Origin of the sequence: Pseudomonas sp. DSP3-2-3 (assembly GCF_049898225.1) — a bacterium.
Taxonomy (GTDB): domain Bacteria; phylum Pseudomonadota; class Gammaproteobacteria; order Pseudomonadales; family Pseudomonadaceae; genus Aquipseudomonas.
Genome location: NZ_JAFCXH010000006.1, coordinates 1 through 106265, shown reverse-complemented (window position 1 = coordinate 106265; position 106265 = coordinate 1). Strand labels below are relative to the sequence as shown.

The 106265-nt window shown below is 57.9% G+C and carries 132 protein-coding genes, 1 tRNA gene and 4 pseudogenes (1 of these 137 running past the window's edge); 77 read left to right on the top strand and 60 right to left on the bottom strand.

Annotated elements, in window-relative coordinates; translation table 11 throughout:
* On the top strand, positions 1–1408 hold the 3' portion of the coding sequence (gene quiC, locus ACP7E4_RS09395; RefSeq protein ID WP_426113337.1) for a 3-dehydroshikimate dehydratase QuiC. Its footprint begins 500 nt before the window's first position; only the last 1408 of its 1908 coding nucleotides appear in the window; its start codon lies beyond the left edge, outside the window; its stop codon occupies positions 1406–1408.
* Positions 1409–1496: 88 nt separating this feature from the next.
* On the top strand, positions 1497–2168 hold the full coding sequence (locus tag ACP7E4_RS09390; protein WP_426113339.1) for a TetR/AcrR family transcriptional regulator: 672 nt from the start codon (positions 1497–1499) through the stop codon (positions 2166–2168).
* Between the two features lie 3 nt (positions 2169–2171).
* Here the strand turns inward: ACP7E4_RS09390 and ACP7E4_RS09385 are convergent, their stop codons facing one another.
* On the bottom strand, positions 2172–3032 hold the full coding sequence (locus ACP7E4_RS09385; protein ID WP_426113341.1) for a shikimate dehydrogenase: 861 nt from the start codon (positions 3030–3032) through the stop codon (positions 2172–2174).
* 277 nt (positions 3033–3309) lie between these two features.
* Complete coding sequence (acnA, locus tag ACP7E4_RS09380) at positions 3310–6054, bottom strand: aconitate hydratase AcnA (protein WP_426113343.1); 2745 nt, start codon at positions 6052–6054, stop codon at positions 3310–3312.
* 269 nt (positions 6055–6323) lie between these two features.
* Here acnA and rlmM point away from each other — a divergent pair, with 269 nt between their 5' ends.
* The 3 genes from rlmM (at position 6324) to pdxB (ending at position 9046) form a co-directional block, all read left to right on the top strand.
* The gene (gene rlmM / locus ACP7E4_RS09375) at positions 6324–7391 is read left to right on the top strand and encodes a 23S rRNA (cytidine(2498)-2'-O)-methyltransferase RlmM (RefSeq protein ID WP_426113345.1); all 1068 of its coding nucleotides are present in this window, start codon (positions 6324–6326) and stop codon (positions 7389–7391) included.
* A gap of 176 nt (positions 7392–7567) precedes the next feature.
* Entirely contained in the window at positions 7568–7822 is a 255-nt protein-coding gene (tusA, locus tag ACP7E4_RS09370; RefSeq protein ID WP_426113347.1) for a sulfurtransferase TusA, read from the top strand.
* Positions 7823–7903: 81 nt separating this feature from the next.
* On the top strand, positions 7904–9046 hold the full coding sequence (gene pdxB, locus ACP7E4_RS09365; protein WP_426113349.1) for a 4-phosphoerythronate dehydrogenase PdxB: 1143 nt from the start codon (positions 7904–7906) through the stop codon (positions 9044–9046).
* A gap of 200 nt (positions 9047–9246) precedes the next feature.
* On the opposite strand, the gene ACP7E4_RS09360 is transcribed toward pdxB, so the two are convergent.
* Entirely contained in the window at positions 9247–9423 is a 177-nt protein-coding gene (locus ACP7E4_RS09360) for a PA1571 family protein (protein WP_426113351.1), read from the bottom strand.
* Between the two features lie 288 nt (positions 9424–9711).
* Here ACP7E4_RS09360 and ACP7E4_RS09355 point away from each other — a divergent pair, with 288 nt between their 5' ends.
* Positions 9712–11490, top strand: coding sequence for an ABC transporter transmembrane domain-containing protein (locus ACP7E4_RS09355; RefSeq protein WP_426113353.1), 1779 nt, complete (start codon positions 9712–9714; stop codon positions 11488–11490).
* 81 nt (positions 11491–11571) lie between these two features.
* On the opposite strand, the gene ACP7E4_RS09350 is transcribed toward ACP7E4_RS09355, so the two are convergent.
* The 3 genes from ACP7E4_RS09350 to ACP7E4_RS09340 all read right to left on the bottom strand — a co-directional run bounded on the left by ACP7E4_RS09350 (position 11572) and on the right by ACP7E4_RS09340 (position 14528).
* Positions 11572–11853 (bottom strand): pyrimidine/purine nucleoside phosphorylase, encoded by a 282-nt coding sequence (locus ACP7E4_RS09350; RefSeq protein ID WP_065836306.1) that lies wholly within the window; start codon positions 11851–11853, stop codon positions 11572–11574.
* 90 nt (positions 11854–11943) lie between these two features.
* A complete protein-coding gene (locus ACP7E4_RS09345) occupies positions 11944–12486 on the bottom strand; it encodes an exonuclease domain-containing protein (protein ID WP_426113355.1) in 543 nt (180 codons plus the stop codon).
* A 71-nt stretch (positions 12487–12557) separates the two neighbouring features.
* Complete coding sequence (locus ACP7E4_RS09340; protein ID WP_426113357.1) at positions 12558–14528, bottom strand: acetyl/propionyl/methylcrotonyl-CoA carboxylase subunit alpha; 1971 nt, start codon at positions 14526–14528, stop codon at positions 12558–12560.
* A gap of 349 nt (positions 14529–14877) precedes the next feature.
* Between ACP7E4_RS09340 and ACP7E4_RS09335 the strand changes: the two genes are divergently transcribed.
* Entirely contained in the window at positions 14878–15669 is a 792-nt protein-coding gene (locus ACP7E4_RS09335) for a substrate-binding periplasmic protein (protein ID WP_426113359.1), read from the top strand.
* 59 nt (positions 15670–15728) lie between these two features.
* Here the strand turns inward: ACP7E4_RS09335 and ACP7E4_RS09330 are convergent, their stop codons facing one another.
* A complete protein-coding gene (locus ACP7E4_RS09330; RefSeq protein WP_020292869.1) occupies positions 15729–15896 on the bottom strand; it encodes a DUF2897 family protein in 168 nt (55 codons plus the stop codon).
* Positions 15897–16110: 214 nt separating this feature from the next.
* Here ACP7E4_RS09330 and pyrF point away from each other — a divergent pair, with 214 nt between their 5' ends.
* Entirely contained in the window at positions 16111–16818 is a 708-nt protein-coding gene (pyrF, locus tag ACP7E4_RS09325; RefSeq protein WP_426113361.1) for an orotidine-5'-phosphate decarboxylase, read from the top strand.
* Positions 16819–16830: 12 nt separating this feature from the next.
* Here pyrF and ACP7E4_RS09320 read toward each other — a convergent pair whose 3' ends face one another.
* The gene (locus ACP7E4_RS09320) at positions 16831–17835 is read right to left on the bottom strand and encodes an NADP-dependent oxidoreductase (RefSeq protein ID WP_426113363.1); all 1005 of its coding nucleotides are present in this window, start codon (positions 17833–17835) and stop codon (positions 16831–16833) included.
* A gap of 250 nt (positions 17836–18085) precedes the next feature.
* Here ACP7E4_RS09320 and ACP7E4_RS09315 point away from each other — a divergent pair, with 250 nt between their 5' ends.
* The 5 genes and pseudogenes from ACP7E4_RS09315 to ACP7E4_RS09295 all read left to right on the top strand — a co-directional run bounded on the left by ACP7E4_RS09315 (position 18086) and on the right by ACP7E4_RS09295 (position 23776).
* A complete protein-coding gene (locus tag ACP7E4_RS09315) occupies positions 18086–18847 on the top strand; it encodes an SDR family oxidoreductase (RefSeq protein ID WP_426113365.1) in 762 nt (253 codons plus the stop codon).
* 193 nt (positions 18848–19040) lie between these two features.
* Positions 19041–20513 (top strand): mechanosensitive ion channel domain-containing protein, encoded by a 1473-nt coding sequence (locus tag ACP7E4_RS09310; RefSeq protein WP_426113367.1) that lies wholly within the window; start codon positions 19041–19043, stop codon positions 20511–20513.
* A gap of 97 nt (positions 20514–20610) precedes the next feature.
* Positions 20611–21543 (top strand): S66 peptidase family protein, encoded by a 933-nt coding sequence (locus ACP7E4_RS09305; protein ID WP_426113369.1) that lies wholly within the window; start codon positions 20611–20613, stop codon positions 21541–21543.
* 262 nt (positions 21544–21805) lie between these two features.
* Positions 21806–22915: pseudogene (locus ACP7E4_RS09300) on the top strand (HAMP domain-containing protein); the annotation flags it as partial.
* On the top strand, positions 22895–23776 hold the full coding sequence (locus ACP7E4_RS09295; RefSeq protein ID WP_426224888.1) for a methyl-accepting chemotaxis protein: 882 nt from the start codon (positions 22895–22897) through the stop codon (positions 23774–23776). The pseudogene ACP7E4_RS09300 and the gene ACP7E4_RS09295, both read left to right, overlap by 21 nt.
* 122 nt (positions 23777–23898) lie before the next feature.
* Here ACP7E4_RS09295 and ACP7E4_RS09290 read toward each other — a convergent pair whose 3' ends face one another.
* Both ACP7E4_RS09290 and ACP7E4_RS09285 read right to left on the bottom strand, forming a co-directional pair.
* Entirely contained in the window at positions 23899–25089 is a 1191-nt protein-coding gene (locus ACP7E4_RS09290) for a benzoate/H(+) symporter BenE family transporter (RefSeq protein WP_426113371.1), read from the bottom strand.
* Positions 25090–25243: 154 nt separating this feature from the next.
* Positions 25244–25723, bottom strand: coding sequence for a MarR family winged helix-turn-helix transcriptional regulator (locus ACP7E4_RS09285; protein ID WP_426113373.1), 480 nt, complete (start codon positions 25721–25723; stop codon positions 25244–25246).
* A gap of 82 nt (positions 25724–25805) precedes the next feature.
* On the opposite strand from ACP7E4_RS09285, the gene ACP7E4_RS09280 reads away from it, so the two are divergent.
* From ACP7E4_RS09280 to ACP7E4_RS09270, 3 genes are all read left to right on the top strand, one after another.
* Positions 25806–26972 carry a PLP-dependent aminotransferase family protein gene (locus tag ACP7E4_RS09280; RefSeq protein ID WP_426113375.1) on the top strand — a complete coding sequence of 389 codons (1167 nt, stop codon included), beginning with the start codon at positions 25806–25808 and terminating at the stop codon, positions 26970–26972.
* Positions 26973–27007: 35 nt separating this feature from the next.
* On the top strand, positions 27008–27610 hold the full coding sequence (locus tag ACP7E4_RS09275; RefSeq protein WP_426113377.1) for a glutathione S-transferase family protein: 603 nt from the start codon (positions 27008–27010) through the stop codon (positions 27608–27610).
* Between the two features lie 123 nt (positions 27611–27733).
* On the top strand, positions 27734–28126 hold the full coding sequence (locus tag ACP7E4_RS09270) for a lysozyme inhibitor LprI family protein (protein WP_426113379.1): 393 nt from the start codon (positions 27734–27736) through the stop codon (positions 28124–28126).
* Between the two features lie 12 nt (positions 28127–28138).
* On the opposite strand, the gene ACP7E4_RS09265 is transcribed toward ACP7E4_RS09270, so the two are convergent.
* On the bottom strand, positions 28139–28510 hold the full coding sequence (locus ACP7E4_RS09265) for a glutathione S-transferase N-terminal domain-containing protein (RefSeq protein WP_426113381.1): 372 nt from the start codon (positions 28508–28510) through the stop codon (positions 28139–28141).
* Positions 28511–28586: 76 nt separating this feature from the next.
* Positions 28587–29132, bottom strand: a complete 546-nt coding sequence (gene folE / locus ACP7E4_RS09260; protein WP_065836292.1) for a GTP cyclohydrolase I FolE — start codon at positions 29130–29132, stop codon at positions 28587–28589.
* Positions 29133–29351: 219 nt separating this feature from the next.
* Between folE and ACP7E4_RS09255 the strand changes: the two genes are divergently transcribed.
* Entirely contained in the window at positions 29352–29525 is a 174-nt protein-coding gene (locus tag ACP7E4_RS09255; protein ID WP_426113384.1) for a hypothetical protein, read from the top strand.
* Between the two features lie 45 nt (positions 29526–29570).
* Here ACP7E4_RS09255 and ACP7E4_RS09250 read toward each other — a convergent pair whose 3' ends face one another.
* The 3 genes from ACP7E4_RS09250 to ACP7E4_RS09240 all read right to left on the bottom strand — a co-directional run bounded on the left by ACP7E4_RS09250 (position 29571) and on the right by ACP7E4_RS09240 (position 31352).
* Positions 29571–30128: a Smr/MutS family protein gene (locus tag ACP7E4_RS09250; protein ID WP_426113386.1), complete on the bottom strand. Its 558-nt coding sequence runs from the start codon at positions 30126–30128 to the stop codon at positions 29571–29573.
* 87 nt (positions 30129–30215) lie between these two features.
* Positions 30216–30536, bottom strand: coding sequence for a hypothetical protein (locus ACP7E4_RS09245; RefSeq protein ID WP_426113388.1), 321 nt, complete (start codon positions 30534–30536; stop codon positions 30216–30218).
* A 225-nt stretch (positions 30537–30761) separates the two neighbouring features.
* A complete protein-coding gene (locus ACP7E4_RS09240; protein WP_065836289.1) occupies positions 30762–31352 on the bottom strand; it encodes a cysteine hydrolase family protein in 591 nt (196 codons plus the stop codon).
* A gap of 239 nt (positions 31353–31591) precedes the next feature.
* On the opposite strand from ACP7E4_RS09240, the gene prmB reads away from it, so the two are divergent.
* Positions 31592–32500, top strand: a complete 909-nt coding sequence (gene prmB, locus ACP7E4_RS09235; protein WP_426113390.1) for a 50S ribosomal protein L3 N(5)-glutamine methyltransferase — start codon at positions 31592–31594, stop codon at positions 32498–32500.
* A 134-nt stretch (positions 32501–32634) separates the two neighbouring features.
* Here prmB and ACP7E4_RS09230 read toward each other — a convergent pair whose 3' ends face one another.
* Positions 32635–33432, bottom strand: coding sequence for a hypothetical protein (locus ACP7E4_RS09230; protein ID WP_426113392.1), 798 nt, complete (start codon positions 33430–33432; stop codon positions 32635–32637).
* A gap of 130 nt (positions 33433–33562) precedes the next feature.
* A complete protein-coding gene (locus ACP7E4_RS09225; protein WP_426113394.1) occupies positions 33563–34522 on the bottom strand; it encodes an alpha/beta hydrolase in 960 nt (319 codons plus the stop codon).
* Between the two features lie 160 nt (positions 34523–34682).
* Between ACP7E4_RS09225 and aroC the strand changes: the two genes are divergently transcribed.
* The 6 genes from aroC (at position 34683) to ACP7E4_RS09195 (ending at position 39892) form a co-directional block, all read left to right on the top strand.
* Positions 34683–35774 carry a chorismate synthase gene (gene aroC, locus ACP7E4_RS09220; protein WP_426113396.1) on the top strand — a complete coding sequence of 364 codons (1092 nt, stop codon included), beginning with the start codon at positions 34683–34685 and terminating at the stop codon, positions 35772–35774.
* Between the two features lie 60 nt (positions 35775–35834).
* Positions 35835–36974, top strand: a complete 1140-nt coding sequence (locus tag ACP7E4_RS09215) for an MFS transporter (RefSeq protein ID WP_426113590.1) — start codon at positions 35835–35837, stop codon at positions 36972–36974.
* Complete coding sequence (locus ACP7E4_RS09210; RefSeq protein WP_426113398.1) at positions 36971–37585, top strand: methylthioribulose 1-phosphate dehydratase; 615 nt, start codon at positions 36971–36973, stop codon at positions 37583–37585. Before ACP7E4_RS09215 ends, ACP7E4_RS09210 begins: the two co-directional genes overlap by 4 nt.
* A gap of 76 nt (positions 37586–37661) precedes the next feature.
* Positions 37662–38210 carry a 1,2-dihydroxy-3-keto-5-methylthiopentene dioxygenase gene (locus ACP7E4_RS09205; protein WP_426113400.1) on the top strand — a complete coding sequence of 183 codons (549 nt, stop codon included), beginning with the start codon at positions 37662–37664 and terminating at the stop codon, positions 38208–38210.
* 12 nt (positions 38211–38222) lie between these two features.
* Positions 38223–38906 carry an acireductone synthase gene (mtnC, locus tag ACP7E4_RS09200; protein ID WP_426113402.1) on the top strand — a complete coding sequence of 228 codons (684 nt, stop codon included), beginning with the start codon at positions 38223–38225 and terminating at the stop codon, positions 38904–38906.
* 263 nt (positions 38907–39169) lie between these two features.
* Complete coding sequence (locus tag ACP7E4_RS09195; RefSeq protein ID WP_426113404.1) at positions 39170–39892, top strand: LuxR C-terminal-related transcriptional regulator; 723 nt, start codon at positions 39170–39172, stop codon at positions 39890–39892.
* A gap of 199 nt (positions 39893–40091) precedes the next feature.
* On the opposite strand, the gene ACP7E4_RS09190 is transcribed toward ACP7E4_RS09195, so the two are convergent.
* Complete coding sequence (locus ACP7E4_RS09190) at positions 40092–40370, bottom strand: DUF3509 domain-containing protein (RefSeq protein ID WP_020291487.1); 279 nt, start codon at positions 40368–40370, stop codon at positions 40092–40094.
* Positions 40371–40821: 451 nt separating this feature from the next.
* Between ACP7E4_RS09190 and ACP7E4_RS09185 the strand changes: the two genes are divergently transcribed.
* Both ACP7E4_RS09185 and ACP7E4_RS09180 read left to right on the top strand, forming a co-directional pair.
* On the top strand, positions 40822–41358 hold the full coding sequence (locus tag ACP7E4_RS09185; RefSeq protein WP_426113406.1) for an ankyrin repeat domain-containing protein: 537 nt from the start codon (positions 40822–40824) through the stop codon (positions 41356–41358).
* Between the two features lie 68 nt (positions 41359–41426).
* Positions 41427–41951, top strand: coding sequence for a hypothetical protein (locus tag ACP7E4_RS09180; protein WP_426113408.1), 525 nt, complete (start codon positions 41427–41429; stop codon positions 41949–41951).
* Here ACP7E4_RS09180 and ACP7E4_RS09175 read toward each other — a convergent pair whose 3' ends face one another.
* Complete coding sequence (locus ACP7E4_RS09175) at positions 41952–42878, bottom strand: ZIP family metal transporter (protein WP_426113410.1); 927 nt, start codon at positions 42876–42878, stop codon at positions 41952–41954.
* Positions 42879–43037: 159 nt separating this feature from the next.
* On the opposite strand from ACP7E4_RS09175, the gene ACP7E4_RS09170 reads away from it, so the two are divergent.
* From ACP7E4_RS09170 to ACP7E4_RS09110, 13 genes are all read left to right on the top strand, one after another.
* Complete coding sequence (locus ACP7E4_RS09170; RefSeq protein WP_020291491.1) at positions 43038–43229, top strand: PLDc N-terminal domain-containing protein; 192 nt, start codon at positions 43038–43040, stop codon at positions 43227–43229.
* Positions 43230–43439: 210 nt separating this feature from the next.
* Complete coding sequence (gene speE / locus ACP7E4_RS09165; protein WP_426113412.1) at positions 43440–44300, top strand: polyamine aminopropyltransferase; 861 nt, start codon at positions 43440–43442, stop codon at positions 44298–44300.
* Between the two features lie 126 nt (positions 44301–44426).
* On the top strand, positions 44427–44678 hold the full coding sequence (locus ACP7E4_RS09160) for a helix-turn-helix domain-containing protein (RefSeq protein ID WP_426113414.1): 252 nt from the start codon (positions 44427–44429) through the stop codon (positions 44676–44678).
* Positions 44675–45880 carry a type II toxin-antitoxin system HipA family toxin gene (locus ACP7E4_RS09155; RefSeq protein ID WP_426113416.1) on the top strand — a complete coding sequence of 402 codons (1206 nt, stop codon included), beginning with the start codon at positions 44675–44677 and terminating at the stop codon, positions 45878–45880. Before ACP7E4_RS09160 ends, ACP7E4_RS09155 begins: the two co-directional genes overlap by 4 nt.
* Positions 45881–46148: 268 nt before the next feature.
* Positions 46149–48242, top strand: coding sequence for an LTA synthase family protein (locus ACP7E4_RS09150; RefSeq protein ID WP_426113418.1), 2094 nt, complete (start codon positions 46149–46151; stop codon positions 48240–48242).
* Positions 48243–48419: 177 nt separating this feature from the next.
* Positions 48420–48656: a hypothetical protein gene (locus tag ACP7E4_RS09145; RefSeq protein ID WP_426113420.1), complete on the top strand. Its 237-nt coding sequence runs from the start codon at positions 48420–48422 to the stop codon at positions 48654–48656.
* Positions 48657–48902: 246 nt separating this feature from the next.
* Positions 48903–49256: a ribonuclease E inhibitor RraB gene (locus ACP7E4_RS09140; protein WP_426113422.1), complete on the top strand. Its 354-nt coding sequence runs from the start codon at positions 48903–48905 to the stop codon at positions 49254–49256.
* Between the two features lie 475 nt (positions 49257–49731).
* Positions 49732–51141 (top strand): circularly permuted type 2 ATP-grasp protein, encoded by a 1410-nt coding sequence (locus ACP7E4_RS09135; protein ID WP_020291500.1) that lies wholly within the window; start codon positions 49732–49734, stop codon positions 51139–51141.
* 12 nt (positions 51142–51153) lie between these two features.
* Entirely contained in the window at positions 51154–52113 is a 960-nt protein-coding gene (locus ACP7E4_RS09130; protein WP_020291501.1) for an alpha-E domain-containing protein, read from the top strand.
* On the top strand, positions 52110–52928 hold the full coding sequence (locus ACP7E4_RS09125) for a transglutaminase family protein (protein WP_426113424.1): 819 nt from the start codon (positions 52110–52112) through the stop codon (positions 52926–52928). Before ACP7E4_RS09130 ends, ACP7E4_RS09125 begins: the two co-directional genes overlap by 4 nt.
* 780 nt (positions 52929–53708) lie before the next feature.
* Positions 53709–54914 (top strand): acetyl-CoA C-acetyltransferase, encoded by a 1206-nt coding sequence (locus ACP7E4_RS09120; RefSeq protein ID WP_426113426.1) that lies wholly within the window; start codon positions 53709–53711, stop codon positions 54912–54914.
* A 45-nt stretch (positions 54915–54959) separates the two neighbouring features.
* On the top strand, positions 54960–57104 hold the full coding sequence (locus ACP7E4_RS09115) for a 3-hydroxyacyl-CoA dehydrogenase NAD-binding domain-containing protein (protein ID WP_426113428.1): 2145 nt from the start codon (positions 54960–54962) through the stop codon (positions 57102–57104).
* A gap of 151 nt (positions 57105–57255) precedes the next feature.
* The gene (locus ACP7E4_RS09110) at positions 57256–57984 is read left to right on the top strand and encodes an amidotransferase (RefSeq protein WP_426113431.1); all 729 of its coding nucleotides are present in this window, start codon (positions 57256–57258) and stop codon (positions 57982–57984) included.
* A 90-nt stretch (positions 57985–58074) separates the two neighbouring features.
* Here ACP7E4_RS09110 and ACP7E4_RS09105 read toward each other — a convergent pair whose 3' ends face one another.
* The 5 genes and pseudogenes from ACP7E4_RS09105 to ACP7E4_RS09085 all read right to left on the bottom strand — a co-directional run bounded on the left by ACP7E4_RS09105 (position 58075) and on the right by ACP7E4_RS09085 (position 61823).
* On the bottom strand, positions 58075–59046 hold the full coding sequence (locus ACP7E4_RS09105; protein WP_426113433.1) for a magnesium and cobalt transport protein CorA: 972 nt from the start codon (positions 59044–59046) through the stop codon (positions 58075–58077).
* 133 nt (positions 59047–59179) lie between these two features.
* Positions 59180–59869, bottom strand: coding sequence for a crotonase/enoyl-CoA hydratase family protein (locus ACP7E4_RS09100; RefSeq protein WP_426113435.1), 690 nt, complete (start codon positions 59867–59869; stop codon positions 59180–59182).
* Positions 59870–59994: 125 nt separating this feature from the next.
* Positions 59995–60654, bottom strand: a complete 660-nt coding sequence (locus ACP7E4_RS09095) for a class I SAM-dependent methyltransferase (protein WP_426224887.1) — start codon at positions 60652–60654, stop codon at positions 59995–59997.
* A gap of 5 nt (positions 60655–60659) precedes the next feature.
* Positions 60660–60953, bottom strand: a complete 294-nt coding sequence (locus ACP7E4_RS09090) for a DUF6388 family protein (RefSeq protein ID WP_426113439.1) — start codon at positions 60951–60953, stop codon at positions 60660–60662.
* A 295-nt stretch (positions 60954–61248) separates the two neighbouring features.
* Positions 61249–61823 (bottom strand): annotated as a pseudogene (locus ACP7E4_RS09085) (lipopolysaccharide kinase InaA family protein).
* 308 nt (positions 61824–62131) lie between these two features.
* On the opposite strand from ACP7E4_RS09085, the gene ACP7E4_RS09080 reads away from it, so the two are divergent.
* Both ACP7E4_RS09080 and ACP7E4_RS09075 read left to right on the top strand, forming a co-directional pair.
* Complete coding sequence (locus ACP7E4_RS09080) at positions 62132–62359, top strand: hypothetical protein (RefSeq protein ID WP_426113441.1); 228 nt, start codon at positions 62132–62134, stop codon at positions 62357–62359.
* Positions 62360–62382: 23 nt separating this feature from the next.
* Positions 62383–63006, top strand: coding sequence for a hypothetical protein (locus tag ACP7E4_RS09075; protein WP_426113443.1), 624 nt, complete (start codon positions 62383–62385; stop codon positions 63004–63006).
* A gap of 185 nt (positions 63007–63191) precedes the next feature.
* On the opposite strand, the gene ACP7E4_RS09070 is transcribed toward ACP7E4_RS09075, so the two are convergent.
* The 4 genes from ACP7E4_RS09070 to ACP7E4_RS09055 all read right to left on the bottom strand — a co-directional run bounded on the left by ACP7E4_RS09070 (position 63192) and on the right by ACP7E4_RS09055 (position 64833).
* On the bottom strand, positions 63192–63437 hold the full coding sequence (locus ACP7E4_RS09070; RefSeq protein ID WP_426113445.1) for a hypothetical protein: 246 nt from the start codon (positions 63435–63437) through the stop codon (positions 63192–63194).
* 10 nt (positions 63438–63447) lie between these two features.
* Positions 63448–63606, bottom strand: coding sequence for a hypothetical protein (locus ACP7E4_RS09065; RefSeq protein WP_426113447.1), 159 nt, complete (start codon positions 63604–63606; stop codon positions 63448–63450).
* A 222-nt stretch (positions 63607–63828) separates the two neighbouring features.
* A tRNA-Ser gene (locus tag ACP7E4_RS09060) sits at positions 63829–63918 on the bottom strand.
* 165 nt (positions 63919–64083) lie between these two features.
* A complete protein-coding gene (locus ACP7E4_RS09055) occupies positions 64084–64833 on the bottom strand; it encodes a 3-oxoacyl-ACP reductase family protein (RefSeq protein WP_331151304.1) in 750 nt (249 codons plus the stop codon).
* A gap of 120 nt (positions 64834–64953) precedes the next feature.
* On the opposite strand from ACP7E4_RS09055, the gene ACP7E4_RS09050 reads away from it, so the two are divergent.
* Positions 64954–65877: a LysR family transcriptional regulator gene (locus ACP7E4_RS09050; protein WP_426113449.1), complete on the top strand. Its 924-nt coding sequence runs from the start codon at positions 64954–64956 to the stop codon at positions 65875–65877.
* A 27-nt stretch (positions 65878–65904) separates the two neighbouring features.
* Positions 65905–66483 (top strand): cysteine hydrolase family protein, encoded by a 579-nt coding sequence (locus tag ACP7E4_RS09045; RefSeq protein WP_426113451.1) that lies wholly within the window; start codon positions 65905–65907, stop codon positions 66481–66483.
* Here ACP7E4_RS09045 and ACP7E4_RS09040 read toward each other — a convergent pair.
* From ACP7E4_RS09040 to ACP7E4_RS09030, 3 genes are all read right to left on the bottom strand, one after another.
* Entirely contained in the window at positions 66449–67156 is a 708-nt protein-coding gene (locus ACP7E4_RS09040) for a DUF3142 domain-containing protein (RefSeq protein ID WP_426113453.1), read from the bottom strand. The two genes, ACP7E4_RS09045 and ACP7E4_RS09040, sit on opposite strands and share 35 nt — an antisense overlap.
* 5 nt (positions 67157–67161) lie before the next feature.
* Positions 67162–69357 (bottom strand): outer membrane assembly lipoprotein YfiO, encoded by a 2196-nt coding sequence (locus ACP7E4_RS09035; RefSeq protein ID WP_426113455.1) that lies wholly within the window; start codon positions 69355–69357, stop codon positions 67162–67164.
* A 493-nt stretch (positions 69358–69850) separates the two neighbouring features.
* Positions 69851–70387, bottom strand: coding sequence for a cytochrome b (locus ACP7E4_RS09030; RefSeq protein WP_426113457.1), 537 nt, complete (start codon positions 70385–70387; stop codon positions 69851–69853).
* A 478-nt stretch (positions 70388–70865) separates the two neighbouring features.
* On the opposite strand from ACP7E4_RS09030, the gene ACP7E4_RS09025 reads away from it, so the two are divergent.
* Complete coding sequence (locus ACP7E4_RS09025; protein ID WP_426113459.1) at positions 70866–72086, top strand: transaldolase family protein; 1221 nt, start codon at positions 70866–70868, stop codon at positions 72084–72086.
* Positions 72083–72328: pseudogene (locus tag ACP7E4_RS09020) on the top strand (sulfotransferase family protein); the annotation flags it as partial. The gene ACP7E4_RS09025 and the pseudogene ACP7E4_RS09020, both read left to right, overlap by 4 nt.
* A 78-nt stretch (positions 72329–72406) precedes the next feature.
* Here ACP7E4_RS09020 and ACP7E4_RS09015 read toward each other — a convergent pair.
* The 7 genes from ACP7E4_RS09015 to ACP7E4_RS08985 form a co-directional block, all read right to left on the bottom strand.
* The gene (locus tag ACP7E4_RS09015; protein WP_426113592.1) at positions 72407–73510 is read right to left on the bottom strand and encodes a phage integrase Arm DNA-binding domain-containing protein; all 1104 of its coding nucleotides are present in this window, start codon (positions 73508–73510) and stop codon (positions 72407–72409) included.
* Positions 73491–73733: an excisionase gene (locus ACP7E4_RS09010; RefSeq protein ID WP_426113461.1), complete on the bottom strand. Its 243-nt coding sequence runs from the start codon at positions 73731–73733 to the stop codon at positions 73491–73493. Before ACP7E4_RS09010 ends, ACP7E4_RS09015 begins: the two co-directional genes overlap by 20 nt.
* A gap of 152 nt (positions 73734–73885) precedes the next feature.
* Complete coding sequence (locus ACP7E4_RS09005) at positions 73886–74263, bottom strand: hypothetical protein (RefSeq protein ID WP_426113463.1); 378 nt, start codon at positions 74261–74263, stop codon at positions 73886–73888.
* 81 nt (positions 74264–74344) lie between these two features.
* The gene (locus ACP7E4_RS09000; RefSeq protein ID WP_426113465.1) at positions 74345–75034 is read right to left on the bottom strand and encodes a hypothetical protein; all 690 of its coding nucleotides are present in this window, start codon (positions 75032–75034) and stop codon (positions 74345–74347) included.
* Between the two features lie 110 nt (positions 75035–75144).
* A complete protein-coding gene (locus tag ACP7E4_RS08995; RefSeq protein WP_426113467.1) occupies positions 75145–76011 on the bottom strand; it encodes a phosphohydrolase in 867 nt (288 codons plus the stop codon).
* A 32-nt stretch (positions 76012–76043) separates the two neighbouring features.
* The gene (locus tag ACP7E4_RS08990; protein ID WP_426113469.1) at positions 76044–76205 is read right to left on the bottom strand and encodes a hypothetical protein; all 162 of its coding nucleotides are present in this window, start codon (positions 76203–76205) and stop codon (positions 76044–76046) included.
* Complete coding sequence (locus ACP7E4_RS08985) at positions 76202–76381, bottom strand: hypothetical protein (protein WP_426113471.1); 180 nt, start codon at positions 76379–76381, stop codon at positions 76202–76204. Before ACP7E4_RS08985 ends, ACP7E4_RS08990 begins: the two co-directional genes overlap by 4 nt.
* Positions 76382–76545: 164 nt before the next feature.
* Between ACP7E4_RS08985 and ACP7E4_RS08980 the strand changes: the two genes are divergently transcribed.
* Both ACP7E4_RS08980 and ACP7E4_RS08975 read left to right on the top strand, forming a co-directional pair.
* Complete coding sequence (locus ACP7E4_RS08980; RefSeq protein WP_426113473.1) at positions 76546–76779, top strand: hypothetical protein; 234 nt, start codon at positions 76546–76548, stop codon at positions 76777–76779.
* 65 nt (positions 76780–76844) lie between these two features.
* Positions 76845–77048, top strand: a complete 204-nt coding sequence (locus ACP7E4_RS08975; protein WP_426113475.1) for a hypothetical protein — start codon at positions 76845–76847, stop codon at positions 77046–77048.
* Here ACP7E4_RS08975 and ACP7E4_RS08970 read toward each other — a convergent pair whose 3' ends face one another.
* Together ACP7E4_RS08970 and ACP7E4_RS08965 are read right to left on the bottom strand one after the other, a co-directional pair.
* Entirely contained in the window at positions 77049–78794 is a 1746-nt protein-coding gene (locus ACP7E4_RS08970; protein WP_426113477.1) for a DNA cytosine methyltransferase, read from the bottom strand.
* A 46-nt stretch (positions 78795–78840) separates the two neighbouring features.
* Complete coding sequence (locus tag ACP7E4_RS08965) at positions 78841–79791, bottom strand: phosphoadenosine phosphosulfate reductase family protein (protein WP_426113479.1); 951 nt, start codon at positions 79789–79791, stop codon at positions 78841–78843.
* A gap of 110 nt (positions 79792–79901) precedes the next feature.
* On the opposite strand from ACP7E4_RS08965, the gene ACP7E4_RS08960 reads away from it, so the two are divergent.
* Positions 79902–80129 carry a hypothetical protein gene (locus ACP7E4_RS08960; protein ID WP_426113480.1) on the top strand — a complete coding sequence of 76 codons (228 nt, stop codon included), beginning with the start codon at positions 79902–79904 and terminating at the stop codon, positions 80127–80129.
* A 208-nt stretch (positions 80130–80337) separates the two neighbouring features.
* Here the strand turns inward: ACP7E4_RS08960 and ACP7E4_RS08955 are convergent, their stop codons facing one another.
* Positions 80338–80583 (bottom strand): hypothetical protein, encoded by a 246-nt coding sequence (locus tag ACP7E4_RS08955; RefSeq protein WP_426113482.1) that lies wholly within the window; start codon positions 80581–80583, stop codon positions 80338–80340.
* Positions 80584–80753: 170 nt separating this feature from the next.
* Here ACP7E4_RS08955 and ACP7E4_RS08950 point away from each other — a divergent pair, with 170 nt between their 5' ends.
* On the top strand, positions 80754–80939 hold the full coding sequence (locus ACP7E4_RS08950; protein ID WP_426113484.1) for a hypothetical protein: 186 nt from the start codon (positions 80754–80756) through the stop codon (positions 80937–80939).
* A 249-nt stretch (positions 80940–81188) separates the two neighbouring features.
* On the opposite strand, the gene ACP7E4_RS08945 is transcribed toward ACP7E4_RS08950, so the two are convergent.
* Positions 81189–81509 (bottom strand): hypothetical protein, encoded by a 321-nt coding sequence (locus tag ACP7E4_RS08945; RefSeq protein WP_426113486.1) that lies wholly within the window; start codon positions 81507–81509, stop codon positions 81189–81191.
* Positions 81510–81617: 108 nt separating this feature from the next.
* Here ACP7E4_RS08945 and ACP7E4_RS08940 point away from each other — a divergent pair, with 108 nt between their 5' ends.
* Positions 81618–81848 carry a hypothetical protein gene (locus ACP7E4_RS08940; RefSeq protein WP_426113488.1) on the top strand — a complete coding sequence of 77 codons (231 nt, stop codon included), beginning with the start codon at positions 81618–81620 and terminating at the stop codon, positions 81846–81848.
* Here ACP7E4_RS08940 and ACP7E4_RS08935 read toward each other — a convergent pair.
* The 8 genes and pseudogenes from ACP7E4_RS08935 to ACP7E4_RS08900 all read right to left on the bottom strand — a co-directional run.
* Positions 81845–82270, bottom strand: a pseudogene (locus ACP7E4_RS08935) (DUF2303 family protein); the annotation flags it as partial. The gene ACP7E4_RS08940 and the pseudogene ACP7E4_RS08935 overlap by 4 nt on opposite strands.
* Positions 82271–82357: 87 nt before the next feature.
* Complete coding sequence (locus ACP7E4_RS08930; RefSeq protein ID WP_426113490.1) at positions 82358–84208, bottom strand: DUF4214 domain-containing protein; 1851 nt, start codon at positions 84206–84208, stop codon at positions 82358–82360.
* Between the two features lie 135 nt (positions 84209–84343).
* Positions 84344–84676: a hypothetical protein gene (locus ACP7E4_RS08925; protein ID WP_426113492.1), complete on the bottom strand. Its 333-nt coding sequence runs from the start codon at positions 84674–84676 to the stop codon at positions 84344–84346.
* A 78-nt stretch (positions 84677–84754) separates the two neighbouring features.
* A complete protein-coding gene (locus ACP7E4_RS08920) occupies positions 84755–85054 on the bottom strand; it encodes a hypothetical protein (RefSeq protein WP_426113494.1) in 300 nt (99 codons plus the stop codon).
* 14 nt (positions 85055–85068) lie between these two features.
* On the bottom strand, positions 85069–85605 hold the full coding sequence (locus ACP7E4_RS08915) for a hypothetical protein (protein WP_426113497.1): 537 nt from the start codon (positions 85603–85605) through the stop codon (positions 85069–85071).
* Positions 85606–85859: 254 nt separating this feature from the next.
* Complete coding sequence (locus ACP7E4_RS08910; RefSeq protein WP_426113499.1) at positions 85860–86063, bottom strand: hypothetical protein; 204 nt, start codon at positions 86061–86063, stop codon at positions 85860–85862.
* A gap of 59 nt (positions 86064–86122) precedes the next feature.
* On the bottom strand, positions 86123–86314 hold the full coding sequence (locus tag ACP7E4_RS08905; protein ID WP_426113501.1) for a hypothetical protein: 192 nt from the start codon (positions 86312–86314) through the stop codon (positions 86123–86125).
* 698 nt (positions 86315–87012) lie between these two features.
* Complete coding sequence (locus ACP7E4_RS08900; RefSeq protein ID WP_426113503.1) at positions 87013–87261, bottom strand: DUF1654 domain-containing protein; 249 nt, start codon at positions 87259–87261, stop codon at positions 87013–87015.
* A gap of 354 nt (positions 87262–87615) precedes the next feature.
* Here ACP7E4_RS08900 and ACP7E4_RS08895 point away from each other — a divergent pair, with 354 nt between their 5' ends.
* Positions 87616–88773, top strand: coding sequence for a right-handed parallel beta-helix repeat-containing protein (locus ACP7E4_RS08895; RefSeq protein WP_426113505.1), 1158 nt, complete (start codon positions 87616–87618; stop codon positions 88771–88773).
* A gap of 105 nt (positions 88774–88878) precedes the next feature.
* On the opposite strand, the gene ACP7E4_RS08890 is transcribed toward ACP7E4_RS08895, so the two are convergent.
* The 8 genes from ACP7E4_RS08890 to ACP7E4_RS08855 form a co-directional block, all read right to left on the bottom strand.
* Positions 88879–89130: a hypothetical protein gene (locus tag ACP7E4_RS08890; protein WP_426113507.1), complete on the bottom strand. Its 252-nt coding sequence runs from the start codon at positions 89128–89130 to the stop codon at positions 88879–88881.
* 194 nt (positions 89131–89324) lie between these two features.
* A complete protein-coding gene (locus tag ACP7E4_RS08885; protein WP_426113509.1) occupies positions 89325–89756 on the bottom strand; it encodes a hypothetical protein in 432 nt (143 codons plus the stop codon).
* Positions 89731–90144: a helix-turn-helix domain-containing protein gene (locus ACP7E4_RS08880; protein ID WP_426113511.1), complete on the bottom strand. Its 414-nt coding sequence runs from the start codon at positions 90142–90144 to the stop codon at positions 89731–89733. Before ACP7E4_RS08880 ends, ACP7E4_RS08885 begins: the two co-directional genes overlap by 26 nt.
* Before the next feature lie 2 nt (positions 90145–90146).
* Complete coding sequence (locus ACP7E4_RS08875) at positions 90147–90554, bottom strand: type II toxin-antitoxin system RelE/ParE family toxin (RefSeq protein ID WP_426113514.1); 408 nt, start codon at positions 90552–90554, stop codon at positions 90147–90149.
* A gap of 186 nt (positions 90555–90740) precedes the next feature.
* Entirely contained in the window at positions 90741–91004 is a 264-nt protein-coding gene (locus tag ACP7E4_RS08870) for a hypothetical protein (RefSeq protein ID WP_426113516.1), read from the bottom strand.
* Positions 91005–91061: 57 nt separating this feature from the next.
* The gene (locus tag ACP7E4_RS08865; protein ID WP_426113518.1) at positions 91062–91286 is read right to left on the bottom strand and encodes a hypothetical protein; all 225 of its coding nucleotides are present in this window, start codon (positions 91284–91286) and stop codon (positions 91062–91064) included.
* 38 nt (positions 91287–91324) lie between these two features.
* Entirely contained in the window at positions 91325–91564 is a 240-nt protein-coding gene (locus ACP7E4_RS08860) for a hypothetical protein (RefSeq protein WP_426113520.1), read from the bottom strand.
* A gap of 26 nt (positions 91565–91590) precedes the next feature.
* Complete coding sequence (locus ACP7E4_RS08855; protein WP_426113522.1) at positions 91591–92409, bottom strand: LexA family transcriptional regulator; 819 nt, start codon at positions 92407–92409, stop codon at positions 91591–91593.
* A 109-nt stretch (positions 92410–92518) separates the two neighbouring features.
* On the opposite strand from ACP7E4_RS08855, the gene ACP7E4_RS08850 reads away from it, so the two are divergent.
* The 17 genes from ACP7E4_RS08850 (at position 92519) to ACP7E4_RS08770 (ending at position 100539) form a co-directional block, all read left to right on the top strand.
* Positions 92519–92713: a Cro/CI family transcriptional regulator gene (locus ACP7E4_RS08850; protein ID WP_426224886.1), complete on the top strand. Its 195-nt coding sequence runs from the start codon at positions 92519–92521 to the stop codon at positions 92711–92713.
* A 24-nt stretch (positions 92714–92737) separates the two neighbouring features.
* Positions 92738–92941: a hypothetical protein gene (locus ACP7E4_RS08845; RefSeq protein ID WP_426113524.1), complete on the top strand. Its 204-nt coding sequence runs from the start codon at positions 92738–92740 to the stop codon at positions 92939–92941.
* 27 nt (positions 92942–92968) lie between these two features.
* On the top strand, positions 92969–93196 hold the full coding sequence (locus ACP7E4_RS08840) for a hypothetical protein (protein WP_426113526.1): 228 nt from the start codon (positions 92969–92971) through the stop codon (positions 93194–93196).
* A 147-nt stretch (positions 93197–93343) separates the two neighbouring features.
* Positions 93344–93769, top strand: coding sequence for a phage regulatory CII family protein (locus tag ACP7E4_RS08835; RefSeq protein ID WP_426113528.1), 426 nt, complete (start codon positions 93344–93346; stop codon positions 93767–93769).
* 148 nt (positions 93770–93917) lie between these two features.
* On the top strand, positions 93918–94595 hold the full coding sequence (locus ACP7E4_RS08830; protein WP_426113530.1) for a phage antirepressor KilAC domain-containing protein: 678 nt from the start codon (positions 93918–93920) through the stop codon (positions 94593–94595).
* An 11-nt stretch (positions 94596–94606) separates the two neighbouring features.
* Positions 94607–95383: a DnaT-like ssDNA-binding domain-containing protein gene (locus tag ACP7E4_RS08825; RefSeq protein WP_426113596.1), complete on the top strand. Its 777-nt coding sequence runs from the start codon at positions 94607–94609 to the stop codon at positions 95381–95383.
* Entirely contained in the window at positions 95380–96069 is a 690-nt protein-coding gene (locus tag ACP7E4_RS08820; protein WP_426113532.1) for a replication protein P, read from the top strand. The genes ACP7E4_RS08825 and ACP7E4_RS08820 overlap by 4 nt, the downstream gene beginning before the upstream one ends.
* Positions 96062–96271, top strand: coding sequence for a hypothetical protein (locus tag ACP7E4_RS08815; protein ID WP_426113534.1), 210 nt, complete (start codon positions 96062–96064; stop codon positions 96269–96271). The genes ACP7E4_RS08820 and ACP7E4_RS08815 overlap by 8 nt, the downstream gene beginning before the upstream one ends.
* Positions 96262–96564: a nuclease domain-containing protein gene (locus ACP7E4_RS08810; protein ID WP_426113536.1), complete on the top strand. Its 303-nt coding sequence runs from the start codon at positions 96262–96264 to the stop codon at positions 96562–96564. Before ACP7E4_RS08815 ends, ACP7E4_RS08810 begins: the two co-directional genes overlap by 10 nt.
* Positions 96561–96923 carry an endodeoxyribonuclease RusA gene (locus ACP7E4_RS08805; RefSeq protein WP_426113538.1) on the top strand — a complete coding sequence of 121 codons (363 nt, stop codon included), beginning with the start codon at positions 96561–96563 and terminating at the stop codon, positions 96921–96923. Before ACP7E4_RS08810 ends, ACP7E4_RS08805 begins: the two co-directional genes overlap by 4 nt.
* Positions 96920–97228, top strand: a complete 309-nt coding sequence (locus tag ACP7E4_RS08800) for a hypothetical protein (RefSeq protein ID WP_426113540.1) — start codon at positions 96920–96922, stop codon at positions 97226–97228. Before ACP7E4_RS08805 ends, ACP7E4_RS08800 begins: the two co-directional genes overlap by 4 nt.
* On the top strand, positions 97225–98502 hold the full coding sequence (locus ACP7E4_RS08795) for a tyrosine-type recombinase/integrase (protein ID WP_426113542.1): 1278 nt from the start codon (positions 97225–97227) through the stop codon (positions 98500–98502). The genes ACP7E4_RS08800 and ACP7E4_RS08795 overlap by 4 nt, the downstream gene beginning before the upstream one ends.
* 2 nt (positions 98503–98504) lie before the next feature.
* Positions 98505–98819 carry a hypothetical protein gene (locus ACP7E4_RS08790; protein WP_426113544.1) on the top strand — a complete coding sequence of 105 codons (315 nt, stop codon included), beginning with the start codon at positions 98505–98507 and terminating at the stop codon, positions 98817–98819.
* Positions 98816–99127 carry a hypothetical protein gene (locus tag ACP7E4_RS08785; protein WP_426113546.1) on the top strand — a complete coding sequence of 104 codons (312 nt, stop codon included), beginning with the start codon at positions 98816–98818 and terminating at the stop codon, positions 99125–99127. The genes ACP7E4_RS08790 and ACP7E4_RS08785 overlap by 4 nt, the downstream gene beginning before the upstream one ends.
* A 3-nt stretch (positions 99128–99130) precedes the next feature.
* The gene (locus ACP7E4_RS08780) at positions 99131–99694 is read left to right on the top strand and encodes a hypothetical protein (protein ID WP_426113548.1); all 564 of its coding nucleotides are present in this window, start codon (positions 99131–99133) and stop codon (positions 99692–99694) included.
* A gap of 293 nt (positions 99695–99987) precedes the next feature.
* The gene (locus ACP7E4_RS08775) at positions 99988–100170 is read left to right on the top strand and encodes a Com family DNA-binding transcriptional regulator (protein ID WP_426113550.1); all 183 of its coding nucleotides are present in this window, start codon (positions 99988–99990) and stop codon (positions 100168–100170) included.
* A 12-nt stretch (positions 100171–100182) separates the two neighbouring features.
* Positions 100183–100539 carry a hypothetical protein gene (locus ACP7E4_RS08770; protein ID WP_426113552.1) on the top strand — a complete coding sequence of 119 codons (357 nt, stop codon included), beginning with the start codon at positions 100183–100185 and terminating at the stop codon, positions 100537–100539.
* Between the two features lie 322 nt (positions 100540–100861).
* Here ACP7E4_RS08770 and ACP7E4_RS08765 read toward each other — a convergent pair whose 3' ends face one another.
* Both ACP7E4_RS08765 and ACP7E4_RS08760 read right to left on the bottom strand, forming a co-directional pair.
* Positions 100862–101287 carry a type II toxin-antitoxin system HicB family antitoxin gene (locus tag ACP7E4_RS08765; protein WP_426113554.1) on the bottom strand — a complete coding sequence of 142 codons (426 nt, stop codon included), beginning with the start codon at positions 101285–101287 and terminating at the stop codon, positions 100862–100864.
* 51 nt (positions 101288–101338) lie between these two features.
* A complete protein-coding gene (locus ACP7E4_RS08760) occupies positions 101339–101518 on the bottom strand; it encodes a type II toxin-antitoxin system HicA family toxin (RefSeq protein ID WP_426113556.1) in 180 nt (59 codons plus the stop codon).
* A gap of 586 nt (positions 101519–102104) precedes the next feature.
* Between ACP7E4_RS08760 and ACP7E4_RS08755 the strand changes: the two genes are divergently transcribed.
* From ACP7E4_RS08755 to ACP7E4_RS08715, 9 genes are all read left to right on the top strand, one after another.
* The gene (locus ACP7E4_RS08755; protein ID WP_426113558.1) at positions 102105–102476 is read left to right on the top strand and encodes a chemotaxis protein; all 372 of its coding nucleotides are present in this window, start codon (positions 102105–102107) and stop codon (positions 102474–102476) included.
* Positions 102476–102814 (top strand): hypothetical protein, encoded by a 339-nt coding sequence (locus tag ACP7E4_RS08750; RefSeq protein ID WP_426113560.1) that lies wholly within the window; start codon positions 102476–102478, stop codon positions 102812–102814. Before ACP7E4_RS08755 ends, ACP7E4_RS08750 begins: the two co-directional genes overlap by 1 nt.
* Entirely contained in the window at positions 102811–103308 is a 498-nt protein-coding gene (locus ACP7E4_RS08745; protein ID WP_426113562.1) for a DUF2514 family protein, read from the top strand. The genes ACP7E4_RS08750 and ACP7E4_RS08745 overlap by 4 nt, the downstream gene beginning before the upstream one ends.
* A 283-nt stretch (positions 103309–103591) precedes the next feature.
* The gene (locus ACP7E4_RS08740; protein ID WP_426113564.1) at positions 103592–104101 is read left to right on the top strand and encodes a hypothetical protein; all 510 of its coding nucleotides are present in this window, start codon (positions 103592–103594) and stop codon (positions 104099–104101) included.
* Positions 104088–104306 (top strand): hypothetical protein, encoded by a 219-nt coding sequence (locus ACP7E4_RS08735; protein ID WP_426113566.1) that lies wholly within the window; start codon positions 104088–104090, stop codon positions 104304–104306. Before ACP7E4_RS08740 ends, ACP7E4_RS08735 begins: the two co-directional genes overlap by 14 nt.
* A gap of 23 nt (positions 104307–104329) precedes the next feature.
* Positions 104330–104650 carry an HNH endonuclease gene (locus tag ACP7E4_RS08730; RefSeq protein WP_426113568.1) on the top strand — a complete coding sequence of 107 codons (321 nt, stop codon included), beginning with the start codon at positions 104330–104332 and terminating at the stop codon, positions 104648–104650.
* A 160-nt stretch (positions 104651–104810) separates the two neighbouring features.
* Positions 104811–105326, top strand: coding sequence for a terminase small subunit (locus tag ACP7E4_RS08725; RefSeq protein ID WP_426113570.1), 516 nt, complete (start codon positions 104811–104813; stop codon positions 105324–105326).
* 111 nt (positions 105327–105437) lie between these two features.
* The gene (locus ACP7E4_RS08720; RefSeq protein WP_426113572.1) at positions 105438–105614 is read left to right on the top strand and encodes a hypothetical protein; all 177 of its coding nucleotides are present in this window, start codon (positions 105438–105440) and stop codon (positions 105612–105614) included.
* 226 nt (positions 105615–105840) lie between these two features.
* Positions 105841–106209, top strand: a complete 369-nt coding sequence (locus tag ACP7E4_RS08715) for an Arm DNA-binding domain-containing protein (protein ID WP_426113574.1) — start codon at positions 105841–105843, stop codon at positions 106207–106209.
* Positions 106210–106265 lie beyond the last annotated feature (56 nt).

The following is a 106265-nucleotide window of genomic DNA, read 5'->3' as shown; positions in this document are numbered from 1 at the left end:
TCACACCTTGTCGCTCAAGGGCGATCCGAGCGGTATCGCGCAAATCCCCGGCGACAAGATTTTCTTCGTGCAGATGGCCGACGCGCCCGTGCTGGCCATGGATGTGCTGGAGTGGAGTCGGCATTTTCGCTGCTTCCCCGGCCAGGGCGAATTCGACCTGCCGGGTTTTCTCGCGCCTATTCTGCAAAGTGGTTACAGCGGCCCGCTGTCCCTGGAAATTTTCAACGATGGCTTCCGCGCCGCGCCGCCTCGGGCCAATGCCGCCGATGGCCTGCGTTCTTTGTTGTATCTGGAAGAAAAAACCCGGCTGTTGCTTGAGCAGCAGCAAAAGCCAGTACCTCAGGAGCTGCTGTTCAGCCCGCCGCCCGCGAGTACCTACAACGGTGTTGAATTCCTGGAGTTCGCCGTGGACGACGCTCAAGGCGCGAAACTCTCCGGCTGGCTGGAAAACCTCGGGTTCGCCAAACTGGGTCAGCATCGCTCCAAAGCGGTCAGTCTGATGGGGCAGGGCGATATCAAAATCGTGCTCAACGCTGAACCCTATTCGTTTGCCCACAGTTTCTTCGAGGCCCATGGCCCTTCGTTGTGCGCCACTGCGTTGCGCGTCGACGACGGCGCTTCGGCGCTGGAGCGCGCCAGGGTTTACAAAGGCCAGCCCTATCGTGGGCTGGTCGGGCCCAATGAACGGGAAATTCCCGCCGTGCGCGCACCGGATGGCAGCCTGATTTACCTGGTCGAGCCGGCTCAACCGGGTCAGTCGATCTACGACAGTGACTTTGTCATTAACCCGGACGCTGGGCAGGGCGGCGGTTTGCAGCGCATCGATCACATGGCCATGGCCCTGCCGGCCGACAGCCTGGACAGCTGGGTGCTGTTTTATAAAACCGTGCTGGATTTCGAGGCCGACGACGAAGTGGTGCTGCCGGACCCTTATGGGCTGGTGAAAAGCCGGGCGCTGCGCAGCCGTTGCAGTACGGTGCGCTTGCCGCTGAACATCTCCGAGAATCGCAACACGGCGATTTCCCACGCGGTGTCGAGTTATCGCGGCTCGGGCGTGCATCACATCGCCTTTGACTGCGAAGACATCTTCGCCCAGGTCAGCCGTGCGAAAGAGGCGGGCGTGCAGCTGCTGGATATCCCACTCAATTATTACGACGATCTGGCTGCGCGCTTCGACTTCGACGACGAATTTCTCAGCGAACTGGCCTATTACAACGTGCTGTACGACCGTGATGCCCAGGGCGGCGAGCTGTTTCACGTGTACACCGAATCGTTCGACGATCGATTCTTCTTCGAAATCCTGCAGCGCAAGAACGGTTATGTCGGTTACGGCGCCGCAAACGTGGCGGTGCGTCTGGCCGCAATGGCCAAGGCTCGCAGCGGAGCCGCACGGCAAGCTCGACTTTGATTCAGTGGCTGCGTCGGGGACGGGATCTTTGACGCAGTCGCCTGCATAATGCACGCGGCCAATCGTTTATCCGAACCGTGAATCAATAATGAAAATTACCGAAGACAGTCTCGCCGAGGCGCCTTTGCCGGTACCCGTCAAGGGCCGCAAGAACAACCCGGAAAAGACCCGTGACAACATCCTGCAAGCTGCGATTGTCGAGTTTGTCGCGCAAGGGCTGTCGGGCGCGCGTGTCGATGCCATCGCCGAGCGCACGCACACCTCGAAACGGATGATCTATTACTACTTCAACAGCAAGGAGCAGCTTTACGCTGAAGTGCTGGAGAAGCTCTATGGCGATATTCGCCGCACCGAAAGCGGGCTGAATCTGGATGCGCTGGAACCCATGCAGGCCATCCAGCGTCTGGTTGAATTCACCTTCGATCACCACGACCGCAACGTCGATTTCGTGCGCATCGTCTGCATCGAAAATATCCATAACGGCGAAAACGTCAAACAATCACCGACGATCCGCGCCTTGAGCCAGAACATCGTCGAGACGCTCGACAAGCTGCTGCGGCGGGGCGAGAACGAAGGCCTGTTTCGTCAGGGCGTGGACGCTATCGATCTGCATCTGATGATCAGCTCGTTCTGCTTCTACCGGATCTCGAACCGCCACACGTTTTCGGAAATCTTCCAGATCGATCTGGTGGACGAACAGGTCAGGCAGCGCCACAAGGACATGATCTGCGATTCAGTGACGCGCTACCTGCGACCCTGAACCTCAATCGTGCATGCGCTGAAAGTGTGCCTGCATACGCTCGGCATCGGCAGGTTGGCCGCTGAACAGTTCGAACGCTTTCACCGCCTGGAAAACCGCCATGGTGCCGCCATCCAGCGTTTGGCAGCCCAGCGCCCGGGCATGGCGCAGCAGTTCGGTTTCCAGCGGGAAATAGATAATCTCTGCGACCCACAGCGCGGCATGCAGCAGTTCCGGTGGCAGCGGCGTGCCGGGCAATTTAGTCATGCCCACCGGAGTGGTGTTGACCAGACCGTCAGCGCTGACCATCGCGCCGGGTAAATCCCGCCCGACCTGCGCCCGTGTCGCGCCGAAGTGCGCGTTGAGGTTGTCCACCAGGCTTTGTGCCCGCGCCGGGTCGACTTCGAAAACGATCAGTTGCTCGACACCTTCGGCCAGCAGCGCATGAGCCACGGCAGCTCCAGCGCCACCGGCACCCAGTTGCACCACGCGCTTGCGCGGCACTCCCGGCAGGCCTCGGCGAAAGCCTTCGGCAAAGCCCAGGCAATCGGTATTGTGGCCGATGCGCTTGCCGTCCTTGAACACCACGGTATTGACCGCGCCAATGCCCAAGGCCTCGCTGGACAGTTCGTCCAGCAGCGGAATTACAGCCTGTTTGCACGGGAACGTAATGTTCAGCCCGGTAAAGCTCATGCGCTGGGCCGCCTGCAGCAAATCCGGCAGGGCGCTGCTGTCGAGCTTGAGCGCATCGATGTCGATCAACCGATAGAGATAGCGCATGCCCTGGGCATCGCCTTCGTGCTCGTGCAAGGCCGGCGTGCGCGAAGCCTGAATGCCCGCGCCGATCAGCCCGGCAAGGATCGAAGGGGTTTTGGATGAGGTCATGGCGATAGGCTCTCGATTCTTGTTATGAGTGCGTTCGAGCAGAGTGAACGCTGTTTTCACAAAATGTACCAGATGGTTAATTTTGCGAAAGAGCCTACATCAAAGCAGGGCGATAATCCGTTCGGTTATCGCCCTGACAGTTGTTTGAATCTTTGTGGGACCGGATTTATCCGGTAAGGCATTCGACCAGCCGATGAATTTCCAGCGCCTGATCGAGCCTTTCGGGAATAAATTCCCTCCTACAAGATTCATCCCGGACGTCGCTAGTCGCCGATCTTCAGGCAGCAATCAACTGCCGCAGCACGTAGTGCAGAATCCCCCCGGCCTTGAAATACTCGACTTCGTTCAGCGTATCGATCCGACACAACACATCCAGGCGTTCCTGGCTCCCGTCTTCACGAGTGATCTGCAGGGTCAAATCCATGCCGGGCCGCAGGTTGGCGTGGGTCAGGCCGCTGATGTTCAGGGTTTCCTTGCCGTTGAGGTTGAGGCTCTTGCGGCTCTGGCCATTTTTGAATTGCAGTGGCAATACGCCCATGCCCACCAGGTTGGAGCGGTGGATGCGTTCGAAACTCTCGGCAATCACCGCTTTGACGCCCAGCAGATTGGTGCCTTTGGCCGCCCAGTCGCGACTCGATCCGGTGCCGTATTCCTGACCGGCGATCACCACCAGCGGCGTGCCTTCGGCCTGATAGCGCATGGCCGCGTCGTAGATGGACAACTTCTCGTCAGTGGGAACGTGCAGGGTATAACCACCTTCTTCGCCGCCGAGCATCTCGTTGCGGATGCGAATGTTGGCGAAGGTGCCGCGCATCATCACTTGATGATTGCCGCGTCGTGAGCCATAGGAATTGAAATCTCGCGGTTCGACGCCTTTCTGGCGCAGGTAACGCCCGGCCGGGCTGTCGGCCTTGATATTGCCAGCAGGGGAAATGTGATCGGTCGTCACCGAATCACCGAGCATGGCCAGCACGCGCGCGCCCTTGACGTCTTCGATCACCGGCAAAGGGCCGCCGATATCATCGAAAAATGGCGGGTGCTGAATGTAAGTGGAATCCTCCTGCCACACATAAGTCGCGGCCTGCGGCACTTCGATTGCCTGCCACTGTTCATCGCCGGCGAATACTTCGGCGTACTCCTTGTGAAACATGCCGGTGTTGACCTGCTCGACCGCTTTGGCAATTTCCTTCTGCGTCGGCCAGATATCCCGCAAGTACACCGGTTGGCCGTCGGAACCTTCGCCCAAGGGCTCGCTGCTGATGTCGATGCGCACACTGCCAGCCAACGCATAGGCGACGACCAGGGGCGGGGAAGCCAGCCAGTTGGTCTTGACCAGCGGATGCACCCGGCCTTCGAAGTTGCGGTTGCCGGACAGCACCGACGCTACGGTCAGGTCCGATTGCTGAATGGCTTTTTCGATGGGCTCCGGCAGCGGACCGGAGTTGCCGATACAGGTGGTGCAGCCATAGCCCACCAGATCAAAGCCCAGCGCGTCCAGATACTGGGTCAGCCCGGCCGCCTTGTAGTAATCCGTCACCACTTTGGAGCCTGGCGCCAGCGAGGTTTTCACCCACGGTTTGGTTTTCAGGCCTTTCTCGACAGCTTTTTTCGCCACCAGGCCAGCCGCCATCATCACGCTTGGGTTCGAGGTGTTGGTGCAGGACGTGATTGCGGCGATCACCACTGCGCCGTTTTTCAGGCGATAGGTGTGGCCTTGGTATTCATATTCAGCTTCATCGCTGACCTGATCGGCATTGCCCACCGCGACACCGCCGCCGCCTTCGCTTTCCAGACGACCTTCTTCCTTGTGAGTCGGTTTGAATTGCAGGCCGAGAAAGTCCGTGAACGCCTGGGCAACACCCGGCAAGGCAACCCGGTCCTGCGGACGTTTGGGCCCGGCGAGGCTGGCTTCGACGCTGCTCATGTCCAACTCCAGGCTGTCAGTGAACAGCGGCTCCTGCCCTGACACGCGCCACAGGCCTTGGGCTTTGCAGTAGGCTTCCACCAGTTGCACGGTGTCGTCCGGACGCCCGGACAGACGCAGGTAATCCAGGGTGATGTCATCTACCGGGAAGAAGCCACAGGTCGCGCCATATTCCGGGGCCATGTTGGCAATGGTAGCGCGGTCCGCCAACGGCAGGTCCGCGAGACCGTCGCCGTAGAACTCGACGAATTTACCCACGACGCCTTTCTTGCGCAGCATTTGCGTGACCGTCAGCACCAGATCGGTCGCGGTAATGCCTTCCTTGAGCTTGCCGGTGAGTTTGAAACCGATCACTTCCGGAATCAGCATCGACACCGGCTGGCCAAGCATGGCCGCCTCGGCTTCGATACCGCCCACGCCCCAGCCAAGGACACCGAGGCCGTTGATCATGGTGGTGTGTGAGTCGGTGCCAACCAACGTGTCCGGGAACGCGTAAGTGCGGCCGTCTTCGTCTTTGGTCCAGACCGTGCGGCCCAGGTATTCCAGATTGACCTGGTGACAGATGCCAGTGCCCGGCGGCACGACGCTGAAGTTGTCAAAGGCGCTCTGGCCCCATCGCAGGAAGGCGTAGCGTTCACCGTTCCGCTGCATCTCGATGTCGACGTTCTGCCCGAAGGCGCTGGCGTCGCCGAACTTGTCGACCATCACCGAGTGGTCGATGACCAGGTCCACCGGTGACAATGGATTGATGCGCTGCGGATCGCCGCCCGCCTTGGCAACGGCTGCGCGCATGGCGGCCAGATCGACAACTGCCGGGACGCCGGTAAAGTCCTGCATTAATACCCGCGCCGGGCGGTACTGGATTTCCCGGTCGGAACGCCGCTCGCCGAGCCAGGCTGCGAGACCGGTGAGGTCTGTTCCGGTGACGGTCTTGCCGTCTTCCCAGCGCAGCAGGTTTTCCAGCAGCACTTTTAGGGACATGGGCAGCTTATCCAGGTCGCCCAGGGTTTTGGCGGCTTCCGGCAGGCTGAAGTAGTGATAGGTCTTGTTGGCAACTTCGAGGGTCTTGAGACTTTTCAGGCTATCGAGGGAGGGCATGAAATTACTCCTTACGCGTCCGCACGGTAACGGACTTGACGATTGGCATCTGCTGCAGGCTTGCGTCTGCCCGGTTGAGCCGGTTATGGCGCCGTCTGCAATCATTGACTGGTGTAGTACTGGACCTGTAGCCCGCGCCAGTGGTTCCTGATTCAGCTATCATGCGCCGCTTTCGCGGCCTTGAGGCTAACCCTTACGTATAGCGGGTCCTGGCTTGTCGCCGGGGCGACGCAGCGCTCAAGTGTCTGATCGCTGCCCAGGAGATACCCATGAACACCCTTTTTATGCACTGCCGACCCGGTTTCGAGGGTGAAGTCTGCTCGGAAATCGCCGAGCACGCGGCGCGCCTGAATGTGTCCGGTTATGCGAAAGCCAAGCCCAACGCCGCCTACGCCGAGTTCATCTGCACCGAAGACGACGGCGCAGCACGCCTGATGAACGGCCAGCGTTTCGCGCAGTTGATCTTCCCTCGGCAGTGGGCGCGCGGGGTGTTTCTTGATTTGCCGGAAACCGATCGCATCAGCGTGATCCTGTCGCACATGGCGGATTTTGCGACCTGCGGCAGCCTGTGGCTGGAAGTGGTCGACACCAATGACGGCAAGGAGCTGTCCAATTTCTGCCGCAAGTTCGAAGCGCCGCTGCGCAAGGCCCTGACCGAGGCCGGTAAACTGGTGGACGACCCGCGCAAGCCGCGCCTGCTGCTGACTTTCAAGAGCGGCCGCGAAGTCTTTCTCGGCGTTGCCGAGTCGAATAATTCGGCGATGTGGCCCATGGGTATTCCGCGCCTGAAATTCCCCCGGGAAGCGCCGAGCCGCTCGACCTTGAAGCTGGAAGAAGCCTGGCACCACTTTATCCCCCGCGATCAGTGGGACGAGCGTTTGTCCGGTGACATGACCGGCGTCGATCTTGGCGCCGCGCCGGGCGGCTGGACCTATCAACTGGTGCGCCGTGGCATGCTGGTCACCGCCATCGATAACGGCCCGATGGCGGAAAGCCTCATGGACACCGGGCTGGTGCAGCATTTGATGGCGGATGGTTTTACCTTCAAACCGCGTCATCCGGTGGACTGGATGGTGTGCGACATCGTCGAAAAGCCTGCGCGTAACGCCGCTTTGCTGGAAACCTGGATCGGCGAAGGGCTGTGCCGTGAAGCGGTGGTCAACCTCAAACTGCCAATGAAACAGCGCTACGCCGAAGTGCGCCGTTTGTTGCAACGCATTGAAGACGGGTTTGAAGCGCGTGGCATCCGTGTCGAAATCGGTTGCAAACAGCTGTATCACGACCGCGAAGAAGTGACCTGCCATTTGCGGCGGCTGGATGGTAAGCGTAAGGGCTGAAGGACCATCAAACGAAATATAACCTTGTGAATTGGAATGAAGTTCGTTGGAGATTCTATGTTCGCGGGCAAGCCTCGCTCCAACGGATTCAGGGCGGCATCTGTATGACTGCCCACCATCGGTTGGCCCTGCCGAATGATTTAAGCGACAATGCCCACCAGCTTCTGGAGCCCTTTATGCCTGTATCGATTGAAACCCTGCCCGTTGACGCTATCCTCGATGCCAGCGGTCTCAACTGTCCTGAACCGGTGATGATGCTGCACCAGAAGGTGCGCGACTTGCCCGCAGGGGGCTTGCTCAAGGTGATTGCCACCGATCCGTCAACCCGGCGCGATATTCCCAAGTTCTGTGTGTTTCTCGATCATGAACTGGTCGATCAACAGGCTGAAGGCGGCACCTTTGTGTACTGGATTCGCAAGAAAGCCGACTGAGTTTTCCGGCCCGCTGATTTGTTTGCTGGCCGATCAGAACGATCAGCGCCTACACTGCCGCGGACTTCCGGGGAGTACACCATGCGAATTGTTGCTGACGAAAATATTCCGCTGCTCGACGCTTTTTTCGCCCATTTTGGTGAAATCCAGCGTTTTCCGGGCCGTTCCATTGACCGCGCAGCGGTAGCCGACGCCGACATCCTGTTGGTGCGCTCGGTAACGCCGGTCACTCGCGAACTGCTGGAGGGCAGCCCGGTGCGTTTCGTCGGCACCTGCACGATTGGCACCGACCACCTGGATCTGGATTATTTCCGGGAGGCGGGCATTCAGTGGTCCAGCGCGCCGGGCTGCAATGCTCGCGGCGTGGTGGATTACGTACTCGGCAGTCTGTTGACCCTGGCGGAAATAGAAGGCGTTGACCTGAATCAGCGCACTTACGGTGTAGTGGGCGCGGGTCAGGTGGGCGGGCGTCTGGTTAACGTCTTGAAGGGGCTGGGCTGGAGTTTGCTGGTCTGCGACCCGCTTCGGCAAGCGAGCGAAAGGGGCGATTTTGTCAGCCTGGATGAAATCGTCCAGCGCTGCGACGTCATCAGCCTGCACACCCCGCTGGACAAGACCGGCGAGCACCCGACCTGGCACTTGTTCGATCATCCACGGTTGCAGCAATTACAACAGGGTTGCTGGCTGATCAACGCCGCACGTGGCCCGGTGGTCGATAACGATGCCTTGTACGACGTGCTGCTGGAACGCGAAGATCTGCAAGCCGTGCTGGATGTCTGGGAAGGCGAGCCGCGAGTGAACGCCGCGCTCGCCGACCTGTGCGTCATCGCCACGCCGCACATCGCCGGCTACAGCCTGGACGGTCGACAACGCGGCACCGCGCAGATTTATCAGGCATTGTGCGGGTTTCTCGAACAACCCGCGCCAATCAACCTCGACGACCTGCTGCCCAAACCGTGGCTGGCGCAAGTGACCCTGGACGAGCAGACCGACCCGACCTGGGCGTTGAATACCCTGTGCCGAGGGGTTTACGACCCACGCCGCGATGACGCCGATTTCCGCCGCAGTCTTGTAGGCGCAGTCAGCCAGCCGGTGGCCTTCGATGCCTTGCGCAAAAACTATCCGCCGCGTCGTGAAATCGACAGCCTGCTGGTGCGCATCAATGGCGAATCTGCAGCGCTGGAGCAGGTGGTGCAGGCGTTGGGTGCAAACAAAACCCTGTAGGAGCGTTCGGAGGTTACGACGGCCGCGAAGGCGATGTGTCAGTCAAACGGCTATCGCTGCCTCGCGTTGATCGTGAGCTCCCACAGCCGCAAACCCTTCGCGAGCAAGCTCGCTCCCACCAAGCTCACTTCTAACGACGAAGCTCAAACACCAGACAGAAAAAACCCGACGTGAAGTCGGGTTCTAAAATTTGGTACGGCTCAATCTTGTTTTTCAGGTTTTACCCAGTTTTTGTCGCATTCCTGACACGCGGCCTGAACCATTTCTTCAGTAATCAGGATTTCGCGTCCGTCCTTGTCGAGCACCGAACCGCCAACGTGCAGGTCAGGATTGGCTCGAACCACCGGGACTTGATTGCTGCTTTCGTGCAAGCTCATGGCCTCTCTCCTTCATCAGGTGTTGCGCCTAAAACTACTCGCGTCAGATGAATCCGCTGTGACATCCCTCAGCTCCTCCGGCGCGTCTTTACTCCACCAGAATCGGCAGAAAACCGCCAGCCCAGGCTTAGATCAATGCTCTCTAGCGCCCCGGCGAAGCGGTCATAACTCACTGACCTGACTTTATCGCTGGAAGTTCATTACCCCCGCCGTACGGTAAACCCGAGCCACGTTGCCCTTCGCGGGTGTAGGCTCTGTGCCTTCAGCCTTTATGCAGGTCCATTTTTCATGGCTTCATTGCTTTCCAGTCGTCAGCGCCAGGCGATTCGTCTGGCTTCGCAGTTTGTCGCGCCGTATCGCTGGCAGGCCCTGGGTGCCTTGTTGGCGTTGATTGTCACCGCCGGCATCACCCTGTCCATGGGCCAGGGCATCAAGTTGATGGTCGATCAAGGCTTCATGACCCGTTCGCCGCACCTGCTCAATCAGTCGATCAGCCTGTTCATGCTGCTGATCCTGGGCCTGGCGATCGGCACCTTCGCACGCTTCTATCTGGTGTCGTGGATTGGCGAGCGGGTGGTGGCGGATCTGCGCAAGCGGGTGTTCGATCACTTGATCAACCTGCATCCGGGCTTTTACGAGAACAATCGCAGCTCAGAGATTCAGTCGCGGTTGACCGCTGATACCACGCTGCTGCAATCGGTGATCGGCTCGTCGCTGTCGATGTTCCTGCGCAATGCCTTGATGGTCATCGGCGGCATCATTTTGCTGTTCATCACCAATCCAAAGCTCACCAGCATTGTTGTAGTGGCGTTGCCATTGGTGGTGGCGCCGATTTTGATCTTCGGCCGTCGAGTGCGCGCCCTGTCCCGGGAAAGCCAGGATCGGGTGGCCGATGTCGGCAGCTACGTGGCCGAGGCATTGGGGCAGATCAAGACGGTTCAGGCCTACAACCACCAGCAGCAGGACAAGCAACGCTTTGCGCGCACCGCCGAAGACGCGTTCGAGACCGCCCGCAAGCGCATTTTGCAGCGCTCGTGGCTGATCACACTGGTGATTGTGCTGGTCCTGGGCGCTGTGGCGGTGATGCTGTGGGTTGGCGGCATGGACGTGATCGAAGGCACGATTTCCAGCGGTGAGCTGGCGGCGTTCGTGTTCTACAGCCTGATCGTTGGCAGCGCCTTCGGTACGTTGAGCGAAGTGATCGGCGAGTTGCAGCGTGCAGCAGGCGCTGCCGAGCGCATCTCCGAACTGCTCCAGGCGAAAAGCGAAATCACCCCGCCGGCCAGCGATTTACTGCGATTGCCGGAGCGGGTCAGCGGTCGTCTGGAACTGGAAAATATCAGCTTCGCCTACCCGTCGCGCCCCGAACGCAACGCCGTGGATGGCATGACTTTGAGCATTGCAGCCGGTGAAACTCTGGCGCTGGTCGGGCCATCGGGGGCGGGCAAATCGACGCTGTTCGACCTGCTGCTGCGGTTTTACGATCCCCAGCAAGGTCGGATTCTGCTGGAAGGTGTGCCCATCGCGCAGCTTGATCCACTGGACCTGCGCCGCTGCTTTGCGCTGGTGTCCCAGACGCCGGCGCTGTTTTTCGGCAGCGTCGAAGACAACATCCGCTACGGCAATCCCGGCGCAAGCAGCGAGCAGATCGAGGCCGCCGCGCGTATCGCTCACGCTCATGAATTCATCATGCAGATGCCTGACGGCTATCAGACCCATCTGGGTGATGGCGGGTTGGGTCTGTCCGGCGGGCAGCGTCAACGCCTGGCGATTGCACGTGCCTTGTTGGTGGATGCGCCGATTCTGCTGCTGGACGAGGCCACCAGCGCACTGGATGCCCAGAGCGAGCATTTGATTCAGCAAGCGCTGCCGAGCCTGATGAAAGGCCGCACCACGCTGGTGATCGCCCATCGACTGGCCACGGTGCAGAACGCTGACCGGATTGCGGTCATCGATCAGGGTCGTTTAGTGGCGGTGGGCACGCATCAGCAATTGATCGCGAGCAACCCGCTGTACGCGAGACTGGCAGCGTTGCAGTTCAATGCGCGGATGGAAGAGGTGGTGTAAATGATCGGTAGGACCGGCTTCAGCGGGAGGACGTGCTCTCCCGGCTGAGGCCGGTCCTACCGATTATGCGCAGACGGGCGCTTAGCGATACTCACACAGGTAAGCCGTATCGACCGCTACCTTGAGTTGGAACTTGCTGTTGGCTGGCACGTTGAACTGGCTGCCGGTGGCGAAATCTTCCCAATCGGTGCTGTCCGGGAGTTTGACGCTCAGCTTGCCGGAGATGACGTGCATGATTTCCCGTTGCGCTGTGCCGAATTCGTATTCGCCTGCCGCCATGACGCCGATGGTGGCCTGACCTTCAGCCTGGCTGAAAGCGATGGATTTGACGGTGCCGTCGAAGTACTCGTTGACTTTGAACATGGCGATTCCTCGAAAAGGGCTGTTAAAAAGGGCCGGCCAGTATGCCCAACGCATAAAAGGCCGTCACCCGCTTTAAGCGTTGCGTTGCATTCACTTGGGCAGAATCAGCGGTAGAAGACGGGCGGTGTTGCGCGCATCCACCAAGGCTCGGTGCTGTTGCCCGTTGAATTGCATGCCGGCCAGTTGCAGCGCGCCATTGAGGCCCAGCGGACGTTGCAGTTGACGCGCCTGAGCGAAGCGTTGCCGGAGATTGACGTGGGGCAACGTGCTCAGGACGCTGGTCAATCCTTGCTGACGCCATTCCTGCTCGAACTGTTGACGATCGTAATCGCCCCAGCTGGCCCAGCCGACGATATGCGCCTGATGATGACTCAGCCAGCGCTCGAACAACGGCCAGACCGCCGTTAGCGGCGCGGCGCTGTCGATATTGCTTTGGCTGATGTGGGTCAGTTCCCGACAGAAATTGGTCAGCAGTGGTCGGCGCACCGGTCGGACGAAGCGCTCGAAGTGATCCAGTTCGCGTCCGTTCAGGTTGACCAGTGTGGCTCCGATTTCAATGATTTCCATTTCTGCCACTGGCCATCCGCCTTCATCCGTGGTGGCCTCCAGATCTATCACCAACCAGTGCGGCATGTGCGGCTCCTTTCCATCAAATCGACTTGGTCTGGAATGGAGGGTAGTCACATTAGTCTCGCTACGTCCAATCAGCCCTCAAACGGCGCGACTTCCAGCAACACTTGCCGCCCCTTGACCTGATCACCGCGGGTGACCTGAACCTGACGGATGACGCCCGCAATCCCGGCCTTGAGCGGCTGCTCCATTTTCATCGCTTCTAGCACCACCAGCAGTTGACCCTGGCGGACCGTAGCGCCCTCGCTGACCAATACCTCGACAATCGAGCCGTCCATGGGGGCCCTGACGGTTCCGGAACCGGCCAGGGCCGGACCGATGATGGTGTCATGCGTGCGATCAACGAAATGCAACGCACCGGATTCACAGTGCAGCCACAGATTCTTGCCCTGCAAGTGGCAGGCATAGCGACGTCGAACCCCGTCAATTTCGACATGGGCCGAGCGTCCGTCGGCTTCCAGTACCTGAACGCTGTGGACGCTGTCGGCGATGCTCAGGTCCAGACGAGCGCCATTGCGGATCAGATTCACTTCCATGACCTGCTCATCGTGGCCCAACAGGTATCGCCGTTGCTCCGGCCCGGTATTGCTCCAGCCGGCGGGCTTGGACGGGTGGGGGCTGGCCGAGCCCTGATAGAACAGGGCCGTAGCGAGGGCCAGCTGCGAGTCCTTGGCGATCTGTGGCATCAGGCTCGCGTCCTCGCGCAGGTGCTGGCCGATGAAACCGGTGCCAACCCGTGCGTCGACAAACGCCTGATGTTTCAGCACACCCGCCAGCAACCGCTGATTGGTCTGCACGCCCAGCAATACGCTGCCTTGCACGGCGCGCAGGAGTTTGCGTCGCGCCTCTTCGCGGGTCGCGCCATGAGCGATGATCTTGCCCAGCAGCGGATCGTAAAAGGGGCTGATGGCCTGATCTTCGAGCAAGCCGTGATCGACTCGCACGCCTTCGAACAGCAGCGGCTGCCAGCGCAACACTCGACCGGTCTGCGGCAGGAAACCTCGTGCCGGGTCTTCGGCGTACAGCCGCGCCTCGATGGCGTGACCGCTCAGCTGAATCTGCTCCTGGCGCAACGGCAAGGTTTCACCAGCCGCCACTCTGATCTGCCAGGCCACCAGGTCCTGCCCAGTGATCATCTCGGTTACCGGATGCTCGACCTGCAGCCGGGTATTCATTTCCAGGAAGTAGAATTGACCGTCATCGGTCAGCAAAAACTCTACTGTGCCGGCGCCCTGATAATTCACCGTTCGTGCAGCCGTCAAGGCAGCGTTGCCCATGGCTTCGCGCAGCTGCGGGCCGACGGCGGGGCTGGGCGCTTCTTCAATGACTTTGCGATGGCGACGCTGCACCGAGCAATCGCGCTCACCGAGAAAAACCAGGTTGCCATGGCTGTCGCCGAAGACTTGCACCTCGACATGTCGCGGATCGATCAGCGCCTGCTCCAGAATCAACTCTGCCGAACCAAAGGCGTTCTGCGCCTCGGCACGTGCGGTGTTGAGCCGCTCCAGCAGCTGACCGTCATGTTCCACCAGGCGCATGCCTCGTCCGTCACCTCCGGCACTGGCCTTGATCAGCACTGGATAGCCGATCCGCCGCGCCTCGCGGCTCAAGGTCTGATCGTCCTGTTCGACACCCTGATAACCGGCAACGCACTGCACACCGGCAGCAATCATGGCCAGCTTTGACAGGCGCTTGCTGCCCATCAGTTCGATGGCTTCGGCGCTGGGGCCGATGAACACCAGGCCGGCGGCTTCGCAGGCGCGGGCGAATTCGGCGCTTTCCGAGAGAAAGCCGTAGCCGGGATGGATGGCGTTCGCTCCGGTGCGTTGCGCGGCATCGAGAATTACCTCGATATTCAAATAGGACTGCTGCACCGTTGGCGCCCCGATGCATACTGCTTCGTCAGCCATCCGCACATGCCGGGCGTCGCTGTCTGCGGCGCTGAAGACCGCCACCGTTCGATAACCCAGATCGCGGGCCGTGCCGATGATGCGGCAGGCAATTTCCCCCCGATTGGCAATGAGAATCTTGTCGAAAGCAGGCATGGGTCACTCCAGCGTTGAGGCAGGGCTCTGCGTTCTCGTTGGAACGGGGCCGTTTTTATTGGGCGATAGCGTTGTTCGGACGGCGGATGATCTCTTGTGGGATCTGGATGAACCACCGGCGACTGTGTCTTGCACAGTAGCAGTGCAGTGATTTTCCGCACTACGCGCAGACCGTCGGCGCGGTCTCGGCTCACTTTTAGTAGCGCTTGGGTATCAAGCCTTGTTAATTCATCCTTTTGGGCAATTGTCTTAACTTCGCAAAACGCCTAATTTAGTTCGTTTGTTTATTACTCTGGGGTGCGCAGTCTTGATGTATGTGTCTGTGCGAGGGTTTTCGCGGGCAGTTTTGATGGCCGCAGCGGCGTTGTTGTCCCTGGAGGCAGCCGCCGAGCAAGTTGTGCGAATTGGTGCCGCGCATTTTCCGCCTTACACCATCAGGCCGGAGAAGGGCGAAGACACCGGGCTGTTGCCGGAATTGGCTGCCGCTCTGAATGCTGCGCAACACGATTATAAGTTTGTGCTGGTGCCGACCTCGATCCCACGTCGCTTTCGGGATCTGGAGCAGGGTCGCATAGACATGGCAATTTTCGAGAATCCCGATTGGGGCTGGGAGCGCATCGCTCACCAGGCTGTCGACATGAAGCTTGAAGACGCCGAGATCTTCGTGGCCCGCAAGGTGGAGGGCCGAGAGCAGACGTATTTCAATGATTTTCACGGCAAGCGATTGGCCCTGTTCAGCGGTTACCACTACGCATTCGCGCAGTTCAATGCCGATCCCGCTTATCTCGCGGAAAACTTTAACGTAACCCTGACGTATTCCCACGACAGCAACCTGCTGATGGTTCTGCGCGGGCGTGCCGATATCGCGCTGGTCACCCGTTCATACCTGAGCGACTTTCTGGCCCGCAATCAAAGCGAAGCCAGGCAACTGCTGGTTTCAGAACGTATCGATCAGGTTTACCGGCATTACGCTTTGCTGCGTCCAGGTGCGCCAATCACTGCTGAACGGTTTGATCAGTTGTTGGCGAAGTTGCGCGATAGCGGCCAGATGCAGAAGATTTTCCAGCCGTATCGCATTGCCGTCACATCGCCACTGACTGAGCCTTCGGTGGTCGGCAAGCAGCGCCTCGAAGCGCCATAGGCTGCAACATTCAGCTCAGCCCGACAGGGCGATGCGGGTCAGGCATCGCCCTGAGGTATTCAGCGATCTTTGGCTTCTTTGGCATCCATTTCGGCATTGCGCTCATGGACGCGTTTGAGTTGTTCATCGGTCAGCGGCAGTTTTTTTGCCGAGTCGCGCAGCATCATCAAACCCCCGACGATCGAGCCGATTGCTACTACCAGAATTAACCAGGCATACCAGGGCATAGTGCTCTCCTTGTTGTGATACCGGTTTGAGCGGTGTCGCTGCTCAATGGTTCAAGTCTAGCCCCATACCCCTTTGGTTGCTGCTGTTTGCGATACTGCGCCGGTCAAAGACGTGTTCATCGGCGAATCGTTTCCGCACGCCGGATCGATTACCCGTCCGGGGACGGCTTCGGCTACAATGCGCGCCGATTTCGACTTACCAGAGAACCCGCTCATGTCCGCCTGCCAGACTCCTGTCATCGTCGCCCTGGATTTCCCGACCCGCGACGCCGCTTTGAAGCTGGCCGACCAGCTTGACCCCAAGCTGTGCCGGGTCAAAGTCGGCAAGGAGCTGTTCACCAGCTGTGCTTCGGACATCGTCGAGACCTTGCGTCACAAGGGCTTCGAAGTGTTCCTGGACCTGAAATTCCATGACATCCCCAACACCACGGCGATGGCGGTCAAGGCCGCTGCGGAAATGGGCGTGTGGATGGTCAATGTGCATTGCTCGGGCGGTTTGCGCATGATGGCGGCTTGCCGCGAAGTTCTGGATCAACGCAGCGGTCCCAAACCGTTGCTGATCGGCGTGACGGTACTGACCAGCATGGAACGTGAAGATCTGGCCGGCATCGGCCTGGATGTCGAGCCGCAAGTGCAGGTCCTGCGCCTGGCAGCGTTGGCGGAAAAAGCCGGAATGGACGGCCTGGTCTGCTCGGCGCTGGAAGCCCAGGCATTGAAGGCCGCGCACCCGGCGCTGCAACTGGTAACGCCGGGGATTCGCCCAAGCGGCAGCGCCCAGGACGACCAGCGCCGCATCCTGACCCCGCGGCAGGCGCTGGACGCCGGTTCCGATTACCTCGTCATCGGGCGCCCGATCAGCCAGGCCGCCGATCCGGCCAAAGCGCTGGCGGCGGTGGTGGCCGAGCTGAATCTGCCGGGTTGATTGATCCCTGAGTCAGATTTTCAACACCAACTTCCCGAAATTCTCGCCCTTGAACAGCTTGAGCAGGGTTTCCGGGAAGGTTTCCAGGCCTTCAACGATATCTTCCCGGCTCTTGAGTTTGCCCTGGGCCATCCAGCCGGCCATTTCCTGGCCCGCAGCGGCGAAGCGGTCGGCGTAGTCCATCACCACGAAACCTTCCATGCGCGCCCGGTTGACCAGCAGCGACAGATAGTTGCTCGGGCCTTTCACCGGTGAGGTGTTGTTGTATTGGCTGATGGCGCCGCAAATCACCACCCGGGCCTTGGGCGCCAGACGACTGAGCACCGCGTCGAGGATGTCGCCGCCAACGTTATCGAAATACACGTTCACCCCATTCGGGCATTCGCGTTTCAGTCCCGCCAGCACGTCTTCGTTCTTGTAGTCGATAGCGCCATCGAAACCCAGCTCCTCCACCAGCGATTGGCATTTTTCCTTGCCGCCGGCTATGCCCACCACGCGGCAGCCCTTGATCTTGGCGATCTGCCCCGCAACGCTGCCGACCGCACCCGCAGCCCCGGAAATCACTACGGTATCGCCACTTTGCGGTGCGCCGACATCGAGCAGCGCGAAGTACGCAGTCATGCCGGTCATGCCCAGCGCAGCCAGGTATCTCGGCAGCGGCGCAAGCTTTGGATCGACCTTGTAGAAACCCTTGGGTTCGCCCAGAAAATAGTCCTGAACGCCCAGCGCGCCCTGAACGAAATCGCCTACTGCGAACTTGTCATTCTGTGACGCAACCACCTCGCCCACGCCCAGCGCGCGCATCACGTCGCCCAACCCCACCGGCGCAATGTATGACTTGCCTTCGTTCATCCAGCCGCGCATGGCCGGGTCCAGCGACAAATACTGGTTCTTGACCAGAATTTGCCCGGTCGACACCTCGCCAACCGGCACTTCCTGATAGGTGAAATCCTCCCGGCTCACTGTGCCGACGGGACGTTTGGCGAGCAGGAATTGACGATTGTTCTGGGTGGTCATGGCAGGTTCTCGCAAAGGGGCAAAAGGACAGAGCGGCAAAAAGATCATTGAAGTCGCTGCTTCAGGTTGAGGCAAGCAAAGGTCGTTCAGCGAATGCACGCCGATCCAGCAAGATGATGAAGTGATGCTGTTTGTATCACTGTAATTCATGCTCCCCTAACCGAGCGCTTGATAGTGCTGACGGAGTGCGTTGCGCAGTGACTAGACTCAATGCTCTTCTCGATTCATCACAACAATAAGGACAATCCCGATGAGCATGACGTTTTCCGGTCAGGTAGCGCTGGTGACAGGCGCCGCAGCAGGCATTGGCCGCGCCACCGCCCTGGCGTTCGCCGCGCAAGGACTTAAGGTAGTGGCGGCGGATCTGGACAGCAACGGCGGCGAACGTACCGTGCAGCTGATTCACGAAGCTGGGGGCGAAGCGTTGTTCGTGCGCTGCAATGTCACCCAGGAAAGCGAAGTGCGGCAATTGATGGAACGTGCCGTGGAGGTCTACGGCCGGGTGGATTACGCCTTCAACAATGCCGGGATCGAAATCGAAAAAGGCCGCTTGTCCGAAGGCAGCGAGGCCGAGTTTGACGCGATCATGGGCGTCAACGTCAAAGGCGTCTGGTTGTGCATGAAATATCAGTTGCCGCTGATGCTCGCCCAGGGCGGCGGGGCCATCGTCAATACGGCTTCGGTGGCGGGCCTGGGGGCGGCGCCGAAGATGAGCATCTACAGCGCGTCGAAACATGCGGTGATCGGCCTGACCAAGTCCGCCGCCATCGAATATGCGAAGAAGAAAATCCGCGTCAACGCGGTTTGCCCGGCGGTCATCGACACCGACATGTTCCGACGTGCCTACGAGTCCGATCCGAAGAAGGGCGAATTTGCCGCCACCATGCATCCGGTCGGCCGGATCGGCAAGGTCGAAGAAATCGCTACTGCGGTGCTTTATCTATGTTGCGACGGCGCTGCCTTCACCACCGGCCAGGCGCTGGCGGTCGATGGTGGGGTGACGGCGATGTGAAGCATCCTTATTACATTCGAAATACTATTCTCGCTCCCACAGTGTGGACTGCCGCCAAACGCCTCATCGCTCTGTAAATCGCTACCCGCCTTACAGTCCTCCACCGCTTTGGATTTCAATCAGCTAAGCTCGGCGTGTTTCAGGTTGATCGGTCTGATCTGCGCCTGATTCGCGGACTTTCTGGAGCGTGTCGATGGATTCCCCGTGGTTGGCTTTTCCGCTGGTCAGCGCTTCGCTGGTCCTGGTCATCGATCTGACCTTCTGGCAGTGGGTGGATCAGCGTTGGTTGCGCTGGAAGATGGTGGTGCGGCTGGGATTGTTCCTGCTGTTCAGCATGTGCTTGATCCAGGCCGGGTTGAGTCCTTTGAACACGGTGCCGTCCGAGCTGCCGGTATCGCGTCACGTGCTGGCGACCACGTTGTCCATCGCCTGGTGGCTGTTTGGTGCGCGAACCCTGACGATCCTCATCAGCGTGCTGCTGGCGCCGCGCATCGGCGGCAAAGGCCATCTGCTGCAAGACGTGCTGGGTGCGATCATCTTTCTGGTCGCAACGGTGGCGGCTGCGGCTTATGTGCTCGATCTACCGGTTAAAGGCCTGCTGGCAACCTCAGGGGCCGTGGCGATCATTCTCGGTCTGGCGGTTCAGAGCACGTTGAGCGACGTGTTCTCCGGCATCGTGCTCAATGCCACCAAACCGTTCCGGGTTGATGACTGGATTCGGGTCGACGACATTGAAGGCAAGGTCATCGAGATTGACTGGCGCTCGACCCATTTGCTGACTTCCGAAGGCAGCATGGCGGTGATCCCCAATGCCATGGCCGCCAAGACGCGGATCGTCAATTTCAGTCGTCCGGATCATTTTCACGCGGTGACCCTGACCGTCGAACTCTCGGTGCGCCTGCGACCCAGCCTCGTGCTGGATGCCATCGGCAAGGCGCTGCAAGGTTGTCGGGAATTGCTGGTACAACCGGCATCCAGCGCGGTGGTGGTCAAGTCCGGGTTGCGCAGCGTCGAATATGAAGTCACCGGCTACGTTCAGTCCCGGGACCGTCGTTCTGCAGTACGCAATCAGTTGCATGACTTGATCTACCGCCAGTTGGCCGCCACTGAAACGCGCCAGGATCAAGTGCGGCCCGCCACTCGCATCTCGGCGGTGCTCAACACAGTCGGCGCATTGCGCATGTTGAGCAACGCCGATCTGGCCGAGCTGGAGCGCAACATGCGCCTCAATGCTTTTCAAAGTCGCGAGGTGATTCTGGCGGCGGGCGTCGTCCCTGATGCGTTGTACATCATCGAATCCGGGATCGTTTCGGTGTCCATCGAGCGTCCCGAGGGCTGGCTGGAAGTAGGGCGCATGGGCCCCGGCGAACTGATGGGCGAAACCGGGTTTGTCGATCAATCGCCTGCTGTGGGACGTTTTTGTGCCCTGACCGATTGCATGGTGTACCGCATCGCGCTGGCAGACCTGGAACCCTGGCTCAAGGATCATCCGGAATTGCGCGGTGCGCTGGCCGGGCTGGCGCGTTTTCGGGCCAAGGCCCGTGCGGCCATGCTCACCAACAAGCCGGCGGCACCCGATCCCAATGGCTTTCTCAAATGGCTGCGCAAGGGTGTCACGCGCTTCCAGGCACCGCGAGAGCCGCGCAAGACGGACAAACTCAGTTAACGTGTCGGTAATTAGTTATGTAGATCGACCGCGAGGAGTGCTCTACATTACCTTGGCTTTCGACATAGCCCTTTCATTTCAAGCCTGAGTCAGTTGAATGTCTTCCATCTGCTTGCCGACGCTCCATCCCCAAGCACTGCGCCGTGGCGATGCAGTGGCGCTGGTCTCGCCAGCCGGTCCCGTGGCCGCCGAAAAAATCGAATCAGCCGTGCAGGTGTTGCAAGGTTGGGGCTTGCGTCCCCGCGTCTATCCCCACGCGCTGGATCAATACTCGTTCTACGCCGGTCGGGATGAAGATCGCGCGGGCGACCTGAATGATGCGTTGGCCGACCCTGAAATCCGTGGCGTCATCTGCAACCGTGGCGGCTATGGCGTGCAGCGAATCATCCCGCGTCTGGATTTTGAGGCGGTGCGCCGCGATCCGAAGCTGGTGGTGGGTTTTTCCGACATTACCGCGTTGCATGCGGCCCTCTGGACCGAGGCCCGACTGGCAACGGTTCACGGCCCGGTGGCGACCCAGCTTGAGCGCGGCGGTGTCTTCACCAGCGGCATGCATCACACCTTGATGAGCACCGAGCCGGTGCTGGTCGCGGCCAACGCAGACGAACCCACTTTCAATGTCCGAATCAAGGGGCGTGCCTCGGGAACATTGCTGGGCGGAAACCTGAGCATGCTCAGTACCTGTGTCGGCACCCCGTTCATGCCCGACCTGAGTGGTGCCGTTCTGCTGCTCGAAGACGTGGGCGAGGCGAGCTACCGGATTGATCGCATGCTGACTCATTTGCTCAACTGCGGAATCCTGCAACGTCTGGCCGGCATCGCCGTGGGCCAATTCAGTCTTCCGGGCAACGGACTCAGCGCGGTATCAGCGTCTGAGGTATTGACTGAGCGTCTGGGCAAACTGGGTATTCCGGTTCTGGGCGGGTTGTCCATCGGGCACGGCACCCTCAACATCGCAGTGCCGTTGGGCACCGAAGCCACGCTTGATGCCGACGCGGGAACGCTGCTGGTGGCCGCCGCCGCCCGATAGGTTTCAGTCGCACCGGATCAGTACCGCGCTGCCCTTGACGGGTACGAATTCGGGCGACTTTTCGAGGTTTTTTGATAGCCGGTCGCGCCGGGTTGCTGCGCGCCGACTCAGACCGTCCTGAAAGCGACTTCAGCGTAGCTATTTGCCATTATTCCGACGGTAGAGACTTGTATCTGCCGTGAGCCATTGCGAATCTGCACGATTATTGAATGGCCTGTTTAAAGGCCAGAGTGCCTAAGGTATTCACAGGGGATGCGACGCTATGATTTCGGCCGTGCAAGCACGATTCGCTGATCTGGGGATGGCGAAAAAACTGGGCGTGGGTTTCACGCTGGTTCTGTTATTGACCGTTCTGGTAGCAGCCATCGGCGTCTGGTCGTTGCAAAACATCAGCGTGCATTTTGACGGATTGAAGCAGATGTCCGCGTTGAACAGCGGCGTGCTCAAAGTCAGGCTGCTGGAGCAGGATTATGCACTGCGCAGTGATCCGAAAATCGTTGATGAACTGCACGGCGGCATCGAAAACCTCAACCTCCTCGCTGAAAACCTCAAAGGCCAGTCGCCCGCCAACCAGCAGATGATGACTCAGGTCCAGCAAGGTCTGGCTGCGTACCGCAAATCCTTCGATGAGTTCGTCAGCCTCAGTCAGAGCAAGGATCTGGCGCTGGAAATGGCCAGCTGGTCGGTCTCCAGCGTGGCCAACAACCTCGATGTGCTGCAGGCCGGGCTGGCCGATGACGGTGCGTATGGCCTGAAAGACTCACAAGGCCAGCAAGGTGGCGAGTTCATCGAACAGGCCAACCAGGTCAGTCAGGTTTCCAAACTGATGATGCAGGCCATGGACGAAGCGCGGGTGCGCCTGGACAAGAGCCGCAAGACGGGTTCGGGCGAGGAAGCCAAAACCGGCAAGATCGAGCAGGCCGATCAGGCCCAGGCCCTGGCCGAAGAACTCAAGGGCGTGATCAAGGATGCGGGCTATCTCACCGTGCTGGGGGAAGTCAGCACGCACATTGTCAATTTCACCGACAAGCTCAACGAATACACGGGATTGCTGGCCAGCGAAGCGCAGGTCTCCAAACAACTGGCTGCCAATGCCCGGCAGGTCGTGGATCAGGTCAATCAAGCCTATGCCGCCGAAGACGACTCCATGCAGGCGCAACTCAAGACCAACTCCATGCAGATCATCGGGTCGTCGATCATCGCCTTGCTGGTGGGCCTGATTGCGTCGTGGCTGATTACCCGGCTGATCGTCGGACCGTTGCGCAGTGTCATCGCCTTCGCGCAGCGCATTGCCGCCGGCGATTTGAGCGCCAGTGTTGCGGTCAGGCGTCGCGATGAAATTGGCCAGCTGATGCTCGCCATGCAACAGATGGGCGCAGGACTGAGCGGCATCGTCAGCGGCCTGCAAGCGGGTATCGAACAGTTGGCCAGCTCTGCCCATTCCCTGTCGGCGGTAACTGAACAGACCAACCGGGAAGTCAGCAGCCAGCAGCAGGAAACCGAGCAAGTGGCGACCGCGATGAACCAGATGACCGCCACGGTCCACGATGTGGCGCGTAATGCCGAAGAAGCCGCACTCGCGGCGCAGACCGCCGACAACAAGGTCGACAGCGGCCAGACCGTCGTGCGTCAGAGTCTGCAACGTATCGAGCAACTGGCCACCTCCGCGACATCGGCGAGCAACAGCATCGAAAGCCTCAGCGCGGAAATTCAGAACATCGGGACTGTGCTCGGCGTGATCAAAAGCGTTGCCGAGCAGACCAACCTGCTGGCCTTGAACGCAGCAATCGAAGCCGCACGGGCTGGCGAGCAGGGTCGAGGTTTCGCGGTTGTCGCCGATGAGGTTCGGGCGCTGGCCAAGCGTACTCAGCAATCGACAGAAGAAATCGAACGTCTGGTCGGCAGCTTGCAGAACGGCGCCCAAGCGTCGGTGACGCAGATTCGCAGCAGCGCAGAACTGGTCAAGCTGGCAGTCAGCGACGTGTTGCAAACCGAAAGCGCGCTGGGCAGCATCGCCTCGGCGGTGTCGATGATCCAGCAGATGAATCAGCAGATCGCTGCGGCTGCCGAGGAGCAGACGTCAGTGGCCGAAGAAATCAACCGCAGCGTCACCAGCATCCGCGCCAGCGCCGATCAGTCGGCTTTGGCGATGCGCGGCAACGCCGCGTCAAGTATCGAGCTGGCGTCGCTGGGCATGGAGTTGAAGGGGATGGTCGGGCATTTCAAGTTGTAAGGAGAGAATCGTTTGTGGGACCGGATTTATCCGGGAAGGCGTCAGCGCTTGGGCACAAAGCTCATTGGCCGCGCTGGCCATTCCCGAATAAATTCGGTCCCACGATAACCCGGCTTCGGAGCCTAAGCCCGCCGCCCATTCAGAATCAGCAACGTCAAAACCCCCGCCACAATCCCCCAGAACGCCGAACCGATGGAAAACAGCGTCAGCCCCGATGCTGTAACCATGAAGGTAATCAGCGCCGCTTCACGTTCCTTGGGTTCGGTCATCGCCACGGTCAGGCCGTTGATGATCGAGCCAAACAGCGCCAGTGCCGCGATGGACAGCACCAGTTCCTTGGGGAATGCCGCAAACAGGGCCGCAAGCGTTGCACCGAAAATTCCGGCGATGCCGTAGAAAATCCCGCACCAGACTGCGGCTGTATAGCGCTTGTCCCGATCTTCATGGGCATGCGGTCCGGTGCAGATTGCCGCGCTGATCGCCGCAAGATTGATCCCGTGGGAGCCGAATGGCGCCAGGATCAGCGAGGCAATGCCGGTCGCAGAAATCAGCGGCGAGGCGGGCACTTCATAGCCATCGGCGCGCAGCACGGCAATGCCGGGCATGTTCTGCGAGGTCATGGCCACGACAAACAGCGGAATACCGATACTGATTGTTGCTGCAAAGGAAAACTCAGGCGTGGTCCAGACCGGCAGGGCGACTTCCAGGGCAAATCCGCTGAAATCCAGCAGGCCCAGCAAGCCGGCCAGCGCAACGCCCACCAGCAGCGCGCCCAGCACGGCGTAGCGCGGCGAAAGGCGTTTGACGATCAGGTAAGTGAAGAACATGCCCAGCACCAGTGCTGTACGGTGCTGAGCGGCGACGAAAATCTCGCTGCCGATCTTGAACAGGATTCCCGCCAGCAATGCTGCAGCCAGGGATGCCGGCAAGCGTTTCACCAGGCGTTCGAAGCTGCCGGTAAAACCGCAGATCATCACCAGCACCGCGCAGGTGATGAAGGCGCCGATCGCTTCGGGGTAGGCAACGCCGCCCAGGCTGGTCACCAGCAATGCCGCGCCGGGCGTCGACCAGGCGACAGTGATCGGTGTGCGGTAACGCAGCGACAGGCCGATGCTGCACACCGCCATGCCCATGAACAGCGCCCAGATCCACGAAGAAATTTGCGCCGTGGTCAAGCCCGCCGCCTGACCGGCCTGGAACATCAGGACCAGCGAGCTGGTGCAGCCGGTCATCATGGCGATGAATCCGGCGACAATGGCTGACGCGGACGAGTCCGCCAGCGGGCGTAACGGGGCTTGTGTGGTGTCGGTCATCGGACATTCCTTGCGCGAATTCAGGCGCCAAGCCTAAACGTAGTCGTTACAAGGCGTTGCGATACAGCCAGCTGCACAAACGCAAGTACAGTTAGCTAAAACATAGCAAAAGTGAAGCGTTGTACGGGTGAGCTGAAAACGGCTCATACAGGGCTTATGAAATGGGCTCTTTGCGCCCGGCTACAGGTTTTTCCGGGCTTTGCCGGGTTTGCCCCAACGCCTGATTAACCGACAGCCAGCCATCAACCGCCTCTTGGCCGGCATCGCGAAATACCCTTTGTAAAAGTTTGACCTGCTCGCGGCGGAGCGCCTGTTCAAACTTTACCCCTTCGGGGGTCAATGCCAACAAGCGCTTGCGTTTGTCGCTATCCGGCGCTGCGCTTTGCACCAGATCCATTGCAACCAGCTGGCGTAACGGCGCATTCAGCGCTTGCTTGCTGACTCCCAGCACGCTGAGCAACTCCGTGACGCTCAAGCCGGGATAGCGCGCGATAAAAAATACGATGCGTTGGTGCACTCGGCTGCAGCCGCGCCGCTCCAGCATTTCATCGGCCTTGGCGGTGAAGGCCTGATAGCCGAAGAAAAAAGCTTCCATGGCGACTTGCTGAGTGGCGGGATTTTTAAGGTCAAGCATATTGACGTATCCGGTTGCTATATCGTAGTTTCAGTCAACCAGTTTGACTTATTTCCATTTATTTCGGCTACCGGTGATCTCCATGGCATTCTCCGAACGCGTTTCCCGCCTGAAAAGCTCCTTGATTCGTGAAATCCTCGCGGCCGCGCAGCGCCCGGAAGTCATGTCGTTTGCCGGTGGTCTGCCGGCCGAAGCCATGCTGCCCCGTGTGGAGTGGGCCGACATGCCTGTGGCGTTGGGCCAATACGGTATGAGCGAAGGTGAGCCCGAATTGCGCGAAGCCCTGGCTGATGAAGCCCGCGCTATCGGTTTGCCCTGCGACGCGAGCCAGGTATTGATCGTCAGCGGTTCTCAGCAAACCCTGGATCTGGCCGCCAAGCTGTACATCGACAAAGGTACGGAAATCGTTCTGGAAGCGCCGACTTACCTGGCCGCGCTGCAGATATTTCAGCTGTTCGGGGCTGATTGCCTGACGGTGCCGTTACAGGCCGACGGCCCGGATCTGCTTGCGCTGCGTCAGCGCCTGGAGCAGCACAAGCCTGCGTTTGCCTACCTGATTCCGACTTTCCAGAACCCGTCTGCAGTGCGTTACAGCGAGGCCAGTCGCGAGGCGGTCGCGGCGCTGCTGGATGAGTTCGGCGTGACCTTGATTGAAGACGAGCCTTATCGTGACCTGACTTTTGACGGTGGCAGCGCTCGACCGATTGCCAGTCGCCTGAAAAAAGCCAGCTGGATCTACACCGGTACCGTGTCGAAGACCTTGTTGCCAGGCTTGCGCGTTGGTTATCTGATTGCCAGCCCTGATCTGTTTCCCCATCTGCTGCGCTTGAAGCAGTCAGCCGACCTGCATACCAATCGGCTGGGTCAATGGCAGGCGCTGCAATGGATCGGCACCGAGCACTACCGCACGCATTTGCTGCAATTGCAGGACTTCTATCGTGGCCGTCGTGACGCATTCGAAGCCGCCCTGCAAGAGCATTTCGGCGATCTGGCCGACTGGAAGAGCCCGCAAGGCGGATTGTTTTTCTGGCTGACGTTGCGGCAACCGTTGGATACTCGCACTTTGCTCGATGCCGCATTGGCGCAGGATGTCGCGTTTATGCCCGGCGAACCGTTTTTTGCCGACCCGGATGCCAATCATGGCTATCTGCGTTTGAACTTCAGCCACATCGACCCGGCACGTCTGGATGAAGGCCTGAAACGACTGGCGGCAGTAGTGCGAATGGCTCAGCTGCAACGAGCGGCTTAACGGCAATCAGGACAAGCAGTGAAAGGAGAGCAGTGATGTACAAGGTTTATGGCGATTACAACTCGGGCAACTGCTACAAGATCAAGCTGATGCTCAGCCTGCTGGGCATCGCGTATCAATGGATTCCGGTGGACATCCTCAGCGGCGAGACGCAGACGCCGGCATTTCTGGAAAAGAATCCCAACGGAAAGATTCCCGTCCTGGAGCTTGAAGACGGCACCTGTCTGTGGGAATCCAATGCGATCCTCAATTTCCTCGCTGATGGCAGCCATTTTCTGCCGGCCGAGCCGCGCTTGCGTACTCAGGTCCTGCAATGGCAGTTCTTCGAGCAATACAGCCACGAGCCCTGTATTGCGGTTGCGCGCTTTATTCAATTCTATCTGGGCCTGCCCGAGGAACGGCTCGCTGAATACCGCTCCTTGCAAAAGGCCGGTTATCGCGCCCTGGCCGTGATGGAGCAACAGCTCAAGCGCACGCCGTATCTGGTGGGCGACATGTTCTCCATTGCCGACATTGCGCTCTACGCTTACACCCATGTGGCCCATCAGGGCGGTTTCGACCTGGCGCCGTATCCAGCCATTCAACACTGGCTGGCGCGGGTCAAGGGGCAGCCGGGCTATGTGGGCATGCTGGATTGATGAGCGGTCAGTTGTAGGAGCCAACTTGTTGGCGAGGCGTTGTGTCAGACCGCTTCGCGAGCAAGCTCGCTCCCACACAAGTTCGCTCCTGCCGGGTTTCAATTACTTGATACGGAGTTTCACATGCGATTTTCGATGATGGCGGTCCTGGCTTTGATGGCGCTGGGCATTGGTTGTTCGGCACAGGCGCAGATTCAGGATTGCGATGGCACCCAGGGCGAGATGAACGCCTGCGCAGGCAAGCAGCTGGCGGTGCTGGATGCGGATCTGAATAAACAGTACAAGGCGCAGATGAGCTTTCTGAAAGACAACGCGCAGAAGCAGGCGCTCAAGGGTGCGCAGGTGAAGTGGATCGCGTTTCGTGACGCCGATTGCCTGTATCAGGTGGGCAAACGCGAGGATTCGGGGTCCATCTGGCCTTTGCTGCAATCTCAGTGTCTGGCCGAGCACACTGAGTTGCGGGTCAAGCAATTGAAGGCTTACGTCGCCTGTCGCCAGGACGGTTGCCCGAACTGATCGAGCGAGGGATCAGACCGCAGCGAAGCGCTGGTTCAGGTAATCGATGATGACCTTGGATTCGTACATCCACACGGTCTTGCCGCCTTCATTGATGCGCAGGCAAGGGACTTTGATCTTGCCGCCTTCAGTGAGCAACGTTTGGCGATCCAGCTCGTTGTTCTTCGCATCGCGCAGAGCAACCGGCACGTTCAGACGGCGCAAGGTGCGGCGCGTCTTCACGCAGAACGGGCAGGCGTGAAACTGATACAGCGTCAGGTCCTGCGCCGAGGCATCGACAGTGGCCTGAGCTTGCGGCGTGCGCTGCTTTTTGCCGGGGCGGGTCAGGAAGTCGCCGAAGATGATCAGCTGGCCCAGACCAACTCTTAATGCCTTGATAAACATGATGCAAACCTTCTGAAAAACCTAGGCTGAAAGATTGCCCAAGGCCCGAACGCAAGGCAGTCGGGCAGGGCGGCAATCACTTGATCAGGCTGAGAAACTCGCTGCGGGTCGCCGCGTTTTCACGAAATTCGCCGAGCATCACCGAAGTTATCATCGCCGAATTCTGCTTCTCGACGCCGCGCATCATCATGCACATGTGCTTCGCCTCGATGACCACCGCCACACCGAGCGCGCCGGTGACCGTCTGCACGGCTTCGGCGATCTGACGGCTCAGGTTTTCCTGGATCTGCAAGCGACGGGCGTACATGTCGACGATGCGCGCGACCTTGGACAGGCCGAGCACTTTGCCGTTGGGAATATAAGCAACGTGAGCCTTGCCAATGAACGGCAGCAAATGGTGCTCGCACAACGAATACAATTCGATGTCCTTGACCATCACCATTTCGCTGGCGTCGGAGCTGAACAGCGCGCCGTTGGTGACTTCTTCCAGGGTTTGTTCATAGCCGCGACACAGATACTGCATCGCCTTGGCGGCGCGCTTGGGTGTGTCGAGCAGCCCTTCGCGGGAAACGTCTTCGCCCAGTTGGCCAAGGATCTCGGTGTAATTCTGTTCCAGTGTCACAGAGCTTTATTCCGTGTGGGTTCAATAAACGCGGGTTTGGAGGCCCGCCAAGGCGCACATAGTAACTTACCTGCGGCCGACAAGTCGCGGTCGGGTCCGTGCGGCGCGCCTATGTATCAAGCCTGATACCTGACCTCTACCAAGCTGCTACGTACATATGAGTGCTGGCGCTGTCTGACGTACAGGTAATAAATACCTGTCGCATAGAGAGTTAATTAGATGTTTGCTCGAATAGTTAAAGTCGCAATGGTTGTAGCTGTACTGTCCACGGTCTCCGGATGCTTTCCGTTCTGGGGTCCGGGTGGTCATGGCGGCGGCGGTGGCGGTGGTCATCATGACGGTGGCGGCCAGGGCGGCGGCGGTGGTCAAGGTGGTCCAGGCGGCCGTCCGTAACACCTGTATTACTTCAGGCTAACGCTTGAACCAGGCTGCGACGGTTTATTCGTCGCGGCCTTCCATCATGGTCCGCTTGAGGATCACGTAAACCGCTCCCGCGCCGCCGTGCTTGGCCAGGCACGAACAGAAGCCCAGAACCTGCGTATGTTGTCGCAGCCAGGTGTTGACGTGGCTTTTGATCATCGGCCGCTTGCCGTCCAGGCGTACCGCCTTGCCATGGGTCACGCGCACGCAGCGGATTTCCAGCCTGGTCGCTTCGGCGAGAAATTCCCACAAGGTTTCGCGCGCTACTTCGACGCTCATGCCATGCAAGTCCAGGCTGCCCTCGAAGCTGATCTGACCCAGCTTGAGCTTGCGCATCTGACCTTCCTGTACGCCGTCCCTTGACCAGCTCAGCACGTCCTCGGGGCCCACATCAATTACGAATTGATCAGACAGCCCGTCAACGGTCACCGAATCGGTGCGCACGGTTGCTGACTGGCGCAGCCTGGCCAGGAGTTTGCGATCGGTCTTGGGTTTGCCCACATCCGCATGTTCATGCTTGATGGGCTTGACGCCGCGCGTCTCGTTTCGGAACAGGGAAAAGTCGTCGTCTTGCATGGTGCCTCCGCGAAGAGGGCTAGTTTAACCAAGTCGCGGGGTGCTCGGGTTGACTAAACTCAGGTCGACAAAAAAACGCTGCGGCAATCAGTCGTGTTTTTTCATCAGGTGCGGGGCCATATTCAAACCTTTGGCCCGACGCCGACTCAGGCGGCAGCGCCTCCACAACCAGATGCCGAGATACAGCACCAGCAAGCCGCCGGCAATGATGAACGCGGCGCCGACCGGGCTGGCATTGAGTTCGCCCAATGCCTGGGGATGCCCGATCAGACTGGACACACCCGCCATGGTCAGCAAAACGCCCAGCGTCGCCAGCAAGGCAGCAATCGCAGAACCAATACGCACACCCCAGTTGCCTTGCCCTTTGGGGCGCAGGCGACGGGCGTCGAAACCATCGGATATTTTCATTCCGATTTCCTCCAGGTGTATCGGCGCTCTGACCCGGATATGAACCGGTGGTTCCCGTCACGACGGGTTCAAAGGCAAATGCGGGTGATTAATGGATAGGCGGTTATGAGAAGTAGATCACATGTTTGCAGGGGGTGCAGGCATTGCTTCAGGAACCGTCTTGAGATGCTCCGGCGCAACAGCGGCGCAGGGTGACGGTGGAGCGATTCCTGATGCTCAAGCGCCTCAGATCAGGTCTTTGGTCAACGCTAGCGTGGCGAAGTTATCGTTCATGATGGCCATTTCGGTGCGATGCACGACCCGGGCGCTGACCACGCCTTCAGGGCTTGGCAGGTCGCGGGTTGCGCAGGCGTCGTCGACCAGTGTGCAGCGATAGCCGTAGTCCTTGGCGGCGCGGACGGTGGTGCTGATACTCGAATGGCTCATGAAGCCGCACACGATCAGGTCCAGATGGCCAAGGCTCTGCAACAGATCGTCAAGACCGGTGCCATTGAAAGCATTGGGGAGGCGTTTTTCAACGACGCGTTCGCCATCATGGGGCAGCAGCGACGGCAGGAATTCGCCGCGTTCACCTTGCGGGTCAAACAGGCCGCCGACGGTGCCGAGGTGGCGGATATGCACGATGGGGCACTTCGCAGCACGGGCAGCCGCTACCAGCAGGCAGATATTGGCGACGGCTTCGTCGATACCGCTGAGCGCCAGTGGACCACTGACATACTCTTTCTGGGCATCGATGATAATCAGGGTGGCATTACTCAAAGTGGCCGGTGCATAACCACGGCCGCTGAGTTGAAACATGGTCTTTGGATCTGACATCTGGGGCTCCTTCAGGTGGGGCTTTTGCGACATTCTCCTCCGGCTGAGCGGTTCTGGGAATGGCAACGATGACAACTAACGGTTTTGCTGGGCTGTAGCGCTGTTTTCAGCTGTGTAATGGCAGTATGCCTTGATTGTTTTGCCGGGATACATAAAGTGCAACAGATGCGAAGGCCCGATACGGCTTCACGGCATCGTCTGTTAGAATCCCCCGTCGTTTTCTCAAGGAGTTGTCTGAAGTGATCACATCCCGCTTGCGTACGCTGCGCGACCATATCCGTTGGGCGGTCAGTCGCTTTCACGAAGAAGACCTGTTTTTCGGGCATGGTACCGATAACGCGTGGGATGAAGCCCGGCAGCTGGTGCTGGGTGCCGTACACCTGCCTTGGGAAATTGCTGACAGCTATCTCGATTGCCGCCTTGAGGTCGATGAGATTGCCCTCCTGCAACGCTTGATCATGCGCCGCGTCGACGAGCGCATCCCGACGCCTTATCTGCTCGGCGAAGCCTGGTTTTGCGGGATGTCGTTCATTGTCGATGATCGCGTGCTGATTCCACGTTCACCCATTGCCGAGCTGATCGAAAATCGCTTTGCGCCCTGGCTGCCCGACGAACCGGCGCGGATTCTCGATCTGTGCACAGGCTCCGGTTGCATCGGCATTGCCTGCGCCGACGTATTTCCGGACGCCGAAGTGGTGCTGGCGGATCTGTCCTATGAAGCGCTGGAGGTGGCCAATAAGAACATCGAGCGCCATGGCGTGGACACTCGCGTGTACACCGTGCAAGGCGACGGTTTCGACGGTTTGCCGGGGCAGCGCTTCGACCTGATCGTCTCCAACCCGCCGTATGTCGACGCCGAAGATTTCGCCGATATGCCTGACGAATACCAGCACGAGCCGGAACTGGCTCTGGCGTGCGGCAGTGATGGTTTGAATCTGGTGCGACGCATGCTCAGCCAGGCGGCCGATCATTTGACCGAGAAGGGTTTGTTGATCGTCGAGGTCGGTAACAGCCAGGTGCATGTGCAGGCGCTGTATCCGGAAGTGGACTTCGCCTGGTTGGACTTCCTGCGCGGCGGGCATGGCGTGTTCATGCTGACCGCTGCCCAGTGCCGGGAACATCAGGCGCTGTTTGAAACGCGGCTGTGAGCGTAGCGACTGTCGCGTAGGAGGGGACTCGTCCCCGATGGCTTCGGCGCAGAACTCATCGGGGACAAGTCCCCTCTTACCCGATTCGTGCACCGTCGGCACAGGTTTTCATATCCGGCATTGGTGAATGCTGTTTAACGATGCGTCGCAATCCAGATCAGCAACCCCGCCTGGAATACGGCGAAGGTCACCAGACACGCAATCGTGAAGCGCAGGCCGCTGTCCTCGCGTTTGTATTTGGTCACCCGGTCTTCGTGCTGGCGAATCAGCACTTCCTGTTCGATCATCTTTTTCTCGGCGTTCTCCAGCATTTGCGAGGCTTCGAGGATTTCGATGATCTGGATTTTTTCGATATTCCAGGTGCTGTGCAGGTTACCGACCTGAACATCCTTGACGCTGCCTTTCATGTGCTGCGCATCGGCGTAGGCGACTTCGAAACCCTGGGTGCGCAGAAAATGGTCACGGCGCAGTCGGGTGTCTTCGTTCAGGCCGTCTTTGCTGGCCAGTGCCACGCTTTCAATCTTGTACGTCGACCATTTTTTCTGTGCCCAAAGAATGCCTTGGGCAGCCAGGAAGCGACCGATCCCGCGGTTCCACGGTTCGATCTGCAAGCCGGAATCGGGGCCCATGCGCACCAGGCGTTTCTCGTGGTCGACCCAGACGTCCAGATGATTCTGCTCGCGCCGAACCCGTTGTCCTGGCAGCTGAATGGCCAGGCGCAGCAGGCTCAACTCCTTGCTGTGACGCTCGGCTCGACCGAACTGCACGAAGCGCAGGGGGCGGGCGCCGGTGGCCCGGTCAGTCTGCAGCGGTGCCAGCCGCAACATCATGAAGGTTTCCGGCTGAACCTCTTCCCACGGCTGCGCAACCGCCGGTATTTCATCAGTGGCGGGTTTTTCGGCAACAGTGTGTAGAGCATTCGTTTCAGTCATTTTTCCCGCCGATCCCGGTCATGATCCTTATGTTGCAGACAAAATATTGCAAACACGGTGCCATTAGCACCGTATCGGCCGCTTTTGTCAGTCCTGAAGGGCGTTTCGCGTGTTTGCATCAAAAAGCGCATCAAGCGGCGGGCAGGGCGCCGATGAAACGCAGAATGCGGGTAGTCAGTTCACTGGCCAGCGGCAGCTGCGGGTCTTTATACGAAGCGAGCTGACGTTTGATGTCGTTGGGCACGATGCGCAGCACGTGATTCATGCCGTCGATCAAGGCCAGTTCAGCATCGGGTTTGGCTTGCTGCAGAAGCTGCGCATCGCCCACGCCGACCTGAATGTCGTGGCGACCCTGCACGATAAGCGCCGGAACCTGTAACTTGCCGAAGGCAGCGGCCGGATCCTGGCGGAACAGCGAGGTCAGGTAAGGTTGCACGCTGGGACGAAATACCACCTCCAGCTCGGCGGGCACATCGTCGTCGGTCTTGCCGGCCTTGATTTCATCGATCAGCTGATTGCTGCGCGCAAGCAGCGCAGGCGGCAGACGGTACTGCAGCTGTTCGCGCAGCACCTGGTCAACCGGGCGGCCGGTGCCGGCCACGGAAATCACCGCAGCGGCGCCGGCTTTCTCGGCAGCCAGCGAGGCGACCAGGGCGCCTTCGCTGTGGCCCAGCAGAATCAACTGGCCCAGACGCGGATCAGCCTTGAGTTTCTGACCCCAGGCTTGGGCATCCGCCACGTAACCTTCGATGCTCAGGTTACGTTCGTCCGGCGTGGCAGGTTTGCTGGCGGCGATCCCGCGCTTGTCGTAACGCACGCTGGCAATGTTGTGTTTGGCGAGGATGCGCGCCAGGCGCTTCATGCTGTCGTTGCGCCCGCCATCCGGGTTGTTGCCGTCCCGGTCCGTCGGGCCGGAGCCGGCAATGATCAGCACCACCGGCACTGGCGCCTCGGATTTGGGCAGCAGCAAGGTGCCAAACAGCTCGCCGGTACCGGTGTCGAGACTGATCGGTCGTTGCAGAACAACTGGTTCGCCAGCGTAGGCAAGCCCGGTGAGCAAGGGAAGTATCAAGGCAATAACTCGTAACATCGTTGGGCCACTATCTGTTTGGGTGCCGATTGGACGCGGCCAGACGAATAAGGTTCGAGGATGAACTACACGACCAGCCTGCGTATACTGGCGCGCCTGGTTTTTATTGATCTGGTTTTTATCGATCTCGCTTTTTTCGCTGACTTCTCGGAGCGCCCGCATGTCCGGCAATACTTTCGGCAAGCTGTTCACTGTCACCACCGCTGGCGAAAGTCATGGCCCGGCGCTGGTTGCTATCGTTGACGGCTGCCCGCCGGGCCTTGAGCTGTCGCTGCAAGACCTGCAACGCGACCTCGACCGGCGCAAGCCTGGCACCAGCCGCCATACCACCCAGCGTCAGGAAGCCGACGAGGTGGAAATCCTCTCGGGCGTCTTCGAAGGCAAGACCACGGGTGCGTCCATTGGCTTGCTGATTCGCAACACCGATCAGAAGTCCAAGGACTATTCGGCGATTCAGGATCTGTTTCGCCCGGCCCATGCCGACTACACCTATCACCACAAATACGGCATTCGCGACTACCGTGGCGGTGGTCGCAGCTCGGCGCGGGAAACCGCCATGCGTGTCGCGGCCGGTGCCATCGCCAAGAAGTACCTGGCGAGCCTGGGCATTGTGGTGCGTGGCTACATGAGCCAGCTGGGGCCGATCGAGATTCCGTTCAAGACCTGGGATTCGGTTGAAGACAATGCCTTTTTCTGCCCCGATCCGGACAAGGTCCCGGAGCTGGAAGCCTATATGGACCAGCTGCGTCGCGATCAGGATTCGGTCGGTGCGAAGATTTCCGTGGTCGCCGAAGGCGTGATGCCGGGTCTGGGCGAGCCGATCTTTGATCGTCTGGACGCCGAGCTGGCCCATGCGCTGATGAGCATCAATGCCGTCAAGGGCGTCGAGATCGGTGCCGGTTTTGCCTGCGTTGCCCAGCGCGGTACCGAGCATCGCGACGAACTGACGCCGGAAGGTTTCCTCTCCAACAATGCCGGCGGCATTCTGGGTGGCATTTCCTCCGGGCAGCCCATCGTTGCGCATCTGGCGCTCAAGCCGACCTCCAGCATCACCACGCCGGGGCGTTCCATCGACGTCAACGGCAATCCGGTGGACGTGGTCACCAAGGGCCGCCATGACCCGTGCGTCGGCATTCGCGCCACGCCCATCGCCGAGGCGATGATGGCCATCGTGTTGCTGGACCACTTGCTGCGCCATCGCGGGCAAAACGCCGGTGTGCAGGTCAGCACGCCTGTGTTGGGTCAGCTCTGATGATCGACGGCGCCGCTGCCAGCGCAGCCTGCTAGCGTGGCGTCGGTCTCAGCCGGGACGCTGCCGTATTGGCGGCTGTCCAGCTTCTACCTGTTTTACTTTGCCTTGCTCGGTTCCACGGCACCGTATCTGGCGCTGTATTTTCATCATCTGGGTTTTTCCAGCGCGCGGATCGGCGAACTGGTGGCAATCCCCATGCTGATGCGCTGCATCGCGCCCAATATCTGGGGTTGGCTCGGCGATTACACCGGACGACGCCTGACCATCGTGCGTTTCGGCGCGGTCTGCACGCTGCTGACGTTCTCGCTGATTCTGTTCGACAAAAGCTATGCCTGGCTGGCGCTGGTCATGGCGTTGCACGCTTTCTTCTGGCACGCGGTGTTGCCGCAGTTCGAAGTCATTACCTTGGCGCACCTGCAAGGGCAAACCTCGCGCTACAGCCAGATTCGACTCTGGGGTTCGGTGGGCTTCATCCTCGCTGTTGTCGCCCTGGGTCGTCTGTTTGAAGGGTTCAGCCTCGACCTTTATCCTCAGGCGTTGCTGGTGATCCTGCTTGGCATCGTCGTCAGCAGTTGGTGGGTGCCCAATGCCCAGCCGGTGCTGTCGGCTGCGCGCCTGGGCGCCGGGGGATTTTTCCGGCAACTGACCCGGCCCGGGGTGCTGGCGTTTTATGTCAGCGTCGGGCTGATGCAGTTGAGCCACGGACCGTATAACACCTTCCTGACGCTGCACCTTGAAAGCCTGGGTTACAGTCGCGGCATCATTGGCGTGTTGTGGGCCGTGGGCGTGGTGGCTGAAGTGCTGATGTTCATGGCCATGAGCCGGATGCTGAAGCGTTTTACCGTGCGTCAGGTGCTGCTGGCGAGTTTCCTCCTGGCGGCGTTGCGCTGGGTGTTGCTGGGCAGTTTCGCCGAGCATTTAGGGGTGCTGCTGATTGCCCAACTGATGCATGCGGCGACGTTCGGCAGTTTTCACGCCGCTGCCATCCATTTCGTGCAACGTAGTTTCGGGCCGCAACAACAAGGCCAGGGTCAGGCGCTTTATGCGGCGTTGGCCGGCACCGGCGGCGCGTTGGGGGCGTTGTATTCGGGCTACAGCTGGAATCTGCTGGGCCCGGGCTGGACGTTCAGCATCGCCAGCATTGCGGCGCTGGCCGCCGCTGTCATCACAGGTTCAAGAATGAAAGAGGAGCGCGCATGAGCCGCGAACAGCTAGGCCAGGCAATTATCGATGCCGGGCGTTTTTTATATGCACGTGGCTGGTCACCCGCCACCAGCAGCAATTATTCCGCACGGCTGAGCGCCACCGAAGTGCTGTTGACCGTTTCCGGCAAGCACAAGGGCGAACTGGGCCCGGACGACGTGCTTGCGACGGATCTGGCCGGCCACAGCCTGGAGCCGGGCAAGAAGCCTTCAGCGGAAACCTTGCTGCACACCCAGCTTTATAGCTGCAGGCCGGACGTCGGCGCGGTGCTGCACACTCATTCGGTGAACGCTACGGTATTGTCTCGTCTGACTGCCGCCGATCATCTGGTGTTCGAGGACTACGAGCTGCAAAAGGCGTTCAGCGGTGTCGTCACTCATGAATCCCGGGTTGTGGTGCCTATCTTCGACAACGATCAGGACATCGCCCGACTGGCCGCCAAGGTCCAGCCCTGGCTCGATGCCCATCCAGACTGCGCCGGTTATCTGATTCGCGGCCACGGTCTGTACACCTGGGGCGCGCGAATGAGCGATGCGTTGCGTCAGATCGAAGCGTTCGAGTTTCTGTTTGAATGCGAGCTGAAAACCCTCGCCATATTGAATCGATAACAGCTTTACCCGCAGCGGCCTGGCTTTCCTATTATTAAAATCAGCCGCAGGGTTCACCAAAACCGAGGAATTGCCCATGAGCAGCCTGTTCGTTTATCACGAGTCCAGCCCTGACCAGCCCAATAAAGTCCTGACCCACGTCGAAGACATCGCCTCAACCCTGGCTGAGCACGGTGTCGGTTTCGACCGTTGGCAGGCGGCTACGCCGATTGCTCCCGGCGCACCCCAGGAAGAAGTCATCAGCGCTTATCGGTTGCAGATCGACAAGCTGATGACCGAACGCGGTTATGTCACTGTCGATGTGATCAGCCTCAACAGCGACCATCCGCAAAAAGCCGAACTGCGCGCCAAATTCCTCGACGAACATCGGCATGGGGAAGACGAAGTAAGATTTTTCGTCGCCGGCCGTGGGCTGTTTACGCTGCACATCGACGATTATGTCTATGCCGTACTGTGCGAAAAAAACGACCTGATCTCCGTTCCTGCGGGTACCCGGCACTGGTTTGACATGGGCGAGAACCCGCATTTTGTGGCCATTCGCCTGTTCAACAATCCTGAAGGCTGGGTTGCCAACTTCACCGGCGAAAGCATCGCCCGCAACTTTCCGCAGCTCGACGATTTATAGGAGCGGATACCGATGACGATTAAAGCTGTCCTGACCGATATCGAAGGCACCACCAGCGCCGTGAGTTTTGTCCTCGACGTGCTGTTCCCTTTCGCTGCGAAACATCTGCCGGACTTCGTGCGTCAACATGCCAGCGAACCTGCCGTTGCCGCGCAGTTGCAAGCCGTGCGCGCGGACAGCAGCGAGCCGCAGGCGTCCGTGGAGCGCGTTGTCGAGATCCTCTTGCAATGGATCGCCGAGGACCGCAAGGCCACGCCGCTCAAAGCACTGCAGGGGATGGTCTGGGAGCAGGGCTACAAGGCCGGTCAGCTCAAGGGCCACGTTTATCCCGACGCCGTGGAAGCACTCAAGCGCTGGCATCAGGAAGGCTACGCGTTGTACGTTTATTCGTCGGGTTCGATTCAGGCGCAGCAACTGATTTTCGGCTGCTCTGAAGCGGGTGATTTGTCCGGATTGTTCAGTGGCTATTTCGATACCACTTCCGGCCCAAAACGCGATCCGCAGTCCTACAAAACAATCACTGCCGCTATTGGGTTGCCTGCCGAGCAGATCGTGTTTCTCTCGGACATCGTCGAGGAACTGGACGCCGCACAAGCCGCCGGCATGGCGACTTGTGGCCTGGTTCGCAATGGCGGTGAACTGGTCGGGCACAGCAACGTTGCCAGTTTCGCGGTGATTGATCTGGCCCGCTTCTGATTGGTCTTCCCTCGGCAGTCGCGGGCCAGAACTGCGGCTGCCGTCAGCAAACATCGCCTGCCTCGTTACTTATCTGCAGAACTTTAGTCAGTCGTTTCTGAATGCGTTGTGGGACCTGACCTGGATGTAAGTCGGCGATGACTGTTTGTTTTCGCTTTGGCTTTTCAGCGCGTTTATTCGTGTAGTTTTCTGCTCATCCAGCCATCGCCGATATTGCTTGAAAACCATAAAACAGTGGCCGGCTGGATAAGGAGCTAGCCACGATGGAAACTGCCAAATCACGAAACGCGAATCTTGATCCGCTCATACAACAAATAGTCAGCAGCGTTACCGAGCTGGACAGCGAATATGCAATTGAAAACGCATTGGTCTGGTTGCGGCGCGAGTGTAATTGCGAGCGGGCAATGTTTTATCAGTTCCGGGGTTCGATGCTGCTGACTATTGTGACGTCCAACGTCGACAGCAACTGGCGCCACATGTACCGCCGCAGCCGGATGCTGCTGGAAGATCCGGTGGTCAGATATTACCGGGAGCAACTGGGTTTTCTCGACTGGCGCAAGGCGTTCCAGCTCGATCCGCCTTCCAGCAGCTACAACGAGGCCGTTGCCAGTCATCAACTGAATCCAGGTTGCTCCTACGGCTACAGCCATCAGGGCCAGGGATTTCAGGGTGTCACTTCAATCTGCTCGCTCAACGGTTTGACCCGAAGCCTCACCGCTGCGGATAAATACTTGCTGTCCAGTCTGGTGCCGGTCCTGCACATGGTGGGCAGAGGCGCGAAGTTACGATCCCGGGGGCTTAGCGAGAAGGAGATTGAAGTGTTGGAGTGGGTCAGAGAAGGCAAGACCACTACCGAAATCGCATCGATCCGGCAAATCGCCGCGCCTACCGTGAAATATCATCTGAAGAGCATTTACAACAAGTTGGGCGTCTCCAATCGCGCGCAGGCGGTGGGGGAGGCGTTGTCCCAGGGGATTATCAAGTAAGTCGGGTAAACGCGATCTTCACGCGCAGAAACAGGTCAACTGGCAGTGCGATTCGCGGGCAAGCCTTGCTCCAACGAGTCGGTATTTATCGCGCAAAAAAAAAGCCGCGAAAGCCTTTCGGCAGTCGCGGCAAAAAACAAAGGATGAGAGAGCGGGTGAATCAGTACAGCGTGAATCGTGCAGTCGGCCTCACCATTACTCAGCGAGTGTGGTAGGTCGGCAAATCAAAACGGTGTTGGCTTTGCAGCATCGAGATGGCCGGCAGTTCGCTGGCTTGCGCGGCGAGGTCGCGACGAATGGCGCTGATTACCCATTCCAGCTGAACCGGAGTATGGAGCTGCGCATAAGACACGGAACGACGGATCTGTTTGCCTTCACTGTTACGCAAAGAAAGAAGCACACCACCGTCAGGACGAGCCTGAGTGGTTACGTCGAATTCGGAAAAGACGGAAGCGAATTTTTCTTGGATAAAAGTCATGTCTAGCGGCTCCATTGCTCATGGGATAACAAGCGTGGAATTACTAGTGCAGTGACTGTGCCAGTATTTGTATATAAATTAAGTCTTTTAAAATCAGTAAGTTACCGATTTTGAAATTTTCGAGTCTCGTGCAATTTGCATGAAGGCCCATCGTGCATCCTGCATTTTGCGGGTTTTTTTGCGGTCGGACGGACAAGGCGTGGAACTTAAGCGAAAGTCCGGGCTCTTGCAGAACCGGACGGAGATGCGAACGCACCTGACGCTCTGACCACGTTTTTGCCGAATTATTCGAGCCGGCCTGAAAAACCTTTTCCGTCTATTTATTGATGACCTTGATAGGCGGCTTTGCCTTGACCCCATTCGAACGGCTGCGCACAGTTGCGGTCATTACCAGACAGCTTTCCTGAACCTGATTAATGCGGCGTGCGCACCGCTTGCGAGGAGATACCTGATGTCAGATCAAACCAATACGACTGCCGAACCCGTGCGGATGACCGATGACGAAGCCCTCGAATTCGCAGAGCAGGTGTTCGACGTGGCGCGCCGTGGCGATGCGGTGATGCTGGACAAGCTTCTGGAGAAAGGCCTGACGCCGAACTTGCGCAACCACAAAGGCGACACGTTGTTGATGCTGGCCAGCTATCACGGCCATCAGGACGCCGTTCGGGTGCTGCTCAAGCATCAGGCCGATCCGGAAATCCGTAACGACAACGGCCAGAGCCCGGTGGCAGGCGCTGCCTTCAAGGGCGATATGGCGGTGGTTAAATTGCTCATCGAAGGCGGCGCCGATGTGGAAGGCGCTTCGGCGGACGGCCGCACTGCGTTGATGATGGCGGCAATGTTCAATCGCACGGAAATCGTCGATTACCTGATCAGCAAGGGCGCCAATCCCCACGTGCAGGACGCCAAGGGCGTTACGCCACTGGCCGCCGCGCAAACCATGGGTGCAGCAGACACCGCCGCGCAGTTGAGCAAACTCGCCAACTGATATAGAGGTGCGCAGGATTTGTCGTTATCCTTCGCGCCTTTATTTTTGCTTGTGATCAGGATCGCTCCATGAAGAATCAACTTATCGAATTAATCGGCAAAATCAGTTCGGGTTGCATGGGCGAGCAGGATATCGAGCGCATCGCCGACGAAGCGGCTCAGGCGTACGCCGATCCTCAGGCTTTCCTGGCGGCTAATCCGGACATCAACTACGACGAGACTTTCCCGATCAAGTTGGGCGAGTGGGTCGTGGTGGGCAGCTTGCCGGAGACCGTGCTGTTCCAGGCCGATACCTACATGGATCTGTTCGCGCAAATCGTCGAGTCGTTCGGACCCGACGTCACGTTCAATATCAAACCCAGGCAATTGGCCAAGGTCGAGCCACTGACTGCGCTCAACCGTATTCAGATTCAGCTGGGCGCCATGAACAAGGAAATGGGTGGTTACGTGCTGATGAACCTCAGCCAGCCTTTGGATGACGAGCTGCAAACCGTGCTGGTCTACGGCAATGATCAGGCGCGCGTTCTTGAACTGTGCGCTGCGGTCGGCATCCACGCAGCGCCCGCACTGCAAGCGCTGAAGGCATCGAGCTGATCAACCCAGCGCGGTATCGAGAAACATCATCACCGCGAAACCGCCCATCAAACCCAGGGTTGCTGGCGTTTGATGGCCGTTGCGGTGGGTTTCCGGAATGACCTCATGGGATACCACGAACAACATGGCGCCCGCTGCCAGCCCCAGGCTGACCGGATAAGCGATGGCGAAGCCGCTGGAAATCCCCAGGCCGATCAGCGACCCGATCGGCTCCATCAGGCCCGAACCGATCGCCACCAGCATCGCCTTGAATGCTGAAAGCCCGGTGACGCGCAAGGCCAGGGCAATCGCCAGGCCTTCAGGAATGTCCTGAATCGAGATTGCGGTGGCCAGCGGCAGACCGACATTCATGTCGCCATTGGCAAAACCGACACCGATGGCCATGCCTTCCGGAAGGTTGTGCAGGGTGATTGCCAGGACGAATAACCAGACCCGATTGATCCGTTCGGAGTGCGGCCCCTGACGACCGACGCTTTCGTGTTCGTGGGGGGTGAATTTGTCCAGGCCGAGCATCAACAGCACGCCCAGGCCGAGCCCCAGCACCACGGTTGCCGCGGCAAACGGCCCGCTTCCGGTAACTTCCCTTGCAGCCGCCAGGCCGGGAAGGATCAGGGAAAACGAACTCGCCGCGAGCATCATCCCCGCCGCGAAGCCAAGCATAATGTCCTGGCTGCGCTGTTTAATGTCGCGCATGGCCACGGCCATCACCGCGCCCAATGCGGTCGCGCCGAAACCGGCGGTGCCGCCGAGCAAGGCGTAATGCAGGTTGTCCTGATTGGCGCCGTAGATGGCGTTATAGCCACTGGCGATCAGCAGCCCGAGCACCACCAGTAACACCACCAGAAAACTGAGACTGAGCAGGGGCGTTGATTGTGCCTGAGCGAACCATGTCGCCCACAACGTTCGCGGTTGTGCGGGAGTTTGCATGAGTGCCTGACCTTTGCGGAGTTAATAAAAAATTTGCGCCGTTACGCCCGTCTTATCAAGTCGGAGCGCAAAAATATGCCGTTGGTTCAACGGAACCCTTCAAGACTGCGACTATCCTAAGCAGGCATATATTCATTCGGGACAATCAGGAGCGACACCATGGGTTCCACCTTCAATGGTTTGGTAGGGCTGATCATTCTTGCCCTCGATATCTGGGCCATCATCAACGTTCTGAAAAGTGGTGCCGAAACCGGGATGAAGATCCTTTGGGTATTGCTGATTGCTCTGCTGCCGGTCTTGGGTCTGATCATCTGGGCTATCGCCGGTCCGCGCGGCAATGTGCGGATCTGATCGATAACGCTGATCGGGCTATGCCTCAATAACGCTTGATTGTCCTTTGGCAGTCAGGCGTTTTTTTTGTGTAGATTTCAGCCTGATTGGCCTGATGATATCGGCGTGGGGCAATGGAGGTTCGACCTGTCATGTTCCTCGACGTAGAATGCGCGCCATTCTTATGGGCGGCCTGCCGTCCTGCCATCCGCATTTATCAGGGACTTACCCATGAGCGATTATCAAGAAACGTTGTACGAAGGTTATGGCCAGCGTTTTCGCATGGAAAAACTGCTTCACGAAGTGCGCACCGAGCATCAGCACCTGGTGATCTTCCAGAATCCGCGCATGGGACGCGTGATGGCTCTGGATGGCGTGATTCAGACCACTGAAGCTGACGAATTCATCTACCACGAGATGCTGACTCACGTGCCGATCCTGGCCCATGGCGCAGCGCGCCGGGTGTTGATCATCGGCGGTGGCGACGGCGGCATGCTGCGTGAAGTGGCCAAGCACCGCGGTGTCGAGCACATCACCATGGTTGAAATCGACGGTACTGTGGTCGAGATGTGCAAGGAGTTTCTGCCGAACCACTCCAAGGGTGCGTTCGAAGATCCGCGCCTGAACCTGGTGATCGATGACGGCATGCGCTTTGTCGCCACCACCGAAGAAAAATTTGACGTGATTATTTCCGACTCCACGGACCCGATTGGTCCGGGCGAAGTGCTGTTCTCGGAAAACTTCTATCAGGCCTGCCACCGCTGTCTGAACGAGGGCGGCATTCTCGTAACCCAGAACGGCACGCCTTTCATGCAGTTGAGCGGTGTACAAACCACCGCCGGGCGGATGCGTGGATTGTTCGCGGACTGGCATTTCTATCAGGCGGCGATTCCCACCTACATCGGTGGCGCCATGACCTTCGCCTGGGGCGCGACCAACACGGCCTATCGCAAACTGCCGCTGGAAACCTTGCGTCAGCGTTTCGCCGGCAGCGGCATCGTAACCCGTTATTACAACCCGGAAGTCCACATCGGCGCATTCGCCCTGCCGCAATACGTACTGCAGGCAGTCAACAAGCCTAGCAACGACTGAATAGTGTAAAAAGTTACGTATACATAACATTTCATCGGAAAAGTTATGTGTACGTAACATTCTGTTGTGAGGTGGCCATGTTACGTATACATTCCATTTTTAATGAAATGTTATGCAGGCATAACCATGGACACTGTTCTTGTTGTCGACCGGCTGGCCCAGCAGATCGCAAGCATGCGCAAGGCACGCGGCCTGACGCTGGTTGAACTGGCTGCACGCTCCGGCGTTACCCGACAAAAGCTCGCCGAAATCGAAAAGGGCAGCCCCACGGTTTCAATCAACCTCTACGCCAAAGTCCTCGCTGCTCTGGGTGCCGAACTGCAGGTTATTCCTGCACGCCGTCCTGTGTTTGAAGAGCTGCAAGAGGTCTTTCGATGAAGGCTCTGGATCGGGTGCGCATCGTCACGCCAGAGGGTGAAAGTGGCGAACTGTCTTCGCAAGATACTGCGGACTACCTGTTCCGATATGGCATTGATGCCGACCCGCGCATGCAAATCAGCCTGACCATGCCAGTGCGCGACATTGCTTATAACGCCCACGCTCTGCACCCGATATTCCAGATGAACCTCCCCGAAGGCTACGTCCTGGAGCAATTGCGCAACCGGCTGGCGAAAACCACGCCGATCAATCCGATGCTGTTGATGGCCCTGACCGGCAATAGCTCGCCCGTAGGCCGCGTCGGTGTTCAATCATCCGCTATCGACCAGCTGCTGGCGAACAGTGGGCAGCCCGAAGCGCGAAGTCTGGCGCAGATTCTCAGCTGGGACGGCGCCCATGATCTGTTTGCCGAGCTGGTAGACAGCTACATCCTGCGCACGGGGATTTCCGGGGTGCAGCCCAAGGTCATTGTCCCGGAAGCGCTGAGCGCCGAGTTCAAAGCCACCATGCTGATGCCAGAATTGATTATCAAATCCGGACGCAGCGATTTCCCCGGCCTTGCGATCAATGAGTACCTCTGTATGGACGCCGCTCGCCGAGCAGGAATGCCGGTGCCAGAGTTTTACCTCTCCGAAAATCGGCAGTTGTTCGTCATGCGTCGCTTTGATCGTGAGGCCGACCAGCGCGTTATTGGTTTCGAAGACATGGCCGTGCTGATGGGGTTGGGCACCGAGCAGAAATACGCTTCGAGCTATGAAAAAGTTGCTCGAGCCATTCGCCTGTTTTGCGCACCTGAATACATCCGGTCATCGCTGGATCAGTTCTTCGACATCGTTGCGCTGAGCTGCATTGTGGGTAACGGCGACGCGCATCTGAAGAATTTCGGCGTGTTATATCGCGATCCTTTGGGCAGTGATGCAGCCTTGGCACCGGCCTACGACATCGTCAACACAACTGCTTACATAAAAGAGGATTCGCTGGCGCTGAGCCTCGACGGATCGAAAAGCCTGTTCGCCTCACGGTTGGGAATTCTTGCGCTGGCGCAGGTCTGTGATGTCGCCAAACCCCGGCAACGCCTGCAAAAGCTGATCGCGGCGGCTCAGGCATCGTTGCGCGATAACGCCGAATTCGCCAGTGACGCGCCAGATGTTTTCCAGGCAATCGAGTACGGCGTGAGCCTTTACAGCCAGTCTTTCAGCTGAATCCTGGCGCCGCGAACGACGAAATTTTCACGTTATGTCACTGAAAATCTGCCGCGCTTAATAACGCTTCACTGGCTGCTAACGCTGATTGCAGAGCAATGACGCCGTCGATTTCGTACCGTTCAAGATGAAACATCGAACAGCCATCGGTGTTTATCCGTGAATGATCACGTAAGATTTGCCCCCCGCGGTTTGCTCGATGTGAAAACGTCGCCTGGCGCACAGACTTTTGAACCCCTTTTTTGAATCCAACGGATCCTAGAACGACATGGCCACAACGGACGCCCTGAGTCATCAGCCCGCCTCGTCGCGCTCGATGCAACCTACCGTCAAATCGCATCTGGCGTACACGCTGTTAAGCGGGCTGGTGCTGATGGTGCTGTATACGCTGCTGCGTATTGCACTGCTGGTCTACAACCGCGAAATGATCGGCGATACGCCTGCATCGGCATTCGTTGAAGCGATGCTCAACGGCATGCGCTTTGACCTGCGGCTGACGGTTTACCTGCTTATCCCCCTGATTCTGGCGCTGTTCAGTGCGCGGATCATGGCGATGCGCGGGTTCTTTCGTTTCTGGCTGACGCTGGTCGCGAGCCTGACGCTGTTCTTCGGCCTGATGGAGATGGACTTCTATCGTGAATTTCACCAGCGCCTGAACGGCCTGGTGTTCCAGTACGTCAAGGAAGATCCGAAGACCGTTCTGAGTATGTTGTGGTACGGCTTCCCGGTGGTTCGCTACCTGTTGGCCTGGGCTTTCGTCACCTGGTTGTTGAGCCTGGTGTTCAAAGGTGTGGATCGCGCAACCCGGCCGCGACGCTCCGTGGCTGGCGGCACTTCCAGCCAACGCTCGATTGCCCCGTGGTATGCCCGTATCGGTGTTTTCGTGGTTTGCCTGCTGATCGCGGTTGTCGCGGCTCGTGGCACCTTGCGCCAGGGCCCGCCGTTGCGTTGGGGCGATGCTTACACCACCGAATCGAATTTCGCCAATACCCTGGGCCTGAACGGCACGCTGACCCTGATTGCTGCCGCGAAAAGCCGCATGTCAGAAGATCGTGACAACATCTGGAAGGCGACTCTGCCGCAGCCACAGGCGCAGCAGACCGTGCGCGACATGTTGCTCACGGCCCATGACAAACTGGTCGATCCAGAGATCGCGGCAGTGCGTCGCGACTCCATGCCGCCAGCGGAAAATACCCTGCCGATCAAGAACGTCGTCGTGATCCTGATGGAAAGCTTCGCCGGTCACTCGGTGGGTGCGCTGGGCGATGAGGCGAATATCACGCCGTACTTCGACAAGCTGTCCAAGGAAGGTCTGCTGTTCGACCGGTTCTTCTCCAACGGCACCCACACCCACCAGGGCATGTTTGCCACCATGGCGTGCTTCCCGAACCTGCCGGGTTTCGAGTACCTGATGCAGACGCCGGAAGGCAGTCATAAGTTGTCCGGCCTGCCGCAATTGCTCAGCGCCCGTGGTTACGATGACGTGTACGTCTACAACGGCGACTTCGCCTGGGACAACCAGTCCGGCTTCTTCAGCAACCAGGGCATGACCAATTTCATCGGTCGCAACGACTTCGTCAATCCGGTGTTCTCCGATCCCACCTGGGGCGTTTCCGACCAGGACATGTTTGATCGCGGCGCTCAGGAACTGAAGACCCGTGGCGAAAACGGCAAGCCGTTCTATGCCTTGCTGCAGACCTTGTCCAACCACACGCCGTACGCGTTGCCAGCCAACCTGCCGGTAGATCGCGTGACGGACCAGGGCTCTCTGAACGAACACATGACCGCCATGCGTTACTCCGACTGGGCGCTCGGGCAGTTCTTCGAGAAGGCCAAAAAAGAACCGTACTACAAGGAAACGCTGTTCATCGTGGTCGGCGACCACGGTTTCGGCAACAACCAGCAAATCACCGAAATGGACCTGGGCCGCTTCAACGTGCCGATGCTGATGATCGGTCCAGGCGTGCAACAGAAATTTGGCCAGCGCAGCAGCATTGTCGGCACCCAGATCGACATCGTGCCGACCATCATGGGCCGCCTGGGCGGCGAAAGCCGCAACCAGTGCTGGGGTCGCGACTTGCTGAACCTGCCGGAAGGCGACAAGGGTTTTGGCGTGATCAAGCCTTCGGGCAGCGAGCAGACCGTCGCGCTGGTGACCGGCGACAGGATCCTGATCGAACCCAAGGAAATGGAGCCGAAAGTCTTGTCGTACACCTTGGGCCGCACACCCCATGCCGAAGTGATCCCGGATGCGCCGGATACCCAGGAACTGCGTAACAAACTCGACAGCTTCCTGCAGACCGCAACCAAGAGCCTTCTGGATAACACCGCCGGGGTAGAAGCGAGCAAGAACAAGAACTGATCGCTGCACGCGCCGAACAAAAGCCTCCTTCTGGAGGCTTTTTGCGCTATAAGCGTGGGCAGATCTGCGGGGCGACGCATGATTGTTCGATGCCTCCCGCGAACTGATTTGAACGAACTTCGGCCCAAAAAGGTCAAGATCACGTAAGCCGCGTTTTCGGCTGCTGAGGAGACATCGATGAAACAGTGGACCATTTCGTATCTGGATAAAGATGGTGTGCAACAAAGCCTGGATCTTGATGCCGAGCAGCGTCCCACCGAGGAAGAGGTAGCTCGTCGGCTGCGGCCGATTTTGTTCCCTGTAGCCGATGAGCTTGACCTGAATGACCTGGAAGGTCGCACGGCCGAGCCCACCGTGAAATCGTTGAAAGACCAGAATGCTGTGGAGATCATCTCCATCACCGAAGCATCCTGACCACCTGAAAAAATCCCTCGCCCTGAATTGGCATAACGCCAACGATGGGGTTACTCTGCAATTGAGGCCGGTGAAGCGTTTCTCCAGCCTCGTCATGTCGATGCCTCGCCTGCCCAGCAGGCGTGGCCTTGTCAGCTACATGCTTGATTCCCGCCCGGCAGAGTATCTGCCGTGTGACGGCCTCCGATCGGAGCGTCGTTCCGGGAGCGTTGAAACTCTATCTATCGTTGCATAGGAGGACGTTTCATGAGCACAGCCTATCAAGAGGACATCAGCAGTAACGTACTGCGCCGCATGAAAGAGGGCGGTTTTGACTTCGCGCGCATTCACCCCATCGAGTTTTATGCCATTTTCCCGGATGAGGAGCGGGCACGGCAGGCTGCGGGACGATTTCGTGGCGAATCCCTGAATACCCAGATCAACGTCAGAGATGACGGCGCGTGGCATTTGCAGTTGAGCAAAGTCATGTATGCGACTTACGACGGTATCGGTGATTTCGAGCAAGACTTTCAGACGGCAATCGAAGCGCTCGACGGTGAAGTCGAGGGTTGGGGCGTCACACAGGAGATCAGAGGCTCCCAGCGCATGAGATGTCATTGATGCGTTGAACGACCGGTCGATTCGGAGGCATCCCTCGGAATCGGCCGGTTTTGGTTTGAGGACTCTAAGACTGTTAACCAATATGCGCCGCGCCGCTGACCATAGGGCAGGCAAAAAAAAGCCACTCAAGAGAGTGGCTCAAAGGGAAGTTCGGAAAATTCGGTTGTTGCAGACGCTGCGGTGTTTTTCGACAACGACTTGAAACAGGGCATCCAAATGAGTGATTGCCCGGATGCAGGGGATTATCGGGAAACAATATCGACTCGTGAAATCAACTCTGGCTATGCTGGTGATAGCTTTCGCAGTTGAAGGACGCTTCCGAATGAGGCGTAGGAGAATTGGTTAGGAAGGATATTGCACAGGAATGGTGCGGTCATCCTTAAGTCGTTATTTAACCAGTTGATATTTAAGCGTTTATGCCGATGGCACGGGCCTTGCGAAGGCCCTTGGTGTCCGTGGTGACAAGGAGTACGGCATGATCCGCACCTTTTATGATGAGATGTACGATGCTGGTGGCCTGGTCCGCCCGCATTACCGGGAATTTGCCCGCTGGTTGGGTGAAACGCCGCCTGAGTTACTGGCTCAGCGTCGGCGTGAAGCCGATCTATTGTTTCATCGCGCCGGGATTACGTTCACGCTGTACGGTGACGAGCAGGGCACAGAGCGCCTGATCCCTTTTGATACGATTCCGCGCAGCATCCCTGCCAGCGAATGGCGGGTGGTTGAACGGGGCTGCATTCAGCGCGTTAAAGCGTTGAACATGTTTCTCGCTGACCTTTACCACGAGCAGCGCATCATCAAGGCCGGGATTATTCCCGCCGAGCAGGTATTGGCCAACGAGCAATATCAGATTGCGATGCAAGGGCTGAATCTGCACCGCGATCTTTATTCGCATATCTCCGGTGTCGATCTGGTGCGTGACGGCGACGGCACGTATTACGTGCTGGAAGACAATTTGCGGACCCCGAGCGGGGTGAGCTATATGCTCGAAGACCGCAAGATGATGATGCGTCTGTTCCCGGAACTGTTCGCCGCGCAGCGCATTGCGCCCATCGATCATTATCCAAACCTGCTGCTCGATACCCTGAAAAGCTCCAGCCCCATCGATAATCCAAGTGTCGTGGTGTTGACCCCCGGCCGCTTCAACAGCGCCTTTTTCGAACACGCCTTTCTGGCGCGGGAGATGGGTGTGGAGCTGGTCGAAGGTGCTGACCTGTTCGTGCGCGATGATCGTGTGTTCATGCGCACCACCGATGGTCCCAAGGCTGTCGACGTGATCTACCGTCGCCTGGACGACGCGTTCCTTGATCCGCTGGCGTTCAATCCGGATTCGATGCTCGGCGTGCCAGGCCTGCTGTCGGCCTATCGCTCGGGCAATGTCGTGCTGGCCAACGCCATCGGCACCGGTGTGGCGGATGACAAGTCGGTCTATCCGTATGTGACCGACATGATTCGTTTCTATCTGGATGAAGAGCCAATCCTCAAGAACGTGCCGACTTTCCAGTGCCGAAAACCTGAAGAGCTGTCCCACGTGCTGGCCAATCTTGGCGATCTGGTGGTCAAGGAAACCCAGGGTTCCGGTGGCTATGGCATGTTGGTCGGACCTGCATCGACCGCTGCGGAAATCGAATCGTTCCGGGCCAGAATCAAAGCCAAGCCCCACGCTTACATCGCCCAGCCCACGCTGTGCCTGTCGACCTGCCCGACGTTTGTCGAGAACGGGATTGCCCCGCGACACATCGACCTGCGCCCATTTGTCCTGTCCGGCCGCGAAACCCGCGTTGTCCCGGGCGGGCTGACCCGCGTCGCGCTGCGTGAAGGCTCGCTCGTGGTGAACTCGTCGCAAGGTGGCGGAACCAAAGACACCTGGGTGGTTGAGGATTAAGGATGCCTGCCAATGCTAAGTAGAACTGCCTCGGATTTATATTGGATGTCGCGTTACCTGGAGCGAGCGGAGAATCTCGCGCGGATGCTCGACGTCAGCTACTCATTGTCATTGATGCCTCAGGACGGGCGTGGAGACGGGCTGGATGAACTGGCCATGCCCCTGCTGATTACCGGCACGCTGGACCATTATCTTGAGCGCCATGGCGAATTGCATGCCGAACGCCTGCTGCATTTTTTTGCTCTGGATGCGAGCAATCCGGCCAGCATCTACAGCTGTCTGGGCGCCGCGCGGGCCAGCGCCCATGCGGTTCGTGGGCGAATTACCGCCGACATGTGGGAAAACATCAACGCCACCTGGCTGGAAATTCGCGGTATCGCTGAACAAGGCCTGAGCCGCTATGGCATGAGCCGTTTCTGCGAGTGGGTCAAGGAACGCTCGCACCTGTTTCGCGGCGCCACTTACGGCACCATCATGCGTCACGATGCGTTTCGCTTCATTCGTCTGGGCACCTTCATCGAACGCGCCGACAACACCTTGCGCCTGCTGGATGCGCGCTACGAAATGCTCGAACTGCGTGGCCGCGATACCCATCAGGTGTCCGACAGCTCTGCTCATGGTTATTACCAGTGGAGCGCGTTATTGCGTGCGCTGTCGTCGTTCGAGGCTTACACCGAGCTGTACCGCGATGCACCCGGCGCGCGGCAAGTCGCCGAATTGCTGTTGCTGCGCCCGGACATCCCGCGTTCGCTGAGCGCCTGTCTGGAAGAGCTCGACCTGATCCTTGCCAGCCTGCCGGGGGCCAACGGGCGTCCCGCCCAGCGTCTGGCGGCGGAACTAGACGCACGCCTGCGCTATACCGGGATCGACGAAATCCTGGAAGAAGGCCTGCACGAGTGGTTGAACGAATTCATTCCTTTGGTAGCCCAATTGGGTAACGCCATCCACACTTCTTATCTGGAGGCTGCATGAGACTCTCAGTTAGCCACGAGACCACCTATCACTACGAGGATCAGGTCCGCGCCAGTATTCAGTATTTGCGTCTGACGCCACACGACAGCGAGCGCCAACAGGTCCTTAGCTGGCAGCTCACTCTGCCACGGCCGGTGCGTGCGCAAGTTGATCCGTTCGGCAATATCCTGCACGTGCTGACCATGGACGAGCCCCATGAAGCGATCATCATCGGGGCCCGTGGCCAGGTGGAAATCGACGAGAAGCGCGAAGCCGAGCATGAAAGCCAGTCGCCGCTGCCGTTTTTGCGCTTCACGCGCCTGACCGAACCCGATGAAGCCATTCGCGCCTTCGCTGCCAAGCAATGCCGCAAGCGCAGGGACCGCAATGGCTTGATTGATTTGATGCACGCGCTGAACCAGCACATTACTTACACGCCGGGTTCAACCGAGGTCGATACCAGCGCCGTCCAGTCGTTCGCCGGCCGCACCGGTGTCTGTCAGGATCACACGCACGCCTTTCTGGCCTGCGCGCGCAGCCTGGGGATTCCGGCGCGTTATGCATCGGGTTATCTGTACAGCGAAGACAGCGAGCACCTGGCCAGCCATGCCTGGGCCGAGGCGTGGATCGATGACGCCTGGTACAGTTTTGACGTGACCAATGAACTGGCCATCCCGGAACGCCACCTGAAACTGGCGGTGGGACTGGATTACCTGGATGCATGCCCGGTGCGCGGCATGCGCCGGGGTGGCGGCAGCGAGCAGATGCACGCCAAAGTCCTGGTGTCGCCGATGGTCGACGCGCCGAAAATCATGATGCAGGCGCAGCACCAGTAAAGCCACCTACTTCAACGATGGTCATTGACCATCGTTGAGACGAGGTTTGAAGTCGGCCGATGTTCCAGGGTTATTTCACTCCCACAAAAGCCGCACTCATCACCAGCAACGCCACCATCAATCCTTTGCGCAAACACCAACCTCCATTCATTCGAATAGAGAGGTAGGCACTGTTATGCTCGGTTCGAAAACGCACTAACAGGCTGGGCGTCCGATGCGATGCGCGACCATCAACCGAATAGACGGGTCATATTCGGCAGGATCAATAGCAGTGTAGTGGCGAAGACGATAAGTCCGGCCTGACGGAATTTTGAATGCTTGAACATGGCTGTCTGCCTTTTTTGTTATTCCAGAGCTACAAAAGCTCACCGAATTCGTTAGTGAATGTTCGGGCAGCTGGCAAAGGTGATTGTGTTGAGCAACTGGTGCGGCAAGCTTGCCGTCAACCGAGGCGCTGGTCTTGATTGTTCTGGCGCCCATTGCTACAGACTTAACCTTAGAGTCCAGGTGCTGCGACATTTAGAACTATTACGTATAACCATCTATAAATATCATCTTGAAAACGTCTATACACTTCGTAAATCCAGCGGACGCTACCCGGCTAGACACCTTCAGACTTATTGAGACGCTTCGTTTGCAGCGCTACCGTTCGTCTGGCTCGGATTCTTCCTACATCTGCGCAAAACGGTTCAGTGGTTTGGATCATTGAATACCGCTGGAGTGAAGCTAAGGTGTCAGCACAGTATTTATTCCAACAATAATAAAGGCTCCGAGGACACCATGACTGAAGCGCTGATTTACGATGCGGTACGCACCCCGCGCGGCAAGGGCAAACCTGATGGAGCGCTATACAGTGTCAAGCCCGTGAACCTGATCGCCGGGCTGCTGCAGGCGTTGCAACTGCGTAATCATCTGGATACCGCTCAGGTGGATGACATCGTGCTCGGCTGCGTCACGCCCGTGGGAGAGCAGGGTGCGGATATTGCCAAGACCGCTGCGCTGGTCGCTGACTGGGATGTGAGCGTGGCCGGGATGCAGATCAATCGATTTTGCGCGTCGGGTCTGGAAGCGGTGAATCTTGGCGCGATGAAGATTCGTTCCGGCTTTGAGGAGCTGGTCGTGGTCGGCGGCGTGGAATCCATGTCGCGGGTGCCCATGGGCAGCGACGGCGGTGCCTGGGTGCTGGACCCGCAGACCAACCTGCAGTGTCACTTCACGCCTCAGGGCATTGGCGCGGACCTGATCGCCACGCTGGAAGGTTTCACCCGCCAGGATGTGGACGCCTACGCGCTGCATTCCCAGCAGAAAGCCGCCCGAGCACGGCAGGCGGGGGCGTTCGCCAGGTCGTTGGTGCCGGTGCGGGACCAGAACGGCACCTTGTTGCTGGATCACGATGAATTCATTCGCGCCGACTCGACGCTGGAAGGTCTGGGCAATCTCAAGCCCAGCTTTGAAATGATCGGCCGGATGGGCTTCGATGCCACCGCTCTGCGGGTCTACAGCCATGTAGAACGCATCAACCACGTGCACACCCCTGGCAACAGTTCCGGCATCGTCGACGGCGCGGCCGCCATGCTTATCGGGTCGGCGGCCAAGGGCAAGACGTTGGGGCTGCAGCCGCGAGGGCGGATCGTGGCGACGGCGGTCACCAGCACCGATCCGACGATCATGCTCACCGGGCCAGCCCCGGCAACGCGCAAGGCACTGGCCAAGGCCGGTCTGAAGGTCGATGACATCGACCTGTTCGAAGTCAATGAAGCCTTCGCTTCGGTGGTGCTCAAGTTCATCAAGGACATGGCCGTTGACCCCGACAAGGTCAATGTCAACGGCGGCTCCATTGCCATGGGGCATCCGCTCGGCGCGACCGGCTGCATGATACTTGGCACCTTGCTCGACGAGCTGGAGGCGCGGCAGCTGCGCTATGGCCTGGCGACGTTGTGTGTCGGTGGCGGCATGGGCATTGCGACCATCATCGAGTGTTACTGAGCCGTTGATGCTTTCCTTCTTGTGGATTCGTTGAGATCACCTGTTATGACCGATGCCATTCGCTATGAAAAAGGCCAGGACCAGATTGTTATCCTGACCATCGACATGCCGGGACAAAGTGCCAATACCATGAACGCGGTCTATCGCGATGCCATGGCTGCCACCGTTGCCCGTTTGCAGGACGAACACACGTCGATTGCCGGCGTGATTATCACCTCGGCCAAGCCGACCTTCTTTGCCGGTGGTGACTTGAATGAATTGATCCTGGTCGGCAAGGACCGCGCGCAGTGGTTCCAGGCGATGGTCACCGAATTGAAGGCGCAATTGCGCAGCCTGGAAACGCTGGGCAAACCCGTGGTTGCGGCAATCAACGGCGCAGCGTTGGGCGGCGGCTGGGAAATTTGTCTCGCTTGCCATCACCGTATCGCGCTGAATGCTGGCAACGTTAGAATCGGCCTGCCGGAAGTGACCCTGGGCTTGTTGCCAGGTGCTGGTGGCGTGGTGCGCATGGTGCGCACGCTGGGGCTGGAAAAGGCGCTGCCGTATCTGCTTGAAGGCAAAAAGCTTGGGGTGCAGCAAGCCATCCAGGCCGGTTTGATCGATCAGCTTGCCGCCAACAGCGATGAAATGCTGGCCATGGCCAGGCAATGGATTATTGCCAATCCTGCCCCTCGGCAGCCTTGGGATATGCCGGGCTATCAGCTTCCCGGCGGTACACCGGCCCAGCCGAACGTTGCGCAAATGCTGGCCATCGCACCCTCGATCCTGCGCAACAAAACCCAGGGTTGCTACCCGGCTCCGGAGAAGATTCTCTGCGCGGCAGTGGAGGGCGCACAGGTGAATTTCGACACCGCACTGGCAATCGAGACGCGTTATTTCACCGAGCTGGTCACCGACCAGATCGCCAAGAACATGATCGGTACCTTCTGGTTTCAGCTCAACGCAATCAATGCCGGCAGCTCGCGCCCCAAAGGCCCTCCAGCGTTCACCACCCGCAAAGTCGGGGTTCTCGGCGCGGGCATGATGGGTGCGGGGATCGCTTATGTCTGTGCCAGTGCGGGCATTGCAGTGGTGATGAAAGACGTGAATTTCGCCGCAGCGCAAAAGGGCAAGGAGCATTCCGCCAAGCTGCTGGACAAGCAAGTTGCAGCTGGACGAATGGACGCGCAGAAGCGTGAAGCGATCCTGGCGCGTATTCATCCAACCGGCCGCGATTCTGATCTGGAGGGCTGCGACCTGATCATCGAAGCGGTGTTCGAAGACCGGGAACTCAAAGCCAGAGTCTGCGCCGCCGCAGAGCAGTTCGCGCTGCAGAATGCGGTGATTGCGTCTAACACTTCAACGCTGCCGATTACCGGTCTGGCCCAGGCGATTTCGCGGCCTGAGCGTTTTATCGGGCTGCATTTCTTCAGCCCGGTGGACAAGATGCAGCTGGTGGAAATCATCAAGGGCGAGCGTACCAGCGCTGCAACGCTGGCCCGTGCTTTTGATTTCGTACTGCAAATCAAAAAAATCCCCATTGTGGTGGCCGACGGTCGTGGTTTTTTCACCTCACGGGTATTCGCGACCTTTACCCATGAAGGCATTGCCATGCTGGGCGAGGGCATTTCGGCGGCGATGATCGAGAACGAGGCGCGCAAGGCCGGAATGCCGGTTGGGCCGCTGGCAGTCTCCGATGAGGTGTCCTTGAGCCTGATGAGCCACATCCGTCAGCAAGCGCTCAAGGATCTGACCGCTGAAGGCAAATCCGTTCCGCAGCATCCGGCCTTCGCTGTCGTCGACCTGCTGGTCAATGAATACAAGCGGGTCGGCAAAGCGGCCGGTGCCGGGTTCTACGATTATCCCGAAGGCGCGTCCAAGCAGTTGTGGCCGGAACTGAAAAGTCGTTTCGAGCAAGCGCACGTGCAGATTTCCGGCCAAGACGTGCGTGATCGCTTGCTGTTCGTTCAGGCCATCGAAACCGTGCGCTGCCTGGAGGAGGGCGTGCTGCTGTCGGTGGCTGACGCCAATATCGGGTCAATCTTCGGCATCGGTTTCGCGGGCTGGACCGGCGGCGCGTTGCAGTTTATCAATCAGTACGGGATCAAGGAATTTGTTGCCCGGGCGCGGTATCTGGCCGGGCGATATGGTGAGCGCTTCGAACCGCCAGCACTGTTGCTCGAAATGGCAGTCAAGGGCGAGCTGTTCTAAAGGCTGCGACAGGCGGCACGACTGCGAATCAGTACAGCAAAGGTTCAGCTAAAACGCACCGGAGGGCAAATCGCCCCTTGCCTTGCGGTGCTCGTTCAAGGCAGGCTTTGTCGGTGCATTATCGCCATTACCGCTTCAGGTACCTTTTCTTATGCCGTTACGCATCTGCATTCTGGAAACCGACGTCCTTCGCCCAGAATTGGTCGATCAATATCAGGGTTACGGGCGGATGTTCGAACTGCTTTTTGCACAGCAACCGATTGCCGCCGAGTTCACTGTCTACAACGTGATGCAGGGCATTTATCCGCCCGAAGGCGAGCGCTTCGACGCTTATCTGGTGACGGGCAGCAAAGCTGACTCGTTTGGCACCGATCCGTGGATCGAAACCCTCAGGACCTACCTGCTCGAACGTTATGAGCGCGGCGACAAATTGCTGGGGATCTGTTTCGGGCATCAATTGCTGGCCTTGCTGCTTGGCGGCAAAAGCGAGCGGGCGACGCAAGGTTGGGGAGTGGGCATTCATAACTACACGCTGGCGCCTGCGACGCCATGGATGAGTCCGGCCATGGACAAGCTGACCTTGCTGATCAGCCATCAGGATCAGGTCACCGCGCTGCCGGCCAACGCCACGGTCATCGCGTCAAGTGAGTTCTGCCCGTTTGCCGCGTATCACATCAACGATCAGGTGCTGTGTTTCCAGGGCCATCCAGAATTCATCCACGATTATTCCCGCACCTTGCTGGACATTCGCCAGCAATGCCTGGGCGAGCATATTTATCAGCAGGGCATTGCCAGCCTGGATTACGAGCACAACGGCACGACGGTGGCCGAGTGGATGATGAGGTTTGTGGCGCACAAAGCAGATAAAGCAGCGGTTTAGCGGCAAGCTATAAGCGACAAGCAGATCGGGTTTTCGCTTGCAGCTTGAGGCTTGAGGCTTGAGGCTTGAGGCTTGACGCTTGCCGCTGCCTCAAAGCCACCCCGACCGCTTGAAGCTGGCGAACAGCGCGGTACAGCCGCCGACAATGACGCCCAGCACGGTGAAATAGCCGTAATGCCAGGTCAGCTCGGGCATGTTCTCGAAGTTCATGCCGTAGATCCCGGCGATGGCCGTGGGAAAGGCCAGGATCGCGGCCCAGGCGGCGAACTTGCGCTGCACGATGCTTTGCCGCGACGACTCCAGCAGCAAGCCGATCTCGATGGTCTGACTGGCGATATCGCGCAGATTACCCAGGTCTTCCATCTGGCGTTTGACGTGGATTTCCACATCGCGAAAGTACGGCCGCATGTTCTTGTCGATGAACGGAAAATCCAGCCGCTGCAGCTCTTCGCCAACTTCCACCATGGGCGAGACATAACGCCGCAAACGCAGCAAATCGCGGCGCAGACTGTGGATGCGCTGGATGTCAGATTCGTTCAAAGAACCGGTCAACACATTGTGTTCAAGATCTTCGAGTTCGCAGTGAATCGCTTCGGTAACCGGCTGATAGTTCTCGGTGACGAAATCCAGCAGTGCATACAGCACGAAGTCCTCGCCATGTTCGAGCAGCAATGGCCTTGCTTCGCAGCGTTGGCGCACCAGCCCGTAAGACTTGGAGTGGCCGTTGCGTGAGGTGATGATGTAGCCCTTGCCGGCGAAGATATGGGTTTCTATGAATTCGAGCTTGCCGTTCTCGCGAACAGGCGCGTAAGTCACGATAAACAGCGCGTCACCGAAGGTTTCCAGCTTGGGGCGGCTGTGAACCTCCATGGCATCTTCGATGGCCAGCTCATGCAGATTGAACTGTTTTTTCAGGGTGGCCAGTTCGCTGGCATCAGGCTGCTCCAACCCGATCCAGACAAAGTGGCCCGGCTTGGCCGCCCAGGCAGCACCTTCGTCGAGGGTGATATTGGTGACTTTTTTGCCTGCACTGTAAACCGCGGCAGCGACGACTCGGCCCATGTTGGTTTCGCTTCTTTATGGTGTGCTGTCATATGCGCAACGGGGCGCTCTACTGCATCAGATCAGGCAATTCGGTGCGAGTTCGCCGACCGGGAAAAGCCCGCTGTAGCGGGCTTCATGTCCTGGATCCGGCTTACAGTGAATGCTGCTGATCGGCGACGATGGCCGCGTCCAGAGTGTCCAGCAGCGCCTTGCGCACTTTGAGTTTGGTGTTTTTGTGCGCGTTCATATTGATTTTTTTCAGTTGCAGCGCGGCAGTACGGGCGGCGTCCTGCAACTCATCGACGCTGACCAGTTTGTCGAGAAAACCTGCTTCCAGCGCGCCTTTGGGATCGAACATCTCGCCATTGATGACCGAGCGATGGAAGGCTGATTTACGCAGGCGATCCCGAGCCAGCTCGATGCCGGCATGGTGCATGGTCATGCCGATCTGGACTTCGTTCAGACCGATACTGAACGGCCCTTCGACGCCAATCCGGTAATCGGCCGACAGCAACAGGAACGCTCCTTTGGCGACCGCGTGTCCCGGGCAGGCAATAACGATAGGGAAGGGATGCGAAAGCATGCGCCGCGCCAGGGTCGAACCTTGCTTGACCAGGCTGATGGCCGCTTCGGCGCTGGACGTCATGACTTTGAGGTCGTAGCCGCCGGAAAGAATTCCCGGCTGGCCGGTGATGATCACCACGGCGCGATCTTGCTCGGCTTGATCCAGCGCAGCGTTGAATGCCGCGACCACGTCGGGAGAAATGGCGTTGACCTTGCCGTTGCTCAAGGTCAGCGTGGCGATGCCGTCTTCCAGGTGGTACGAGATCAAATCACTCATGTCGCGATTCCTTTTTTATTGAAGTCAGCAGAAGTTACTCACCCACAACGGTGAGGTAAAGCGCTGACTACTGAGTCAGTTCGCAATTGCCCCAAGAAACCGCGCAGCGCTGTGAGTGCTGATTATTAAAGGACCGAACGGGCGCTGAACAACGCCACTTTGCCTACCACTTCAACACTCACGTCGGCAAAGTGTTGGGCCAGCGCGCTACGTAGCCCGGCAACCGTGTCGTTGCGGTTTCCGAAAATACCCTTCTTGTTGTAGACCGCCATCAGTTTGCCGCCAAAGCCATTATGGTTGGCTTCTTCGCCCAGGATCGTTGCCCCAAACAGCACGCCGTTGTCGGCCAGACGGGATTTGAGGTTGCCAAAAACCACGGCCTTGTCGGCCATGGTGCCGGGCAGGCAATGCAGCAGGTAAAACAGCGATATCGAATCGCAGACCGCGACCTGTTCATCACTCAGCGGCTGGAATACATCGTGCTGCACGACTCGGGTGTCAGGACGACCGAGCCTTCGACGTGCGGCTTCAAGACTGCTGGGGTTCAGGTCAAGCAAGGTTACCTGGGTGCTGGCTGGCAAATTGGCGTTGGTCAGGTAATAACCTGTGCCAACACCAACGTCCAGATGGCGTGCGCCAACGTGACGATTGAAAAAAGGCTGCAGCACTTTTCTGGTTGGGCACTGCCAGGCAAACCGATTGGAAATTCCCAATACCCAGCCGTCATAGAGCTTCAAGGTCAGGGGCGAGTAAACAGCGGCACCGGCTTGAGACGACTGGTTCACGGGTTTCATTCCTCGATGTCATTGAGCTCGCGATATTGCTCCCAATCCATGCCGAGCGCCTCGGCCACCTGGTGATGGGCTTCCAGGCGCATGGACTTGAGTTGCTCAGGGGATTCGGCCACCAGTTGCAGCGCCAATTCCCAGGGTTCGATGCCGAGGTCTTCGGCTTCATCCTCGAACGCCCATTGGGTCTGCTGCTTCTGCTCTTCGGCACTCAGGTCCTGAATCTCGGTCTTGAGGTTCGGATTGGTAGTGAGGTATTTCGCCAGGGCGACGTCGTTCCATTCAAGTAGGTTCATGCGGTACTCCTGCAGGTTCGGATCGAGTCGAAGAAGGTCGAACTGCACGGTGGCAGACTCGACGGCAAGGCGCGATTGTGCGCGATACCCCGGTTGGCTTCCAGTGCAACGCAATTGGCTTTGCGGATAAATCCGAATTTACGGAGAGTTCTGTAGGAGATTGCGCCGTGTAGCTGGGGTCTACCAAGCTTCGGGCAGGAATCCCACTCCGTTGGAGATTCTATGTTCGCGGGCAAGCCTCGCTCCAACAGAATCGACGCTTGAATGTCGTTCGAAGCAGGTAAAACTGATCCCGCTACACAGACCTGCCAAACTCGGCGTGATACACCTTGAGGAAATACGCCCACTCGATATCAGTCCAGGACGAATGACGACGCAATTGACGCAGATCGTGGCGCGCAGCTCCCAGGGATGTGATCCGGCGATGGGATTTTTCCAGGTCGAGCAGGGCCAGTTCGAATTGCGGGCCGTCAATGGAGGTCACGACTTTGACGAAGATATGTTTGGACCGCATACAGCTGTGTTGCCAGTAGCCAAGGTGCAGGCGCGACAGCAGGAACGCCAGCCGTTCGAATAAACGCAGATGTTCGTCCGGCGAATACCGTAAAAGATCGGCTTGGGCGCTGCCACATCCAGCTGATCAAGTTTGGTCAGTGCACGCCCTTCGCGCAGGACAGTCGGCCTGCCGAACGGATAACGGGGGCTGCGGTAAAGGTGCCCGGTCTGCCGTTTTACATAAACGATGGTCCCGTTATGAACGACTCGCTGAACGCCGCTGGTACCACTGCGCCGCACGTTGGGTTCTTCAACCCACGGCCCCTGCGTTGCCCACCAGTAAGCGAAGTTTTCCTGCACAGTAGACGTCCCCATTACTGTTTCCTGTCCAATTATTGTTCTCTTTCAGTCTCATTGAATTGACACTTCATCGGAGGATAAAACAACTCTTGCCACTAAGATACGGGTAATTAACAGGCTCTTGACGGCCGACTAATGAACCAATCGTGATTGGTATCGGGACCATTCTTGCGGCCTCTATCTCCCGTAAGGCGTTGTATCCACTCTGATACCGAATAGAAGGGACGTTTTGTGACTTACCAGTCGTCAGCTCCAGGAAAATAGAGGGTGCCAAACCCGAAAGTCATGGTCTGACAAGGATCAACTCAAGAAGACCGTAAAAAATGTCTCATCTTAAAATCGTTTCAGAAGGAAGCGGTGATCTTCTAAATGACCTGAACATCGCTACGGCGGAAATGATGTCTTTCGCCATCGGCGATGTTGGAACTAATGAGTGGCGAATCGCTCGCTCTCGTCAGGAACAGGCGTTCGCGAAATGGCATTGCTATATCAGTAAAGAACCGACCGTGAAGTTCAAGGAACCGCGCTTGGCCAAGACTCGCCTGGCTTAGTCAGGCGGCGGCGTGGCATCTGGATGTTGGCGCTGATTGAACTTTCACCAACCGAAAAGTTCCCCCTTCTTCTAGAAGAACAGACGGGACGTCTGTGGCAGCACGTTATTTACGGTGGTAGAGTCGCTGCTCATTTTTGGAGTCGCGTCATGAAGTTAGGGAAAGTTGCATTTGCTATGGCCGTAGTATCGATGCTGGGCGGCTGCATGTCTTCGCCTCCAGTACCGCGAGTACCACTGAACGAATCGGAATATCAGCGTCTTCCTCAGGTGGGTACTGGCGTGATTGAAGGCCAGGCATTTCTGAAGACTCTGGGGGGAGAGGTCAAATACGGAGCAGGCACTACGGTTTACTTGTTCCCCGTGACCAGTTATAGCGAACAATGGTGGCGTTTGACTCAGATTGAAATGAAGCCTATTGCCGCCCCCGACCCAAAGCACGATAAATATGTCCGGACTACCCAGGCCGACGGCACCGGCACATTCAAGTTTACCGATATACCGCCTGGTCCTTATTTCATTGATGCCGAGGTGAGCTGGTTTGCTCCAACAGGATACGGTGGCGCCCTGCAGAAACAGGGCGGAGTCATTGCCCATCGCATTAAAGTCGATAACGACAAAACAACCCGGATCATGATCACCCAATAAGTTCGTATGCCCTGGCAGGTTCAGGGCAAAACGTAGTCAGACTACCAATCATGATTGTCCGAGCCGCCTTGAGCGGCTGCGGGCTGGCCCTGCCCGAATTTGCCCTAAGATTCAAAGCTTCAATTCGGTGTCTGGCCTGAAGCCCACTCTCTGAGAAATCAGCCCATTCACTGCTCCTTTCGATCTCAGTTAGCTAAGCCAGGCATCTCCACGCAGTGAACAAGAATGTCATTTCTGACTACCTTCCCGCTCATCTGGTGGAGGATCACAGATATCTCCTGGATGTGGAGGTGAGTCTGCGGCGGCTGTTGATATCCGTCAGCGACTAAGTCTATGTGCGCGCCTACGCGGATATGGGGCATCGCACCTTCGGTTGTGATGCTTGCGATCTCGTGTTCTGGTCCAACGATGAACCGATAGGTGTGCTGCATGGTGCCCTCCTTAGTCGTGCGGTTTATTTGTTGAAGCGGCCTGTTGTTGGGCTTCGTCAATATTCCATGACTGGCGAGTAAATAATACTAATCCTACAACCGGGCTCTCTTTGCCGATCGATTTCTTCACGCCCAACAGTTTGAAGGCGTGCGCCACTGAGGCGCGCATAACCTGTCACCTTTGCAGAGGCTTTCGCTGCCGGAAACGCCGATGTTACGCAGGTCGCGGAGTGGATTGCGCGGAGGTTGATCGAGTTAGGGTAAAAGGCTGCGCCAAGTGGTGCCAAATCCGGCGCTAACTTACATTTACAAAGGCTTTTGAAAAAGTGCGCACAAACGAAAAAGCCCCGACTTTCACAAGAAAAGTCGGGGCTTTAGCGTGTTTCTAATATGGCGGTGAGGGAGGGATTCGAACCCTCGATACAATTTCTTGTATACACACTTTCCAGGCGTGCTCCTTAAGCCTCTCGGACACCTCACCGAATCTCGTCACACCGTTGGTCTGTCGAGGCGCGCTAATGTAGTCGAAGGCTTTGCCGAACGCAAAGGTTTTTTTCAGAATTTTCATGCGCTTAAGCAAATACCAGGAGTTGGCCGCGCGTCCGGGTGGTGCGCGGCCGCATCCTGAAGAAGCGGATGGGCGGGATCAGGCACCGAAGCCGCCGTCGATGGTCAGGCTGGCGCCGGTGATGTAGCCGGCTTCCGGGCCTGCCAGGTAAGCGACGAAGCTGGCGATTTCTTCGACGTGGCCGTAGCGTCCAACGGCCATCAGCGGGATCAGCGATTCAGCGAAGTCGCCGCTGGCCGGGTTCATGTCGGTATCGACCGGGCCGGGCTGCACGTTGTTGATGGTGATGCCACGTGGGCCGAGGTCGCGGGCCAGGCCTTTGGTCAAGCCGACCAGTGCCGATTTGCTCATCGCGTAGACGCCGCCACCCGCGAAGGGCATGCGGTCGGCGTTGGTGCTGCCGATATTGATGACGCGTCCACCGTCGCCCATGTGCCGCGCGGCTTCCTGAGTGGCGATGAACACGCTGCGGACGTTGATGCTCAGCGTGCGGTCGAAGTCTTCCAGGCTGAACTCTTCCAGCGGCCCGATGGCCAGAACGCCGGCGTTGTTCACGAGGATGTCCAGGCGGCCGAAGGTTTTCACGGTGTTGTCTACTGCTGCACGGATGGCGTCGGCGTCGGCGCTGTCAGCGTGGATGGCGAGGGCTTTGCCGCCGTTGGCGGTGATGCTGTCTTGCAGTTCGCGGGCCTTGGCTTCGGAGCTGACGAAGGTGAAGGCAACCGCCGCGCCTTGCTCGGCCAGGCGTTTGACGATGGCCGCACCGATGCCGCGTGAGCCGCCTTGCACGAGTGCTACTTTACCGCTGAGGACTGTTTGCTGAGTCATGTGGTTCTCCAGATCGTTGGGGAGTTGAGTTGATGGGCGCCAGTATCCGGTGTCGATTGCATCCTGAGTAGCGGGTAATTGCGATAGTCTGTGTAAACCAAAAGTTTAGAATCCGTCGCCATGGAAAATTTCAGCAGCATCGAATGCTTTGTGCGCAGTGCCGAAGTCGGAAGCTTTGCCGAGGCTGCGCGGCGCCTGAGCCTGACGCCTGCGGCGGTGGGCAAGAGCGTCGCCAAGCTGGAAGCGCGACTGGGCGTGCGGTTGTTCCAGCGTAGTACGCGTAGTCTGACTTTGACCGAAGCCGGCCAGCGATTTCTTGGCGAGGTCAGCGCCAGCCTCAATACCATCCAGAACGCCGTCGCCAACCTTGCCAGCGCCGAAGGGCAGCCGGCTGGCACGCTCAAGGTCAGTATGGGTACGGTGTTTGGGCGTCTTTATATCCTGCCGTTGTTGGGCGAATTCCTGCGACGTTATCCGGCCATAACGCCGGACTGGCATTTCGATAACCGTCAGGTGGATCTGATCGGACAGGGTTTCGATGCCGGGATTGGTGGCGGTTTCGATCTGCCCCAAGGGGTCGTCGCACGCAAGCTGACCCCGGCGCATCGCGTCCTGGTGGCGTCGCCGGATTATCTTGTCGAACACCCGGACATCAAGCATCCCGAAGATCTGCACGACCATCCGGGAATTTTGATTCGCTCGCCACAGACCGGTCGAATCCGCAGTTGGCCGCTGACCCATCGCAATCAGGAACACAGCCCGCTGAGCCTCAAGGCACGCATGACCATGAGTGACTCGGAAGCGGCCTGCGCTGCGGCTGAGCAAGGCTTGGGGATCGCGCTGGTCAGCATGCCGTTTGCCGTGCCTTATTTGCGCAGCGGTGCGTTGCAGCGGGTGTTGCCGGACTGGTATGTAGATGACGGCAACATTTCTCTCTATTACAGCGAGCACAAATTATTGCCGGGCAAAACTCGGGCGTTTGTCGATTTTGTCATCGAACAGTTCGCCCGGCAGAACCTCGCCCAGGTGTTCAGCGCGATCTAACCCTTTTCAAACGGAGCCAGGTCCTTTATGGAAATTCTCGTCAATGCCGCATTGGTCATCATCGACATGCAACAAGGCATACAGCATCCGAAACTCGGCCGTCGCAACAATCCCCAGGCCGATGCCAAGATGCGCAAGCTGTTGCAGGCATGGCGCAGCAGCCAGCGGCCGGTGATTCACGTGCGGCATTTTTCCCGCACGCCGACTTCAGTGTTCTGGCCCGAACAGTCAGGCGTGGAGTATCAGCCGGAATTTTTACCGGTCAACGGTGAAGCGGAGATTCAAAAACAGGTGCCCGACGCCTTCTACGGGACGCCGCTGGAGGAGTGGCTGCGAACCGATTCAATCAATCAACTGGTCATTGTCGGGGTCGCAACCAACAATTCCGTGGAGTCCACCGCATGCAGCGGCGGCAACCTGGGTTTTGAGGTGATCGTGGCCCATGACGCCTGCTTTACCTTTGATCAGGCTGATTTTTTTGGCACGCCGCACAGCGCGGAAGAAGTCCACGCCATGTCGTTGGGAAATCTGCATGGCGAATACGCCACAGTGCTGGCCACCGACGAAATCCTCACGGGTTTTGCAGAAACACCACATAACCTCTGAACCACGGGCTGTCTTGCAGATGTTCCGGCGCCTGCCATTCGCCGCCCTGGATCAGGCCGATCTTGAACGGCAAGCCAAGGCGGTTCATGCGCGGGAGGTAGGCGGCGTAATCGGGAATGCTGTGGCGGCCCTGATAGGTTTGCACCACCACTTCGTCGATCACCCCTTTGAGCTGACCGATGACCTCGGCGTCGGCGTTGCTGCTCCAGTCCAGCAGGCCGGTGATGCTCAAGCGATAGTCTTGCGGCAAGCGTTGGCGCAGGACTCGCAGGAAATCGACGTATTCGTTGAGATAGCGGGTGCGCGCGTCGAAGTCGACCTGGATACCCACCACGTTATTGCCCGCCTGACGCCAGCGGTTGACCTGACCCAACAGCTGCCGGTAGACCGGCTCGGGCCAGCGCAGGGTGTGGGCGCGATAGACCACCCAGACCTCAGCCTGAGGCAGTTTCGCAACTGGCATGCCCTGGGCGACGAAGTTGACTCGCCGATGCTGCTCACTTCGTGAGCTGCTGATCTGGCCTTGCAGCACGTACAACGTCCTGGCGTTGTTCAGCGCCGGCTGAGAGGACACGCCGCCCCACAGCCAGAACGCCTGGTAATCGTCGGCGTTTACCGCTGCATTGGCCGCAATCATCTGCAGCAAGCAGAACATTACCAGCCAGAATCGCATGGCGATTACCAGTAATACTGCAGGGATTTACCCCAGCGGGTATCGGCGAAGCCGCTTTTGAGTTGTTTGAACCAGGCCTTGCGCGCGGGCGGGGTCACTTCTTTGCCACCGCAACCGTTGTTGCCGGAAGGCGCATAGCAATTGATGGCGCGAAACAGGGCATAGGCCTTGTCTTCATGGCCCGCTTTCGGATTGGCGATAACGCTTTGATAGCCGGTCTGGCGGGAGAAGACTTCGCCGGCGAACCCCGGTGCGGTGCCGCCGAGCAAATCGGCATGCCGCGCTTGATCCAGCGGCATGCTGTCCAGGTTGTTGCGCAGGATGAACTCGCCCAGGCAGTTCAGGCCTTGCGGGTTTTTGGCATCGCCTTGCAGGGCGGCGGCGGTCTCGACGATGCTCGGGCACAGGTAGCCGGACTCGGCCTTGTCGCCTGTCCAGCGGAACAGGGTCAGCGGCTGGCCCTGGTTATAGGTATAGCTGAGGCTGTAGCTCAGTTTGTCCGGCGACGGCGCTTGCGGCAGTTGCTTGATGTCGTCGGCGAACGCGGCGAACTGGCTGCGCAGCAGGTCCTTGTAGAGCAACACGAACAGTGCGGTATTACGTTCTGTGTCGTTCTGGCCCTGAGTGATTTGCTGGCGCAGCAGATTGGCGTCGGCGGTGTGGCTGAGCAGGATAAAACGCACCTTTTCCGACTTGATCGGCGAGTCTGCAGCGAAGACTTTGGCCAGTTGTTGATCGCGCTCGTAGCTCATCGCCAGTGCCAGTTCGAGCTGCTCGCGTTGCAGGGGCAATTTGGCCAGCGGGATCAATTGCAGCCACAGGGTTTGTGCTTCTTTCCATTCCTGATCGGCTTGCAAGGCCAGGCCACGCAACATCTGTTGGCTGAACGCGAGGTAATTCAATTCGTCCGGTATGGAACTCGGCAACAGTTGCAGGGCGGTAACCGCGTCGTTCTCCACATACAGTGCAAAGGCCGCCTGCAAATAGGTGAACAGTTCGGGCTGCTGGGCGAAGGTGTCTTTCTGCGCGAGCAGGGCAGCTTTGGTCAGTTTGTTTTTCGACTGACCGCGCATCCACATCAAATCGTTGACTGCCGCGAACAGGGGCGTCTTCAGCGCCTTGGTATTCACTGTGACCATTTTCAGATCGGCTTCGCGAATCAGCGGCTCATAGTCGGCCGCTTCGAGTTTGAAATCCTCGCTGTCGGCGAAAAATAGCTTGTCGTAGTCTGCAGCGAGCCTGGCGTTGTCGTTCATCAGCCAGTGGACGCGGCGCAACAAGCCGGTCGCACTTGTCGAGTAGCGGCCGAACGGGTTGGCATCAACGTAGTTGAGGAAGGCGCTTTCGGCGCGTTGTGCAGCAGCCTGATCGACACGCTCGACCTTCAATTCCCCATACTCGAACGCCTTGTCCTGAGCGAGGCTCAACTCGGTGCGGCCGATCATGTACAGCGCCGTGTCTTTGAGCCACTCCTGCGGGTTGTCGGCGAGCAGGGTGAAGCCTTTGCTCGCCTCGATGAAGCGCCCGCTGTAAAAATCACCCGCCGCATTGAGATAACCGAGGAAAGCCTTGCCCATGGGTGACTTGATGTCCCCAGGCAGCAGGCTGCTCAGTTGCTCCGGTTCCCAGGCGCAGGCTGAAAGCATCTGTACGCGGCTGCTGGCCAACGATGCACGTTCGGCCGGATTGAGTTCAGGGGTGCTGACCACCTGGCGAATGAAGTCGGTGGTGCTGTCTTCGTTGTTGCTGCGACAACGGCTGCCTTCGCCATCGACCAGCGAGTCGCCGGCCACCTCCGTGGCTTCGCGCTTGACCCCCAAGGTGTCGAGCATTTCCTGCAAGCTGATGACGTCGTTGGTTTCTTTCTCCGCTGCGCCTTCCGATGGCTCTTCCTCGGTACCGCCCGTTACTGGCGCCAGACGGTACACCGCGAACGGCACCTCACCATAGCCTTCGGCCAGGTCGTCTTTGTTCAGCGCCGCCGGAGTCAATTCCAGCCGTCCGGCGTTGGCCAGCAACAGCCGCAGGTTGACCGAGCTGTCGTTGCCGGGGCTGAGAAAGGGCAGGTTGCTGCAGACATCCAGATCGTTATTGAAAATCGACCAGCTTGGGTAGCAGGAATCATCGCTGCTGGCCTGAGCCTGGACACAAACGGTGGCACCCACGGCAAGTGCCAGGGAAGTCAGCAAGCGGTTATGCATGGAAAATCCTTAATCCAGAGACCCAGAGGCGAGCGCCGCGATCATACCTTGCCGCCTCCGAGTCGACGCCGGGGGCGTAACAAAATAGTTTATGCGGTGCTTCCCCGCCGGCGTCTCGCGGACCACAATGGGGTTGGATTTATCCAGATTCTGTTGTTGGAGGCTTGCCCGCGAAGAGGCCGGTACATCCGCCGAAGCTCCAAACCAGAAACGACGCCTTCGCGGGCAAGCCTCGCTCCAACGGATCTACGCAACGTTCGCGATAGGACATAAAGCCGATGCATTTGCGTCTACTGGAATGCCGTCTTCCCGGATAAATCCGGTCCCACAAAACCAGCGCGATCTAGTGGGACCGGCTTTAGCCGGGAAGGCGTCGGTTCAGACAATACATCTGCGGCGCCTAGCGGTTGCCCTCAGACATAGAATCTCCAACGACGATCACTCGGGCTTCACCCCAAAGATAGAATCTCCCACATTTATGCTGGGCTAAACCTCAGACCATTCGCTTGACTGTATTGTCCTTGCGCACAAAGTGATGCCAGATCGCCGCAATCACATGCAGACCGATCACGTAATAAAAGATCGTCCCCAGCAGCTTGTGGATGTCTTCCAGGGATTCGGCGATGTCTTCGGATACCGGGAAGGGCGACGGGATCAGCAACTGAGTCAGAGGAATCGGCAGCGAACCCTTTTCGATCAATACCGTGAGCAGCCCGAGCACTGGCTGGACAAACAAAAATGCATACAGCAGGTAATGGGAAAGCGTGGCGGCGGTGCGCAGAATGCCTTCGAGGGGCGGCGTGATGCCTGGCGGTGTATGCCGGTGACGCTCGACGATGCGAAAAAACGCCATGATCAGCACCACAATGCCGACCCAGAAGTGGGTTTGCACCACGAGGGTCCGCAACTGCGAGCCGCGTTCGAACTGCGTGCGGCTCAGGATCAGCGCATAGGCCAGCACGATCAGGATTGCCATTGCCCAGTGAAACCAGCGGGCCTTGTACGTGTAGCGGTCGGAAGGTGGATTCACGGTTTTTTCCTTGGTTCAGGTGGGGCTTCAGCTCTGCGGCCGTTATCTATTTATTCAGCCTCGCACAATGGCGATGTCTGTAACGCCAGCGGGTGACAAACCCACGTCGCGTGTCGTAACCGCTCTAGCATAGGAGACTCCCCGGAACGGGGCAACGCAGCCAGTCATCACCAGCAGACGCACGCAGGCTCCCGGCGGACGCTTATATCCCGATATTTTAACTTGCGACCTTGGCAAACCGATTCAGTGGATTATTTCCGGACGGCGCAAATATTCGTCCGGCCGAAATTAAACTTGTCATCCTTATATCCAATTGTGCTCAGTAAACCACTGTAACCCGTTTGACAGGTGTAACGATGGGATCCATCTTTATTGCAATACCAAGACGGCGTCACGACCAATACTAATAACGCATTTTCTCGGCGCTCTGCGCACCGGCGCCGAGAAGTACTAAGTTGACTGCTCATTGGAGCCTGTAATGGCTGGTTTGGGATATGCCTGGCTTTTGAAAAATGCTAATCCGGATTCGGAAGTTTGGTGGGATGGTTCGCCGGCCTGCTATGAGGGTTTCAAGTCAGTAATGGTGGATCGCTATCATGAATTGAGAGGTATTATCGATGCTCTATTGCCGGGGTTTTTATCTAAAGATTTTTCCGGAATAACGGGTGTTACGACCAATCCACGGCTCATCAATGCAGCTCTTTTACGCGCTGATTATTGCTGGGCGGAGCGAATCAATAGCTGGGATGAGCGCCTGGATGTTACACAGCGTCGTTGTAATATTTATGGCCAGCTTGTTCTGGACGCAGCCAGTCAACTAGACGTGATGTGGCGTACTTCAGGTAAACGTTACGGCTGGGTATCCGCTCAAGTTGATCCGTTTCTTGGCGAAGATATTTCGGCAATAGTCAAACATGGCCTGGAATTGTCCAGGCTGGCACCGAATATCATGATCAAGGTTCCCGGAAGCCAGGCTGGGTATCTGGCGATTGAACAACTCGTCGCTCAGGGGTGTTCGATCAACAACACGTTCTGCTTTACCGTTTCGCAGTTTGCCGCCGGTCTTGAGGCTGTCGAGCGTGGACGCGCAAAGGCGCGTCGTCTGGGCGTGGATATTAGCCAGGCGCGGTATGTCATCACCTTCATGATCGGTCGTTTCGGTGCGCCCGAAGCCTTTGATCTACAGGCTCAGGCGCTCGGGATCGGGTTGACCACTGAGGATAAACGATGGGCTGAACTGGCGGTTTATGATGCGATTCAGACGCTGCTCGCCGCCACGCAAAGCCCGGTTCGCCTGCTGATCGCCAGCATCAAGGTGGATGGCGAAGGGCAGCAAGGTGAACATTGCTGGCACCTTGAGCGCACCGGCGAACGCACCACTCTCTATACCTTGCCGGCGCCAATTATCGAGTTTTTGCTGCGCCGCGAGCGAGCAGGCCGCCCGGTTTTGCCTGCCCGCAGTCTGGCAATCCCGAGCCAGATTCTCGACAAACTGCTGCGCATCGATTACTTCAAGGATGCCTACCAATTGGGCGGCCTGGAACCTGAAGGGTTCTCGCTGCACCCGGCATTTGTCACGGCGCATGAGTATGCCTGTGGCGCACGACCTGAGCTGGACGGCTTCATCGAGTCGCTACGAATGGGGCTGCCGCCAAGGCAGACACCCGACCTGCGAGCTTGCGCAGGTGGGCTGTCATGAATCGGATGATAGCGTTATGGGCTCATCCTCGCTCGCGCTCAACCGTATTGGAGCGAGTGTTCATCGAGCGTCAGGATTTTGAGGTCTTTCACGAGCCGTTTGCCCATGTGGCTTTTGGTCAGGACTCTGCGATCCCATCGGATAATCTGGCCTGTGGCTTGCCAACTACTTACGAAGGGGTCAAGGCGCTGCTGCGTGAAGCGCGGCAGCAGCGGGCCGTGTTCCATAAGGACATGTGCCATTTGTAAGTCTCTGATTTTAATTAGTTTAAATTCTTCCCCAAAACCTCCCCAATATCGCCACAAAACTCCAATCTCAAACTAAGCAACGTCGATCCACTCAGTGCCGCGACTGTCACGGTACACGTCAGTCATCGCTGCGCTTTTGTGGCCAAGCAGCTTTTGAGGATCTCGCCCTTCAGCTGCATGAAGGCGGGCTGCCAAGGATCGCATTTCGTGAAAACTTGGTGGATGGTCGCTGAGTTGAATGCCATAGGCAGCAGCGGCCTTATCTCGGGTTTTGGCGAATATTCGCGTCATGGTTTCCCGGGTAAGGGCGGACCCTCCTTTTACTTTCGCGATTGATTGCGAATGGTGGACCATGTGCTGCGATAAAACGCGATCCCTGCAGCGTTTGATCACTGTCGCCAGATCCAGACCGATGGCTTCCAAGCGGAGCGCGGTGTTTATTCGAAGCCTGGCCCCGGTCTTCGACTGTACAACATGAAGAAAACCATCCTGCTCATCCTTGAAGAGCATGGATCGAATGTCATCGCGGCGCTGGCCAGTTAGCAGCGCAAGTTCCATTGCTCGCTTCAGCCATGGGCGATCTGTTGTATCGTAAATCGCCTTCCATAACTCCAGGCTGAGACGTTCCCGCGTAACTTTCGCCCGCGCCGCTTTCGTTGCGTCGACGGGATTGATATCGCATAAGCCGGCCGCAATGGCTTCTGCGAAGATATCGCGCAACATAGACCTTAATGCCTTTGACATATTGGCCTTTCCTTCCTTGGCGAAGCCCGTTAGATACGCGGCCACATCCATGGTCCTTATCTCTCGAACTGGCATATGTCCGAATCTTTCTTCCAGGCGCACGATGCGGCTTTTAAAACTTCGCATGGTGTGGCTGGACAGATTTTTTTCCAGGTATTCGACTTTATAATCCACCAGCCATTCTGCGAAAGTTTTGCCTCTTTCTATAACAGGCTCCGCGATGCGCGCAGTCAGTGTCGGCTTGAGCACTTCTGCATGGTTGGCGGCGACGGCCTCACGAATCGCCTCATCCTTATCTTTGCCCAGGCCGAACACTCGACCTGTTATAGGGTCGCGGTAGGAGTAATAAGTTACTCCGTTTCGGCTATCGGTCTTCCTGTACAAGTTGGGTGGCAAGTCTTTTGATCCGGTGTTACGCGGCCTTGGAACCATTTCGTGCACTCGCTATTCGACTGATCAGGCTGCCGCCCATGATGCGGACGATTGGCTTTTCGGGTTCGGTGTATTGCGCTTCAGCTTCAACATAGTAGCTGCGGCCGTGCTTTACAGGGCTGGGCGCAATCCGTCCCTCGCGCGCCCATTTGCGGAGGGTGTTCATCGTCGGCGGCGTCCGGAACTGGTCGGCGGCCCACTCATCGAGAGTTACCTTGCTCATGACAATGCTCCGCCCGCCGATCACCGGCGGGAAATGTGAAATTAAATGTGATGGATTTTCGCTTGAGAGGTACAGCCTGAAAGCCTTGCAGGTCATTCAGAATATGAAGTCTTCGACGCCGATCACCGGCAGGCTTGAAGTAGGGGGAGGGGTTATTCGGGCTTGGTCTGGGCTTGGCGTTTGCGGGCGGCAGCAACAAGCGCCTTTGAGGTGCTAGCTATCCCTCCGACCACATCCTCGGGCAGGATTGCGGAATGGCAGTGGGGGCAGAGCGGGGCCATTTTCGTGCTGCGCCATGCTTCATCCATTACTTTTGCTGCGCGGCTCCGAATCTGAAACTTCTCGGCTTCGGCCAGTTGGCTGCCTCGACGCTTGATCTGAGTCATTCCGGCGCTGAACACCTCGACCAATCCGGTGAACGCGTCGAATGCCTCTATTTCGGCCTCGCAGTCGCTGCACCAGACGCGTCGCTCTTTTTCGTCGTAGACCAGCTTCTTGTGCCGACACGTTGATGTCGGCCGGCGAGTCATGCCTCGGGGCAACCCGCAGGTCTTCGATCTGAACCACCTTCACGCCGTACAGATATTCCTGGGGCTCGATGGGGGCATCGCTCACGGCGTCACCCGCTTGAACTCCACGACCCATACCCATGGGTTGGTGTTCCAATCGCCGCCGGTCGAAATCCATAGATCTCGAAACGCCGGCTCAGGGTATTTATGGCACGGTCCTCCTTCATCGCTTCCTGTCCAGACACGGCTCGAATCCCGGTAAACGCCCTCGGCTACAGCATCTTCGTAGGTAATTTCCTGTAATCGCTCGACACGAACGCTGGTGATTTCCAGCAGGATGCGGCAGGCCCAGCGCGGCATGTGGATGCTTGGCTTCCAAGCTGGCTGATCGGCTTCGTAAGGGGTCAGCCCGTCTGCTGCGTAGACCAGCGTTCCATCACCGCGTGCTTCCGCGACATCGAGGTCATCCGGCTTGAGGTAAGGCCCCCGCATAACTTCGAAGTGATCGCAGTACCAGGTCTCGCGCACCCAAAGCCTGTTGCCCGGCTGGCCATAATGGCACTTGGCGTTCCACTCACCGCCGCTTCGGGTGGTGTGGGCGTAGAAGCCATCTATCTCGTCGCCATTCTCGGCCCGGCCAGACGTGTATTCGAATTGATGGTCACGCCGAGACCAGCTCAGGTCGAATGGCTGGTCCTCCACTACTCGGCGCGTGACGGTCTTACGGTCTTCCAGAATGGCGCGCACCATCGGCGCTGAGAATAGAATCGGCCTTTCCTTGATTTCGGGCATGACTTCGTCCTTACCGCTACAGCGGCTGACTTTGAGATTGTTAAAGGAATTTGCGCAGGAGCGCCGTGGATTAGCGTTTTCGCGCTGGCGTTATGATTTCCGAGGGAAGGTCACGCGAGTGCCAAGGGGTGCCCGAACGGAACGCGAAACCCCGAGGCGTTGCGATGGCCACCACCGCCGTACTGCTTGGCGACCGCTGACACGTCCTCACCGGCGTCTGTGCTGCGCAAGCTGAACGACCTGCCGTCCGGGGTATCCCAGTAGCACGCGGCGAAGGGTTCGCCCGCACACATCACGGCCCCAGCATCACTTGTCAGCGTGTAGGGCAGATTCGCCACCGGCACATCAAACCCGCCGATCACCATCCGTCTTTTCGTTACGCCGATCAGCTCGGCCACGTCTTTGTGGTGCTTCCGTTCGATGGCCACGCCGTCGGCGCGAAGACTGCTCACATCGCCGGCGAACAATTGGTCCCAGACTTCGAAGTCGTAGGGGTAGCTGAACAGGCCCGCCTGAATTTCCCGGGTGCCTTCCAGCTTGAACAGCCAGAGGTCGAGGTCCTCAATGTGATTGATGAGTGCTGGCCGTGGTTCACCGGGGAAAAAGTAGTCCCAAGCCAGCCCGGCCCCGGATCTGCCCATGTCGAAAAGTGCGTGCAGTCGCGGCGCCACCTGGTGGTATTTGTGGACGAGCCCAGCATGGGGCACCTCCTTCAAATCTGCCTGAGCAGTTTTGTGATGGTCGAGGACCAGCACTGATACCGCCACTTCAGCCATTGCCAGCAAAGTGTCATGCGGATAGGAGAAGTCAACGATGATGACCTGCCTCCCTATGACGTCTGGCGCTGGCTGTCCGTGGGTGGACGCGTAGAACTCAATGTCACCTCCGGCAAAGGCGCGGCGCACGACCCAGGCAGCACCAAAGCCGTCGGCACAGTTGCCGTGATAGATGCAGATGATCGGCGGCGCGCTATTCATCGTCTGGAATTCCTTTGTTTGGTAATAGGCGATCAGGCTTGACGCGGCTTGCGGTGCTGCTGACTTCGAGCCAGCCGCCGCAGCGGCATTTCGCCCTCAATACCAATTATTGCCTGGCAGTGAGGGCAGCGGCAGATGATGCCCATGCCGGTATCTCGGGCAACCTGATGCACATCGTAAATATAGTCTGTCACATCACCTCCTCAGGATAGGTATGTACGCCTTTGGCACCCTGAAGCGCATCGATGCCAGCTTGTTGAATGGCCCGGCCGAGTAGCAGAGCGTCTTCCGGCGTTACGCTCGGTGGGAGGCTCTCGAAGACGATCAGGTTGTGATTCGGGACGTGCAGGACGGTCAGACGCTTGAGCATGCGAACACCCTCGAATCGGTCAGGTTAGATGCTGATGTCGCGCGGTTAAGGCTTGTACCGATTGCCAGGCTACGAAGTGGCTCGGGCGGTTTGTTTTCTGTGAGCATGGAGATACCTCGGGAATCGACTAAAATTTCACCGATAACCTGAATTGGAGGTGGGTTATGAAATGCTTCATTTGCGGCACTGAATCAAGCAAGGGTGCTTCAGTTGACGATTGCTTGCGGCTTTCCTGCCCGAAATGCGGCGAGTACAAAATCAGCGATACAGCGATAGCGACAATGAAAAAGAACGGTTTTCAGTTCAACGTCAAAATTTCGCGCCAGTGGCTGCAATCTCATCGGAGGTCTGGTGATATTCCGCTCATCGTTTCAGAGGTGGCGATCACGCTGATATAAGCCGTCTAGGCCTTGATCAGGGAAACGTAACCAATTATTTGAGAATTCCTTGAGGAACGTTATCAATGACAACCTCCGCTAGACCAATATTTACAGTCAAGAAGCACAAAGACGGAAAAGTTTGGATCTGCATCGAGGAGGGCCCCGTCAAAAGTCCGCTGACCAATGGCACTTATGGTTTCGAACTTGGCCCCCAGACAAGCCGCGAAAAAGCTGAAGAGGTCGCCAAATATATGGGTGAAAACCTGCAGTATTTCGTAAAGCACTGATCATGTTTTTAGCTGCGATTGAATCCGTGCCCCAATCCAGCGAACGACCGTCACGGCCTTGCTGTTGCCTATAGCCTTGTATCGAGGCCCGTCCGGGCATTCTGCTGCGTGCCTCCTGCGCCAAGGAATCAAGGTGTAGTCGTCGGGGAAGCCTTGGAGGCGCTCGCACTCGGTCGGTGTTAATCGACGCACTGAGCTTGTAGCTGCCACGACATTGGGGCCCAGGGCGGAATCGGTGTTGTCGACCTGCTTGCCGTAGTTGCTGGTTATGGTCTGGGCAACCTCCCGGCAGGCCACAATCGGCTGGCCCCGACCGGTTCCGTCTTCACTGCCGTCAAAACCTTCAGCCTTCAGCGTGTGTGTGACATCCCCGGTTATGCATACAGCGACTTGGCCGCCCGCGTTGGCGTGGCTTGTGCTGTGGCCCATTGCGCGCAGCGTGGGCGATACGGCTCCTGCATCGGCGCCGTGATCCTTGCAACTGAAGGCAAGAACGTTTTCCTGCCCGCTATTCCGGCCCAGCGGGTGGGCCATCTCGCGCAGTACGTCAGGATCCTGCGTGCCGTGAACGACCAGCAGGCCGGATTCGGCGTCTTGACTCGTAGCGCTGCCGGCGGCCTTGCCGTTGGCGTTTAGCGTGCCTGCAACCAAGTGGTTAGCCATGGCGTGGTCAACGTCGCTGCCACCGTCAGAACTTCTGAGCGTTCCAGCTACGGCGATAAAGTGGCCTGCCGCTGCGCCGTCCGGCCGGCCACCGGCACCGCCACTGAACGCATGGCTTGTGAGTGCGCCAATCACATCATCCTGCGAGTGGACAAAAAACGTCTCGCTTTCCATGTCCATGCGGGTGTCTTTGGCCGTCAGCGTGGCGGAGCGCTCAACTGACCCGGCCAGGCTATGCCCGCCAAAAGCCGGGATGCCGCCGAACATGGTCACGCCCGGACCTTCGTCGCCTTCGCAGTTCGGGCAGCCGTAATGGCCTAACTCTTCTGGGAACACTTCTCCGCATCCGCACTGGAGCGCAGTGCCGAAAGGAGCTGTTCCGGTAACGTCTTGCCCCTGGCCTCGGCGCGGCGCAGTATCCCGGCGCAGGCCTTCTCGCTCAAAAAGTACCTCAAGGGGATCGAACCCTGCTCGAGCACTTGCGACAAGGAACACACGGCGCCGTCGTTGGGCCAGGCCGAAATATTGGGCGTCCAGGATCCGCCACGCGATTGTTCTTTTGGGTCCATACACACAACCAGCGTCCTGCCAGCGCTTCCCTGGAGGCTGCAATTCGCAGTCTTCCCCAGCAAGCGCGCCAAGAAAGCATCCGAAGGCGTTGCCTTTGTCGGAAAGGACACCAGGGACGTTTTCCCAGACGATGACGGTTTCGGGCTGATTTCTGCTGGCGCGAACATGGTCAACTGCATCTGCGAGCTCCACATATTTGATGGTGAGGGCGCCACGGGGGTCCAGCATCCCTTGGCGCATGCCGGCAACACTGAATGCCTGGCAAGGCGTGCCGCCGACGAGTACATCCGGCGCGGCGATCTTCCCGGACAGCACCAGGGCGCCGAGCTTTGTCATGTCGCCAAGGTTTGGCGTGCGCGGGTAGTGGTGGGCGAGCACAGCGCTGGGGAAGGCTTCGATCTCGGCGAACCACACCGGCTCCATGCCCAGCGGGTGCCAGGCGGCGGTCGCGGCCTCAATGCCGCTGCACACGCTGCCGTATTTCAGTGGCGGATACTGCTGGTGAGCGGACATAGATCATCCTCGCCGGTGTGGCGTGATTCGTTGAAGTGGGGTTGGGTTATTCGCAGAGCCCGTAGGCTGAAGAGCAGCTGTTTTGGTTGTCGGTGCGGGCAATGAGGTCGACCATGTCGAACTGGCGGCCACCGCGCGCGGTATTGCTCCAATCGACGATCCGGTCAATGCCGTGCGTGACGGCGCTCACCTTGTCATCTGATCGGACAGTGGGGTCGGTGACGGTAGCGAAGAACGTGGCCGCTCCGCGCTTGCTGGCGATGCTCACCAGTCGCTCCCACTCGCGCACCCGGTCAACTTCCTCTGGCCACCTGGCCGCGATCTCCCGGAGTTCGTCTTTCGCACACATGATGCATGGCATACAGCCAACGCGATTGCAGCCTTGCAAGTACAGCGGGTTCGGCTTGATGCCGGCGGCCCGGTGAGCCTCGAAGACGGAATCAACTGTCCACTTCAAGATGGGCCGGTAGTTGAACAGGCCGCCTCCAACCTCATCGCACTCCGTTAGGTACCTGCGGGCGAGCGACTCATCGGCCCGAACACCTTGCCAGGACAGCAGCATGTTCTCGCCGTCCATGAGGGGCAGGTAAACCTGCTCGATTATCGGGTTGCGCTTGAGCTCATCAGTGCAAAAGCGCGCCTTCGTGCTGGGGAACCGTCCTTTCCATAGGCACAAGTCCAAGAATGGGTTTCCGGTAGGGTGCAGGACTGCCAGAGCACCCAGCACCACGGATTCCGCCACACCCTTTTCGCGCCATTTCGTTTCGATGAATTTGCGCTTGCCTGCGATCTGCCTGGAAAAGTCCGCCTTCACCCAACGGATGGGCACACCAGTGGCTTCAGTCAGGTAGTGGATGTAGTCGTACGTCTCTGGATGCTCATGCCCGGTGTCAGCCACTACAGCGCTGAGGTTCGGCACCTCCAGCTCGCGGGCGACCAGCAGCGTAGCGGTGCTGTCTTTACCGCCGCTCATGCTGACGATGTTGTGAGTAGGCATAGGGGATCCTCGCCGGCTGGCGTGATTCGTTGAGGTGGGGTAGGTCAGGCAGATGAAACTTCTGCTGGCGCGTGGCGATCTCCTAAGCAACAACCAATAGGAGGTCGGGTATGAATTGCTATCTATGCGGACTAGAAGCGCAGTCGGAACAATATGAAGGCGGCGAGCTGGTCGACTGCTCTGACTGCGGCACGTACAGAATTTCGGGGCTGGTGCTCAAAGAGCTCAGAGGCAAAAAATTCAACTACTCCGAAATGCGGGATGACCTGCACCGCCAGCGCCAGTTCAACGCCACGTCCGTGGCTGAGATCAATACAGAGACGGCCATCTGGGCGTAAGCGAGTGGCGGAGCTGGTGGGATTGCCATTCCCTCAAGACGGAATACCTCATGAGCCAGCACGATATATACGACGAGTACAAAGGGTTACGGGTCTGGAACTACCTGAACTGCGAAAAGGATGCAGATGGGCGCGAGACGTGGCGCATACGGGTAGAGGTGAAGCGCATCGACGAGGTTGTCATTCCTGCTGTGGATGGTGACTGTACCTACGTTGACCGTGGGCTGGCGCAGGTGGCGGGCCGTGAGCTGGGCGCCAGGCTTGTCGACGAGAGCGGGACAGCCTGAGTTTCGGCCTTCAGCGTCACAGTGACCGGACCTTCGCGGAAGTTGCCGTCGATCTTGCCGTCGAGCTGGGCAATCTCTTTGCGGGTCAGGTTCTTCCATTTGGCGATGATGAAGTCGCCCTTGAGGACCGGGACAGGATCCAGGCCCGTAGCTGTAGCCGTTTTCATCAAGCCATTTCTCTGCGGCGTATAGCGCCTGGAACGTGCCAGGCTCGGTGAAGGTCTTCGTGAACATGTTTCCTCCAGTCAGGCGCAGCCCTCCCGATACCGGATGAGGTGGCGCAGATGAGTTAAGTGGGTTATTGGTATTTGCGTAACTCATCCAGGCAGGAGGCCATATGAGACAGCAAAGCGATATCGATGCACTCGCAGCAATCGAAGAGGATGCGCGTGCGATGCTGAGTCGGATAGGCATTCCAGACGACACGCAAAAGCTTGAAGTCCTGATCTGCTTGCGAGACATCATCGATCTTGCAGCTTATAGCGAGGAGCCGGGCGAACATTCTGGGCTGCCGGCTCGATAGTGATCGGCTGGCGCTGCTCAGTGATATGGGGTATTACGGGTGACCGGCATGGAGCTGGGTCAAAGGAGTGACTAATGAACAACCAGGCTCAAATCGACGCACTGCAGCATCTGTTACTCGCCGTCCTAAACAGTGGCCTCACAACCGTTCCTAGGGCGTCTCTGTTCGAGCAGGCGCAAGGCTCAATCATGGGTAGCAATGGTCCGAGTGGTCCGGATCAAAAATCGCTGGCTATGGATTACCTGCAATTCATACAGTCCCAGGTCCGATAAACGCGGTAAGTCCAGGTATACGTGCGGCAGTGGCCAAGCGTGCAAATCCCTCAGGCTCGACGTTCAGCGTCACAGTGACCGGGCCTTCGCGGAAGTTGCCGTCGATCTTGCCGTCGAGCTGGGCAATCTCCTTGCGGGTCAGGTTCTTCCATTTGGCGATGATGAAGTCCCCTTTGAGCACTGGCACAGGATGCATCGCTGATCCAGGCCCGTAGCTGTAGCCGTTTTCATCCAACCACTTCTGAGCAGCGTAGAGCGCCTGGAACGTACCAGGCTCGGTGAAAGTCTTCGTGAACATGGGTGCTCCAGTCAGGCGCAGCCCTCCCGATACCGGATGAGGTGGCGCAGTTTGTTGAAGTGGGGTATTTACGGGTGGCCGGCATAGAGCCGGTTCATGGAGATGCAAATGGCTACTGATCGCGAAGAGTCACGTTTACAGGCGCTGATTGCTATCTTCCGCGCTGCGTCAAAAAACAATGTTGATGTAGATAAGCTTCTCGAGTCAGCCGAACAGGATGTCGCTAAAACCAGCGAGGAACCGTATTCGTCAGCAATCAAGAAGCAAATCCGTATAGCTCATGCTTTGGCAGCGGGATCTTTGAGCAAGACACCCGCTACTGGAGTAGTGCGGCCTTAGTTAGGGCTGAAAGTCCCGAGAGCCAGTTTCGCAGCCTCACCAACCTGAGCGTCGAGTACTGACTTGAACTCTTGGGCGATTTCTTCGCGTTGGACCTCTTCACCGACCCAACGCAGCTTCAGCGCAGGCTGCGCACCGCTGGTGATGACCGAAATGCGCAGGATGATCTCGCGCAACGACAGCCCTTCGAATGGGACTACCGAGAAGATCAGCGACGTGGGCAGCGTTTCTTTGCTGGTTGCCTCGATGGCATCCATGGCGCTGCGGCTGGCGCGGGTTTCGCTGACGGTGTGATCGCTTTCCGAAGTGGCCTTGATCGAGATGGTGCGTACCGCCGCGATGGCTTTGACCAGGCTGATGTTCTGGAGGTATTCACCAACAGCCGACAGCGTGCTGTGCCAGTCCTCGATCCAGTCGCTCACAGCTTCATGCTTATCTTTCCCTCATTGATAATCAAATTGTTTTGATAAAACAGAATGGCCCCACCTGCAGATGGGGCAATTTATTTATCAGGCGTTGAATGAAAGCAGGCCAGCGGTCGAGATTGAACCGCTGCTCAGATCAAGTGCGCCGCTTAGCTTGACGACAATATCCGCCGCATTTAGCCCGCTGATGGCGTCGTTACTAATCAGGTAGGTATCGCCTGAGTACTTGAACCACTGAATGCTATTGACCGTGCCAAGGGCTGCGCTGATGGCTGCGTCCAGGCTGGTGGCGGCAGTTACATTCACTTCGCTGGCATTGAATGTACCGCCCGAGGCGAACTTCACGGCGTCCTGGCTACGAGTCAGGTCGGTGATGGTAGTGATTTGCTTGTTGCTGAGCGAGCCCAGGGCGGCATTGCTGACATCGACCGTGTCCTTGCCTGTACCGGTGGTGATGGTCGCGGCCAGCGAGCCGGAGAGGCTGGAAGTGGCAACGTTGATCAGGTCGTTGCCGCTGCCGGTCTTGATGAGCAGCGCAGATTGGCCGCCCGCTGCGGTGGCGGCGTGGGTGGTGATGGACAGGTTGCCGGTGGCACTGGAGCCGTCGATGCTGCTGAGTTTCGCCGCCGCGCTGCCGCCTTGGGCAGATACGTCGAGCGCCAGGGCAGCGCTGCCGCTGATCAGGATATTTTCCAGGGCGTTGCCTGCCAGGGTGACAGCGCTTTTAGTCCCGCTCGCGGCAAGGGCAAGGCTTTTGGTGATAGTGCCGGAGGTAATCGAAATGCCGACAACCGAGCCATCCGCGCCATAGCCGGCGTCTTGCAGGTTGAGCGCCAGGCTGGCGGACGCTGCGCTGCTCAGGTCCAGTGAAAGGGCGGACTGCTGGTTCTTCAGGGTCAGGCTGTTCAGTATCGCGCTGGCAGTGATTTGTGCGGTGGGAGCGCTGACATGGTCCAGGGTCAGGGCTAATTTGCCTTCACCCGGACGGTTGATGAAGATGGCTGAGCTGTCCTTGATGGTGATGGAATTGGCCCCGGCGCCGACGATATTCACCGAGCCGGCTGTGGTGACGCTGGAATTGGCAACCGGGTCCAGAGTGGTCAGGCCGTTGCCTGCGACGGTCAAGTTGACGGTGGTGACGTCGGACGGGGCAGAAAAGGTCCCGCCGCTGGCGGAGGTGATATTCACTATTTCGACATGCTGCAGGCTACCGGTCAGTTGGTGCAGGCTCGCCATCGTCATGATCAGTGTGTCTGTGCCGTCGCCGCCGTAAAAAAAGTTGCCGGCAGTAAAGGTCGATTCATCGCCAATCGCCGTGTCATTACCGTCGCCGCCGAAGAAGTTGTCGACGCCTGTGGTAAAGGTGAAAGTCCGCGAGCCCGGTGAAGTATCGGTGGGCGTCGTGGCGCGCGCGACGGCATCGGTCAGCCCGGCGGTTGCCGTAACCACTGAAGCCGAAGTCGAATCCACCGTGCGCAGGAACTGCCGGGCGAACGCACCGGCATTGGCGCCGCCATAGCCGCTGATCTCGGCGGCGGTGTCCAGTTGCGCGGTGAATGCATTGGCGATCGCGAGTTTATTGGCAACGGCTTGCGAATCGCCTGCACCGGCATTGGTCAAAATCTGCCACGCCGCGTTGGACGGGCTCAGGGTGTTTTGATCCAGTTGCTGTACCCAATAACTCAAGCCCGCCGCTTCGGGTGTACGGTTGAACAGATTGAGATAGATGGCGGTGATTTTTTCGGCAGAACTGGTACTTCCGTATACGATCGCCGACTCCAGGGATGCCGAGAAACCTGCAATAGCCAGGGACAGATTGCCCCCCGCGGCATCGACCTGGGTTGCCCAATAGTTAAGCCCAACAGGGTCTGCGGGCCGCCCAAAGTAAGCAATGTACAACTTCTGGATCTGATCAACGTAGGTGGACGCTGCCATTTTTAATTCCCCATTCCTTTATAAAAGTCAGCCCGTCCTCGTTAAGGGGGCAGCAACTAAGCATCAACTTGGGAAAAATGTAACATGGATCCAATATTGCGATGACTATCAACTGCCAAATGGCAGGGGCGCGTTTTAGACTCGGTCCGGGTCACGCAGCAGCTCTCTGCACGATTCCTCCACGAACTGAGGCGCCAATTCCGAAGAGATAACGAAACCTGACGAATCAGATTTCAACATCTTGTCTTGCTCTTCAGGGCTGGCGCGCATCAGGTAAAGCCCGAGGTTCTGCCAAGCTTCCTGCGCGTTTCTGATTCCGTTGCGCTTCATGGCAGCCGCCATCCCAGATTTCACACCGGCTGCCATGTTGATGGTTATCTTCTCGATGCCCAGCTGGGCGGCCTTCTCCAGCTCCCGCTGCCGGTACTCCTTGGAGTGATCCGCCGGCGACTTCTTTGTCTTGGTCATTCGCTTTAATTCCGGATGGCGGCAGGGCCAGAAACAGTGGGCGCCGCCGCTGGTTGGCGCGGGAATTGAAACGGCGCATCACGGTGCGGGAGCGAACTTGATGCCGTTCTCTTTGCCGATCAGGCCGACTGTTTTGATGTGAATGCCCATGGCTTTTGCTGTCTCGGCCTGGGTCTTGCCGGATTCAGCGTGTTTTTTCACCACCGGTGCGTTGGCGTCACGTCGAGCGCGCAGCTTCTCGGCGTGAGTGCTGGTGCCAAGGTGCGGCGCATTGGCGCTAAACCCGGTAGGAATGTCCTGTACACGCTTGCCGGTGGCCAGGTAGCGTTCGATTTGGGCGCCGAGCGTGGCGATGATCTGTTCGCGCGGATCAGGCATTGGGACGCCGACGTTCATGCCGCACCAACCAAACGCAGCGACAGCCGATTTGCCTTTGCTTCGAGCTGCATGGCGAAGTCCAGCGCTTCTACGTAGGTGAAACGACAGGCGCGGGTCTTGCCGGTGGCAATCTCCACAATGTGGAAGGCCTGGGGCGCCTTCGTCACTACCTGATAGCGAACCCGGCGTGCCGGTGCAGGGCGGCCGATGCGGAGGTGAGCGGCAGCGCGCGCTGCGTGGGTGAGCGTCAGCAATGCGCCAAGCTCGTCAAAGCGTTCTTGAAATGAAGCGTGCATAAAACATCCCTCGGTGGTTGCTTTTATTGGGCTGGGCGCTGTTGCGAGCGCGCACTCGAATAAAGGCAGGCAATAAAAAGCCCAGTCGAAACCGGGCTTTTTGCGTTCAATCTGCTGGTGCTGCGTGAGGCAGTAGACCAGGTACTTATCGTTTACATGGCTGCAAATCCTCTGGAAGTAATCGGCTGCCGGGGCCGGCAGTCTTGTTTGCGCTGCTTTTGATGACGCGAGTATCGCGGCGCGCAGCCGTCGCACGGCTGGATACAGGTGGCCGGCGCATTGCCGGGATGTTCTTCCGCATCGGGGTGTGATCTATCCGGAGGTGTGGTCTCTTCAACAGCCCACCGTTCAACTCGCAACGCTGCAAAAGCTCACCGCCAGGGGCTGCTTGATCGCTGGCTTCATCCTCGGCCTGCTGTGGCATCTTCAGGACGGATCACACTCCGATGCAGCCTGGCGCGTTGCCAGGGTTCGGGCAGTTAACGTCAGGCTGACGTGGCGCTGGTTGTTCAGTCGACACTGATGTTTCCGCCGCCTGGCTTCATGATGGTCTTCAGCATTTCCCGCTGAAGCTCACCGATGGCCCAGGCTGTTGCCATGATTGCGACGTCTCGGCACGTCGCGTTCTTGCCCTGGAAGCCTTCAACGCTGATACCGCTTTTGCTGATGGTCACCGTCCCGAGACGACTCAGCATCATTTCGTATTGGTCCATCTATCTGCTCCGGTTGATTTCCCAATGCAGCCTGTCGCCAAGCTGCATCAGTGAAAATTTCAGGCCACTGCCTTCACCGGTGTAAATCGTGAAGGACTCCAGTCGCACGACTCGTCTTCGGGGACATGGCCAAACATCAACGCGCAGCGGCGGCAGTGCGCGCAGTCGGCGCATGTTTTGCCTTCCGGCAGGTTCATCTTGTCTGCGTTGTCGGTTGAGCGCGGCAAGAGCGCTCTTTGTTCAGTGCCCATAACTTGGTTCTCCGGTTGATTTCCCGTCTGGCCCTGTTGCCAAGGCCAGCCAGTGAAATCCAAACCGATTCCTATCAGCGCCTTCAAAAGCAAATCAAGGAATCGATCTGTGGCCCGGTCCCGCAACTGGCGTCGGAACGGGCTTACTGCGTCATCGGTGTGGCCCGTTGCCCGCTGCTGATTGCAGGGCTGGCCGGTCGTCTTCGGTGTGGGCTTCGAGCTTCCTACTCACGGCGGCAATCGGCATCTGTTCGCCGTGGATCACAGGTCCTTACAACATGCACGCTACAGCTCTGAATGCCCTGGCTGAGTGGGGCAGGGTGCATGAGGTCCGGCGTTCCCAGCCGAGGCTATCGGGATCGCTAATTCATAACGGTGTTGCTGGCTTGGGGTTACTCGCCACCCCCTGCTGGGCGATTACTTTTTTCCATACGTTTACGGTTTGGCTGGCGGTAGCTCGGACATACAGCGCATCAATGTGGGTATCGCCCACGTTCAATGCGTTAAGGCTTGCGGGCCGTCAGCGTTTTACGATTTCGTTGTTAAAGAGCGGTAGCGCTGCTGGTCCCTAACCAGGTACTGAGCGGCGATAAAGCAACAATACCGCCGGTATTTTCGCAGGTCAATACCTCCGGTCGTGTATTTTAGAGGGCGCAAAAAAAACCGGCGCAATGGCCGGGTTCAGAAAGGCTCGGAATTCAGTCTTCTTTTGGAACAGTCCAGAACAGCTGTATCAGGCCATCATCCCGCTGCGCGATGGTCACGTTCTCGTTTTCGGCGATCTCGTCAAGGATACGATCCCAATCAGCCTGGTCATCGTTGGCTGATCGTTCGAGTAGAACCGACTTCGCCATTTGGGCCTTAGGCGTGTTGATCGCTCTCTGGATCCGCATCCCCAGCAGCTCATAGGAGGAGGGAGGTTTCGGTGCTGGCTTCGCTTTTGCCATGAGTAAATACTCCGTTTGTGTATATGCATACAGTATTCGGCTCGTAGCAGGAGTGCAATTAAAAGAGTACATTTGTACTCTTCTCCGCTTTCGATCAGTGCAACCCGATCGGCGGCTACCGGGAAAAATCAGCTACACCGGGCGTCAATGCAAAATTACCGGGGCAGCATTCAATGGAGGTCTTCCCTATCGAATCTGAGAATGAGGTGTGGTCTCCCACAAAGCGTTCGGCTGTCAGCTGATCACGCGTGCAGATAGCCAAGCCGATCGAGCAAAAAAAAACGCGTTAGATCTCAACTATCAATCCCTAGGTCAAGGCTATTTGACCGGACGTTCACTTATAAGGCGGTAACTATGACCATCACTATTTCAGCCACAGGCAACTACAACCCTGCTAATGGCACCGGCGCGGATGACCGCGCAGCGTTTCAAGCCGCTTTCGATGCGGCACAGGATGGCGACACGATTCATCTTCCGGCACCGCAGGCGGGTCTCGGCTACCGCCTGGGTGGCCCGGTCGTTATCAACAAACGCGTTACCGTGAACTTGAACCATGCCGAGATTTACGTCACCGGCATCGGTGCGTTCTCGCTGCTGGAAGGCGCGGGAAAATGCACCATCAATAATCCGAAAATTACCGGTAACCGCCCAGGCTCCCCACAGACCGGCTTCACCATCTACTCGCAATATGTGCACATCCAGAACGGCTATTTGTCTGACCTAAATATCGGAATCGACGTAACCGGCGGCGTCTGGCAGACCTTGAAAGATATGACCATGCGCAACATGGTGAAGGGTGCTGTCCAGTTGGGTAACGTGGTCGGGACTCGCGTGCAAAACCTGAAATACGATACCGATGCAGGTTTCCCGCAACCCGAATTTGGCCTGCGCATCTTCGGCGAGGGCTGCGTCATTTCGGACTGCGATATTATCCATGCGGGCATCTGCCTGCTGCTTGAAACCGAACCAACCCGTGACAACACTTGGAACTTTTTCAATTCCTGTTCGTTTGACACCAGCCCATTTGGTATCGTCATCCGCAACAACACCTCCCGCAAACTGGCTGGTCAGATGTTTAACAACTGCTGGTCTGCCAGCATGGGCAATGCGGCGGTCTGGATTCAAGGTAACCAGGCCATTGACGGCGTGACTTTCGACGGCTGCCACTTTTTGAATAACGAAAATCACGCCATTATCAACGAAGGCAACACGAATAACGTGGTTATTACCGGGTGCCAGTTCGGCGGTAACGGCGTCTCTGCACCAAATGCCCGCTTCAATATCTACTCCGACTCCATCGGCTCCAAACTGATCCGCAGTTGCACCTTCGGCAAGTACGGGCAGACCGTGGGGGTTGTCCAGTCTGACCTGTTGCGGACCGCCCGCGACGGCGCTTGTGTTTTTTCCGAAAACTGGTCTGACACCAGCCCTTCGGCGGGTCCGGTTAACGGTGCTGGTGCCTCGCCTTTACGCTACGGAATCAATTACGGCTACGCCAGTCCTTCCCGCTGATAGCAGCTAGCAACGGGCCATGGACGGCCCGCTCTGTGCCTCTTCCGGAATCTGTGTTCGCCTATCCATACACCCCAATCATCATTCATAGCTAAAACTCGAGTGCTAACTCGTCAGATCCTCCGGGTCTATCTTGCTCTCGGGCTTCCACCTCGTTAATAGGTCAGCCATGGCCTCGGCGATGAAGTCTGCATTCTCGTTAAGCGCGTCAAGCTGCTGTTCAATCCTTCTAGACACCTCTGTAGATCCGCGCTGATTGATCCAGATGCCGATCTCTTCGATGGCTGAGCCGAGTGCGTTTATATTCAAGTTTAGGCGGTGGAGCAGGGCGGGGGTTGGATCGTCGGGCAGGGACATGGCGTTTCCTCCATAGGAGAGGAAAGCGTAGGGCAGGCATGACACGTTGAAGAATCGCGGACAAAGAAAAGCCCGCGATAGGGATCGGCGGGCTTAAAGTATTGAAGGAGCTGAATAGACCATACGGCCCGAGACGTGAAAAGGTCGTGAAAGCTGAGTATGAAAAAAGCTCGGCGCTTGGTCGGGCTTTATAGTTATTCAACATCCATGCTGGCGGGATCATCCTCGGGCACGAAGTCTTCAGGTTCCAATATCTTCGGCTGAAGGTAATACTCGCTCCACGGGCCGCGGCTAGTGACGGTTGCGATCTGATCTCTCAGCGCGCCAAATACGATGTGCGGACCACTTTTCATGATCAGGCGTGCCTGCTCGTCTTCAGGTACATCACCGTCCACGGTAAAGTTTGCAACACAGAAAGCGCCGATCGTGTATTTGTCAGAAGGCGTCTCTCCGATGAGGCTAAGCTTCATACCTACCTGATACCGATCATCGTCGGTCTTATGCAGGAGTATTTTCACCGTCGGCTCTGAAGGTGATTCGGCTGCATTGGGATCATAGTCAGGGTTTGAGTCAACTGACAGTTCTGGGTAAAACAGGTGGTTAAGCGTAAATTTCGCGCGCTTCATCTCTCATCTCTACCAGAAAGTTAGAAACGTCAATCCATTCGCGGGGTTTGCTGGCGATGGCGGGTGGCTGCTGATCATGAGTCAGGCAGTTGAAGTGCTCGAGCCACCTAACACTAGCTTCCGAGTCTGCAACATGAATATGGATCCGCCCACCTAATGCGTGCGTAATTTTCACCATCGAGTCGATGGTGAAATTTGCATCACCGCGAAGGGCTTTAGTGATGTATGCGGGGCTGGTATCCATTCGCTCTGCCAGCGCGGCATTGTTGATGCCCCTGACGTTCATCAGGCGGGTGATACCGCCGACGAATTCCAGCTTTGCTTGCTCTTGGCAAAAGCTTTTCGTCTTCCTGAGCTCGGCAATTCTTTCCTTGAACGATTTGAGCATGTCTAGTCCTCCTCGATAAACTTAAGGCTATTCAGGGTCTTGCTTCTCGCGTAGCTCTCCTTAACGCGAATCGCTCTCTGAATTTCACGCCTCGGGGTCTTCTGGCTCTTTTTAACGATTCCATGGGTGCAGATGATGATTTTTTCATCATCCTCGAACCAGAAGAACCGCAGCCGACCCTTGATGTATTCATAAATCCTCTCGCCCTGATCAACGTAATGACACTGGGCAGTGTTAAACGCATCCGAGCCAAGCTTGCTGTGCCTTTCCATCATAATAAGAAGGCCATTTAGGTTGGCCTCGAAGCCGGGTCCAACCTCATCCATGAAAACTTCGACCTGTGAGCGGCCGTCAGGATCCATTGGAGATGTTATCTGCCAGCGATGAGAAAAATGAATTTTTAGGTTCACTGCATCACCAAGCTGGGCGCAACATTAACCCATAGGTTAATACAGGTATAGAGGATGGATGGTCAAAATTCTTGATTTTTTCAATGCGTTCCATGCGTTTTTTTCACTTGTCAATTAAAAATTAAGCTGATGTCGTTACTTGCCTCCACTAGCCTTATAACCGTCTCCCGCAATCCGCCACGCCGCCTACTCAAGCCCGACCCTGACGATCCGGCCGCCTTTCGCTTCATCCGCGTACGCTGAAATCCTACCTTGCTCGGATTTAAGCAGCTTGTATATGCTGAGGAGGGCCGCGGCGTCTTCGGCATCACCGCCAGCGTCGATGCGCATGGCGATGCTGTCCAGCTCAAGTGCAGACCATCCGAGTATTGCGGCAGAGTCTTCAAGATCGAAAAACAACTCCTGCTGGGCCGTTCTCGCCCCATCAAGACCTTGGATGTCATCTCCCATTGATTCTGCCACCCTAGCTTGTGATTCGTTACGGGCTACGAATCCCCGCTGCGCCATCTACTCAGCAGTGCCGTTACCCTTGACGCCTTTGTCGGCTTCACCAGCAAGAATCTTTAATTGAGCTGAGGTGTAACGAAGTTGCTTTATCAGGTCTGATGTTTCGGCATCCATTAACCCTTCAGCTTCCCGGAGCTTGCCCAAGCCAGCAGCAGAAAATTCGAAATCCTCTGCGAGCCTAGAAAGTTCTGAAACCATGTGTGTTCTGGCAATCTCGGTGCTCATAATAAGGCTCCTGATCTTATAGATGCCGTCGCGCAACCTCAGTTGATACTGGAACGCGCCACTACTCCTGTTCCGACTTCCTTGGCGTAGGCAGCGGCCGCGTCCTCGATCTCGTTCAGGTCGCGGGCCATCGCGAGAAGCTTCAGTGACTCGGCTTCGAGACCTGCTTCGCTCAGTCGCACAGCCATTCCAAGCAGGCCTATCGACGTGCGTCTAAGCTTCTTCGCCGCTTTGCCCAGATCCATGCGCATGTCGTTTGAAGGCTTATTGATACTCATGATGCCCTCCCGAGAAGGAAGTGAGTCTACAAATCCCCGCCGCGCCAGATAACCTTTCCGATGATCCGGTGCTCGTTCACCTCGCTGCGTGTAAGCATGACGTCGGCGTAGTCGTCGCAGTCATCGTTGTCGCTGCGAATGATCCATCCGCCCAGGGGGGTTTTAATCAGTCGCTTCACGATCGTTCCTTTGTCCGAGCTGGTCAGTACGAACACCTGTCCATCGGCAGGCTCAGACTTGGACGTATCCAGCAGAAGCACGTCGTGGTCGTTAATCGTTGGCCACATGCTGTCGCCATCGGCGTAGATCACAATCAAGTGTTTCTCGTTGACGCCCTTCATCCTTAGCCATTCGCGCTTGAAGGCTAGGGTGGCGAGGGATTCGACGTGTGGATTCTCGTGACCAAAGCCTGCTGCTGCCTTTGCAGAATATTGTGGGATGAATGCGTATTTTTCATCGCGATCATCGCTAACGTCTTCGCCGGCGGGGAAGGGGGTATTGGCAGCGGGGGCTGGCTTGCCTTGCTTCCCAGACCCTGGCGCGCCGTCACTCATATCGAGGGATGAGGCCATTCCTTTGAGCTGGTCAGCAAGAGTGGGGCTAATTTCCGATACGTTGACGCCGAGGACCTGCGCGAACACCGCGGCGGCCTTGAGGCTCAGGGCGGTGCGGCGGTTCATGAAGTGACTTATCGCACCTTGCGTTACGCCATCTCCAAGTGCATCTGCCAGCTTCTCCTGGGTCAAATTCAGGGCGGCACGCTTCTTCTGAAAGATTTCCTTCAGGCGGTCGCTATCTTCCATCTGCCAGTCGGCAAGCGGCAGTCTTCGGGATTCTTTTTTCATCGCGCGATGTTAATACCTGCGGTATTCGCTGAGCCAATATCGCCGGTATTGACTAGCCACAATACCGGCGGTCATACTGGGGATACGTAATTGATTGGAGGACGACGCAATGCGCCGTATCCCGCTAACAGAATTTGCCGCAGAGCACGGCCACACGAAGGCCGCAAAGATGCTCGGCGTAACTCAGGGTGCTTTGAGTAAGGCCATTCGGGTAGGCCGTGACGTGGTTGTCACTCAGTGCGACGACGGCAGCTTTACAGCCCAGGAATCCCGGCCTTTTCCATCTCAGAAGTCCGCTGCGTAACAGCTCATTACTGGATATCGACTCATGGCCTACGACGAGAAACCCCATCGGCACGAACACCAAGTGAAGGTCCGACTGGACGATGAGGACTTCAACCGTCTTCGGGCGATCTCTCAGCGATTCAAGCTGCAGCACAGCGTTCTCAGTCGCGAAATCATTAAGGCGGTGATTGAGGTCGTTGAGCAGACGGGCGAACTGCCTGACTGGCTGGAAAAAAAACAGGCCTAGCAACAAGCCAAGAAGAGAGGTTGCCTGGTGAACGTAGTAAAGCCAGAAGTGGAACTGAGCAGTAAGGACATGGCGATTCTTGACCGGGTCGGCCGTAACGCCGGTACCACCGGAGAAAGCCTGCTTAGGGATATTTTCAAGAAAGTGATTGGAGCGCTGGAAGACGCGCAGAAAGCAACTGATCCGGTCCATGGGTCGCCAGCCGCCAACGTGTTCCCGATCCGCCCAGAAGCGAAGAAGTGGGTCCCTGATTAGGGACCGCAATGACCGGCAATAGGCTTTCAGGATTTGGGTCCCTAAAAAGGGACTGGAAAAGGTCATGGGTTCATCCCTGATCAGTTGATGAACACAGTTTCTCCAAAGTAGTGGCGCCATGCCACGTAACGATTTCCGGGGTGTTACATGCAAGCGTTGATGAGAGCGATCTACGACGTAGTTGACGAGGTCGGCACCAAGACTTTGGCAGAGGGTGCGAGCTTCACATCTCGGACTTTGCTTTCGCAAAAGGCGAACCCCGATTACGAAAGCCACAACATGAACGTGCCTGAACTGCACCGGATCATGAAATTCACCCAGGACTTCCGTCCGCTAATTGCCTGGGCTGATTCGTTTGGCTTCGATCTGGTCTCCCGCGAACGTCCGTCCCCGAAACCCCTGATGACTGCCTTGTGCCACTTGACCGCCGAGTGCGGTGACGTTGGCCGCCTGATTTTCGATGCAACCGCTGACAACCACATCAGCCAGCACGAAAAGGCTCAGGGCGACAAAGCAATTCAAGAAGCCATAGACGCGCTGCACGTCCTTCGTGAATCGCTGAAGGCCGCCTGAATCGCAGGCATAAAAAAAGCCGGGGTAGAGACCCGGCTTCTTTAACAACACTTTGTGAGGTCCGATTATGCACACCACAAACACCCAGAGCAATAGGGCACCTGATTCGTCAGTTTTCCCGCTTCGCCAGAATATGACGCGGCAGTCCATGTCTTCCCGCGAGATCGCTGAGCTTCTCAATTCTCGGCATGACAAGGTCAAGCAGTCGATAGAGCGCCTTGTCCAGCGAGGGACAATCGTCCAACCCCCAATGGGGGATGAACAAAATAACGATTCCCTCGGGCGCCCGCGTACCGAATCCGTTTACCGGCTATGCAAGCGTGACAGCTTTGTCGTCGTTGCTCAGCTGAGTCCGGAGTTTACTGCGCGGTTGGTGGATCGATGGCAAGAGCTTGAAGATCAGGCTACTGGCACGCCGCGCATCCCAAGTAATTACGCGGAAGCTCTTCAGGTTGCAGCGGACCAGGCGAAAGAGAGCCAGCGCCTTCAGCAGGTTGTCGACCATCAGGCCCCAAAGGTCGCGGCGATCAATCGGCTTGCCGCCGCTGGTGGCGCTATCTGCATCAGCGATGCCGCCAAGCACCTTCAGCTTTCCCCACCAAAGCTCTTTGCATGGCTTCAGGCGCACCGCTGGATATTCCATCGCGGTGGCTCGAAACGCTGGACTGCCTATCAGCCCCAGCTGACCAAGGGCTTCATGGTCCACAAGGTCACAGAGCTGAAGCCGGACGCCGAGACGGGCGCAGAGCGAGCCGCGTACCAACCCCTGATCACCCCGAAAGGCCTTACCTATCTGGCCGAAAAAAATATTGGAGCTGCACTGTGAGCGTTCAAGCCATGGCCTGGGCGATGAAAATTCGCAAGGCTGACCTTTCTGATTCATCTGCCCGCCATGTCCTGCTATGTCTTGCCAACTACGCTGGCGTTGATGGTCGCGGTTGCTTCCCGGCGGCTTCCACGCTGAGCGAAGACACAGGCCTTTCTGAGCGTACTGTTCGCTACAAACTTGAGCTTCTGCGCGAGGCCGGTTGGATCGTCCGAGGCAATCAGGCTCTTGCTGCTGTTTACATCGACGAGCGCGACAGACGCCCCGTGGTGTATGACCTCCACCTGTCACGGGGTGCAAATTCTGCACCCCGGTCAAAGCGGGGTGCAGATGACGGCACGGGGTGCAACCTACAACAGGACGGGGTGCAGATTTCGACAGAACGGGGTGCAGAATCTGCACCCAATACACCACTTAACCATCAAGTAACCGAACAGCTGCAGCAGCGCGAGATTTCGGACGTTATCGACGAGCAGGATCGAAAAGCCCTGGAGCCTCTCGATGATCGCCAACGCTTCGCCATGTTCGCTGACTGGGAGCCCGCTGAAAAATCGCTGACGGCCCAGCTCAAAATCGCCGCGCTTCCTGCTGACGCCGCGACCCCTGAACTGATCGCCAGCTTCAAGGGGTTTTGGGTAGCCCGCAGCTCGACGGTTGAGAGCTCTGCCGGCTGGTCATATCGGCTGGCTGCCTGGATCAAGCGCGACCGCACCAAGGCCGCAGGCTCAGCAACACTCGAAAACATCGATGACGACGACACCAGCTGGATGTACGGGGTGAAATCATGAAGCAGGTTTCCGCTTACGCCGCTTCGGCGCTCAGCAAGGTTCATGCAGGCGAATTCATCGAGTCTGGCACTGAGGTTTCCGCCCAGGCTCAGCAGGATCGGGCGCGGGAGACTGGGCAGGTGATCAACCACCTGTTCAAGGAATTGCGCTCGATTCGCACAGCGTGGCGCCAGGCCTGGCCCGACAAGAAGTCCTACCTGGAATCGAAAAAGACTTGGTTGCAGGGCTTCATCGAAAACGGCATCTGCACTCAGGAGCAGATCGATATTGGCCTGACTCGCTGCCGGGCCGAGGCATCCGACTTCATCCCGAGCGTTGGCAAATTTATTCAGGGCTGCGTGCCAACGCCAGAAATGATCGGTCTTCCCACCGTTGAAGCGGCATATGAGCAGGCCTTGCGGAACTGCCATCCAGCGATGCGCGGTCGTGAAAAGTGGTTTCACCCGGCCGTATACCACGCCACTGCGGCAGCAGGATTTCACAGCCTGCCGTTGCTGAACCGTGAACTGGGTCTGACCAGCTTCGAGAAGCGATACATGGTCCAGGTCTGCAAGGTTTGGCGCGGCGACGACATCGGTCCGCTGCCAGTAGCCGAGCTTGCTGGACCTGCCCCTGTCATCACCCTGGCCGTGGGCAACAACGCCCTTGCCGAATTGCGCTCCCGCCGTGGAGGTCAACGTGGTTGATCGGCGTCTGGCTGTTCCCGAGATCGATACCTACCGCTTTGCGGTGTTCTGCTGCTCTTTCAAGGTTGACTTGGGCTCGACTCCTGACCATGCCTTGGCGTTGTTCGTTGATGCGGGAATGGCCCGGCGTTACGGGGCCTGGATGTGGCCGAACACCTTTGAAGTCGTTGATGTTGTCACGGGGAAGCCGGTATGCGCGTGACCTCGAAGAAACTCCGCGCCTCGGCCAGCGGCCAAGACTGCACTGTCCGAATCCCAGGAACTTGCAATCACAACCCGGAAACGACCGTGCTTGCTCACTTGCCTTGTGGGCAGAAAGGCATGGGCATGAAGGGCTTCGACACTGTCGCGGTGTACGCCTGCAGCTCGTGCCACGACGTGATCGATGGACGGGGTGCGGGCGATATCGATTGGCAGGACATGCCGCGTGCCATTGCCGAAACCCACGAAGCATTGATCAGGGTCGGAATTCTCACCGTTAAGGGGGCTGCATGATCGATCTAACGTTGCCGTGGCCGCCAAAGGTTTTGAGCCCCAATGCCCGGACGCACTGGGCCACCAAAAGCCGAGCAGCAAAGGCGTATCGCAACACCTGTTACCTGCTGTGCCGCAACGCTGGGCTGCCAGTGCCCGCTGGCCGCGCGCTGTTGTCGCTCGAATTCATCCCGCCAGATCGCCGGCGGCGGGACGATGACAACTGCATTGCCGCGTTCAAGTCCGGCCGTGACGGTGTGGCCCAGGCCTTGGGCATCGACGACAGCAGGTTTGTTACCCAGCTGCAGATCAGCGGCGAAACCATCAAGGGTGGTGCTGTCCGCGTTCGTATTTCTGATTACGTTGAGGTCCAACCATGAGCCATCAATTCAAGTCGGGCGATCTGGCAATGATCGTTGGTGCCTTTAACGTGCCGGATAACATCGGCCAACAATGTGAGCTGATCGAGTATCTGCGCTTAGAGGACATCAGCGCATGGGTTGATCCGGCTGATGGACGTCGAGTCCAGAACGCGGCCGATGGCCCGGCGTGGCTCGTTGTTGGTGAAGGGTTGAAATCATGGTGCGGCAGCACAGGATGGGTTCTTGCTGACGAGCGCCATTTGATGCCCCTGCGCGGCGATTTCGCTCCTGCTGACGAGCTGTCTCAGGTAGTGCCCGCATGACTGCCGCCGTGCGCATCACCGACGCCGAAATCAAACGCCAAGCTGCGGGTAGTGAGCGGGATCTGCGCGACGTTGAAAATCGCGGGCTTTACCTGCGTTTCACCCGGGACCGTGCACGGGCTTCGTGGTACCTGGTCGCCAAGGGCAAATGGAATCTCGTTGGCAGCTTCCCCGATCTGAGCGCCAAGCAGGTCGTTGCGGCATTGCCAGGTATCCGCCTGCGCCTTGCTGATGGTGCTGGTTCGAACTTGTCGAAGTGGGTGACAACCGGCGAGCTCCTGGACTGGTACGCAGACCGGATGGCCCGCGACCGGAGTCTGTCGGCGAAGCGCAAGAAGACCGGCGCGTCGGCGATCAAGTGTCACCTCGTTCCGCGCTTGGGCGACACACCGCTGACAGCCATCGACAAAGCCATGCTGGATAGCCAGCTGATGTGGCCTTTGCAGGAGAGCATTTCAATCGACTACGTGAGGCTGGTGTTCCAGTTGCTCGCCCTGGCGTTCCGCCAAGCCTTTAAGCTCGGCTTGATCGCCTCTAATCCGATGGCGACCATAAAGTTCAGTGACTTCTCCAAGGCCAAGGTCGGCATCAAGCCTTCCCGGCTTCGCGGCGCCCAGCTAGAGCAGCTTATCGCGCACTTGCTCTCAGTGGCTGCGAGCAATCCATCCGATGGTCTGCTGGCACTGATGATGCTCTGCCACGGTACGCGTATCGGGGAAACCCGTCAGGCACGCTGGGCGCATATCAGCCTGGCCGAGCATGAGTGGTTCATTCCGGCCGAGCACACTAAGACTGGCGTTGAGCATCATTTGCCACTGACGGAGCAGGTGCGCAAGGTGCTGATCCAGTATCGCAAGTATCAGCAGAGCCAGGGCTATGACGGACAGCTTCTCTTCCCCTCCCGCAGCGGCAAGGCACTCAGCGAGGGCCAGGCCAGCGCCGTATTCGCTCGACTGGGCAAGGGTGAGTGGACGAGCCATGACCTGCGCAAGGTGGCCCGCACTGGCTGGGCAGACATAGGCGTGGACCACCTGATCGGTGAACTACTGATCAACCACGCCATGGGCCACAACGTGAAGGTTTACATCCAATCCGATGTGATGGCCCGCAAGCGTGAGGCGCTGGAGAAGTGGCACGCCCATCTAGATGAGAAGGGGCTGACCATGATTCACGCATTGACCCGCTTTAGATTGGGAGATTCTGGTAATGGGCTGGAAGCCACGGCTAATAAGGGCTGCAACCCTATCCAAGAAACAACCATAGGCGAGGTTTAAAAATGACAAATCAAGGGCAAATTGCCGACCTGGCCGACCTGGCCGACCTTAAGCAGCTGATTGATCGCGTGCTAAATGATCGCCGCTTCTGCTCCGACGAATTCCACAAGACCCTTGCTGAGGGCGCCAAGGGCCTGATCGCCGAGAGCGACCGCCTCAAAACTGAAAACAAGGCGCTGCGCGCCGAGAAACGCACCATCGAATGTCGGCATGAGGTGAGCGAAGACACCCTCAAAACGATTCGGCGATGCCTCCACCAAGCTGAGCAAGATATCGACCAGCTCATGTCGCAGATCGCGGCGTTGCGGGCTCAATGAAAAAGAGCCACGGCCCCGCCTTCCGCAAGGTGATGAGGCCGCTCCGGGAATGCCTCGACTGTCGCGGTACCGGGCTGGTCACAGGCATGTTCCACGAACTGGATTGCGCTACTTGCAATGCGTCGGGCTGGGTTTGTGCCGAAACAGGGGAGGCGCTGCCACTGGCTGACCTGGTGCTGCAAATGAATATGAAGCTGCGTGCCATGGCTCGTGATCTGGCATTGGCCGGTCACGCGTCGGGCGCTCAGCAGCAATACGAACAAAACAACCGCCGCGGTGCCGGCGGCACGAATTACACAGGGGATTAAGCGATGAGCATCTATAAAGACGTGATGGGCACCCTGGTACGCGTACTGGCCGCCGATAACATCGACAACAGCACAAAGCAAAGTTGGCAAAAGCTTATCGATGCCGACCTGCGCCATGGTGGGAACGGCAGCTCCATCTCGGTGCGGGACAAGTTCGACTATGACTGCTGCCTCTATGCGCTGCTCCATCGGGAGCTGGCCCCGGCGCAGTGGGACGTGCTGGTAGCGAAGTACTCCACGCACAAGGCGAACAAGGTTGCCGCAATTGGCCGTCTGGTCTGCCGCATAACATCTCCCGCGTCGCAGCTCTTCATTTATAAAGCGCTGACCGCATGGGCTATCCCGAAATTGAAAGGCGTGCAGACCGCGAAGCGCTCAACGGACATGATCGTGCTACCCGCTGAGTTCTATGACATGAACACATGGGATGTGGAGGGAAAGCCTGAGTCGACTCGCCGCCGCTGGAAGAGCGGAATAGCCAAACGTCTTGAGTCGCTGGAGGAGGCTGCAGTGATCCACGCCACCGAGCTTTTCGACTTGGAGCAGATATTTATCGACGCTGCTTGACGTAGTGGCGAAATGATCATAAATTAGCCCCATCATGTCGATTTTGCGCGTTATGACATTCGACTAAATGAGCCCGGCCATCGTTCCGGGCTTTTTTGTGCCCATCAGAAACTAAAAGGCCCCGACATCGTTCGGGGCTTTTGCGTTGTAGCGAAAAAAGAGAGGGCGACTCCAGGTTGTGCGCGAACACATCCTGAAGCCACCAGATCGCAGAACACGCCTGCAAGCCAGCCAAGACCCCCTCACTCTCGCGAGAGCGGGCGGAGACTAGCAGAAATCAATAGGCATTGCAGATGTTGAAAGATTGCAGATGTGGAAATTGCAAACGACTTCTTGCCCGAGTGGGTGAGTACACCGAACTCCAGATCAAATGTTCCCGTTGCGGGACGTTGAATCATGTGAGGGCCACGAGCCCCGAGTCATCGCCTTTGAGCGACATGAAAGCGGAATCCTCCGCACAAAATCATTCGACTTAATAGGTGAATACAATGGCTGAACAAATTGGTGCAAACTTCAAATCCATCGCAACTAACGGCGAAGAAGTGCTGCTGACACCAGCGCAGAATGTGAACGGAGCTGTCATTCGCACCGCCACAATGCATACCGGGGCGGCGTTCGGAATTCTGAGTACCGGCCCGACGGCTCCGGCTGATTATCGGGCAGTAAACGTACCGGTCATTCTTTCCGTACGAGGCACCGTTCCGACTAGTAGCGGCTTCCAAGGCACATCCGCGACTCTGCCGTTTTCAGTGACAATCCCGGCGGGTCAAGGCCTTTGGGTTGCCATGGCGCAGGGTGAAAACTCTCGCGCATATATCACTTACGACCTGCTTCCAGCAGCCTAAAAGTCCGCTCTGATCGGGGGAGGCTCGTTCATCGGGCCTCCTCCCGATTATGCGTGTAATTATGCCGGCGCTACGGGAATCGCTTGGGCACGGACTATTTTCAGTACTAGTCGATTAGGCTGTGACCTGGCGCATTTACGAGCGGAGCCCAGCAGTAATCAGTACTTAGTAAACAGAATTCATTCAGCCACGTCTTTGAGCGGGGCGTTACGTTTTCGGCTCCGCCACACCCATTGCTCCGAGCTGGGAGTGCTGCCGGAGCTGATTCAAATCCCTCGGAACCCCTGCCTGCAAGTTCAACGAGGGCCTTATTCGTACCTGATCAAGCAGCCTCAACCGAAACGGCCAAGCGCTTGCCTAGGGCGGCAAGAGCAGCTTCGATCTGCTCCATCTTGGATGTGTGCAGGAAGTCGACGAGCCGGTCGCCTTGTACCTGGTGCACGCCGAGAAGGCGGCGCAGATCAGCCTTGCGCATCTCACGCTCCATCATGGTGTTCCAAAGCACGATCTTCGCCACTGTGACGGCTGGCAGATAGACGACATGCTCGCCATCTTGGGCCGGGGTGGCTTCAGGGATTGCCCGACGCTCATCGACATAAATCGATAGCGCCGTCTCGATTGCATCAACGGCTTCACTTATCGCGTGCTCGCGGTCATCGCCATAGCTGTTTAGCTCTGGCAGATCCCGGCAGAAGACTGCCAGCCCCGGCGCGGTGTCTTGCTCAAAGCGGATTGCATAGTTGTACATGGTCACTCCTCGGAGGTGATCGTTCAGCGTTCAGATGTGGTGAAGGGGCTCTCAGAGCCCCAGTTGTTTAATGATCGCCTTTCGGGTCGGTTCTGGCATTTCCTTGCTGCCGTGATCCGCGAAGGTAGTCTTGTTGCCGTTTGGGGCGGTGACTTTGAAATGGCTTCCTTTGCCTGCTTCGAAGATCACCCCTTGGGCCTTCAACCATCGTCTGAACTCGCTGAACTTCATCACCTCGCCTCGTTGTTGGGACGATCCATTCTACAACATATTTGTTTTAGTACAACAGTTTTGTTTTATATTTGTTTTGTGTGCAGACTACTGCCAGGGTGGATCTTCGGGTGGGCCTGGACACGGTATCGCCTTCCTGTCGTTCGTCCTGTGACCGTCGGAATGGAAGCTATAGTTTTTTTATGTGGTACGCCTCAAGTTACCAATTCAAGGCCGATATTCTTAGTGAGCTAACGATCCAGGCATGGAATTCAAGAATGCGTGACAAGTTTGAGACTGCCCGATCCAGGGATTTGCTTGCCCGTTCAGACGACGGATATTTAGATGCGGCTACTGATCGGGAGTGGACTATATGGCAGCTCGCATGGAGTGCCGCGCTTAGTCGCGAAAGCCATAGAACTGGCGAAGGTTCGCCATTTAGCACCCTGACTGCTGAAGAAGTTGAATTCGTGAAGCGGCTGTATGTCGATTCCCACGAATAGGCCAGCTACGGCGTCGTATCACCGGTTCTAGCAACCCGCTTTAAAGACAAGCATCTATTTCGAGCCTCGGCAAATGCCGGGGCTTTTGCATTCTGGAGTAACAGATGGACCCAACCGACCTCGGCCCAGGCACAGCTACCTGGCTGGGCGGTACGGGCACTGTATTGCTCGGTGGTTTCCTATGGCTGAGGAAATTCCTCTCCAAGGACGCCGCTGACCGGGCAATGGATAACGCCGACATTGGCACCGTCCGGCGCTTGAATGAGCTGCTCGACTCAGAGCGCGCCCGCGCAAACGCCGCCGAAGCCCGAGCCGACCAGTTCGCCAAAGAGCGTAACGATGCCGTCGCCGCAGTTGGCCGGATGGAAGGGAAGATCGAAGCCCTCACCAGCCAGGTTGCTCAGCTCACACAGCGAGTCACCCAGCAGAGCGACGAGATCACTCATCTTCGTACAAGGTTGGGAGGGCTCAACTGATGGACAGATGCGCAATCAACTTCATCGCCCGCCATTGGTGGAAGCGAGCCGAGGTATGGGTTATTGCCACCCTGCTGGTGGTGGGTGGCCTGACCCTCGGCTATCAAGCCGGTGTCTGGTCAGCCAGTAGCGAGCAAACCAAACAGCTTGCCGAGGTGCGCGCCGCGTATGACGCCGCCATGGGCAGTCGCGATCTACGCCTGACCAAGCTGGCCGAGAAAACCCAGGACGCCGCAGTGAAGGTGCAAGAGGCATCACACAGCGCCGTCCAGGCAGCAGACACCGCGAGCAAGGCGGCCGACAAGGTCAATGAGGCGGTAGAGCGGCAAAGCCCATGATCGCCGCCCTCAAGTTGGTGCCGATCTGGGCTTGGATCATCCTTGCTCTGTTGGGATCTGCCGGATCTCTAGCGTTGCGACTCGACAGCGTAAAAGCTGATCGCGCTGCCGTGACGCTGGAGCGTGACACTGCCCAGGCAAAGGCCACCTCTCTGGCCGACACCCTGCGTCTACAGCGCCAAATAACGAAAGACATTGATCAGGTAGCCGACGATGCGAAAGCCAAGACCGCGCACGTTACGGCTGCTGTCGCTATTGCTGATGGCCGCGCTGACAGCCTGCAGCAACGTATCACCGATCTGCTTGCCGCCCGAAAGCCCTGTACTGCCCCGATTCCCATCGGAGGCAAGGCAAGAGCCGACCTCACCGTCGTGCTCGCCGAGCTGCGTCGAAGCGCTGACGAAACAGCGGGAAGCCTGGCAGCAGCGCTTGATCGAAGCCGAATAGCTGGCCTCGCCTGTGAAGCTGCTTACTCCGCGGCTCAGGCCAGATAGCCCGCGCCACAAATTCACATACGCCGTTTCGTGGCGCGAGGTGATGTGAATGCAGCCATTTAACGTCCCGAAAATCATGATGGTGTTTGGCTTCGTGTTCCTCGTTGAGGTCGCTGCACTGGTCATCTACTGCGCATGGCAAGTCTATGCCTAAGAAATCCTGGCACGTCACCACCCCAGGCTATCCACCATTCCCAATGATCATGCAAGAAGACCACGACCACGCTGGAGCACTGGCATTCGCCCAGGGCATCTGGCCTCACGCAACAGTCGAGTGAGCATTATGACCAAGGTAATCGATATCGTAGTTATTGGTGCGACCGGCTCAGGCAAGTCGCATGTACTGGATTTATTGGCCCGCGCTCTCCGTGGCGAGTACGGCATGCATGCGCAAATCACATCGCACGAACTGTCCATCGAGAAGAATCTTGGTCACGAACTGCTGAAGCCCCGCATTGCTGACACCATCTTCAATTTGCGTGAGCAAGGTGTCCCAACCACAAGCAAGAACGGCGAGATAAAGATCAGTATCGATACTTCACAGTTGGTGTCGGCCATCGACAAGGTCGAGGCAATACAGGGTCAGGCGATGAGCTTCGCGCTTGATCTGTTGGAGCAGGCCATCAAATCAACAGCCCGCATCATGCGTGACGAGCGCGAGGAGGGGGCCGTAGTCATACACACAATGGCTGGCGATGTGCCTGTCTCTGACTTGTACCGCCGCATGTCTGCCCATCTCGACACGCTGCTGGCCATCCAGATCAAGCAGGTGACTGCTGATGAAACGGTCTGATCAGTCTCGCCTTAGCTATCTGCTTTCGGCCCGGCCGTTGCTCATCAAGCAGGACGGCATTCACGTCTGCTTGCACGACGCCTTCAGCGGCGAGGTACTCGGGGGTCAGATGCGTGTGTCACTGCATCAGGAAGCTGATTCCTTTGCCGTGCTCCGGGTTGAGTTTGCCATCGATGGTGAAATGGTCAGGCTAGTCGGCAAATGATGCGCGCGTTTGGAGGTTGAGTCATGGGCAGGCTGACCACAATCAAGCCCCGCTTCAAAGAGGTTCAGGGTCGGCAGTTGGGGACGGCAACAAGCCCCGATGGCGAGCGCGGCTGGGGCTCAGGACGGGGCGGCCGCCCTTGGCGACGAAAGCGCGAACTGATTTTGGTGCGCGACAAGTACACCTGCCAAGGCTGTCAGATCGTCACGCTGGATCTGGAGGTAGACCACATCGTCAACATTGCCCAGGGCGGTACTGATGACGATGCCAATCTACAAGCGCTGTGTGTCCCTTGCCACCAGGCGAAGACGGCGAGAGAGGCGGCGCAGGGCGGAGGATGGTAGAAGCACGTCAATGGCGTGCTACTATCGGGAGGAAACGCACCATTTTGGTGTGGCACGTCACAGCCCTGTCTGGGCGGGTCCAAACCGTACGACCCTTCGTGCTGGACACCGCCCCCGACCGCACGTAGAGATTTTTTCCCCCTCATAGGTTTTTTGTTAAATGGCACTGACCCCAAAAAAGCAGGCATTCGTCTCTGCCAAGAGGGAAGGTGCGTCTAATAAAGATGCAGCGGTAGCCGCAGGGTATGCGGCGTCCAGCGCTCCCCAAGCCGGTGCGCGACTCGCAAAAGATCCCTATGTCATGGCCGCGCTGGGAGCCCCAGAAGTTAACAAAAAAGTTAACAAACTTGTTAAAGGCGATGCGCCGCAAAAAGCGGCAGCAAGCCGGGCTGATCCGAAGGAAGAAGCAGAGCAGGACAATGGCCATGCAAGTTTCGATTTCAGCAAAGCCATTCGCTTCACTGATCCCAAGGAGTTCTTACTCGCCACGATGAACGACTTCGAGACTGACTCGAAGCTACGTGTCGATGCAGCGAAGGCTTTGATGCCGTTCATTCATCCTCGCAAAGGCGAGGGCGGCAAGAAAGAAGAAAAGGAAAACGCGGCCAAATCCGCATCGAAAGGAAAGTTTGGTGCATCCCCGCCGCCGCCTAGCCATTTACGATCGGTGAAATAATTGAGCGAACCTACTTGGGACACGTCGTGCCCCGATTGGGAGTCGCGAATCGTCAACCGCCAGTCACTTGTGCCGTTCCCGCCTCTGTTTCCAGCTGAGGCAGAGGCATGCATGCAGGTCTTGAACGACCTGAAGATTGTGGATGCACCAGGTAGCCCTCTGATTGGCGAGTCCTGTGCTCCATGGATTACGGACTTGGCCGGGGCAATTTTTGGCGCGTACAACGGCGATACCGGCGAGCGCCTGATTCAAGAATTCTTCCTGCTTATCAGCAAGAAGAATCAATAGTGTTGGTTTCGGGACTTTCTAGGGCGTTCGTAGAAGTTCGCTAGAATGGTATAACCGATTGATTTAATTGGTAGTTCATACTGTTTTACGTTCTGCGAGGTTCTACAAGGGTTGGAGGCAGCCTTAAATTTCCGGGGGTACAAGTGGGGGTATTTATATGACGTTTCGCTGTTTGCAATTCATATACCCCCATATCGGGAGTTAGGCCAGATACCGCGAGGCATGTATGAATCTAAAGGACACGGTTGTACGTAATATGAAAGGCGGAGATAAACCTCGGAAAATTGCCGACGGTCGAGGGCTGTATCTGCTGGTCACGCCAAAAGGCGCACGTTACTGGCGTTGGAAATACCGTTTTGGCGCCAAGGAGAAAGTAATGGCATTCGGTGTTTACCCGGAGGTATCACTGGCGCTGGCCAGAGAGCGTCATCGGGAGGCCAGACTCTTACATCTCTCAGGTGCTGACCCTATGGTCGCGAGGAAAGCTGAAACAGAGAATCGTGCGGGTTTCGTAACCTTTCGACAGGCAGCATGCGTATTCCACGGCCATCCGGCCACTGATTCCATGAACATCCGGCCACCTATTCCACGGTGACCCGGCCACCCATTCCACGCACATCCGGCCACCCCAAAGGCAGGCAGCGACGCAGG

Excerpts from the sequence above, each read along its gene's own strand:
- ACP7E4_RS09100 (WP_426113435.1), bottom strand. The coding sequence starts at position 59,869 with ATGAGTGATTTGATCTCGTACCACCTGGAAGACGGCATCGCCACGCTG.
- ACP7E4_RS09180 (WP_426113408.1), top strand. The coding sequence starts at position 41,427 with ATGAAGAATCAACTTATCGAATTAATCGGCAAAATCAGTTCGGGTTGC.
- ACP7E4_RS09270 (WP_426113379.1), top strand. The coding sequence starts at position 27,734 with ATGCGATTTTCGATGATGGCGGTCCTGGCTTTGATGGCGCTGGGCATT.
- ACP7E4_RS08920 (WP_426113494.1), bottom strand. The coding sequence starts at position 85,054 with ATGCCTGATCCGCGCGAACAGATCATCGCCACGCTCGGCGCCCAAATC.
- ACP7E4_RS09310 (WP_426113367.1), top strand. The coding sequence starts at position 19,041 with ATGGATTCCCCGTGGTTGGCTTTTCCGCTGGTCAGCGCTTCGCTGGTC.
- ACP7E4_RS09185 (WP_426113406.1), top strand. The coding sequence starts at position 40,822 with ATGTCAGATCAAACCAATACGACTGCCGAACCCGTGCGGATGACCGAT.
- ACP7E4_RS08855 (WP_426113522.1), bottom strand. The coding sequence starts at position 92,409 with ATGAAAAAAGAATCCCGAAGACTGCCGCTTGCCGACTGGCAGATGGAA.
- ACP7E4_RS09135 (WP_020291500.1), top strand. The coding sequence starts at position 49,732 with ATGATCCGCACCTTTTATGATGAGATGTACGATGCTGGTGGCCTGGTC.
- ACP7E4_RS08910 (WP_426113499.1), bottom strand. The coding sequence starts at position 86,063 with ATGGACCAATACGAAATGATGCTGAGTCGTCTCGGGACGGTGACCATC.
- ACP7E4_RS09305 (WP_426113369.1), top strand. The coding sequence starts at position 20,611 with ATGTCTTCCATCTGCTTGCCGACGCTCCATCCCCAAGCACTGCGCCGT.
- ACP7E4_RS08825 (WP_426113596.1), top strand. The coding sequence starts at position 94,607 with ATGGCCTGGGCGATGAAAATTCGCAAGGCTGACCTTTCTGATTCATCT.
- ACP7E4_RS09360 (WP_426113351.1), bottom strand. The coding sequence starts at position 9,423 with ATGAGCTTGCACGAAAGCAGCAATCAAGTCCCGGTGGTTCGAGCCAAT.
- ACP7E4_RS08980 (WP_426113473.1), top strand. The coding sequence starts at position 76,546 with ATGAAATGCTTCATTTGCGGCACTGAATCAAGCAAGGGTGCTTCAGTT.
- ACP7E4_RS09345 (WP_426113355.1), bottom strand. The coding sequence starts at position 12,486 with ATGCCGCACTGGTTGGTGATAGATCTGGAGGCCACCACGGATGAAGGC.
- ACP7E4_RS08810 (WP_426113536.1), top strand. The coding sequence starts at position 96,262 with ATGCGCGTGACCTCGAAGAAACTCCGCGCCTCGGCCAGCGGCCAAGAC.
- mtnC (WP_426113402.1), top strand. The coding sequence starts at position 38,223 with ATGACGATTAAAGCTGTCCTGACCGATATCGAAGGCACCACCAGCGCC.
- ACP7E4_RS08940 (WP_426113488.1), top strand. The coding sequence starts at position 81,618 with ATGGCTACTGATCGCGAAGAGTCACGTTTACAGGCGCTGATTGCTATC.
- ACP7E4_RS09330 (WP_020292869.1), bottom strand. The coding sequence starts at position 15,896 with ATGCCCTGGTATGCCTGGTTAATTCTGGTAGTAGCAATCGGCTCGATC.
- ACP7E4_RS08835 (WP_426113528.1), top strand. The coding sequence starts at position 93,344 with ATGCAAGCGTTGATGAGAGCGATCTACGACGTAGTTGACGAGGTCGGC.
- ACP7E4_RS09315 (WP_426113365.1), top strand. The coding sequence starts at position 18,086 with ATGAGCATGACGTTTTCCGGTCAGGTAGCGCTGGTGACAGGCGCCGCA.
- ACP7E4_RS08870 (WP_426113516.1), bottom strand. The coding sequence starts at position 91,004 with ATGGGAGATGACATCCAAGGTCTTGATGGGGCGAGAACGGCCCAGCAG.
- ACP7E4_RS09390 (WP_426113339.1), top strand. The coding sequence starts at position 1,497 with ATGAAAATTACCGAAGACAGTCTCGCCGAGGCGCCTTTGCCGGTACCC.
- ACP7E4_RS08730 (WP_426113568.1), top strand. The coding sequence starts at position 104,330 with ATGGGCAGGCTGACCACAATCAAGCCCCGCTTCAAAGAGGTTCAGGGT.
- ACP7E4_RS09255 (WP_426113384.1), top strand. The coding sequence starts at position 29,352 with ATGTTTGCTCGAATAGTTAAAGTCGCAATGGTTGTAGCTGTACTGTCC.
- ACP7E4_RS09250 (WP_426113386.1), bottom strand. The coding sequence starts at position 30,128 with ATGCAAGACGACGACTTTTCCCTGTTCCGAAACGAGACGCGCGGCGTC.
- ACP7E4_RS08765 (WP_426113554.1), bottom strand. The coding sequence starts at position 101,287 with ATGTACAACTATGCAATCCGCTTTGAGCAAGACACCGCGCCGGGGCTG.
- ACP7E4_RS08950 (WP_426113484.1), top strand. The coding sequence starts at position 80,754 with ATGAGACAGCAAAGCGATATCGATGCACTCGCAGCAATCGAAGAGGAT.
- ACP7E4_RS09350 (WP_065836306.1), bottom strand. The coding sequence starts at position 11,853 with ATGTTCAAAGTCAACGAGTACTTCGACGGCACCGTCAAATCCATCGCT.
- ACP7E4_RS09070 (WP_426113445.1), bottom strand. The coding sequence starts at position 63,437 with ATGCAGCACACCTATCGGTTCATCGTTGGACCAGAACACGAGATCGCA.
- ACP7E4_RS08775 (WP_426113550.1), top strand. The coding sequence starts at position 99,988 with ATGTTGAAAGATTGCAGATGTGGAAATTGCAAACGACTTCTTGCCCGA.
- ACP7E4_RS08930 (WP_426113490.1), bottom strand. The coding sequence starts at position 84,208 with ATGGCAGCGTCCACCTACGTTGATCAGATCCAGAAGTTGTACATTGCT.
- ACP7E4_RS08755 (WP_426113558.1), top strand. The coding sequence starts at position 102,105 with ATGGACCCAACCGACCTCGGCCCAGGCACAGCTACCTGGCTGGGCGGT.
- ACP7E4_RS08820 (WP_426113532.1), top strand. The coding sequence starts at position 95,380 with ATGAAGCAGGTTTCCGCTTACGCCGCTTCGGCGCTCAGCAAGGTTCAT.
- tusA (WP_426113347.1), top strand. The coding sequence starts at position 7,568 with ATGCCTGTATCGATTGAAACCCTGCCCGTTGACGCTATCCTCGATGCC.
- ACP7E4_RS08880 (WP_426113511.1), bottom strand. The coding sequence starts at position 90,144 with ATGCTCAAATCGTTCAAGGAAAGAATTGCCGAGCTCAGGAAGACGAAA.
- pyrF (WP_426113361.1), top strand. The coding sequence starts at position 16,111 with ATGTCCGCCTGCCAGACTCCTGTCATCGTCGCCCTGGATTTCCCGACC.
- ACP7E4_RS08745 (WP_426113562.1), top strand. The coding sequence starts at position 102,811 with ATGATCGCCGCCCTCAAGTTGGTGCCGATCTGGGCTTGGATCATCCTT.
- ACP7E4_RS09115 (WP_426113428.1), top strand. The coding sequence starts at position 54,960 with ATGACCGATGCCATTCGCTATGAAAAAGGCCAGGACCAGATTGTTATC.
- ACP7E4_RS08785 (WP_426113546.1), top strand. The coding sequence starts at position 98,816 with ATGAAAAAGAGCCACGGCCCCGCCTTCCGCAAGGTGATGAGGCCGCTC.
- ACP7E4_RS09245 (WP_426113388.1), bottom strand. The coding sequence starts at position 30,536 with ATGAAAATATCCGATGGTTTCGACGCCCGTCGCCTGCGCCCCAAAGGG.
- ACP7E4_RS09075 (WP_426113443.1), top strand. The coding sequence starts at position 62,383 with ATGTTGGCGCTGATTGAACTTTCACCAACCGAAAAGTTCCCCCTTCTT.
- pdxB (WP_426113349.1), top strand. The coding sequence starts at position 7,904 with ATGCGAATTGTTGCTGACGAAAATATTCCGCTGCTCGACGCTTTTTTC.
- ACP7E4_RS09195 (WP_426113404.1), top strand. The coding sequence starts at position 39,170 with ATGGAAACTGCCAAATCACGAAACGCGAATCTTGATCCGCTCATACAA.
- ACP7E4_RS09335 (WP_426113359.1), top strand. The coding sequence starts at position 14,878 with ATGGCCGCAGCGGCGTTGTTGTCCCTGGAGGCAGCCGCCGAGCAAGTT.
- ACP7E4_RS09385 (WP_426113341.1), bottom strand. The coding sequence starts at position 3,032 with ATGACCTCATCCAAAACCCCTTCGATCCTTGCCGGGCTGATCGGCGCG.
- ACP7E4_RS09125 (WP_426113424.1), top strand. The coding sequence starts at position 52,110 with ATGAGACTCTCAGTTAGCCACGAGACCACCTATCACTACGAGGATCAG.
- ACP7E4_RS08965 (WP_426113479.1), bottom strand. The coding sequence starts at position 79,791 with ATGCCTACTCACAACATCGTCAGCATGAGCGGCGGTAAAGACAGCACC.
- ACP7E4_RS08995 (WP_426113467.1), bottom strand. The coding sequence starts at position 76,011 with ATGAATAGCGCGCCGCCGATCATCTGCATCTATCACGGCAACTGTGCC.
- ACP7E4_RS08860 (WP_426113520.1), bottom strand. The coding sequence starts at position 91,564 with ATGAGTATCAATAAGCCTTCAAACGACATGCGCATGGATCTGGGCAAA.
- ACP7E4_RS08885 (WP_426113509.1), bottom strand. The coding sequence starts at position 89,756 with ATGAAGCGCGCGAAATTTACGCTTAACCACCTGTTTTACCCAGAACTG.
- ACP7E4_RS09080 (WP_426113441.1), top strand. The coding sequence starts at position 62,132 with ATGTCTCATCTTAAAATCGTTTCAGAAGGAAGCGGTGATCTTCTAAAT.
- ACP7E4_RS08780 (WP_426113548.1), top strand. The coding sequence starts at position 99,131 with ATGAGCATCTATAAAGACGTGATGGGCACCCTGGTACGCGTACTGGCC.
- ACP7E4_RS09155 (WP_426113416.1), top strand. The coding sequence starts at position 44,675 with ATGAAGGCTCTGGATCGGGTGCGCATCGTCACGCCAGAGGGTGAAAGT.
- ACP7E4_RS09025 (WP_426113459.1), top strand. The coding sequence starts at position 70,866 with ATGGCTGGTTTGGGATATGCCTGGCTTTTGAAAAATGCTAATCCGGAT.
- ACP7E4_RS09065 (WP_426113447.1), bottom strand. The coding sequence starts at position 63,606 with ATGCGCGCCTCAGTGGCGCACGCCTTCAAACTGTTGGGCGTGAAGAAA.
- ACP7E4_RS08760 (WP_426113556.1), bottom strand. The coding sequence starts at position 101,518 with ATGAAGTTCAGCGAGTTCAGACGATGGTTGAAGGCCCAAGGGGTGATC.
- ACP7E4_RS09055 (WP_331151304.1), bottom strand. The coding sequence starts at position 64,833 with ATGACTCAGCAAACAGTCCTCAGCGGTAAAGTAGCACTCGTGCAAGGC.
- ACP7E4_RS09045 (WP_426113451.1), top strand. The coding sequence starts at position 65,905 with ATGGAAATTCTCGTCAATGCCGCATTGGTCATCATCGACATGCAACAA.
- ACP7E4_RS08830 (WP_426113530.1), top strand. The coding sequence starts at position 93,918 with ATGTCTTCCCGCGAGATCGCTGAGCTTCTCAATTCTCGGCATGACAAG.
- ACP7E4_RS08970 (WP_426113477.1), bottom strand. The coding sequence starts at position 78,794 with ATGTCCGCTCACCAGCAGTATCCGCCACTGAAATACGGCAGCGTGTGC.
- ACP7E4_RS08795 (WP_426113542.1), top strand. The coding sequence starts at position 97,225 with ATGACTGCCGCCGTGCGCATCACCGACGCCGAAATCAAACGCCAAGCT.
- ACP7E4_RS08900 (WP_426113503.1), bottom strand. The coding sequence starts at position 87,261 with ATGGCAAAAGCGAAGCCAGCACCGAAACCTCCCTCCTCCTATGAGCTG.
- ACP7E4_RS08800 (WP_426113540.1), top strand. The coding sequence starts at position 96,920 with ATGAGCCATCAATTCAAGTCGGGCGATCTGGCAATGATCGTTGGTGCC.
- ACP7E4_RS09210 (WP_426113398.1), top strand. The coding sequence starts at position 36,971 with ATGAGCCGCGAACAGCTAGGCCAGGCAATTATCGATGCCGGGCGTTTT.
- ACP7E4_RS08975 (WP_426113475.1), top strand. The coding sequence starts at position 76,845 with ATGACAACCTCCGCTAGACCAATATTTACAGTCAAGAAGCACAAAGAC.
- ACP7E4_RS09225 (WP_426113394.1), bottom strand. The coding sequence starts at position 34,522 with ATGTTACGAGTTATTGCCTTGATACTTCCCTTGCTCACCGGGCTTGCC.
- ACP7E4_RS09035 (WP_426113455.1), bottom strand. The coding sequence starts at position 69,357 with ATGCATAACCGCTTGCTGACTTCCCTGGCACTTGCCGTGGGTGCCACC.
- ACP7E4_RS09090 (WP_426113439.1), bottom strand. The coding sequence starts at position 60,953 with ATGAACCTACTTGAATGGAACGACGTCGCCCTGGCGAAATACCTCACT.
- ACP7E4_RS09050 (WP_426113449.1), top strand. The coding sequence starts at position 64,954 with ATGGAAAATTTCAGCAGCATCGAATGCTTTGTGCGCAGTGCCGAAGTC.
- ACP7E4_RS08905 (WP_426113501.1), bottom strand. The coding sequence starts at position 86,314 with ATGGGCACTGAACAAAGAGCGCTCTTGCCGCGCTCAACCGACAACGCA.
- ACP7E4_RS08740 (WP_426113564.1), top strand. The coding sequence starts at position 103,592 with ATGACCAAGGTAATCGATATCGTAGTTATTGGTGCGACCGGCTCAGGC.
- ACP7E4_RS09010 (WP_426113461.1), bottom strand. The coding sequence starts at position 73,733 with ATGAGCAAGGTAACTCTCGATGAGTGGGCCGCCGACCAGTTCCGGACG.
- ACP7E4_RS09120 (WP_426113426.1), top strand. The coding sequence starts at position 53,709 with ATGACTGAAGCGCTGATTTACGATGCGGTACGCACCCCGCGCGGCAAG.
- ACP7E4_RS08850 (WP_426224886.1), top strand. The coding sequence starts at position 92,519 with ATGCGCCGTATCCCGCTAACAGAATTTGCCGCAGAGCACGGCCACACG.
- ACP7E4_RS09280 (WP_426113375.1), top strand. The coding sequence starts at position 25,806 with ATGGCATTCTCCGAACGCGTTTCCCGCCTGAAAAGCTCCTTGATTCGT.
- ACP7E4_RS09230 (WP_426113392.1), bottom strand. The coding sequence starts at position 33,432 with ATGACTGAAACGAATGCTCTACACACTGTTGCCGAAAAACCCGCCACT.
- ACP7E4_RS09005 (WP_426113463.1), bottom strand. The coding sequence starts at position 74,263 with ATGACTCGCCGGCCGACATCAACGTGTCGGCACAAGAAGCTGGTCTAC.
- ACP7E4_RS09290 (WP_426113371.1), bottom strand. The coding sequence starts at position 25,089 with ATGACCGACACCACACAAGCCCCGTTACGCCCGCTGGCGGACTCGTCC.
- ACP7E4_RS09285 (WP_426113373.1), bottom strand. The coding sequence starts at position 25,723 with ATGCTTGACCTTAAAAATCCCGCCACTCAGCAAGTCGCCATGGAAGCT.
- ACP7E4_RS09205 (WP_426113400.1), top strand. The coding sequence starts at position 37,662 with ATGAGCAGCCTGTTCGTTTATCACGAGTCCAGCCCTGACCAGCCCAAT.
- ACP7E4_RS09110 (WP_426113431.1), top strand. The coding sequence starts at position 57,256 with ATGCCGTTACGCATCTGCATTCTGGAAACCGACGTCCTTCGCCCAGAA.
- ACP7E4_RS08890 (WP_426113507.1), bottom strand. The coding sequence starts at position 89,130 with ATGTCCCTGCCCGACGATCCAACCCCCGCCCTGCTCCACCGCCTAAAC.
- ACP7E4_RS08895 (WP_426113505.1), top strand. The coding sequence starts at position 87,616 with ATGACCATCACTATTTCAGCCACAGGCAACTACAACCCTGCTAATGGC.
- speE (WP_426113412.1), top strand. The coding sequence starts at position 43,440 with ATGAGCGATTATCAAGAAACGTTGTACGAAGGTTATGGCCAGCGTTTT.
- ACP7E4_RS08945 (WP_426113486.1), bottom strand. The coding sequence starts at position 81,509 with ATGTTCACGAAGACTTTCACCGAGCCTGGTACGTTCCAGGCGCTCTAC.
- ACP7E4_RS08960 (WP_426113480.1), top strand. The coding sequence starts at position 79,902 with ATGAATTGCTATCTATGCGGACTAGAAGCGCAGTCGGAACAATATGAA.
- ACP7E4_RS09130 (WP_020291501.1), top strand. The coding sequence starts at position 51,154 with ATGCTAAGTAGAACTGCCTCGGATTTATATTGGATGTCGCGTTACCTG.
- ACP7E4_RS08750 (WP_426113560.1), top strand. The coding sequence starts at position 102,476 with ATGGACAGATGCGCAATCAACTTCATCGCCCGCCATTGGTGGAAGCGA.
- ACP7E4_RS08805 (WP_426113538.1), top strand. The coding sequence starts at position 96,561 with ATGATCGATCTAACGTTGCCGTGGCCGCCAAAGGTTTTGAGCCCCAAT.
- ACP7E4_RS08715 (WP_426113574.1), top strand. The coding sequence starts at position 105,841 with ATGAATCTAAAGGACACGGTTGTACGTAATATGAAAGGCGGAGATAAA.
- ACP7E4_RS09170 (WP_020291491.1), top strand. The coding sequence starts at position 43,038 with ATGGGTTCCACCTTCAATGGTTTGGTAGGGCTGATCATTCTTGCCCTC.
- ACP7E4_RS08770 (WP_426113552.1), top strand. The coding sequence starts at position 100,183 with ATGGCTGAACAAATTGGTGCAAACTTCAAATCCATCGCAACTAACGGC.
- ACP7E4_RS09275 (WP_426113377.1), top strand. The coding sequence starts at position 27,008 with ATGTACAAGGTTTATGGCGATTACAACTCGGGCAACTGCTACAAGATC.
- ACP7E4_RS09040 (WP_426113453.1), bottom strand. The coding sequence starts at position 67,156 with ATGCGATTCTGGCTGGTAATGTTCTGCTTGCTGCAGATGATTGCGGCC.
- ACP7E4_RS08725 (WP_426113570.1), top strand. The coding sequence starts at position 104,811 with ATGGCACTGACCCCAAAAAAGCAGGCATTCGTCTCTGCCAAGAGGGAA.
- rlmM (WP_426113345.1), top strand. The coding sequence starts at position 6,324 with ATGAACACCCTTTTTATGCACTGCCGACCCGGTTTCGAGGGTGAAGTC.
- ACP7E4_RS09145 (WP_426113420.1), top strand. The coding sequence starts at position 48,420 with ATGAAACAGTGGACCATTTCGTATCTGGATAAAGATGGTGTGCAACAA.
- ACP7E4_RS08865 (WP_426113518.1), bottom strand. The coding sequence starts at position 91,286 with ATGAGCACCGAGATTGCCAGAACACACATGGTTTCAGAACTTTCTAGG.
- ACP7E4_RS08735 (WP_426113566.1), top strand. The coding sequence starts at position 104,088 with ATGAAACGGTCTGATCAGTCTCGCCTTAGCTATCTGCTTTCGGCCCGG.
- ACP7E4_RS09105 (WP_426113433.1), bottom strand. The coding sequence starts at position 59,046 with ATGGGCCGAGTCGTCGCTGCCGCGGTTTACAGTGCAGGCAAAAAAGTC.
- ACP7E4_RS09320 (WP_426113363.1), bottom strand. The coding sequence starts at position 17,835 with ATGACCACCCAGAACAATCGTCAATTCCTGCTCGCCAAACGTCCCGTC.
- ACP7E4_RS09150 (WP_426113418.1), top strand. The coding sequence starts at position 46,149 with ATGGCCACAACGGACGCCCTGAGTCATCAGCCCGCCTCGTCGCGCTCG.
- aroC (WP_426113396.1), top strand. The coding sequence starts at position 34,683 with ATGTCCGGCAATACTTTCGGCAAGCTGTTCACTGTCACCACCGCTGGC.
- ACP7E4_RS09295 (WP_426224888.1), top strand. The coding sequence starts at position 22,895 with ATGCTCGCCATGCAACAGATGGGCGCAGGACTGAGCGGCATCGTCAGC.
- ACP7E4_RS08955 (WP_426113482.1), bottom strand. The coding sequence starts at position 80,583 with ATGAAAACGGCTACAGCTACGGGCCTGGATCCTGTCCCGGTCCTCAAG.
- ACP7E4_RS09140 (WP_426113422.1), top strand. The coding sequence starts at position 48,903 with ATGAGCACAGCCTATCAAGAGGACATCAGCAGTAACGTACTGCGCCGC.
- ACP7E4_RS08925 (WP_426113492.1), bottom strand. The coding sequence starts at position 84,676 with ATGACCAAGACAAAGAAGTCGCCGGCGGATCACTCCAAGGAGTACCGG.
- ACP7E4_RS09340 (WP_426113357.1), bottom strand. The coding sequence starts at position 14,528 with ATGCCTGCTTTCGACAAGATTCTCATTGCCAATCGGGGGGAAATTGCC.
- ACP7E4_RS09015 (WP_426113592.1), bottom strand. The coding sequence starts at position 73,510 with ATGGTTCCAAGGCCGCGTAACACCGGATCAAAAGACTTGCCACCCAAC.
- ACP7E4_RS09240 (WP_065836289.1), bottom strand. The coding sequence starts at position 31,352 with ATGTCAGATCCAAAGACCATGTTTCAACTCAGCGGCCGTGGTTATGCA.
- ACP7E4_RS09190 (WP_020291487.1), bottom strand. The coding sequence starts at position 40,370 with ATGACTTTTATCCAAGAAAAATTCGCTTCCGTCTTTTCCGAATTCGAC.
- acnA (WP_426113343.1), bottom strand. The coding sequence starts at position 6,054 with ATGCCCTCCCTCGATAGCCTGAAAAGTCTCAAGACCCTCGAAGTTGCC.
- ACP7E4_RS08985 (WP_426113471.1), bottom strand. The coding sequence starts at position 76,381 with ATGCTCAAGCGTCTGACCGTCCTGCACGTCCCGAATCACAACCTGATC.
- ACP7E4_RS09265 (WP_426113381.1), bottom strand. The coding sequence starts at position 28,510 with ATGTTTATCAAGGCATTAAGAGTTGGTCTGGGCCAGCTGATCATCTTC.
- ACP7E4_RS09160 (WP_426113414.1), top strand. The coding sequence starts at position 44,427 with ATGGACACTGTTCTTGTTGTCGACCGGCTGGCCCAGCAGATCGCAAGC.
- ACP7E4_RS08845 (WP_426113524.1), top strand. The coding sequence starts at position 92,738 with ATGGCCTACGACGAGAAACCCCATCGGCACGAACACCAAGTGAAGGTC.
- ACP7E4_RS08790 (WP_426113544.1), top strand. The coding sequence starts at position 98,505 with ATGACAAATCAAGGGCAAATTGCCGACCTGGCCGACCTGGCCGACCTT.
- ACP7E4_RS08720 (WP_426113572.1), top strand. The coding sequence starts at position 105,438 with ATGCAGGTCTTGAACGACCTGAAGATTGTGGATGCACCAGGTAGCCCT.
- ACP7E4_RS09175 (WP_426113410.1), bottom strand. The coding sequence starts at position 42,878 with ATGCAAACTCCCGCACAACCGCGAACGTTGTGGGCGACATGGTTCGCT.
- ACP7E4_RS09355 (WP_426113353.1), top strand. The coding sequence starts at position 9,712 with ATGGCTTCATTGCTTTCCAGTCGTCAGCGCCAGGCGATTCGTCTGGCT.
- ACP7E4_RS09000 (WP_426113465.1), bottom strand. The coding sequence starts at position 75,034 with ATGCCCGAAATCAAGGAAAGGCCGATTCTATTCTCAGCGCCGATGGTG.